Source organism: Photorhabdus noenieputensis, assembly GCF_018448935.1.
Lineage (GTDB): Bacteria > Pseudomonadota > Gammaproteobacteria > Enterobacterales > Enterobacteriaceae > Photorhabdus > Photorhabdus noenieputensis.
The window spans coordinates 225,082-310,420 of record NZ_RCWC01000002.1; the positions used below are offsets into that span (position 1 = coordinate 225,082).

Below are 85,339 nucleotides of genomic sequence, written 5' to 3' on the forward strand. Positions count from 1 at the left end.
ATTGGTGAAAAGCTGGTGTATGAGGGTTTGGATAGCCTGAATGAATTTGGTTATGGCGTCGTCGTTGTTTTAGGTGATCCACACTACTATCGTCGGTTTGGTTTTACACTTGCCAGTGAGCACCAGTTGTATTGCCAGTGGCCAACGTGTGAATCTTATTTTCAGGTGTATGAATTAGCTGATAGTTTTTTGGCTGACCATCAGGGATTGGTTACTTACTCCCCACACTTTGGCCGTTTCTAATTGATGCTAAATATTCTGCTACACAGACAGGCTGGCAAATAACCAGCCTCTCTTTTTGCTGTTTACTTAATTGTTTTACTTGGTATTCCAGCCGTGAGGCACTAGAGCGGTCTCCGGCATGACGACTGAAAACTAGCTGTAATGGCCCTTTCCCCCTCAGTGACTTGGCTCCTTTCCCGTTTTTATGTTGTGCAAAACGGCGGTGGATATTTGTTGTTATCCCGGTGTAGAGCATGCCTGATTTTGTTCTCAGTAAGTAAATAACCCATTGATTTTCAGTCATATAATTTTTTTCTGAATTTTCTATTTTTGATATTTATATTTTACTCGAACGTTTTTCTATATCGTTTTTCTGAATAATTTAGTTTAACTTATTATAATATAACAGTTTTATAAAGCCCGTTACATATCGATTTGCTATACGCCGCATCATTTATTCAAAAAAATTGAAATAGAATAGCAATAATTGCTAATTTTTATTCCGGCCTTTAGAGCATACTATGATCCACATCACAGAGAGTAACTCATTCCACTAAAAATTGATCAAGGATCATAGTATGAAAAACGTAAAATATATCGCTGTTGCTTTAACTTTAAGTGCTATCTCTTTTGGTAGTATGGCGGCAAAAGAAGTTCAAACTTCTTCCTCTCCGAAAGCTGGTGTCGTTTCTGTAACGGGGGTTGATACTTTGGAAACCCTAAGTGCAGAATTGTCCAAAAAAGCTGACAAAGCAGGGGCATCCTCTTTCCGTATTATCTCTGCGGGTGGTAAGAATCAATTATCAGGTGTTGCTGAAATTTATAACTAATTTATAGTAGAACACACTGAACCCTGGCCCTGTCAGGAGATGTCAGAACACGCCGTAGGATGATGTTTATCCCGGCGTGGTTCTGGGCTTCCAGGCAGATATAATCCTGCTATTGGAGAGAGAGTGAACGCCACTGAAAACTTTCAGATTATCCATAGATACCTCGCAAGACAGCATGTTCTAACGCTTTGTACAGCAGCCGGTAATGATATTTGGTGCGCAAATTGTTTCTATGTTTTCAATGCCGATGAAATAGCTTTCTGGTTTATGACTGAACTGCATACTCGCCACGGTGAAATGATGCAGGTAAACCCGCAGGTTGCAGGTACCATTGCCGGACAGATTCGAAATATTGCCCAGATAAAAGGTATTCAGTTCAAAGGGGAAGTCATTCGTCTTGAGGGTGAAAAAGATAAAACGGCCAGAGCACGTTATTGCCGCCGTTTTCCTGTAGCAATTGCTGTTAAAACACCTATTTGGCAATTGAATCTCAGTGAAATAAAAATGACTGATAATACGCTTGGATTTGGTAAGAAAATCTGCTGGCAGCGATAAAATTATCTTAATCTATGAATAATCTGGTTGCGGCTACCACGCCATAGTAAACCGGGTTCATAAAGATCTTGTATAAACTTGCCATCCACTAGCACATTAATATAACTGACAATTTCCCGTTGAATTTCGCTAAGTTCCTTTAGCCGATAACCCGTCCAAAGCCAAATGTCCTTGTCTGGGCACTCTGTTTTAATCCGTTTTACCAATTTCAGGATCGCGGGTGCATTGTATGGATGTAGGGGATCTCCGCCAGATAAAGATAGCCCTTGTCGTTTAATGCGTTTGTCCTGTAAATCAAAAATTACACGGTCTTCCATTTCTTGTGTAAATGGCTGGCCGGAGTTCACCCGCCAGGTACTTTTGTTATAACAACCGGGGCATTGATGTTCGCACCCGGCGACAAATAGTGTGCAGCGGGTTCCGGGGCCGTTAACCACATCAACAGGGTAGTATTGGTGATAATTCATTTTGCCAGCCTGCTTTCATTAACCTAATTGCCCATTTGTCAGATGTTTTACTCTGCGTTTCACCTCTTCTTGTTTGCCTGCATTGAATGGGCGGGCATCGGGGCTTCCCAGATAACCACAGACGCGGCGGATGACTGATACTCTGGAAGGTTCATGATTGCCGCAGCGTGGGCAGGTAAACCCTTTACTGGTACAGAAGAATTCACCGGTGAATCCACACTCATAGCATTCGTCGATGGGGGTATTGGTGCCGTAATAAGGGACACGTGAGTAGCTGTAATCCCAGACATCCTCCAGTGCTTTCAGATTATGTTGCAGATTAGGATATTCGCCGTAACAGATAAAACCGCCATTTGTTAGTGGTGGATAAGGGGCTTCAAAATCCAATTTATCATAAGGATTGACTTTCTTTTCAACGTCAAGATGGAAACTGTTGGTGTAATAGCCTTTATCTGTCACACCTTCAATCACGCCAAACTCAGCGGTATCAAGGCGGCAGAAACGGTCACATAGATTTTCGCTTGGAGTGCTGTATAAACTGAAACCATAACCCGTTTCTTTTTCCCATTGATCGGTGGCTTTTCGCAGATGATCAACAATTGAGAGTGCTTTTACACGTAATTGTTGATCATCAAATAGATGAACTTGATTGCCATACAATGCATTAATGGTCTCATGAATACCAATATAGCCTAGGGAGATAGAAGCCCGGCCATGTTTAAAGATTTCAGCGATATTATCATCGGCTTTCAAGCGAACCCCGCAGGCACCTTCCATATAAAGGATGGGGGCAACTCGTGCTTTGACACTTTCCAGGCGGGTAATACGGGTCATGAGTGCTTGCTTTGCCAGTGCCAGACGTTTGTCCAGTAATTGCCAGAAATGTTTTTCATCTCCTTTGGCTTCGATAGCTATCCGAGGCAGGTTCAAACTGATAACCCCTAAGTTATTGCGTCCTTCATGAATTTGTTCGCCCTTTTCCTCATAAACACCGAGGAAACTGCGGCAGCCCATTGGGGTTTTAAAGGAGCCTGTGACCTTAACCACTTGATCATAGTTAAGAATATCTGGGTACATGCGCTTACTGGCACATTTGAGAGCCAGTTGCTTGATATCGTAGTTAGGATCACCGAGTTTGTGATTCAGGCCATCACTGATAGCAAATACCAGTTTGGGGAATACTGCTGTTTTGTGATTCTTACCCAAACCAGCAATGCGGTTACGCAGAATAGATTGCTGAATTAGGCGGGATTCTTTTGACGTACCCAGGCCAAAGCCAAAAGTGACAAAAGGAGTCTGCCCATTGGCGGTATGCAGCGTATTAACTTCATATTCCAGTGATTGGAAAGCGTCATAACACTCTTTCTCTGTTCGCGCTTCGGCGTAGGATTTCTTATCGGTGATATTCCACTCTTCGGCAATTGCCCAGTGTTTGTCATAGCTGGCTTTAACGAAGGGTGCCAACACTTCATCTATACGATTAATGGTGGTTCCGCCATAAATATGGCTGGCAACCTGAGCGATAATTTGAGCCGTTACCGCTGTGGCGGTTGAAATAGATTTTGGCGGTTCTATTTCAGCATTCCCCATTTTGAACCCATTGGTTAGCATGCTTTTTAGGTCAATTAACATACAGTTAAACATTGGAAAAAAGGGGGAATAATCGAGATCATGATAGTGTATTTCGCCTCTTTCGTGAGCCAATGCCACATTACGTGGAAGAATATGTTGTTTGGCATAATGTTTGGCAACAATCCCGGCTAACAGATCCCGTTGAGTAGGAATCACCTTGCTATCTTTATTGGCGTTCTCATTGAGCAGGGAAATGTTACTTTGTTCAACCAGGCCACGGATTTCTTGATGAAGTCGGCTGTGTAATTCTCGGACAGTATCCCTATCGTGACGATATTGAATATAGTGGTGGGCAAGGTGCTTATGGTTGTCTGCTATCAATTGCTTTTCTATTGCGTTCTGAATATCTTGTACATCAACTTGCCTGTAGTCAGCGATTAATTGCGTTACTGCGGATGCAACTTGGATACAATACTCATCATCCGTCATGCCAACGGCAGAAGCGGCCCGTTTTACGGCATCTCTGATACGGCTCTTGTCAAATGGTACTTGACGACCATCCCGTTTTATCACAACAGTTTTCACAATATGACTCCTTGAGAATGTTATCCAAAGGGCAAACTATTCTCGTTTTGATATTCAGCTTAAAGATAGATGTTGCTATATATAGTTTTATTTTTATATTTAAGCACAATATATAGTAATTTGAAGTGAGATAATCACGATCTCATTTGATCTGAAACAAAGAATGGGGACTTATATTTAAAGTCCAGTGAGAAGTACACTCCGTTGGTCGGTAATTAACCAACGGGGTGTGGAAAACAGTGCAGGGATTATTTACGAATCGCGATAGCTTCGATTTCGATTTTAACGTCTTTTGGCAGACGGGCTACTTCAACACAAGAACGTGCCGGGAAAGATGCATGGTGTTCTTTGAAGAATGCTTCATAAGTTGCGTTAACGGTACCGAAGTCATTCAGGTCTTTAACGAAGACAGTTGTTTTAACAATGTCACCGACAGTGAGACCGGCTTTTTCAACGATAGCTTTAACATTTTCCAGTGATTGACGAGCTTGAGCGGCAATATCTTCTGCGACATCACCTGTTTCTGGATTGACTGGGATCTGGCCGGAAGTGATGACCATATTGCCTAGATCAACACCCTGAACATATGGACCAATTGCAGCCGGGGCTTTATTGGTATTAATCTCGTATGACATAGGTTCTCCTGTTAATGTGATAACTGAATAAATATTTCATCAAGGGTACTATTATAGTGTCCGCTTCTGCCTCAGCAACTGACATAGATCGTTCAATCGTTGAGAATCACCACATTGCGGTCAAATTCTTTCTCGCAGTATTTGCAGGTTAGCACCACATCGTCCACTGTCACTTTGACGCGAAAACTGCTTTCTACGGGTTCATTGTGGCTAATGCAGTTGCTGTTAGGGCAGACTAATACGTTATCGATACATTCAGGCAAGTTAATGGGAAGTTTCTTCACAACTTCATAGTCTTCAATACAGTTCACTGTGGCATTCGGCGCATACATAGCAAGTTGGTTAGCTTGCTGTTCTGTCAGGAATGTATTTTCGATTTTGATGAGATCTTTTTTACCTAGTTGATTGGAAGGTAAATTCAGGCCGATGGTAATGCGTTGATCGGTTTCAGTTAGCTTAAACAGAGAGAGTAGCTTGAAGCCGACCTGAGCCGGGATATGGTCAATCACCGTACCGCACCTAATAGCTTCGACTTGTAGTTTATGATCTTGGGTCATAGTGTTTTGTATGAATACATTGTAGTGACAACTTTCTGTATTCATCCTCCAGAGAATATTGTTAAGAATCGACACGTCTTCCATTTTAGGCGGTGTCATCCTGTTTATCCAGATAAGACGTAGACAAATCAATATTATCTTACGGTTGTTATTCCATATACTTAGCTTTCGCCGTCATTGTTATAATAATACTATATTGAGTTTGTTTATTTTGGCTATTTTGTTTAAATTATCTATCTGATTAAAAGTTATTGTTTTTAAATTAACAGGTAATTTAATATCTTAAAATTAAGGATAAAACTTTAAAGTATTTATTTAAATAATAAGGGGATAGATGTATTTTTTACTATTTATATTAAAAAGATATTTTGGTTTGTAAGTTATTAATAAAATTTTTATTAATGATTGCTGTGAATATTTAGACATTGTTTTAATAATATATAGATTTAAGCAACAATTAGTTTTTTAACCTTAGGGTAAACGGTTTTATTAAATTATGTGTAGTGAGGGAAAGTATTATTGGAAAATGAATTATGGTGTCAGAGAAAAGGTTGTTTATGTGGATTTCATAAAATGAGTAGCTTAATTTATACGGTTACTTTAACATGTAAATCTTGTAAAAATATGCCAGTTACCTTATAGCGTTGATTGCTTTATTATATAATGAACTGATCTAGCTGGTTTTACACAATTACCGACCGAATGATGGTATTATAGCTATGGTAATCTGGCGCTGTTGTTTTATAATAATTGAATAAATCAATCTATGATGAGTTTATTTTAAATAGAGAAGGTGAGTTTTGTAATATTAACTTGGCACATATTAGGAAGAAATAATGAATAATACATTAATTAACCCTGATAATATCTTAGCCCTTTGGGCTTTTGTAATGATTGCAGCTACGCTAGCGATTATAATGGAACAAAGATATCAGTGGGCATCGAAAATACCTGGCGCTGTGATCGCATTAATTATTGCCCTCTTAGCATCTAATTTAAAAATAATTCCTACTCAATCAGTAGTATACGATGCGGTTTGGGAATATATTGTTCCGTTGGCGATACCTTTATTATTATTTAAAATTAATTTACATAGCATTATTAAAGAAAGTTGGAGATTGCTTATACTGTTCTTACTCTCTTCTATCGCGACGATGATGGGTGTAGTTTTGGCTTTTAAAATTTTAAAAAATTATATACCGGAGTTGGATAAAATAAGCGCTATGATTGCAGCATCATATACTGGCGGGGGAGTGAATTTCGCGGCAATGGTTGCCAAATTGGAGCCCACTCAAGATATAACGGCATCCACGATCGTTGCTGATAATCTCATGATGGTCTGTTATTGCATAATATTAATAACATTAGCGGGTTGGTCATTTGCAAGAAAGTTTTGGGGGAGCCCTTATTCTGATGCTATGGCGAGTGATCCCAGTTTAGATAAATCAAAATATTTTACCGCCTGTTATTGGCAGCCTAAAAATATCTCTTTAAAGGATATTGCATTATCTTTAGCCTGGGCTATTTTTATTGTAGCAATTTCATTTCAATTCTCAGCTTGGGTAAAAACAATTTCACGACAGACTGGGAGTATTTATCAGGAATTGCTTTTTAGCTTGATATCAGATAAATATCTTATCTTAACAACTGTAACTTTTACTGTGGTTTCGATATTCAAAAAAACTTTTAATAATTTAAATGGCAGCTATGAATTGGGAACTTATGCAATTTATATATTCTTTGTTGTAATAGGTATTCCTGCTTCAATAGGTCTGATTATTAACAATGCGCCTTTGTTGTTTTTATTTGTATTCATTATCGTAATGATGAACTTATTATTAACTCTTGGTTTTGGTAAGTTATTTAAATTTAACCTTGAGGAAATTATACTTGCATCTAATGCAAATATTGGAGGCCCAACAACTGCCGCAGCGTTAGCGATTAGTCGAGGTTGGATAGGCTTAGTTGGGCCTATTATGGTTATTGGAACGGTAGGATATATGATTGGCAACTATATTGGGACGATTGTTTATTTTATTGTTACAGAGATTTTGTGAAATTAATCATAATATTCTCAAGTTAATATTAAAAAATTATAATTTTATTTCATTAGATTATTTTCCCTCCTTTGTTGCCAAAGGAGGGAACCGGGCAGCATGTAGATAAAAGTGACGGTTTTTGTGCGCACTTTACTGCCCGGAGATACTGTCTTGCTCACTGGATGGGCAAGACGTATTTGGGTACCACATCGAGTTTGTCTTCGATACCGAAGGTGGTAAACAGACTGATTAATCGCTATTCCAGAAGAAAATAATAACCCATTATATTTGTGGATAAAAAAATACTTTCTCTGCTTTAATCATTCATTTAAAACTAAAGATAATAGAGCCTGACGAGCGTAAATACCATTCTCTGCCTGTTGGAAATAATAAGCATAGGGTGTTTTATCGACATCAACCGTAATTTCATCAATACGTGGCAGCGGATGCAGAACTTTGAGGTTCTCTTTCGCGCCGATCAGATCGGAAGCGCGCAGAACGAATTGTGCTTTTACATTGGCATATTCGGATGGATCAAGGCGCTCTTTCTGTACACGAGTCATATACAGAATATCTAGCTCCGGTAATACTTCTTCAATATTAGCGTGTTGGCTATAGGTCGCACCTTTTTCATTCAGCATATGAAGAATATGGTTTGGCATTGCCAATGCTTCCGGGGCGATAAAATAAAAGTGATTGCCATTAAACTTCGCCAGTGCTTGTGATAGCGAATGGACCGTGCGGCCATATTTCAGATCACCAACCATCGCGATATTCAGACTATCCAGCCGTTGCTGAGTTTCCTGAATAGTGAACAGATCCAGCAAAGTTTGAGTCGGATGTTGGTTGGCACCGTCACCGGCATTGATAATCGGAGTGTGGCCGGAAAACTCAGAAGCCAGACGTGGAGCGCCTTCCTGTGGATGGCGTATCACGATAGCGTCAACGTATTGGCTGATAACGGAAATAGTATCGGCTAGCGTTTCACCTTTCTTACCCAGAGAGGTGTTACTGCTGTCTGAGAAACCGACAACTGAAGCGCCAAGGCGATGGATTGCTGTTTCAAAAGAGAGGCGAGTACGGGTGGAGGCTTCGAAGAAACAACTGGCGATAACCTTGGGTTTCAGCAATTCAGGTTGTGGTCTGGCTTTCAGTGCGGCAGCAGTCTGCAACACCAATTCCAGATCTTCGCGGCTCAGATCATTTATTGAGATGATATGTTTGCGATATAACGGATTAGCCATTTTTCACTCTCCTCTAATGCTGACATCCGGGGTGGCGATCATGAATTGATTACCGGGCAAAAAAAAGCCCCTCTATTGAGGGGCGTTAAATGATTGGTTTAGCAACGGGAAAACAATGACGGCTAGCTGCCCTCTTTCAGGCAGTTGTGCTTGATGGCAAAAATAAGCGCTGTCTTTCATGATTTCTCCCGGCAAATTGTGGCGCATTATACGCATGAAAAATCTTACAGCAAGCATTTGACCGAAGAAAAATAATATCGGCAGGATCATATCTTTAAAGACATAATCCTGCCGACAGTCCAACTAACTAGATTTTAAGATCATTTGCTAATGTTGCTACCATTACCGCTTTAATGGTATGCAGGCGATTTTCTCCTTGATCAAACACAATGCTGTGCTCTGATTCAAAAACTTCATTGGTAACTTCCAGCCCTCCATACATATTAAATTCAGCAGCGAGTTGTTTGCCTAATGCCGTTTCTTCATCATGAAATGCTGGCAGACAGTGCAGGAATTTGACTTGTGGATTGCCTGTCATGTTCACCACATCCATATTCACTTGATAAGGTTTTAAAAGATTAATTCGTTGTTGCCAAACATCTTTTGGCTCGCCCATAGAAACCCAGACATCGGTATAAAGAAAATCAGCATTTTTAACCCCTTCGGCGATATTTTCCGTCAGAGTAATTTTACCGCCTGTTTTTTCAGCCAGTTTCTGACATTCAGTAACCAGCGCGGCATTGGGCCAATACTTTTCAGGGGCAATCAAACGAACGTCCATGCCCGTTAGTGCCGCGGCTTCTAGCATGGTATTACCCATATTGTTACGGGCATCCCCCAAGTAGGCGAATTTGATTTCTGACAACGGTTTTTCCGGTTGATGTTCCTGAATAGTTAGCAGATCTGCCAGTAGCTGAGTAGGGTGAAATTCATCTGTTAGCCCATTCCATACCGGAACACCTGCATATTTTGCCAGTGATTCAACGATTGTCTGGGAATAGCCGCGATATTGAATACCGTCATACATACGGCCAAGTATACGAGCGGTATCTTTGATCGACTCTTTATGACCAATCTGGTTACCACTGGAACCGAGGTAGGTGATATTTGCTCCTTGATCGTAAGCTGCCACTTCAAATGAACAGCGGGTACGGGTGGAATCTTTTTCAAAAATCAGCACGATGTTTTTGCCTGTTAGCAGGGCTTTTTCCGTACCAGATTTTTTAGTCGATTTTAATTCAGCAGATAGCTTTAGCAGGGCGTGAATTTCTGCCGAGGAAAAATCAAGTAACCTTAGGAAATGACGCTGATAGAACGGATTCATTGTTTGTTGTCTCCGTATTTATTGTTTGCATTTAAATTCAATCTATATCTATAAAAATGCAATTTCAACTCCGTATTAGATTTCTTTGATGTAAACAGTGGTTAGCCCGCCTGTGGTGTGGGAGAATGGGTATTGGGACGGCCAACTGCTTGAGGATATTTGGTATGGCAAATCAAAGAGACTTAGAAGAACAACGCGAAGAAACGCGCCTTATTATTGAAGAATTACTGGAAGATGGTAGTGATCCTGATGCACTTTATGCCATTGAACATCACTTTTCCGCTGAGGACTTTGGCCTGTTGGAAAAGGCAGCGGTTGAAGCCTTTAAACTAGGTTATGAAGTAACTGATGCGGAAGAATTGGAAGTCGAAGATGGGACTATTCTGATGTGTTGTGATGTTATCAGTGAGTGTGGATTGAATGCGGAACTGATTGATGCCCAAGTTGAACAGTTGGTGAATCTGGCTGAAAAAATTGGCATTAATTATGACGGGTGGGGCACTTACTTCGAAGATCCTGATGAGCAAGATGAAGATGATTTGCCGGAGCAGGGTGAGAGTAGACTTCATTAGTATGATCGGTATGTTAAGAATCTTGTGTTAGTTCTGGTCGTAATTGATACATGTGATTCAAAATGAAATAGTCCTTATCTGCTTTGGCGAATAAGGACTATTGCATTTAAAAGAATCCCAAACGGAAAAGAACGCAAGCGATAAGGCTTATTTAGGAATAAGTAACAAAGGAGGAAGTGCTATGCAATATACCACTTACATAGAAATTACAGGGGCAGATCAAGGATTGTTGTCTAGAAACCGTTCAGGCAATGATACCCATAAAGATAAAATACAGGTTAACTACCTTGAGTTATCAAAAGGTATTGATGAATTAAGTTATACCCGTCATCTTTCAAGTTGCTTCTTTGTTGGCTGCACTCACTCACCCCGGTCACATAGTTATCTATGCTCCCGAGGATTCGCTCCCTTGCCGCCGCGATGCATCTTGAAATCCATAGGGTATATATAGAAACAATAATTTTAGAAAAAATTTAGATGGATCATCACTTTTATTACTTAATGCTATTGATAAAAATGAAAATTTAGAATTGACAATATTTCAATTAATTGATGACAAAATAACACATGAATTTAAATTTAAAAATGCTTTTATAGAAAGAATAGGTACTAAATTCTCAGAAAATAATGTTAATCGAAAAGGTAATTCACCTTATGAAAAAATAAAAATAAAAATAAAAATAAAAATAAAAAAACAATATTTATCTATTAAATGGAATATCACAAAAAGATATTAAATCTTTGATGGAATCATATGAAAAAGAAAAAAACTCAATAGATGACTATGATGAGTGGCTTATTAATTTGTTTCACTGGGATATAAAAGCAATAATGACCCATTAATTATATTTTACGTTTTTGCTTTTATATGCATTATAAGTATCATCTCTTTTTCCATTCTAATATCGTTAGATAAAAAATAAGTTTATCATTATATTTGAAAGCAAAGGTTATTTACTTTCTTAGTTATTTTCATTGTTGATGAAATACTTATCTATTAACAAGTACGCTTTAGTTGATAGAGTAGTACCTTTATAAATAAGAACAGGCTTGCTATCCACTAGTATTTTTCTTTTAAAATCAGACGTTGCGAGTCTGTACATTATTCTGTGTTAATTTTCACGACTCATATATTAAGTAGCTATTCTAAGCTATGTCATTGCTATGCAACTATTAATAGAAAACCACCTCTTGCAAGAAGAGGCGGTTATTTTCTCATTTGGAAACATCGGTACCAAAATATTGAGTGGAAATGCGTAGATAGGTGCCATCGGCTTTGATATCGGCTAGTGCCTTATCGATAGCGGCTTGTAGTTCTGGCTCGCCTTTACGAATTAGTACACCGACCGGATCGCCATTGGGTTCTGTCGCGACAACTTTTACCGGTGCATTAGGTTTGTGTTTCCTAAAATCGAGATAGGACAGATTATCGTTGATAGTGGCATCAGCCCTGCCTGTAGCAACCAAATCGATGGCCTGATTAAATCCTTCGGTAGGAACGATTTCCGCACCAAAACGTTTTGCCAACTGGGCGTAATTGCTGGTTAAGCTATGGCTTGAGGTTTTACCTTTCAGATCGCTAAACGTTTTTATATTGTCATTATTTTTCCGGGTGATAAGTACGGCTTTAGATATGATATACGGCGCGGAAAAGTCATATTTCTTTTTGCGTTCTGACGTAATAGCGACCTGATTGAGTACCGCGTCATAGCGTTTGGCATCCAGCCCGGCAATAAGCCCATCCCATTTGCCTTCGGTAAACTCAGCTTTGACATTCAGGCGTCGTGCGATTTCGCGGCCAATATCAATATCAAACCCAGTTAAGGCTCCTGAGGCATCGTGATAGGTAAATGGCGGGTAGGTTCCTTCGGTAGCGATTTTGAATACACCGGTTGATTTAATATTATCAAGGCCAGACTCTGCATGCGCAGAATATGCAATGCCGAATTGAATAACACCCGCTAATAATGCGGTGAACAACGCTTTCATTTTCTTTCTCCAAACTGTTAAAAAATTTATTTGATGGTCATCAACTGATTCTCAGATCAATTACGGCAAGGTTATTTTAACGGTGGTTATATCTCCCAATCCGGTAAAGTATTGGTTAAGGTTGAAACAAATTCTACCGTACGTTGTTTAAGGGCATGGATGAAAATCGTTTTCGACGTTCCCGATTCGACTATTTCCCCGGATTCTAAAAATATAACGTCGTGGGCAAGGTTGGCTGCCAAACGCAGGTCATGGGTAGCCATTAACATCGTGGTTCCTTCTTTAGCCAACTGCTTTAATACGGCAACAACTTCCTGAGATAACTCTGGATCAAGTGCGGAAGTTGGCTCGTCGCATAATAACACTTTGGGCGAAGGTGCCAGTGCCCGGGCAATGGCTACGCGCTGTTGCTGACCACCGGATAGTGTGGTTGGAAAGACATCGGCCTTATGTGACATGTCAACCTTTTCCAGTAGTTCAAGCGCTCGTTGTTTAGCTTGTTCATGTGACCATTTCTGAACCCAGATTAACCCTTCCATAATATTTTCAATGACTGTGAGATGAGGGAAAAGCTGAAAGTTTTGAAACACCATGCCGGTTTGTTGGCGAATTCGTTGTATATCCTTGTGGGCAATCCGCCCTTTGCCGGTGAAGGTCATGCTTTCATTGCCGATTTGGAGCGTCCCGGCTTGGGGAATTTCTAATAAGTTGATGCAGCGTAATAGCGTACTTTTGCCACTTCCTGATGGGCCAATCAGTGCGGTCAGACTGCCTTCCTCAATGGTGAGATCGATTTTTTTCAGGACTTTGTGCCCATCAAAACTTTTTTCAATGCCGGAGAGTTGGATCATCTTTTAATTCCTGTGTTTCACTCTTTTGCGAAAACTTTTTTTCCAGACGGGCTTGTAGTGATGACAACACCGAACTGATGATCAGATAAAGTATTGCCGCCTCAGTATAAAGAATGAGAGGTTGATACGTCACCGCAGCAATACGTTGTGCGGCAAGGAAAAGCTCCGGTACTGTGATGACTGAGGCCAGTGAAGTGTCTTTCACTAGTGAAATAAACGTGTTTGAAAGTGGTGGAATCGCGATTCTTGCGGCTTGAGGTAGAATAATCCGACGTAATGATTGTGTCCAGCTCATACCGATAGAGTAAGCTGCTTCCCACTGCCCTTTTGGTACAGACAATAAAGTAGCGCGAATCACCTCGGAGGTATAGGCACCAATATTTAAAGTGAAACCAATCACCGCTGAGGTGAATGCGCCTAATGTAATGCCGACGCTAGGTAAGGCATAAAAAATAAGAAACAGTTGTACCAGCAACGGTGTGCCACGGATCAGCCAGACGTAGAATTTGGCGACGGCAATAAGCGGTTTTGGCCCGTAAAGCCGGATAAGTGCCACGATAAAACCCAATATGATACCGAGAGTAAAGGTAATAAGAGTGAGTGGAATAGTGAAAGTAAAGCCCGCATAAAGCATAGGCCAAAAAGAATCGAGTACTAAATTGAACCAAGAGGGTTCCATATATTTTCCCTATCGTGAGTAATATAGCAATATATTTATATGTGATTTTTTTAAATATCATATGGCAAGCCGTCAATTTATATATATAAAATATAGTTATATCATATTGTCATTTTTGATATATAAATTAATATATGTAATATTTGATTAAAATATTTTCTGATTTATTTAATCCAACAAGGTTAATGATGTTAATGATAACGTTCCCTGGATAGAATTTGTCTTTAACCTCCAGGGAACTGTTAAGGAAATATTGCACTTATTCGGAAGGATTATCGCCAAAATAGTGAGACCAGATCTTCTGATAGGTACCATCGGCTTTGATGTCAGTTATTGCTTTATCAATAGCAACTTTTAGTTCTGACTCTCCCTGACGAAGTAAAACGGCTGTCTGCCCTGCATTGGGGCTCGTTGCGACAATTTTTACCGGTGCATTTGGTTTGTGCTTCTTATAGTCCAGATAAGATAGATTATCATTAATCGTGGCATCGGCTCTGCCGGTACTAACCAGTTCGATTTCCTGACTAAATCCATTCGTGCCGATAATTTCTGCACCGTTATCTCTTGCTATTTGGGCGAAGTTGTTGGTCAGAGTATGTGCTGAGGTTTTACCTTGTAAATCGCTGAATGTTCTTATGTTATTGTTATCTTTGTTAATGATAAGTACCGCTTGCGATGTGATATAGGGGATAGAGAAGTCATATTTTTTCTTGCGCTCAGGTGTAATTGCAATTTGATTGATTACCGCATCAGAACGTCCAGCATCCAGCCCGGCAATCAGTCCGTCCCATTTTCCTTCAATAAATGTTGGTTTGACATTCAATCGGCGTGCAATTTCACGGCCAATGTCAACGTCGAAGCCAGTTAAAGTACCGGAGGCATCGTGATAAGTGAAGGGTGGATAAGCTCCTTCCGTCGCTATTTTGAATGTGCCGGTGGATTTAATCTTATCAAGGGTTGATTCTGCATTAGCGGAATGTACGAGGCCAAATTGGATAGTACTTGCCAATAATAGGGTAAGAATTGTTTTCATTCTATTTCTCCGGGTTGTTATAAATTAATAAATTAATTTACTGCTACCTTGATAGTGCTTAATGAAATAAATTATTCATAATAATAAATAATTGAATGTTAAGTTTGACTAAAATTGCATTATTATTTTCCTTTTCACTTGTAATAATGTGTTTATATGATCTTACTCTCTCTATAATATGCTAAATGTAATGATTTATATATAAAATAAAATTATATTATATGGTCGTTTAAGATATGTAAATTTAAAAATTAATATTCACTTGTGTTAAGGAAATAGGTGTTGTTATTTTCAATATTCTTGATGATATTTATATGGAATAGATTGAATTTACACTTTGTTATTAATTTCATCGTTTACTATTTGAATTAAAAAGCCACTGACAATAAATTGCAGTGGCTTTGGTGAGAATTTACTTTTTGAGCATATTACAATGCGGCAATTGTTTCTTTCTGAGCCAGCAGCTTCTCTTTTGATGTATTGCAGCTTGCCAGACGTTCACGTTCTTTGGCTACAACAGCTTCTGGCGCACGGCTGACGAAACCTTCATTTGACAGCTTGCCTTCAATGCTGCCAATCTCTTTATCCAGTTTCTCAATCTCTTTATCCAAACGGCTTAGTTCCGCCTCTTTATCCACTAAGCCAGCCATTGGGATTAATACTTCTGCACCATTAATCAGTTTAGTGACAGAAATCGGTGCTTCTTCACCCGCAGATAAAAGCGTAACAGAAGATAAGCGGCCCATTGCCTGAATGAAATTCAGGTTTTCCGCTACACGGCGTTGTGCATCAGCATCGGCATTACGTAGTAGAACTTCCAGTGGTTTGCCTGGTGCGATATTCATTTCAGCACGGATATTACGTACCGCAACAATCGCTTCCTTAATCCATTCCAGATCGTTCAGCGCCAACTCATCCGTTTTCGCTAGATCAAATTCAGGGAACGGTTGCAGCATAATGGTATCTGCTTTAATTCCTTTAACCACTTTCACCCGTTGCCAGATGGTTTCGGTGATAAATGGAATAATTGGGTGAGCCAGGCGCAATAACCCTTCCAGAACCTCGATCAGAGTATGACGAGTACCACGAACTTCTGCCTCTGAACCTTTGTTAATTGCCGGTTTAGAGAGCTCCAGATACCAGTCGCAGAACTGATTCCAGGTGAATTCATAAAGAATATTGGCTGCCATATCAAAACGATATGTATCCAGTGCTTCACGGTAAGCTTTTACTGTCTGGTTAAATTCAGCCAGAATCCAACGATCAGCCAGTGATAGCGCCATTTCACCGCCATGTTGGCCGCAATCCTGACCTTCTGTATTCATTAGCACAAAGCGGCTGGCATTCCACAATTTGTTACAGAAATTACGGTAACCTTGCAGACGTTTCATATCCCAGTTGATATCACGACCAGTTGAGGCCAGTGCTGCTAACGTAAAGCGTAGAGCATCGGTACCATGCGCTTCAATACCTGCCGGGAACTGCTTCTCGGTACGTTTGCGGATTTTTTCAGCCAACTGTGGCTGCATCATATTGCCGGTGCGTTTTTCTAGCAGATCTTCCAGAGAAATACCGTCAACCATGTCCAGCGGGTCAATAACATTCCCTTTGGATTTGGACATCTTCTGGCCTTCGTCATCCCGGATAAGACCGGTCATGTAGACAGTCTTAAAGGGAACTTGAGGCTTGCCATTTTCATCTTTGATGAAATGCATGGTCATCATGATCATACGGGCAATCCAGAAAAAGATGATATCAAAACCGCTCACCAACACATCGGTTGGGTGGAAAGTTTTCAGCGCCTCAGTTTGTTCAGGCCAGCCAAGGGTAGAGAAAGTCCATAAACCGGAAGAGAACCAGGTATCCAGTACATCTTCATCTTGGTTCAAAGAGATGTCTGCGCCCAGATTGTTTTCACGACGGACTTCTTCTTCACTGCGACCAACATAAACATTACCGTTGGCGTCATACCATGCCGGAATGCGGTGGCCCCACCATAATTGGCGAGAGATACACCAATCCTGAATATCGCGCATCCAGGAGTAATACATATTTTCATACTGCTTAGGTACAAACTGGATATCGCCATTTTCAACGGCTTCGATAGCCACTTTAGCCAGAGTCGCGGTACGGACATACCATTGATCAGTCAGCATGGGTTCAATAACCACACCGCCGCGATCGCCATAAGGAACGGTCAGATCATGAGCTTTAATTTCAACCAATAAACCCAGTCTTTCAAACTCAGCAACCATTGCTTTACGGGCGGCAAAACGCTCTATGCCTTGATATTCAGCCGGAATATCAGAACTGTAAACATCAGAAATTTCGCCATTGGTATCGAAAACTTCGGCTTCATGACGGATGTTGCCATCAAGTGTCATGATATTGATCATCGGCAGGGCATGGCGCTTACCAACTTCATAGTCATTGAAGTCATGGGCAGGTGTGATTTTTACGCAACCGGTACCTTTTTCCATATCCGCATGTTCATCGCCGACAATAGGAATGCGGCGGTTAACCAATGGCAGAATAATCTCTTTGCCGATTAAGTCCTTATAGCGCGGATCTTCTGGGTTAACTGCTACGCCGGTATCGCCTAGCATCGTTTCAGGCCGGGTAGTTGCAACGACTAGGTAATCTTTCCCCTCTGCGGTTGTGACGCCATCGGCTAATGGATAACGTAGATGCCACATAGAACCTTTAACTTCACGGTTCTCAACTTCCAGATCGGAAATTGCAGTGTGCAATTTCGGGTCCCAATTAACCAGACGCTTACCGCGATAAATGAGATTTTCTTGATACAAACGGACAAAGGCTTCTTTTACGGCGTTGGATAGACCTTCATCCATAGTAAAACGCTCGCGCTCCCAATCAACGGAGTTACCCAGACGACGCATTTGATTGGTGATCGTGCCGCCGGATTCTGCTTTCCACTGCCAGATCTTATCGATAAACGCATCACGGCCATAATCGTGACGGGTTTTGCCTTCTTCTGCTGCGATCTTGCGCTCAACCACCATTTGAGTAGCAATACCTGCGTGGTCAGTACCGGACTGCCACAAAGTATTTTTACCCTGCATTCGCTGATAACGGATCATGGTATCCATAATGGTTTGCTGAAACGCGTGGCCCATATGCAGGCTGCCGGTCACATTTGGTGGCGGGATAACAATACAGAAGCTCTCACGGCTGGTATCGCCGTTAGGCTTGAAGTAACCACTTTTCTCCCAATGGTTATAAAGAGGCTGTTCAATTTCTTTAGGATTGTACGTTTTATCGAGAGATGGCTCGGCTTGCGTTTGAGTTGCGGGTGTTTTTTCCATTTTATCTTGATACTTAGTATGTTGGCGGCGTTGCCATGGTCAAATTAAAGCCGACGCTACGATAGGATTTATATCGTTCACGCGCCAACTGTTTCAAATTTTCATCTATAGGAACGAAGTCTATCACTTCATGGAAAGCGGTGGCAAAGTCTGCAAATTGCGGCAACAGATTTATTAGGATATCACGGGGGGCATTTCCCCGTTTTTGCGGCCAACATAACTCGACCGGCGCGCCATATCTTGGCCCTTCACCAGCAAGATTATGTGGGACGAACTGATGAGGCTCCCGTTGCCATAAGGCTTCATCTAACTTTTCTGCCTGTTGCTGATTTTCACAGGCAATTAGCACCCGTTTTCCTGCTCGCCATTGGTCAGCCGCAAATTGACATGCCAGCCATTCGTGAGCTTGCAAATCTGCCTGAGGTGATGGCTGTTCCAGTAAATAAAACGTGGCACTTTTCATAATGTCTCTGTTACGGAGAAAGGGCATTGTCAAATGCCCTTTTGATAAACTAAGAGAGGAATCAAATCAATCGTCGTTATTGATACCGGCACTTCCCGCACGATTTAACAGGAATTGTGACAGTAGTGCAACCGGGCGACCTGTTGCGCCTTTTGCTTTACCTGAACGCCAGGCGGTACCTGCGATATCCAGATGTGCCCAGTGATATTTTGTTGCGAAGCGGGACAGGAAACAGGCTGCGGTAATCGCACCACCGCCACTGCCACCGGTATTCGCCAGATCGGCAAAGTTAGAATCGATTTGCTCAAGGAACTCGTCAGTCATTGGCAAACGCCATGCGCGATCACCGGATTGTTCTGAAGCATTGAGTAACTCATGGGCCAGTGGATTATGGTTGGATAACAATCCACTGTAATGGTTACCAAGAGCCGTTATGCAAGCGCCGGTTAGTGTGGCGATATCAATGACCAATTCTGGATCGAAACGTTCAACGTAAGTTAACGCATCGCATAGAACCAGACGGCCTTCGGCATCGGTGTTGAGTACTTCGACAGTCTGACCAGATAGGGTGGTTAAAATATCTCCAGGTCGGTAAGCGCGACCCCCTGGCATATTCTCGCAGCCTGCCATGACACCGATGACATTAAGTGGTAATTGTAGCTCAGAAACCACACGCATCACGCCATAAACCGTTGCAGCCCCACACATATCGTATTTCATCTCATCCATGCCGCCAGCAGATTTGATTGAAATACCGCCGGAGTCAAAAGTCAGTCCCTTACCAACCAAGATGATGGGTTTGGCCTTTTTATCAGGACTGCCTTTATATTCCATGACTGACATCAGAGATTCATTTTGAGAACCTTGACCAACCGCCAGATAGGCATTCATGCCTAGCTCTTTCATCTGCTCTTCACCAATCACTTTTGTTGTAATATGGCTATTGGCAGAATCTGCGAGCTGACGTGCCTGAGAAGCCAGATACGCCGCATTACAGATATTGGGTGGCATATTACCAAGATCTTTGGCTGCTTTAATACCGGCAGCAATGGCAAGGCCGTGTTGGATTGCACGTTCACCGCTGGTTAGCTCCCGACGGGTCGGAACATTAAAAACCATTTTACGCAGTGGGCGGCGCAACTCATTTTTATTACTTTTTAGCTGGTTGAAAACATAAAGAGATTCTTTTGCTGTTTCTACCGCTTGGCGCACTTTCCAATAATTATTGCGGCCTTTAACATGCAGTTCTGTTAAGAAGCAAACTGCTTCCATTGAACCCGTTTCATTGAGGGTATTGATAGTTTTCTGAATAATCTGTTTATACTGGCGTTCATCCAATTCGCGCTCTTTACCACAGCCGATAAGCAGAATACGTTCAGATAACACATTGGGAACATGATGCAGCAGCAGTGATTGACCAACTTTGCCTTCTAGTTCACCACGGCGTAGCAATGCACTAATGTAACCGTCACTTATTTTATCGAGTTGTTCAGCGATAGAGGAAAGGCGACGGGGTTCGAAAACGCCGACAATGATACATGCACTACGTTGTTTTTCCGGGCTACCGCTTTTTACACTAAACTCCATGCGTTCTCCTGAATCTTAAAGACAAAGACGGATGCTATCGCTAAAATATAGCGTTCCGCATTAATCTACCCCATAGAAAATTAACTATTTATGTTAAGCTAAACGCACCATTTGTTATTGTTTAGCTAACTATATAAGTATGTTCTGATTGGGAACCTGAATATGGAATGCTTCGATATCATTTTAGCAGTGAGGAAGCCAAACTGATGCACATAATAAATGGTATATATACAATGAAGTTAGCGATTTTCCTGCAAAAAGACAAGTTTTCACAGGCGTAATAAGCGTGATCATCATTAGATATCTGATACGGGAAACCCTGAAAAGCCAAGTTGCGATACTCTTCATCCTTTTACTGATCTTTTTCTGTCAAAAGTTAGTAGAAATTTTGGGTGCCGCAGTGGAAGGGGACGTCCCGGCAAACTTAGTTTTATCCTTATTAGGATTAGGCGTGCCTGAAATGGCACAGTTGATTTTGCCCCTGAGTCTGTTTCTTGGGGTATTGATGACTTTCAGTAAACTCTATACTGAAAGTGAAATTACTGTTATGCATGCGTGTGGTTTGGGTAAGCGTGTGCTAGTGGTTTCGGCACTGATTCTGGCGCTATTTACTTCTGCGCTGGCGGCAGTGAATGTCATTTGGCTCATGCCGTGGTCCTCGAAATATCAAGAACATGTGGTGGCTGATGCTAAAGCTAATCCAAGTTTAGCGGCTATCATGGAAGGGCGGTTCAAACCTTCCGACGATGGTAATCTGGTGCTCTATATTGGCAACGTGCACGGCAATGAATTTAAAAACGTATTCCTTGCCCAACTTCGTCCCGTTGATAACCAGCGTCCTTCCGTGGTGATCTCTGATGGCGGCCATATGGTGGAGCGGCCTGATGGCAAACAGGTGGTTATTCTTAATCATGGTACCCGTTATGAAGGTACTGCAATGTTGCGTGATTTTAGGATCACTGAGTTCCATGATTATCAAGCAATTGTCGGGCATCAGGCTTCAATCGTAGATAGTAATAAAGTTGAACAGAAGTCTATTGTTCAGTTGTGGCAGGATGATGATAAGGATTCCCGCGCCGAGTTCCATTGGCGTCTGACTCTGGTGCTCTCGGTACTGATTATGGCCATGATGGTTGTACCCTTAAGTGTGGTAAACCCACGTCAAGGGCGGGTACTCAGTATGTTGCCGGCGATGCTGCTATATCTCATTTTCTTCTTACTGCAAAGTTCTCTGCGTTCTAACGGTAGCAAAGGCAAATTGGACCCCCTTATCTGGATGTGGCTGGCTAACGGGGCTTATTTGATGCTGGCGCTGGTTCTCAATATTTGGGATACCGTGCCGATGCGTAAGATTAGGGCTCGTTTCAAAGACAGAGGAGTAGTCTGATGTTTGGTGTATTGGATCGTTATATCGGGCGGACTATTCTACAGACTATTCTGATGACGCTGTTTATGCTGGTATCACTTTCCGGCATTATTAAGTTTGTTGAGCAGTTAAGAAAAGTGGGGCAGGGGGAATATACCACTATTTCCGCGGGTCTTTATGCTTTGTTAAGCGTACCGAAAGATATTCAGATATTCTTCCCGATGGCAGCTTTGCTTGGCGCTTTATTGGGGCTTGGTACGCTGGCAACCCGTAGTGAATTGGTGGTCATGCAGGCTTCTGGATTTACCCGTATGCAGATTGCTGGCTCAGTGATGAAAACGGCTATTCCGTTGGTGATCCTGACGATGGTTATCGGTGAATGGGTCGCGCCACAAGGTGAGCAGATGGCGCGTAATTACCGGGCTCAGAAAATGCTTGGTGGTTCTCTGGTTTCAACAACTAAAGGTATGTGGGCGAAAGACGGGGACGATTTTATCTACATCCAGCGGATTGTGAGTGATACAGAGATTAAAGGCGTCAATATCTACCATTTTAGTGATGATAAAAAACTACTCTCTGTAAAATATGCCACCAGTGCGGTTTATGATGAGGATAGCGACCTGTGGAAACTTTCTCAGGTGGAAGAATCCGATCTGACAGACAGCAAAAAAATTACTGGTTCACAACGTATTTCTGCTGACTGGAAAATTCTCCTGACGCCAGAACAGTTGAATGTGGTAGCGCTTGAGCCTGAAGCACTTTCCATTAGTGGCCTATATCAGTACATCAAATACCTTAAGCAGAGTGAGCAGGAATCAGGACGTTATCAACTGAATATGTGGAAAAAGATATTTGCCCCACTTTCAGTTGCAGTCATGATGTTGATGGCACTCTCATTCATCTTCGGGCCACTGCGTAGCGTGCCGATGGGAGTGAGGATAGTAACAGGGATAACCTTTGGCTTCCTATTTTATGTACTTAATGAGATCTTTGGCCCACTGAGCCTGGTGTACAACATGCCAGCGGTTTTGGCGGCACTATTGCCAAGCTTATTGTTCCTTATTGTGAGTATTTACTTACTCCTTAAGAGACAGTAGGTTTTAGAAATCGAGGAACTATAGGGATAGGGTTTTTGGCTAAGAAACCCTATCTCTGAGCATCTCGATTTTTAGAACGTAAAAGAATCAAGCTTGATGGTGATTCCTCGACAATGCAGTTACCAGTTGATTAACCCCGGTTGTTACGCTACTGAACTGGCTGTGTTGTTTACGAGTGATCACTACAAACACCCCGATATTTTGTTCGGGGATCATTGCCAGATACGTATTGAACCCCCCGCCGCCGCCGGTTTTCTGATAAGTACCCGGCACATCGCCACGGGCGTTCATATAAACCCACCCAAGGCCAACGCCATCTGCCTGACCGGCAACATCCATCCCTTTAATTGAAGCCAGAGCGGAACGCTTAAAATAAATACCTTGTTCGCGACTTGCAGTTTGTTTACGTAACTGACTGTCTGATGATAAAAATTGCTGCATCCAACGCTGCATATCTTTTGGCGTTGAATAGATTCCACCACTGCCTGCCGCAGCAATTGTATTAAGACACGGACTCGGCTTATAACTTTCCATCAAACGAGCACACTGAGAACGGTTTGGCGTCAGTGTAGTGTCTTTCATGTAATAAGGGCCGGTGATCTTATCGTGTAACAAACGGGTATATGGCTTACCCGTAGCCTTAGAGAGCGCATCTGCCAATAAATCGTAAGCCAGATTGGAATAAGATGCTGTTGTGCCTGGTGCGCAGTCTAATTGGGCTGTGTTTAACCAAGTCCAGCGATTGGCTTGTGTAGGCCAGACAAAAACAGGGCGTCCCCATTTACCTCCCGGTTGCTCACGAGGTAAGCCACTGGTATGGCTTGCCAGGTGGAATAATCGGATAGGTTGAAGAGGGCTGTATTGGGGCACTTTCGCGCCATAATAGCTATAATCCTGCAATGGATCGGTGGAGCGCAGAACCTCATCCTCTTCTAGTTTGATCATAACCTCACTGGTCATCAACTTAGTTAGCGAGGCAATACGGATGATTGAATCAGGCTTGGGACGGATGCCGTTTCCCGGACGAGTTTCACCGAAACTGCGGTAAACCGTCTGATTATTATCAATCACCACCATCGCCATGCCTTGCGCATTGCTGCCGTTGAAAATATCCTGTGCATACTGATCAACCAACTGTGAAGCCAGCTTTTTAGTTCTCGCATTTCCTTCGAACACCTCCCATTTCAATGGTTGTTTCTTCGGTTGCAGAAACTTTGCCGAATATATTTTATTTGAAGAAGAGCAGGCTGTAAGAGCCAACATCATGGTAGAAATGGAGAAGATCTTAAAAAACTGTTTATTCATTTTGAATTAACCAATCAGGCAGATTTCCAGTGAATTCACAAACAGGATAAAGATAGCAAAAGCGGCTATTTATTCTTTTTAAACAATGCCATCAACGCACCAATGACAATGCCTAAAAAGATTCCGGCACCAATCCAGCTAATAATCGTCATAACCATTTACCTCATCGCGAATTATCATGCTGAGATTATATAAGGTGATTATAGGTTGTCTATCAGCGTCAGGTGGTTCGGCTACTATGATTGTAAAATTATTGCTCCGGGGAGAGTCGTTTTTGCTCTGGTATTGTAGAGAAGGCGTTATTTCAGGTGGAAAAGACATTGCTAGGTGTACTTTTTAGGGTTTTGATGTTCAGTAATTGAACGTACATTTGTGTTGAGAGATGGGTTTGATCTTTTTTTCAACACTTAAACCGAAGTTAGAAGGATAACAGTTGCTAACAGATCGCTGACAGGTATAATGGCCCTCGTTTTCCGCATACTACTTCAGTGCCGAAGTGGCGAAATCGGTAGACGCAGTTGATTCAAAATCAACCGCCTTCGGGTGTGCCGGTTCGAGTCCGGCCTTCGGCACCATTCGTTAGTTTACTAACGTCTACCTAAGTCTAAAAATTACCTAAAAATCCCAATAAATCAACAAGCTTCGTTATTTCGGCGTTTGTTATAGTCTGTTGCAATCAATATGTAGCAAGGGGAATAATCCGGGGCACCTACACTTCGATTTTAAATATGCCCCAAAAATGAAACTAAATGCCCGACAAATCGAGGCTGAGAAACCCAAAGAGAAATCCTATAAATTAGCGGATGGCGCTGGCTTATATCTCGAAATCACGCCGCGCGGTTCTAAATACTGGCGCATGAAGTACCACCGCCCCACCGATAGAAAAGAAGATCGGCTGGCCTTTGGTGTTTACCCTATTGTCTCATTAGCTGATGCACGCGCTAAACGGGACGAAGCCAAAAAATTGCTTGCTCAAGGTATTGATCCCAAAGCAGAGAAAAAAGATGCACAAGCCGAATCAAAGGGTGCATATACCTTTGAACGGATCGCCTGTGAATGGCACGCCAGCAATAAGCGGTGGAGCGAAGACCATCGAGACCGAATTATGCGAGGTTTCGAACAGTACATTTTCCCCTATATTGGTACTCTCGATATTCGCACTTTGCGAACCAGCCAACTGTTAGCACCGATCCAATCCGTTGATATTGATGGTAAACACGATATAGCACAGAGATTACAACAACGTGTAGCTGCCATCATGCGTTATGCCGTCCAAAATGATATTCTTGAATATAGTCCTGCCAATGATATGGCGGGCACTCTCACCATAGTAAAACCCAAACATCACCCTGCATTGCCTCATGAACGCCTACCTGAATTTTTGGCTCGTCTTTCCTGCTACCGTAGGCGCTTGCTTACTAAAATCGCGGTAGAACTGACTTTATTAACGTTTGTTCGTTCCAGTGAAATGAGATTCGCCCGTTGGGAAGAAATCGATCTTGAAAGGGCTGTTTGGCATATACCAGCGACACGAAAACCCATTGATGGTGTTAAGCATTCTCAACGTGGTGTGAAAATGAAAACTGAACATATTGTACCGTTGAGCCGTCAGGCGGTTTCGCTTATCGAAACCTTACACAGCCTGAGCGGAGAGTGTGAGGTAATGTTCCCCGGTGACCACGATCCAAAAAAAGTGATGAGTGAAAACACCGTTAATAATGCGTTGCGAGCGATGGGCTATGACACCAAAACAGAAGGTTGCGGGCACGGATTCCGCACGATGGCACGCGGTGCAATGGGTGAATCTGGCCTGTGGAGTGATGACGCTATCGAGCGCCAGTTAAGCCATATCGAAAGAAACAATGTCCGGGCGGCGTATATTCACACATCCAAACATTTGGATGAACGGCGGCTGATGGTGCAGTGGTGGGCGGATTATTTGGATGCGAACAAGGAGCATAATGTTTATGAATTCTCATCAGGATAGGGCAGCATCTTGAACCGAGTTGCTTTATATATCATTCAATTTATGAAAAAAATGCAAGAGTAGACATATGCATAAAAGTAAGTGTAAGTTTACTTTGGATATGAGCATATCGTACATTTTTGTATTTAATAATAATCGGTTGAGCAAATTAAGGAGCATTTTATGGCTGGTGGTGAAACAGCAGCAATCCAACGGGTAGCTAACCTAATAACACAAAAAATATTTACAGTCTTCAAATGGAAAAGGGCACTACGAGAAGACATGAATTGGCCTTGTGAAACCGAAGCGCACGGAAAAGATACACATCCAAGCGATGTAGTATTTTACTATACGAATCCCTATGAAGAAGAAGTTGTATATCTAAACACGGACTTAAAAAGTTATGGTAAAAACTCAATCAAAAAAGGTACTGTTGAGTCAGCTTTAAGCTCTCTCTCACTAGCTGTTGAATGTGCTAATTCTAACGAAGAATGGCGTAAAAAATATCTTGAAGACGATTCATTAGGCTTTGATGTAAGAGGATTGCTTTTTCTTTACAATCATGATCAACTTTACGATTCTGATTTTTATAATGTAATAATGAAGCAAATAGATATGTCCAAATTAATGTTACCAAATGGGCAAAAAATATATTTACTGGATCCTTTTAAAATATATGACATAATTAATATTGCGTTTGATATTAAATATCTAACTGGCGAGGGAAACCTACCTTACTCAGATAAATACTATTTCTACTATCCTGATATGTCATTAACTCGATTAAAGCATCCACTAACCAAATCAACACCTGCTACAATTGAGGCTCTCACATCGCCATATCTCATTATAAAACATGAAGAATTTAATTATGGCGATGAACATAGTGATGAGGGGTATGTTATATATTATAATCAAGAAGGTAGCAGTGTTGATGAGTTCGTTTATTTCTTTGATATGCTGTCCAACTTCCAGATATTAACTGAAAATAAAAATATAAAAATCAGATTAATTCATACGCATCCTCACTACGAATCACCACAGAATTTTATTAATGCAAAAAAGAAATATAGTTCTTGCTGGTTGCTTGGTGAACAAAAGCGTTTTTTTGATAAAATTACAATGGAAATTAGTGAAAAAACTATTGTTAATTTTAATCTAGAAGAAATTGGAATGGGAATTAGATAATGAAAGGTAATAACAATCTATACTTTGCTACTGAAAAAAATATTTATGATGCATTGCACCATAAACGTATTACTACCGCTATGTTACAAGATATTCTTTTGAGAAAAGGAATTATCGTTTCTGAACATCTTGATAAAGAGGAATTAATTGAAGAAGTATGTAAATTACCTCATGGATTTATTGATTTGCAGGAAATAAAAAAGAAAGTACAAACATACGATCCTAAAGAAAGCGTTACTAAAGTATCTCTTACCACCTCAACGAATCAGCAGGAAATAAAGGATGCTATAAATAAAATGAAAGATCTTTATCCAAAGACTAAATCAGAAGTATTTAAAGTAACTACAAAGAAAGATGGTGGACTCTCTGTTGAATTACATTATGATGATATCGATTTATCACGTACAGCACTCAGACAAATTGATAAAAAAAGTGTAAAGCTTGAATTCTCTATAAGTGAAGAAAAAATAGATATAAGAATGCCACAAAATTCAAAATCAAAAGAATTAGTAAAATTAATAGAGACACAACTGGCAGGAATTAAGAATGTAGAAATTCCTCGATTTGAAATAAGTTTAGAAGTAGTGACAAGCCCTAACTTACGTAGCCAGTTTTTTCATGATTTAATGCATGGGCTTGAAGGTTACGAAGTTGAAGATGTGAATCCAAGAAGTTAATAGATTTATAAATAAAATTGCTAATAATGATGAGGACGATGATGATGAAAAAATTGATGCAGGATATGTTAGAAAAGCTGTTTTAAAAGGAGAGTCGGTTAACTCATCTTCAATTTTTTCTGATCTTCACAACAAAGGTTACTATATAAGTAAGGTTTCATGGGCTAGCATTCCCTCGTCTGGTAATGGAGATAAAATTATATTGGAGGCATTTTTTAAAAATTCAGAATCATGTATGGACTTTGCTTATAATATAAAAGGTATAAACAATTTTAACAAAGGTAAATTTAATGTAACAACCAGAAGTGTTAATGAAATAGAAAAGAAACAGATTGGAAAATTAATTGAAAATTCTGCTGAAAAAGCATACAATTCAATAAAAAATATTATGTCTGGAGGAAGCGAAAATGAAAAAAATAAAGTGGATGTTGCTTAATGTTTCCTTATCAATTACAGACATGGTTGATAAATTGAAATCATCTTCTTATACTGATGAAAAAGGAAAAGGTTTTATTTTTAATAAGGTTCGACATAATGAATTGGTTGGTAGATTTGTTGAAAAATTAACATTCGAAGAAGTTATTCCATCATTGTATGGAGAGGCAACAACTTTTGAACGAGTTGAATACAGAATTGTAGAATTCTATATTAATGAAAATACTCTTCCTGTGATTGCTATAATTAATCCACCAAGAACTTTAAAACCATTTGCACTAAATTTAGTGAAAATTTTAGGTTTAGGGGTGAGTTTGGATGAGATTAATATTGAACCTATGGTTTGGGTTGAATCAATATCAAAGTTAACGCCTCTAGAGTTAACTCAAATCGAATTATCTCAAATAAAGATTAATGAATGCGCATTAGCTAAAATGCAGGTCTCAAGCAGTAAAGACTTACGTTCATATTATGAAAAGACATTTTCAGACAAAAGTACATCAAGAGTAGATAAAGTTCACCTTTTTATGATAAGTCCTAATTATCCTGGGAAAGTAAAAATATCTCGAACAGGATTAGTGGTGATAGACACTAAACACGAAAAGGATATGACAGATTTACTTTTTAGATCATTATTAGAAACATATGTGAAAATATAGATAATTTCTTTAGGCAACATTAGCGGCACCTTAATTGGTAGCCGTTAATGGGATAATCCTAAAAGGGTCGTTAGCTATTGTAAACTTTTCCCTTTATCAGGTAGTTGCCTTTCCTGCAAACAACACTGATAGAATAAATTTATGATTCTTATTTTAAATAAGATCAACATTAGTTATATCAAATCAACAATAAAAAATAAGGAGTTTACTGCCATATATAATTAACCCGAATTCTGCTTAAGCCATCATTGAAAAATCTTCTTCTGAGTAGAAAACTTTCAGTGATAGTTTCTTCAATTTAAGGCAGTAAGCAATCAATCCACCTAAAACGCACAACATAAAACCTTTTATACTTCGGTGGCGGGAATGCTCTATTTGAGAAATAGTTTTTAATTGCCCATTAATCGTTTCAATGATAAAACGCTTTGATAACATTATCTTATCCCACTCAGCTTGCAGGTGAGCTTTCATATTTCGGCGCTTTTGGGTGATGAAAGTGAGCCCCGCTTTGGCTAAGTCGTCAGCCAATTCCTGACTGAGATAACCTTTATCGCCGTACAGAGAACCCGTTAATTCTGTTGTTAATTCGCGAACAGGCTCCCGATCATCTACATTACCGGCAGTGACTTTAAGCGCCAAAATTTCCCCCTGATGATTGACAACCAGGTGTAATTTGAAACCGTAAAACCACCCCATTGAATTTTTTCCGCGCCTGGCTATCCCGGCAAAGACCTTATGCCGAGGAATGCGAATGTTATGGCAGACACTCAAACGGGTGGAATTAATAAAAGCAATGCCTGTGGGTTTTCCTTTTAATTGCGTCAGATAGCTGCATAGTGGCACCAAAACGGAAGGGGCCACACTGACAAAACGGGGATAGCTGAGTAAGGTGGGAAAATCGTTATGGTGATATTTCCAAATATGTTCTCAATAAAAATGTTTAAAATCCCGGTAATGCGACCGATGAAAAAGGATCAAAATGGCCATGATTTCACTGGGAGACATGTGACCTTGTCGGCGACGTAAACGATGCCCGCTATCGAGACAAAATTGTTCCCATTGAGGGATGAAAAAACGGCAAAAATCATCGACATCACAGAAAATTTCAACTAAGTTGTCCATAGCTTGTTCCCCCTCGGAGCTGGTTTTGAGTCTGCACCAAAACTTTGCTCCTGGAACAGGCTTCTCGTCAATTTCTTATCCAGAATTCGGGTTAATTATGCTTTTAACAGACATGGAAGCTTGTGAGGCAAAGTCCCGTGAAAAAGAATACAAACTTACTGATGTATAAGGTTTGTATCTTCTCATCAAACCCAGTTGTTCGAAATGGTGGTATCTGAAATATCGGTTTGCAGGTAGGGAAAGCTAGGGAGCAACGCGATAGTATTAAGATAATGATCCGTAATGGCATCAATCTCAGTAAAAAAAGAAGTAGAAAAACAAGAAAATGTCAGACTGGGGCTGAATTATTAGCCCCTTAATAACCCCAAGTATTATTTGATATTGGCAAAGGTGCACAGCAATTTAGCTGCACACTAATACAGTGCCAGGCGCAACGCCTCTTTCTCCGCTAGCTATAAAGCACTAAGTCAAAGCTCGGTTTGTGCTGGTGAATAACCAGAGGATCGCAATTTTAGCTATTTGACATATAGTGAAGTTATCAGGTAAGGCATTTCTGAAGCTACCCTTAAGCTTGGTGTGAATCATATTCCTTACCCAACCGCTCATACATGCTCATAACAGATTCCATCCAACTGTAATCTATTCAGCAAGTAAACCGTCGTTACCTCTTGAACATTGGTTTTTTTGTCATAGTCACAACAACAATCATTTAAACAACTTTTTGATTTTTCTTTTCTATTTGATAACGAACAGGACGACCGAGTTTTTTCACTTGTCCCTCATCAATAGCTCGTTTTAACCATTCCTTCAATTGAGATTTATGCAGACCAGTGTTCTCGATAAGGGTATCAAGTGTAATAGGGCTTACTGTCAATCGATGGAGCTCAGTAATAAACAATTGATAAAAATCCACAGCCTGCATTACAGTTTTTTCTGCTTCTGCTTCTGCTTCTGCTTCTGCTTCTGCTTCTGCTTCTGCTTCTGCTTCTGCTTCTGCTTCTGCTTCTGCTTCGTGATCGATTGAACCCTGGATTTCATCTTGTTCGATTGAATGAGTAGCAATTGTTCGATTTTCTGCTACCTCTAGATCAAATTCCGATGCAGGTTTCGCAAATAATTCTGACTGTGCTGGCATGAAAAATAGATCAACCTGTTCAGCTTCTTTCTGCGAAGCAGTAGAGTTTTCTACGGAGAACAAATCAGAAACCTTAAGGTTGTGAACATCTGCCTCACACCAATGCCCCCCCTTCGCAACTAAATCAGTATTTGCCGCGCTACTGTCATTCGTTGGTTTTACCCATAATGGCACCCAGCACTTTTTCAGGTTTTCTTCTGCCCCGCTTAGTGTGCCGCCTTTTTTCCCCGAGTGAATTACCAGCGAGCTGTCTGCCAAGCAATAGATATATTTGTTTCGGGCCATAGCGTTTCCAGTGCTGAAGCCAGCCTCGGGGTAAAAGGGCGAAATCAGCATTACGCTGCCATTCATCAAACCTTTGCGCCATTTTGCGCTGGTAGCGGCTTTCAGTAGGCTATCTGCCAGTACCCCAATAACGTTGCCACCACCAAGCATTGCTCCCACCATAGCCGTCTCATCCACACCGCGGGCACCACCGGATACAATCGCAATGCCCTCTGATGCCGCTCTTGAACCGACCAGCTCGGTATAAGACAAGTCCGCATTGTTGGCCTCACGTGAGCCAATAACCGCTAAACCACCAACATTCAGTAAGGCTTTATTACCGCAACCAAATAGCACAGGCGGTGAGTCGGTTTTCAATTGCTGTTTTAAGCGCTTGGGATATTCAGGGTCAGAGCGGGTAACTACCCAAAGACCTGCTCGATACCATTTTTCAACGGCCAATGCCAGGCTGTGACCACGATTCAGTAACTGTATAATTCGTTCTGTGCTGATGCGAGAATCCTGCCAGTTGCTTAATATTGATTTAGGCTCAGATACCAACAAATCTGCTGGTGTTGTGGATTTTTCTTTCAGCCATAACGCAAACCTACCCCATTCAGCATTAGTGAGGGGTTTGATATCATCACTGCTCGCCTTGGAAAAATAACTAGTGAGCAATAATGTGGCTTGTGCTGTTGGCGATAAATTCATGAGTCTTTCACCGAAGAAGAGGCAAGTGCTGCGGGATACACAATACCACTACCCGCTTGCTGTAACAAAGCTGCAATAACGGTAAGAGTCCAACCAGAGTCAACGATGTCGTCGATAAGGAGTACTGGTTGATTTTGTACAATTTGTATTATCTCAAAAACACCGTCAAGGTTGTGGCATTGATGAAAACTATTTTGCTGTTCCTTTTGGGGCTGGTTATCTTGAACTTTTGCTACCGCATCAACAAATGTCAGGTTCAACCTTTGTGCTAGCCGACGTGCAAATGCAGGGACTAAATGCGGATGTCTTAAGGAAGGAACACAACATACCCAAGTTGGACTAGGATGAGGCTGCCAACGCTGTGAGATCATTTCAGCCATAGCATCAACTAGTTCATCAGAAAAATAACCCGAATGTTTATTTTCAATAACAATTTTCCCCCAACCAGCATCTCCCCATCGAGAGAGAACCCTACCTGGCTGAGCAACTAAGCAACCTAACTGCCGTGGAAAACAATATGTAGGAAAGGCTCGATTAGAAGTTGCTACCTGTTTTCTTGGTTGGATGAGCATTTCGGCATGTTTAAGAAAAGTGCCTGCCTGATGAACTAACACTGGATCAATAGTCTGATTAACAATAGGCTGGCCGATGCATGACGAGCATTTGCCACAAGGTGTAGGGTCGTGATCATCCAGTACACGGCGCAAGAAAGTCATCTTACATCCGGTATCTGACAGATAAGCCTGTACTTCAGCCCACTCTTGCTTACGCTGGTTGGTGAGGTGAGCGATACGGGTGCGATCCATCGCATAAGGCACGGGTATTCTGCGCCATAAGTTTCCGACTTTAATCACAGGAGCGGTGTTCTCTGTACTTAGCAGTTTTAATACCTTTTCAATCTGGCCATAGCGTAGATTGGTTTGCTCTTCAATGCTACGAAGCGATAAACCATCACTATTAGCTAGTACTTGCAAAATTTCGTTTACCTGAGTTTCTGATGGGAATGCCGAATTCCTGAAAAACTCATGAATATCTTGATCTTCTATACCAGATATCAACACACCAATAGCGTTGTCGATACCACGCCCTGCGCGGCCGACCTGCTGGTAGTAAGCCACGATAGAACCTGGTGCTTGATAGTGAATCACAAAGCTTAAATCCGGCTTGTCGTACCCCATACCCAATGCAGTAGTTGCCACCAGCACCTTAAGTTGATTGGTTAGCAATAACTCTTCAAGATATTGTCGGTAATCGTTACTGTTTTCAAAACCATCAGCCGCAATACTGCTATGGTAGGCTCTGGCATTTATGCCATTGACGTTCAACCAATTTGCTACCTGTTCGGCATCACGCACTGTTAAGGTGTACACAATGCCAGTACCATGCAAGGTGGGAATCACTTGCGCCAACCAAGCTAGGCGAGAGGATTGATCAGGTAGAACCATCGCTTGTAGCGAGAGGCTTTCACGGATCAGTGGACCACGCTGGATCTGGATATTACCCAGTTGTGTTTGGATATCAGCCACCACGCGGTTATTGGCAGTGGCCGTTGTGCCTAATACCGGTGTATTAGGTGGCAACTGGCGCAAAATATTTACTATACGCCGATAGTCTGGGCGGAAGTCATGGCCCCAGTCGGAAATGCAGTGGGCTTCGTCGATCACCATCAGAGCAATACGGTCAGCAATAGGATGAAGCACGGTTTCAATGAAGTTATCGTTGGCGAGCCGCTCAGGAGAAATCAGCAGGCAATCTATTTGATTATTTATAATCCTTTGTGTCACCGTCTGCCAGTCCGCTGTATTGGTGGAATTCATAGTCTCGGCTACGATGTGCAGGCGCTGGGCGGACTCAATCTGGTTACGCATCAGGGCCAGCAAAGGAGAAACAATAATCGTCGGCCCCATGCCGCGATCACGGAAAATTTTGGTGCTGATAAAGTAAACTGAGCTTTTACCCCAGCCAGTACGCTGTACTACCAACAGTTTCTGCCGTTGGTTAACCAAAGCATCAATAGCCTCCCACTGACCATCGCGAAACTCAGCATTTGGATTGGCTAGCGCAGTTTGTAGTAGTTGTTGGGCCTGAGCTCGATTCATTATCACTCCTTGTTTATACAATTAGCTCGCCATTCATTGGCTTAGATAACCCTAATCACCTTCAGGTTCATGTTACGAATAATGCAATCTATGAGGCAGTATTACCTAACGGCATAAGGACTGTTTACTCATTTCGTTACTCGTTTTTTGATAATTCCACCTTGGGGTTATTGTAAATGATGATATGTCCCCACTGGCAACTCCTTGGCTACATCACGAAACCAAGGCAAACCATGCCATACCGCTGGATCGCCAATTATGAAAATGTGTTTTTTTGCTCGGGTGAGCGCAACGTTTAACAAATTAGGCTTGCTGGCAGCCCATTTTGCGCCGCCATCATTATTTTCGTCGCAGCCTAGGACAAAAATGACAATATCGTTTTCTTTGCCCTGAAAAGTATGCACTGTACCAATACAATTTTTTTGCCATACGTTGAGTTCTTTTCGTGTCATCAATGGCATAGATTGCCGCCAGGTAGCCAGATCACGCTTTCCTAATAATTCACACAATGCTGACTTAACTGCTTTGAACGGTGTAATAACATAAATCGAATGAAGAGAAACATTTGCAACAAGCAGTTGGTCCAATAACTTGAGCAAATCTTTACCGTGGCTGTCACGATATTGTTTTTCACCTGTCCCTCCAACCGATGCCAGCCAATGGTTTTCCAGAATGTTGTTCACAGGTTGGCAGCGAATCTTGTCAGCATCAAGCCCATGAATCATGCGGCCATTGTAGGCCATCTTATTAGCCAAACTGAACATTGGTTCAATACAACGACGGTGTACCCACAATGGAATACCTAGCCAGATCAGGTTGTTCATGACTTCTAATTCACATCCCCAATGATTGACGCGATCAGCAACCTGCTGCACTGAAAGTAATCCCGGATTCCAGTCTTTAGCCTTTTCATTCAGAGCATCTAGGCAAAGACGTTCAACCAACGGCGGAGGGGTCGTAAATACCGGTTCAATCTGCAAAGGGTCTCCAACAACCAGTACCCGTTTTGCACGCCAGAGTCCCCCGACAGCTTGTTGTGGAGGTGCCTGGCCGGCTTCATCGATCATTAACCAGCCAAGTTCTTCGCTTCCCACTCCGTGGAACATGCGTCCCATAGATGCGAAAGTTGTGGATAATACGGGCACAAACATAAACAGCGTTTGCCACCAGCGTATAGGCGTGATTTTGGAATGAGGTTGTGCTAAAAAAGCCGTGAGATTAAATATGAAGTCTCTAAAACGAGATACTCCTAGTGCTTCATAAAGCCAAGCCTGATGAAGTTCCATCGCTGTGATAAATAATGCGGAACGTTGACGATTTATCTGTGCGTTCTGCCAAAGGGCCGTTCGTTGTAATGTTGCATCAGTGATAGGTTGGTTGATATCTGGCAATGTGATATCGGAAAACTGCTGCTTCAAAGTTTGTAGAGAACGATGGTCATTCTCCCGTTGTTGGATAATTTTTTCGATATCCTGTTGTAAGGTTCGCTTTTTTTCAGCTATGTCATTAATTAACTTGCGTTGTTCCGCAACACGCTGGGCTTGTTCGGCTTGCAATCTCATCAGTCTTAATACTTCGTGTTGTGCACACTGCAACGTTTCTTTATACACATGCACTCGCTTGCGATTCATCAGACGCATTAGCCATCCTGGTGCATCACTTTCGATAATTTTTTGTTGCTGTTCCGCATGTTGGAGCTGTTTTCCTAATACATCCTGTTCTGTTTTCACCTGTTCCAGCCTGTTAAGCTGTGTTTCGTACAGTCCTTCTGTTTGCTTCAACTTCAGTGATAACGTGTCGAATGAATCGTTATGCTGTTTTTCTATCAGATGCACAAACATTTCTAGTTGCTGTTGAAGTTTTTTTGTCTTTTCCAGGCATACGAGGAAACGTTTTTTAGCGGTGGCGAAAGAGATGGGGTTGTGATAATGCCTCCAGCGCCAAAGACTGAGAAAGTTCTCTTCAGCGGGACGAGAGGCTTCAGTTGGGGTGTCACGTAAAAAATGTTCATCAAAAAATAAGCGATCAGAAAATTTAGTCCGGTTTGGTTTGTTGCCCAAAGCAGCGGAAATGATCCCCCAGCATTGTTTCTCTTCCTTCAATGGACGATAGAGGTGATAGGTTCTAACTTTTCCCTGACTATTTTTATTTTTTTTATGTTCGCGCTTTGGGCGGTTCTCGGCAGCTATCTGGTTTGCGGTTGGTGCTAAATAGTCAAGCGATTGGAATTCTTCAGACAATGATTTCTTTTGCGGCAATTCTTTTGATATGTTTTCTGCTGCGGCGTTGTTGGATGACGCAATGACCATTTCGAAACCAGTGAGCGCATTCACAATAAAACCGGAATTGTCCAGCGTGTCATCAACTTTTTGATAACGCGTAAGTATCTTCGCTCGTTCAACAATGTTATGTGCTATTAGATCGCGCAGAAGCGTCGTTTTTCCAGTTCCCGGAGGGCCGTTGACGGAAAGCAGCCCACCGTCAGCGAGCTCTTCTATCGCCGTATTAATAGCAAATTGCTGCATTAGCGACATGGCATGTTTGGGATCGGAAGGCCAGCGTCCATGAGGCATCTTCGCTGGATGGAGTTTACTGATGATGGAGGCAAGCCCGTCTTGTGAATAAAGGTCTGGATTCCTGGGGACACTATGATGAGAAAGATATGCTCTGAGAGCTTTGCATCTATCTCCTCGTTTTAGGGCCGTAATAGCGTATTCAATGTCCTCAAAGAAAAAACTATTTAAAATAGGAAGTGCAAAGGTTTTATCATTAGCGCTGACTTCTTCTTCAATTTCATCGCTATTTTCTTGTGATGCTTCTGTATCGTCGCCTTTTCCCTCCATCCAGTCTATTTGTAAAGCATATTGCCATTGGGGTTCAAAATCTGCCCAATTCACCAGATGTGTCGTCAACAGTGTTAAAATATCATTTGCTTTTAAAATACCGGGGCCATTTTCTCGTATTGGCTTCAGAGAGACGCTAAAGTTGCCGAGGGTATTTTTAAGATGCTCGCAACTGGCTGAAAATACCTTCGTATTAAGCTGCTCAAAACGTTCATCACGCAGGTGCCCTAAAGCCCAGGGAAGAGAACTCACTGAAAATTTATCCAGAGCAGGGTTTCCTTCCGCGCCTAGTGGAATTTTGGCAAAGCAGGTTGTTCCTTCTTTATCCAGCCGTTGCTCAAATTCTTCTGCATAATACCCTTCATCTGGACCAAACACCGCTTGGCTGATCGCGTTAGCGATAGCTTTATCAAACAAACCGACGTACAAGCTGTATAAGACTTTTTGATCGGGAATATCATGTTGTTGACGGAGTTCTGATGAAAGCCAGGGGAGTGCCTTATCTCCTAGTTGATAGAGTGTTTTAAGCGGAATTAGTAAACTTTTATCTTTTTTTTCAAGTGCATAAGGTTGGAAGAATTCTATACGTTGCCAGGTACGGAGAATATCATTCGAAAGGGAAGTTGCGGCCATCATAGCTCTTTGAATTATCTAATAAATGCCTTGAATGATAAGAGTACAGCAATCAATATGGGTTTTGTAGTCGTTTGGCTTAAGCGTTATGACATACGTCACAGTCTGGTAACAAAGCCCCTTATACTTTATTCATCTTCCTTATCACGAAGCACTATTCGGGAATGCTAGCTACAAGATGGGTTAAGTGTCGTATGTTTGCTATGATGAAGAAATAGCCAGAGGAGAACAGCAAATTAAATGGATGATTTAACAAAATTATTCCCTGATGTTGCGGATGCGTTGGGGATTGAATCTGTCGCAATTGTAGAGAAAGATTAAGACATGAGCCCCAAAATGAAGCCCAATGTCCGTCAAATCGAGACCGTAAAGCCTAAATAACATCAGCTTTACTTAAGAACAGCAATCTCACCATCACATAAATTCAAGCTCGGCTTTTTGGGTTGGGTGGTATAAATAATGAATCCCGACACAACCTCTAACAAAAAACCGAGCATATTAAGCCGTACTGGAGAAGAGAACCAACACGTTACATTAGATTCCCGCTTAACACACCACACACATTGGTTTACCTGAAACGGGTTCGGGATGAATTTCCGCTTCGATGCTGAATACCCGCTGTAATAATTTCGGTGTCATAACCTCTTCGGGTGAGCCTTGGGCGACAATCTGCCCTTGGGAAAGCAGCACCAAGTGGTCACAGTACCGGCTAGCCTGATTGAGGTCATGAAGTACGGTCACGACCGTTTTTCCTTCATTGTTCAGTTCACGCAGCAGCTTCATCAATTCCACCTGATGGTTGATGTCCAGGTATGTCGTGGGTTCGTCGAGCAGCACCACCGGCGTATCTTGGGCCAGAACCATCGCCAGAAAAGCGCGCTGGCGCTGCCCACCAGAAAGGTCGGCAACGCGTTTATTGGCAAGATGGCTAATCTGCGTTTTTTCCATTGCTTGTTGTACAAGATGACGATCATGAGGTGCTAAACGCCCCCAGAACGTCAGCCAAGGGCTGCGTCCGTATGCAACCAGTTCATGGACGGCGATCCCTTCTGGTGTGAGAGGATGTTGCGGTAAAAGCGCCAGATGTCTGGCGAGCTTGCGTGAGGAAAAGTGCGCTAAAGGTTCACTATCTATTGTTATCTTTCCAGATAATGGCGTTAATAGCCGTGAAAAGCATTTCAGTAATGTCGATTTTCCGCAGCCGTTGGGGCCGAGCAGAGCCGTGATTTTTCCGGTCGGGAGGGTGAGCGACAGGTCATTTAGAATACGTTTCTCCCCGTAGCCCGCAGATAACTTTTCCGTAGCCAGTTGCATTTAACGTGTCCTCACTAAAAGCCAGAAGAAATAAGGGGCGCCAATGATGGCGGTCAGTACGCCAGCAGGCAATTCCATTGGTGGGGCTATGGTCCTTGCCAGCAAATCGGCTAGTAGTAGAACCAGAGCACCCATAAGCATGGATGTTGGTATAAGCCAGCGATGCCGTCCTCCCACAAGTTTGCGAACGAGATGGGGTACCACGAGGCTGATAAAACCAATCGGCCCGCAAACGGCAACGCCTGTTGCGGCGAGCGCTACTGCCAGCATTAATCCCCAGGATTGTACCTGTAGGAGCGAGACGCCCAGTGTGCTGGCGCTGTCATCACCAAGTGCCAGCAAATCTAAATCGCGACAAAAACGCAGGCTGAGCGGTATCAGTATTATCAATACTGGCAAGGCTATAGCCACAAACTGCCAGTCGCGTCCCCACAGGCTGCCGGTCAGCCACAACAGCGCGTTATTGATATCTTGTGGGCGTGAGAGCATGAGGTAGTCGGTGATGCTTGTCCAGGTAGCTGAAAGTGCGACGCCAACCAGTGCAAGGCGCAGTGGCGAAGAGGGTCCGGCAATTGCCCGCAGCAGGATTAGCGCAGCCATTCCACCGCCAAAAGCGAGTAGCGGAAGCCACTGCACTGGCAGAGAAGGGAAAAGGAGCAGCGCACTTACCGACGCCAGGCTTGCTGCATGATTTACCCCTAGTACATCGGGGGAGGCCAATGGATTACGAACAATACCCTGAACCAGAACGCCGGAAAGCGCCAGCGCAGCGCCTACAGTGATGGCGAGTAAAATACGCGGCAGGCGGTACTGCGTTAGCACAAAGTGGTGTTTGTCACTGGGTTGCCAGCCGCTTATTAACGCTTCCCAAGGAAGTGGTTGTGCGCCCATGCGTAGTGCTAGCACCAGCGTAACAGCCAGCAACACTACTAAAAGTAAGATAACCTGACGATTCATGTTCGCCTCCTTGCCAGCCAGACAAAGCAGGGTGCGCCAATCAGCGCCAGTACCGCGCCTGCCGGGAGTTCTCCTGGCCAGGCTAGTGCACGGGCCAGTAAATCCGCAAGTAGCATAAACACCGCTCCCAGCAACATGCACATTGGCAGTGTGCGGCGTAGATCATAGCCAACCCAGAAACGCGCCAGATGCGGCATTAGCAGGCCAATAAACACGATTGGCCCAGCCACACTGACGCAGGCTCCCACCAGAATCAGTACCGCCAGACTGACGAAGATACGCAGTCGCGTCAGGTTCACACCAAGCGTATGGGCACTGACATCGCCAGCGTTGAGCAGATTAAGCGATTTCGCCAACAATAAAACCACAGGTACAGTGACCACCACGAAAGGGAATAGTTGCCAGAATTCAGGCCAGCGAACATGGGAGACTCCCCCCGCCAGCCAGTAAAAAATGCCATAAGCATGATCTTCGGCAAGCAGTAGCGTAATACGTGTTAGTGCCATACATAAGGCAGATAAGGCAATGCCTGCCAGAATTAGCTGGTTGCGATCGTATTTTTGTTGCCAGCCACCACTTGCGGCCATCACCATCATCCAGCTAATGCCGCCGCCGCAGGCCGCCACCAAAGAAATGGAATATCCGGCCAGCAGTGCCGGGTTGCAAGCGCTAACCAGCGCCATAGCCAGTGCAGCGCCACTGTTAATGCCTAGTAAGGAGGGGGAGGCCAGCGGATTATGCGTGAGCGTCTGGAGTAGTGCGCCGGATAATGCCAGAGCTGCGCCGAGCAGAATAGCAACCAGACTGCGTGGTAGCCGCAGGTTGATAACCAGCGCTTCAGGTAGCGTCGGTGTATGGCCTGGCACCAGTGCCTTGAGTGCGCTGATGGCGGGAATGGGAATCGCAGAATAACAAAACAGGCTGAGCCAGAATGCACTAAACAGTGCTACCAGCGGCAATCCCCAAAGCCAGACTGGATGATGGCGGCACCTCATGGTGTTTCATTAACTGGCTGATGATGGAAGATTTTTATTGCATCACTGCCAATGCGTTCTGCGGCAAATATCCCGCGCATGCGAGCCCATGTGTTGCTGTCTACCGCCGCTATCTGACGTTTTTGCTGTGCTGTCATCATCTGCCACAGCGCATCTTGTTGCCAGCGTTTGACGATGCTTTCCTGACGATAGTGGGCCACGATAAGCCAGTCAGGATTGAAAGCCAGTAACTGTTCAAGGCTGAGAGAAGCCATTGCTGAATGGTTAACTGGAGTGGGAACTTTCAGCCCTAATGCCGCTAAGACGCTGCCGGTATAGGTATCGCTGGAGTGCAGATTAAATTGCTGTTCGCGCGAGGTACCAAAAACCACGCTGACGCCTTGTGGCAACTGGCTAGCATAGCCTTTCATGCGTTCACGGTGCTCTGCCAGCCGTTTCTGCATCTCACTATCTTTCCCCATGACTTTGCCGATGATCGCGGCAGATTGCAGGTTTTCTTCGTAAGTTTCGTTACGGGACTTGAGTAGCAGAACGGGAGCGATGCCCTTGAGTGACCGATAAATCCCCGTGTGGCGTTGACTGTCTGCAATGATGAGATCTGGTTTTAGCGCACTGATGGCTTCAAGGCTTGGCTGGGCGCGAGTGCCCGTTGATTGCCAGGGTTTAATACGCTGTCGAACATCGGTGAGGATGCGCTGCGGATCATTATCATCGGCAACACCCACCGGGCTGATATTGATGGCGGCCAATGCATCAGCAAACGACAACTCCAGCACGACCACGCGTTGGGGAACGGTATTGATGGTAAAACTGCCCTGCTCATCCTGTACTGTGACCGCAATGGCGTGGGGCAGACTGGTGAAGAAGAGCAAAACGATAAACATAACGTGAATCGGTGTAAGCATAACTTAGCTCCAGAAATAGCAAAGCCGGGCGATAGCCCGGCGAACGGATTAATGTAACGTTAGAATTTTACAGAACCCAGCATATAGAACGTACGTGGCTGCCCGGCGTAGATGCCTTTGTTATTATCATCATAGGAACGGGTGTAATACTCGTGGTCGAAAATGTTTTTCACCCCCAAGGCCACACTCAGATTAGCCATGCGTGGACCGAAGTCATACGCCACGCGCGTATCCCACAGCATAAAGCCTGGAATGCGACCGGTGCTGCCATTGGCGCTTTCCTGCACGGTATTAGCGTTATCAGCAAATTGGCTGGATTGGGATGTACTGTTGAGGTTGAAGGTCCAGTTACCCGGTTTGTAATCTATGCCAAATGCACCTTTGTGTTTCGGTGAGAACGGCACTTGATTCCCGTAGGTGTTGCCCTCTTCACGAATTTCCGCGCTCACATATGTGTAGCTGGCGTAAACCGAAACGTTCTCCAATTTGGGCGTAAGTTCGGAAAGATCGTAACGTGCCTGAGTTTCCAGCCCAGTGTGTCGGGTTTTTCCACGTGCCGTAACAGTATCGTTAGTTTGGTTGGAGTCGTACTGGTTGTTGAAGTTAATCAGGAACAGCCCCATTTCCGCAGCCAATGCGCCGTCGTCGTAGCGAGTTCCGACTTCCCAGGTTCGCGCCTTTTCCGGTTCTACATTGCCGCTTTTCACCGCCTTGCCAATTTGGCTGTACTGTACGGTACCGAATGAACCTTCCGTATTGGCGTAAAGATTCCAGCTATCAGTAACGTGATAAAGAACATTGAGTGCTGGCAGCGGCGCATCGTAACTGACTTCTTGGCGGGTGCCTTTCACATTGTTGTTTTGGAAGGATTTGATATGTTCGAATCGTATCCCCGGCGTGATGGTCCAGTTGCCGATGTCAATGCGGTCATCAATATACCAAGCATGTGCCTGGGTGCCGGAACGGGTATTACGGTCATAAGGGCTTGACGTGCTAGGTAATTCGCCGCTGCTGGTGGCGGTGTAGTAACGCATTTCGTGACTGGATTCATTCACATAACGGTAGCCAATCCCTACTTCGTGGGCCGAAGGACCTAAATTGAAGAGCTGACTATAACGTGGTTCGATGCTGCGCACCCAGTATTCGCGTGGGGAAAGGGTAATGCGCTTGCCCTGTTCAAGATAGCCGCTGCGCAAGGTATGAGTATATAAGCCCTGAATATTGAATTTATGCTGTTGGTCAGGTTGATACTGATAGCTGAGACTTGCAAGCTGACGGCGGCCCCAGAAGCGGTCATATGGGCGAGTGGATTGCCAGCGATTGGCATCGTAATCGGCGCGTGAAAGGCCCCCGGGCATATCCGCGCGGCCATCATAATATTGCAGTAGGCTGTTGAAAGTGTGCACTTCATTGGGTGCATAGCGGCTTTTGAGCATCACATCGTCAATGTGCGTGGCGCTGTGTTCGCGCCAGTCGCTGCCGCGTGTGCCGGAGTAGAGAAGAGCCGTGCCGAAACCGTTATCTGCCGTACCGCCGATCATGAAATTATGGGTTTCTTTTGGATTATTTTGTGAGGATGTGGGGCTGAGTTGTCCTTCCACACTTGCGTCAATACCAAAATTCTGCGGGATAGCGCGGGTCACGAAATTCACCACACCACCGACGCTTTGTGGCCCGTAGCGTACAGCGCCGCCGCCGCGTACCACGTCTATTGCGTCCATGTTGCCGAGAGATACTGGCGCTAACGATAGTTGTGGCTGTCCATAAGGCGCGAAGGGTACTGGAACGCCATCCATCAGAACCGTAGAGCGGCTAGCGAGACGTGGGTTCAGGCCACGAATGCCAAAGTTCATCGCTAAGTCGTGGCTGCCGGTACCATTGTTTTCTGGTGCGTTGACGCCGGGAATGCGGTTCAGCACTTCACGCATTGTGGTTGCGCCTGTTTTAGCAAAATCTTCCCGGCGGACGACATCACGTGCGCCTGCATGTTCAAACACGTCAGCTTCACGTGCACTACCTAGCCAGTCTCCTACCACGGTCAGCACGTCTTTTTGCGCAACAGGGGCGGGTTCGAGTGTGAACGTGTTATTGTCCAATGTTTTCACCTGCAAATCAGTGCCGACCAGCAAGGTATTCAGTCCATCGGTGATGGAGTAATTGCCGTGTAGACCGCGACTCTGTTTGCCGTGGGTTAAGCTGGCATCTACTGAAAGGGTAATACCGGCGTGGATGGAGTATTGATTCAGAACTTTATCCAGTTCGCCTGCATTAATGTCATAGTGTACGCTAGCTGGCTCTACCGCAGCATACGTTATCCCTGAGGTTAGGCAAGCCACCGGTAGCAGGCTCAAACGAATCGCCATTACCAGCGGTGTTGCTTTGTGAAGCGCGCGCAGTGGCTGTGCACGTAAAGGCATCATAACGTCTCCATAATCATTTTGTTGCTGTATTCACTTATGAAGTCGAACGAGGAAACAAAAAGGACAATTGAAAATGATAATTTTTTACGTTAACGATTTTTCTACGGGCAGAACATTCACCCAATAACGGGTAATGTATTGAATCTTAACGGGAAGTGTTTTCTCTATGACGGTTAATATCGTATCGGTATTTTTTATCGGGAAAGTGCCGCTTAACCGCAGCGAGGCAACGGCCGGGTCGCAGCGTAATATACCGCTTCGATAGCGGGAGAGGGTTGCTATTACTTCATTCAGTGGCTTATCGCTGAAGCTTAGTACACCCTGCGTCCATGCGTTGTCTTCGGCGGTTGCCGCAGTCAGTTCACCAAAATCTGTGGCGCTGAATCTTAGGCTTTCGCCCTGACGCACAATGCATTTATGATCGGCACCGGTCAGTATCACCTCTACGGCATGTTGCTGAACGCTAAGTAGTGTGGCGTTGGCTTCCTGGCGAACCGTAAATTTGGTACCTAGCGCAGTCAGTTGTGCATGACGGGTTTGTACACGAAACAGCTTTGCTTCGGTATCATGCCCGGTAGTGATGGCAATTTCGCCGTACCGGAGATGTACCAGACGTTGTTGAGGAGTAAAATGGACATCTGCGGCACTGTCGGTATTGAGTGTAAGAAGTGTGCCATCGCTCAGTCGATAATGCTGAATATCTCCTTTAGCAGTATGGTAATCGGCCCGCAGACCTTCTCCCACTTCCGAACACCACAGTTGCCAGCCACCGCCAGCCCCTAGTAGTAACAGTATGCCTTTCATCACCCTGCGTCGTGACAGGTAAGTTTCCTGAAGTGTGTGGCTTGCCACATTACCTGGCACGACAAGCATCTGGTTGCGCAGATTTTCCACTTGCTGCCACGCCCATTGATGATCTGGATGCTGTTCGTACCAGCGTTGCCATTTTTCAGTTTGCAGCGGACTGACCTGATCGCTACTCAGTATCGCATACCAGTGTGATGCTGATTTTAATGCCTGGCGGCGAGAATGGGTTAACATGGTATCCATATCAGAGTCCATGCTCCAGGCGAAACAGCAGGCAGTGCTCGGTGGCTTTGGCCATATATTTTTTCACGGAACTGACGGACACATTGAGGCGTGAAGCAATGTCGCTGTAGGTCAAATTTTCAAGCTGAGACAATAAAAACGCTTGACGTGTTTTGTTGCTCAGACCATCGATCATCTGGTCGATTTGCTGGAGTGTTTCAAGTTGACACTGACGGATTTCCGGCGAGGGCATAAGCGCCTCGGGCCGTTGCGCCAGTAGTTCCAGATAGGCTTTTTCCAGCGCGTTGCGGCGAAATAGATCGATCATTATCCTTTTGGCGATCGTACAGAGGAAGGATTTTTGGTCGCGAATGGCTTGTAGCGAGTCGCCGGTCATCACACGCAGGAAGGTATCCTGCGCTACGTCATCGGCGTCGAAGGACGATTGCAGTTTGCGCGTGAGCCAGTTTTTCAGCCAGCCATGATGCTCGCCGTAAAGCGATTCAAACGTTAGCTCAGCAGAAACAACAATGCGGTCAGACATACCCTATAACATCAAAAGTCAATAATCACGGTATCATCTTAATGTGAGAATAGTTATCGTTACAATCATTACGAAGGTTTTTTATTTCATATTGATGTAACTTAAGTCTCCATAGTCTGGAGACCTATCTCTGTTTCGTTAAAATGTTGGAGAAAGCGGTTAATGAAGATTGAGCTACGGTTGGAAAAAAACTGAAGCCTGTCATAAAAGAGCGGTAAAGAAAGGTGAAAGTCGATATGACCGACCAGAAAGTGGATTTATACACCGAGCCAATTAACCTAAAGAGCGCTTTTTACTTACTCCATAAGATCCCGATTTGTTCAGGTTAGACCGTATGGTTTATCGTTTTTCGTGCTATCTGAAAGCAAAGGGTTACAGAAACTTTCACTCATTCGAGTAAAAGTAAATATGCCTTATCCTGAACGTGATAAAACAGGTATTTAAGAAAAGCCGTTTTTGTCTATCAGTGTGGTTTTAGAATCAGGGAAAAGAGGCAAGTGTACTATGAGTAAATAGGTAAAAACTTAAATCATCAAAGGTAAAAAGAAGTGATTAAGGATTTTTAAAGGCGGGTAAAAAATCTGATGTTATATTGACATTAAAAGAGGAAACATCGGAGAAAACAGGTTTTAAATTGATTAACCAAAGTGTAAAATAACAGTGTTAACCCAATAATATGATGTTATATCAAAACATTTAACGGGATTAACGGGATTAACGGGATTAAAATTTATTAAAGAAATGGGCGTTGATTTTAATACCATTAATATACCTTTTACCCTTTCTGGTTTTAAGCCGCGTTAGGGGATGAAAAAAACTATTATATTTGCATAAACTATCTAATGAAAACCATTTGTTAAATGAATTTTTATTTAAAAATATGAAAAACCTCGGAATGGGAATTGTTTTACAGATTTATTATCTTCATTAACGTGGTTTACTATCTTTTTTTACCTGCGTATTCTTTTTTTGTGTGTGTGATTATACGCTTATTTTTAACAGTGATTAATCAGCTAAGAGTAAAAAAACAGGTGCTCCATTAATGCGAGGTTTTTAAAAGGTGAAGGGTGACTAAAAACGGCCTATTTACTACCATGTTTAATGTATTTATCAGTAATGGTGTTATTCGATTTTTTTTATATTTAACTATAACCAGCAATGGCTATTTAAAAATATAAATGCAGGGGTGGTGTTTTTTATGTAATTGATTTAAATAAATTAGCTTTTAATGAGAATAGTTAATTGAATCTAAATTTATTAACAGATAATTTAAAATAAACCAGCGCGTAAAATAATATTATTGAAACAGAAGGATATGAAAGTATTTTACTACCGTTATTTTATGAAAAAAAACCGTAAAAAATAATGAAATAAAAAAGGATAAAATGGTTGATTTGGTAGGATTTAATCTCTTAAAGATAGGTTGTTATCCGAAAAAACATAAGGGTAGTGACCTATAAAAACTGATTAAAGTTCCTGATAAGATAGTGTCAGTAAATATAAAAAGTAGGCGTCAAAAGTAATAAAAAACTGTTAAATCTTTATACTGATTAAATAACTTTCCAAAATAGTGCTACACCTTACACACGTTACGTAACATAACATATAACTCTATATAAATAAAATCCCAAAATAGTGCTACATTTTATACCACTCATAATTCTATGTATAACAATGAGTTGAAGAGGGCTATGTGTATCATAATTACGAAATGTTATTTATAACAATTGGTTGAATAAAACCACGTATAGCGTAATTATGAAACCTTATTTAAAATCAGTGGTTGAAAAAATTACTTTTAACAATAGTTTAAAGCCTACCCATCATAAAGCTGTCAATGAAAACTGAGAAATAAAAATGGGTTTAATTAATGCTTATATTTACAGGAAAAAAGATAAATAAGAATATGAATCTGCTAATTCGATAATCTATTTTTCAAAATGAGTCGCTTTAATAGTGTTTTCAATCGGAGAATAAACCATGTCATAAACCAGTTAAATAATTGATGATAAAAATCGGCATAACAAAATCCCTAGATAAATGATTTAACCGAATGCAAATTGGGTTACTTGCAGCGTTATTATATTGCATTTGTTGTACAATTCTGTGATGCCTTAAATACGTCAGTTTAAATTACAGTCTCAAAAAAGAGGTCAGATATTTTTAGATAGTATAGAGGGGAGGTAAATTTAGTTTGTGAAATATGCTATAATTCTATTTGTTTTTGTTAAGGAGGAAAATGGAATGAAAGCGATATCAAAAATTAAACGCTCGCATATCATGAGATCTATACACTCAAAAAGCACAAAGCCAGAAATCATTGTCGAAAAAATCCTAAATAATCTTGAGATTAATCACATATCCCAATGTGAAAAAATATATGGCAAACCAGATTTTGTGTGTGTCGAGCATAAAGCAGCCATACTTGTTAATGGCTGTTTTTGGCACAGTCATTCGTGCCACATGTTTAGACCGCCAAAATCTACAAGTGAATATTGGACCAAAAAGCTCAAAAATAATATAGAAAGAGATATGCGTGTTATATCTAATTTGAGCAATCTTGGTTATAGGGTTCTGGTTGTATGGGAGTGTGCATTGTTAGGGAAGAAAAAACTGGATAGCATTATTTTGCAGGATTGTATTGAAGAGTGGATTTTTACAGGTATTAGAAATTGCGAGATAGACTATCAAGGGATTAAACTTATGCAGTCGTTGTGCTAGTAAGCTTAAACAGTGAAGATCGAGAAATCATCCCTCTCTCCTTTCTTTGACTCATTAAGCTCTCACTCCATCCTTCATTATGGCGTTTTTTATACGGTTTTGCGCACATTTAAAAAAATAAAAAATCAATAAAAACAACAAGATAAAAATAATTAAATTATTTGCAACTTATGTTGTGCACACATCAGGTTTTGTTTATCATGTATAAAAGATCAGGTTAAGGCCGATGAGAACGAGAGTGAAGAAATGACAACAAGCATTACATCAGAAATTAAAAGCGAGAAAATCCATTTACGGATTACTCCATCTCAAAAGGAAATATGGAAAGCTTTAGCTGAGGCGCAAGGTGTAAGTTTAGCAGCATGGATTGAAAATAAAATATCGATGGCATTAGCATCGAATAGTGATATCTTTCAAAAAGAAAAGTATAAATTGGTTTCGCTTTTTGCTGGTTGTGGCGGAATGGATTTAGGCTTCTGTGGCGGTTTTTCTGTCTTGAATAAAGAATATAAAAAAACAAAATTTGAAATTATTTGGGCTAATGAATTCAACCCCAATGCAGTAAAAACATATAAAAAAAACTTTTCTCATGATATCGTTGAAGGCGACATATGGGAACTTATCGATTCAACCCCTACAGAATGTGATGTACTGATAGGAGGCTTCCCCTGCCAAGATATATCTATCAATGGTAAAAGAGCTGGCGTAGACGGAAAGCGCAGCGGTTTATATCTTGCTATGGTCGAAGCTGTTAAACGCTCACGACCAAAGATTTTTATTGCTGAAAATGTCAAAGGGCTACTCATGAAGTATAATGAAGAGTCTTTAGCCCGTGTTATAAAGGATTTCAGTGAATTGGGTTATAATGTTAGTTATAAACTATATAATTCAGCCAATTTTGGTGTACCCCAAACGAGAGAGCGAGTTTTTATTGTTGGAACATTACATGGAAATCCTTTATTCAAAGAACCTGTTGATATTCTCCATAAAAACGAATGGTTGACTTGTTATGATGCGATTCATGATTTAGAAACCGTTGATGAAGATCGCAATCTTAATCATATTTGGAGTAAGGCTAAAAAAAGCCCAGACCAAGGAAGTAGACGTTTAAAGAAAGATAAGCCATCTCAGACTATAAGAGCGGAATGTCATGGTAATATTCAGTTCCATTATAAATTAGATCGTCGTATTTCGATGCGAGAGGCTGCACGTTTCCAGTCATTTCCTGATAATTTTGTTTTCGAATCGAACTTGAGGGAAACCGAAAGACAGGTTGGAAACGCTGTTCCACCGGTTTTAGCTTGGCATTTAGCGCAATCCGTTGAAGAATATCTCGATAAATTATAAACAATATATTTAGAATACCATGACTGTTATTTGTTATCAGTCATGGTATTGTTGCAAAGACTTAATATTTAGCGGTTATAAATAGAGTTTCTGATGGTTTCCATCCTACAGCATAGGTATCTGCCAGTTTTAACCAGTACTTAATTCTTTCTTCTTTGGGAAGAACTACTCTCCAATACTCTTCAAATAAGGCATCTTCTAATTCATAAAACGCTCTAAGCATTTCGATCTCTATATCTTTTAATGCCCTTTCTATATAATTGCCACCTCTTTCTGGCGACGATCTCATTGCGACACTTCCAGCAGAAAATAAATCTCTAGCTTGATTACATAATATGCCATAATATGTTAGAAGGAACATTGTCACATCATCGTATTTTCCTGATACTCGGCTAGATTTAACAATCTGTGGACAAAGTACTGCTGATTCTGCTCGATACTTTCGCTTCTCCGGCTGAGAAAGTTTTGTATATAGCCTTACTTCCAATGGTAGAGTTCTTTCATCAGGTTGATCATCAATCCACCAAAGCCTTTCACCGGGCTTTAACCTATTTTTTGCATACTTTCTAATGAAGGGCATTTTTTCTTCCGGACTTAAAATCCTGAAGTCGTTATAGCTTATATTGAGCTTATCGAATAATGGTTCTTTGGCATTAATTTCCACTTCAAATCTTGGAACATGAGACGTTCTTACGTGCATGATACATTCTTCATAACGCCCCCATTTAACTTCTGGTTCTCCGCCAATTTTTCCAAAAAGTAGATATACATAATCTACTCCCTGCTTACGACTCCCTTCGAAAATGCTATTTGCTATTGATCTCCATGTATTATTATCTGAATATTTTACTTCTACACCAAAGTTTCCAATAATTATGTCTGGAAACTCTTGTGCAGGAGGATTCATATCTACAGATAACCTCATGTCCGTTAATATCTCTCCTAAAACCTCTCTGACTCTTTGCTCGAATTTTTTTGAGTTATGATGCTCGTTTGATGATCTCAAGTCTTGAGTGAGTTTTTCTGTTGTCTTAGTTAATAAGGTCTCAAAAATTTGGCGCTCTATCATTTTTTATCTAACATCTTTTCTATCCATATATGCCATTAGATTACAACGACATGTACCGTGGTCACAAGTTATAATAAAGTTCTTAAAAATCAATTAAATAGGGAAAGATACCAAAGAAAAGACTCGGCATTAAGATAATTTAAAACAATGATAGCTGGCAGATTCCCCTTAACATACCGACAATTGTGTGATGTACCTACAAAACTTCGTAGCTCATGAGTTTTACTGCCTATGTTTCTAGTTGTTTCGTATAGAAAACATCTGATAAAATAGTAGCCGATTTATAATTAGCACTGTATTTTTCAGTAAATTAAACCATTCTTCTTTTATGCTTTTAATACGTTAAAATAATTTCATATTGTTGTTTTTAAAAACTATTTTCTCGCTCGATTAACGCTTAAATACCTGTTAAACCGTTATAATCTTGCCTGGTTAATCCGTCAGAGCTTTCTACATCGTTGTATGAATGGTATTAATGACAATATCAATCTAATCTAACGAAATACCATTCTTTTTAAGATCGCCTTCTGGTTTGTTGGTGGTATCGTTTTTATCTTGCCAATGCTCTTACTATGATCTCAATATATGGTAGATCATTTATTGTTTAGTAAATATTTGCAATTAACTATAATTTTAACATGTTATCTTTCCATTAGAACCATACCATCGCCATGTGTGCATAAGGACATCTTTAACTGGTGTATCCCATTTTTTGCAGATTGGCCTGACAAGTGATAGTAAAAACTATTAGTATTGAGAAAACAAACACTCTGGTTTAGAAGCTATTTTCAGGGAAATAGAAATGTTACATCTACTTGCATGGCCTGATCTGCTTATTTGCATTTTTGTCGTTTTCTTTGCTTATCTGGTTTTTGGTATGGCCGGGTTTGGCTCTGCGCTTATTGCCAGTCCAATTCTGGCATTTTATATTCCTGTAGCGAAAATTGTGCCTATGCTCGCGTTGGTAGATTTAACCGCCGCAGTGATTAATATTACCAGAGAGGGTAAAAAATCAGAGTTTAGTGAGATTAAGTTAATTATTCCATTAATGATTGCTGGTAGTTTGATTGGCGCCGCCATTTTATTGATGGCCCGACCTGATGTTTTAGTTCTGGTGTTGGGGTTATTTGTTGTTTTCTATTCAATTTATTCGTTATTTTTCAGTAAAACCTATCGCCAATTCCCTGTTAAGGCCGCCATTCCGTTTGGGCTGAGTGGAGGTATTTTCAGTGCGTTATTTGGTAGTGGAGGGTTTCTTTATGCAATTTATCTAACCGGGCGTATATCTGATAAGGAAATTTTCAGGATCACTCAGACAACTTTAATTGGTTTCAGTACTCTGACGAGAGTGATTATTTTTGTTGTCATGGGTATCTATCTGGACACCTCATTTTTGTTATTGATACTGGTATTTATTCCAGCCATGTTGTTGGGAATCTATTTTGGCCGCCAGGTGACACTAAAAATCTCCAGAGAAACATTCTTGAAGTTTATCAATATTATCGTGCTAGCTTCGGGCTTAATGCTGATATATCGCTATATATTTACTATTTGAAATAGTAACCAATCAGAATTAATATATTCAATATAATATTATTAATTTGTTGTTTTCAGTTCATTTCATATTTATGCTCTTTATTTTTGCTGGATAAACATAAATAAAATGAACCGTCGTGATTATAGAAATAGTAATTTTTTTGCCATCTTTACTATTACCACGAGTGTCGCGGTTATTGGCATTGTTATTGGTTTGACTATCCCAATGATAGCGTTACGCTTGCATAGCCAAGGTATTGATGAGTTGTACATTGGTTTAATTTCTGCGGCTCCGGCATTGGGGGTTCTTTTGAGTGCTCCGGTAGTCCAGAAAATTGCAGCTCTGGTAGGTAAGAAACACGCCATGATGATTGCAACAGGAGTTTCTGCTGGCAGTTTGCTTCCACTTTTGGGTTCGTTGCCGATGGAGGTGCTTTTTCCTCTGCGGCTAATGACTGGTGCTGCTAACGGCTTAATGATCTGTCTAGGTGAAACTTGGATTAATGAACTCTGTGAAGAGAATAAACGAGGCAGGATACTAGCTGTTTATACGACGGTTTTTACTATCAGTCAGTTGCTTGGCCCTTCTATCATTGCTTTTTATGGTATTGCAGATAAAACGCCGATACTAATTTGTACTCTGATCCATATCTTCTCTCTGGTGCTTTTTGTCATGGTAGATCAGAAGAAAGGTGATATGTTGCCGCGACACAGTAAGCAATCCAATTTCTCTATTGTTCAATTTGTGAAAGTTGCACCGGCGATCTGTGGTGGTGTGCTGTTTTTTTCCTTTTTCGACGGCACCATTCTTTCTATGTTACCCATCTACGGAATGAGTTGTGGATATGTCGAAGCGGTAGCTGCACTAATGATAAGTGTTGTTCTTGCTGGCGATGCATTGATGCAGTTACCGTTTGGTTGGCTGGCGGATCATATGAATCGTATGCGTTTGTACCAGATTTGCGGTGTAGTAACGCTCGGAGCAAGTATGTTATTGCCATTTGCTATGGCGCATCAATATCTTATCTGGCCTCTGTTGATTGTTTTAGGGGCAACTGCGGGGGCTATTTACACCGTTGCATTAGTCCAAATTGGTCAGTATTTTTCAGGAAATGATCTGATAGTGGCTAATGCCGCGGCGGCTATGTTGTGGGGTATTGGCAGTTTGTTTGGGCCACTGCTTGCCGGTATAGCGAGTTCAGTGACGCCATCAGGTTTACCTATTCTACTTGTCATCATTGCAGCGCTATTTCTGATTTCAACAATGGATCGGTTTAATCCACAAAGTAATAAAAGTGATAAAAGTGAAGTGTTCAGTCGATAGTTGTACCGGTGTAAAAGCTGGCTGTGAATAGCAGTCAGCACTGTATAAATCTTTTTGTTTTTCAAATGGATAGTAAGCGGAATCCTAAGTTTGAAACATTGCGATTAATTATTGTAAAAAGTTTAATCTCCGAAAGTCATTTTTCTGATACTTAGCCAAATAAAACTGTTAGCTATTGATTTCAGCACTATGATCACTGGATAATCTTTCGCCTCAAATTTTCTCACTGCTTTCTATTCTAAAAACCAAACGATTGCTTTTGTGATTTGTTGAACCGATTGGTGCAATGTTCATTAAGTTGTTGTGTTATTAAGCGAGGTAATCGTTTTCGTTTGATGGGGAAGTGGAAGAAGTACCATGAACATAATGCAGGGGAACGACATGTCAGGCATTCAGGCACCAGTTAAATGCAAACTGGATAAGTATTTTAAATTGACCGAACGTGGCACAACGGTACGCCGTGAAATTCTGGCAGGGATCACCACTTTCTTGGCGATGGTTTATTCAGTCATCGTTGTACCGGGAATGTTAGGGCAGGCAGGGTTTCCCCATACTGCTGTCTTTATTGCCACTTGTTTGGTTGCCGGTTTTGGTTCTTTGTTAATGGGGTTGTGGGTTAACTTGCCTATGGCAATTGGTTGTGCAATTTCGTTGACTGCATTTACCGCTTTTAGCTTGGTTTTAGGGCAGCAAATCACTATTCCGGTTGCACTCGGTGCGGTATTTCTGATGGGGTGCTTGTTTACGGTGATTTCTGTTACCGGTATTCGTTCTTGGATTTTACGCAATATTCCAATGGGCATTGCGCATGGCGCAGGGATTGGTATTGGGCTGTTTTTGTTACTGATTGCGTCAAATGGTGTTGGTCTGGTCATTAAGAATCCACTGGAAGGTCTGCCTGTTGCTCTGGGAGCGTTCACCTCTTTTCCGGTTGTGATGACTCTGCTTGGGCTGGCTGTTATTTTTGGCCTGGAAAAATTGAAAGTTCCCGGTGGTGTGTTGTTAGTGATCGTGATGATTTCTGTTATTGGGCTGATTTTTGATCCGGCAGTGAGATATCAAGGGTTTTTTAAGGTACCAAGTCTGGGAGATGACGGTCTGTCCTTGATTTTTAGTATGGATATTATTGGGGCTTTGCAGCCAATTGTGTTACCTAGTGTGTTGGCGCTGGTAATGACTGCGGTGTTTGATGCGACCGGTACCATCCGTGCGGTAGCAGGGCAAGGGAATCTGTTGGATAAAGGTGGACAGATTATTAATGGCAGTAAAGCGCTCACTGCTGATTCTGTTAGTAGTATTTTTGCCGGTGCTATCGGTGCTTCCCCGGCTGCGGTATATATCGAATCAGCCGCGGGTACCGCCGCAGGCGGTAAAACAGGTTTAACCGCAACAGTTGTCGGTATCCTGTTCCTGTTAATTTTGTTCTTTTCTCCACTTTCCTATCTTGTACCGGCGTATGCCACGGCACCAGCGTTGATGTATGTTGGTTTGTTGATGCTGAGTAATGTTAGAAAGCTGGATTTCGATGATTTTGTTGGGGCGATGTCCGGTATGCTCTGTGCGGTCTTTATTGTTCTGACCTGCAATATTGTAACTGGTATTATGTTGGGTTTCAGTTCGCTGGTTGTTGGTCGTATTTGTTCAGGTGAATGGCGCAAATTGAATATCGGTACAGTGGTAATTACGATCGCTTTAGTAGCATTTTATGCTGGTGATTGGGCTATTTGATTGATTAAAAAGTGCGTAAGGTCTGTTCATCCCTGCGCACTTTGCCATTTCTTGCGATTACTTTTAAATTCTCAATTATTTCCCCTCTATTTATCTGATTAGTTTACAATATTCCTGCAATTCTTTCGGATACGGCTCCGCGTGTATCTACCTTTTTCGATTGATTCAGTTACTTTAGTATTAAGATTTATTCTCACTGTTTTGTGTTAACGGGAAGAAAAAGAGTTTCAATCTGTATACCAACGGTTCTTAGTAAATTGTAAGGGCAACATGGAAATATTCTTTACTATTCTGATCTTGATTTTGGTGGTTTCAGTTTCTGGCGTTTTGACTAAAGTGATTCCGTTCCGCATACCTCTGCCGTTAATGCAGATTGCAATGGGAGCATTGCTGGCTTGGCCACACTTTGGCTTACATGTTACTTTTAATCCTGAGCTATTTCTCGTTCTGCTAATTCCTCCTTTGTTATTCGTTGATGGCTGGAAAATGCCAACCAGAGAGTTTTTCCAGTACGGACGGGAAATTTTCATACTGATGCTGGTATTGGTGCTGGTTACTGTTATCGGTATTGGTTATCTGATTTACTGGTTAATGCCTGGCATTCCGTTAATTGCTGCTTTTGCCCTTGCTGCTGTGCTATCGCCAACAGATGCAGTGGCTTTATCGTCCATTGTTGGAAAAAGGCGCATGCCTAAGCGCATGATGAATGTGATGGAAGGGGAAGCGTTAATGAACGATGCTTCCGGCCTGGTAGCCTTAAAGTTCGCTGTCGCGATAGCAATGGGAACGATGGCATTTTCTGTTACTGACATGACCATAGAATTCTTCAAGGTTGCTATTGGCGGTTTGTTATCCGGTATTGCAGTAACCTGGCTGTACAGTAAATCCCTGCGTTTAATGAACCGTTGGAGCGGTGGCGATCCAGCAACCCAAATTGTTTTCATGTTGCTGTTGCCGTTTGCTTCTTATTTGATTGCGGAACATATTGGCGTTTCCGGTATCTTGGCTGCGGTTGCTGCGGGTATGACTATCAGTAAATCTGGGGTTATCCGTAATGCGCCATTAGCGATGCGTTTACGCGCTGATAGTGTCTGGTCGATGCTGGCGTTTGTGTTTAACGGTCTGGTGTTTATTATGTTGGGCCTGCAACTACCGAGGATCTGGGAAACTTCCGTTGTACAGGCAGAACTTGATCCAACCGTTGAAATCTGGATGCTGTTCGCCGCGGTCGCAGTGATTTATGGAGCCCTTCTATTACTGCGTTTCTGCTGGTTGTGGCTGATGAAGAATATCAGCAAAGTTTTTATGAAAAAAAATCCACTGAATTTTGCGACTTATACCACTCGTGAGTTATGGCTGGCATCTTTTGCCGGAGTTCGTGGAGCAATCACTCTTGCTGGTGCACTGTCTGTTCCTCTGTTTTTGGCGGATGGTACGCCATTCCCGGCCCGTTATCAGCTTATCTTTATTGCCGCGGGGGTCATTCTGTTCTCGTTGTTAATTGGTGTCCTCTCTTTGCCATTCCTGTTACGGGGAATGCAAACTTCCGATAAGGAGGCAGATCTCAGTGAGGTACGAATGGCGCGGGCCGCTATGGCGGAAGTGGCGATTGTTAGTATGAATAAGATGGAAGAACGTCTTTCTGCTAGTCCCGAAGAGCAATTGGATGCTGAAGTGATTACTGAAGTTGCTTCGAGGGTGATTGGCTATTTGCGTCGCCGTACTGTGGGGCAGGATGAGATCGAACATAACCTGCTAGTGGAAGACTTGGAACGTCGTTTTCGTCTGACCGCATTAAGGGCGGAGCGCGGTGAGTTGTATCACCTGCGTGCAACCAGAAAAATCAGTAATGAGACACTGCAAACCTTGCTGCATGATTTGGATTTACTGGAAGCTCTATTGGTAGAGAAAGAGCACTGATATCCTGTAATTTGTTGGTTGTCACGACAACCTTGTGAGTCACTTTATTCAGCCTGATCGGTGAGTATCTCGCCGTCAGGTTGATAGCTGATTTGTGGCGTTTACTCGTGTCTGGCTGATGGTACTCGTTTTTCCGCCATAGATACCGGAACCCCTGGCAATGATGAATAATACGTTGGTTCCGGTGGAGTGGCGGGTAAAATTTACCATTGGAGGGGATTTGGTTGCTGCGTTGTTCTGGGGGCATCAACGTTTAGTTTTGCAATTCCTTTTACGAATGGCAGATTATCCATCGCATGTTGGCGTGCGGAATGGATAAATGCGTCAGTCTCAGGCTGATACTGTTCGCCTTCACGAACGGCAGCGTACAGCCTGCTCCATAAACCTTCTCCCAGTGTTTTAGTTACCACTAACCCTTGTCTTTCAAATGTCTCAACAACCCAATGTGGCAGGGCTGCGATTCCCATGCGGGCAGCGACCATTTGGATCAGTAACAGGGTGTTATCCACATTTTTCAACGTAGGGGCAACCCCCGCAGGTTGCAAGAAACGCCGCCAGATATCGAATCGCTGACGCTGAACGGGGTAGATCATCAATGTTTCATCAATTAAATCTGTTGGCTGGATGTGCAATTTATTTGCCAGAGGATGATCCGGAGCGACAACCAGTTTGACCTCATAATCAAATAGTGGTGTGTAGTGCAGATGACTCTCCGGGAGAATATCTGATGTCAAAACGACATCCAGTTCCCGTTGCAGTAGTGCAGGCTGTGGATCAAAAGTGACACCGGATTTGAAATCCACATTGACTTGGGGCCAGGTTTCTCGGAAATGCTTGAGTGCAGGTGTCAGCCATTGAATACAACTATGGCATTCAATAGCGATACGCAGATTTGTTTGTCCCGGCTCTTTACATTCGCGGAGGGCATTTTGAACCAGAGGGAGCACTTGTTCTGCTAGCCGTAATAAAATTTCACCCTGTGGCGTGAAGCGAAGCGGTTGACTTTTACGAATGAACAACCGGAAGCCAAGGCGATGTTCAAGATCGCTGAACTGATGAGACAAAGCGGATTGTGTTTGATGCAGATGATTGGCTGCCGCCGCTAATGAACCGCAATGACTCAATGATTGTAATGTTTTTAAATGTTTTATTTCGATCATGAGAAACCTTCAGGATGATAATGAATAAATTGCGCTTGTGGTTTATACCTTACCTGTTGATTATGGATGTGTAAACATCTAGACGGCTAAAAATGACGGGATAATGAAATGACGATTATTAATCACACACTTGGCTTTCCACGTATCGGTTTGAAAAGAGAACTCAAAAAGGCTCAGGAGAACTATTGGGCAGGGAAAATTTCTCAGCAAGAATTATTGGAAACTGGCCGTGAGTTACGTGCCCGTCACTGGGAGCAACAGAAGCAGGCTGGTGTTGATTTAGTGCCGGTTGGTGATTTCGCTTGGTATGATCATGTTCTAACCACCAGTTTACTACTCGGTAATGTGCCGCCACGTCACCAAAATTCAGATGGCACGATTGATCTAGATACCTTGTTCCGTATTGCTCGCGGTCGTGCACCGACGGGTGAACCTGCCGCCGCCGCAGAAATGACTAAATGGTTTAATACTAATTACCATTATATTGTGCCAGAGTTTCAGCAAGGGCAGGAATTTAAACTGAGTTGGACTCAGTTACTAGAAGAAGTAGATGAAGCGTTGGCTCTGGGGCATCAAGTAAAACCAGTTTTACTGGGGCCGGTGACTTACCTGTGGTTAGGTAAAGTGAAAGGTCAGGTATTTGATCGTCTCTCTTTATTGAAAGATATTCTTCCTGTTTATCAGCAAATATTAGCTGAGTTAGCCAGACGTGGTATCGAGTGGGTTCAGATTGATGAACCTGCGTTGGTACTGGAACTGCCAGCAGAGTGGTTGGCAGCTTATCCGGTTGCTTATCAGGCGCTTCAAGGGCAGGTTAAATTATTGCTAACTACCTATTTCGATAGCGTTGGCCACAATCTAGAAACGATTAAATCCTTACCGGTACAAGGGTTACATGTGGATCTGGTTGCAGGTCAGGATGATGTCGCGCAACTGAATGAGTCATTGCCAAAAGAGTGGGTGCTTTCCCTTGGTGTGATTAATGGTCGTAATGTATGGCGTGCTGATTTAACGACCAAACATCAGTTGATCAAGCCATTGGTAGGTAGCCGTACACTGTGGATCGGTTCTTCCTGTTCTCTTCTGCATAGCCCTATTGATCTGAATGATGAGACTGCGCTTGATGCAGAGGTGAAAAGCTGGTTTGCGTTCGCATTGCAGAAATGCGAAGAGTTAGCCTTGCTGGCTGCGGCATTGAATCAGCCGGAAGGCGGTAAACAAGCGGAATTGGATGCCTACAGTACGCCAATCCGTGCCCGTCGTGAATCTAAACGGGTGAATAATCAGGCTGTGACTGACCGCCTTGCGGCAATTAATCCACAGGACAGTGAGCGTAATCAACCATATCCACAGCGTGCAGAAATACAGCGTCAGCGCTATAACTTGCCATTGTGGCCGACAACAACCATTGGATCATTCCCGCAAACAACGGAAATCCGCGGCTTGCGTTTGGATTTCAAAAAAGGTCGGGTAGATGGTGCCAGTTATCGTACCAATATCTGTGAACATATTAAGCAGGCAATTAACGAACAAGAACGTTTAGGATTAGATGTATTGGTTCATGGCGAAGCTGAACGTAACGACATGGTGGAGTACTTCGGTGAACACCTCGACGGTTTTGTCTTTACGCAGAATGGTTGGGTTCAGAGCTATGGCTCCCGCTGTGTTAAGCCACCAGTGATTATTGGTGACGTCAGCCGTCCAGAAGCTATCACTGTAGAATGGGCTAAATATGCTCAATCGTTGACGGAAAAACCTGTCAAAGGGATGTTAACCGGGCCGGTGACAATTCTTTGTTGGTCATTCCCAAGGGAAGATGTCAGCCGTGAGACGATTGCTAAGCAGATTGCATTGGCACTGCGTGATGAAGTGGACGATTTGCAAAAAGCCGGTATTGGTATCATCCAGATTGATGAGCCAGCATTGCGTGAAGGTTTACCACTGCGCCGGGAAGAGTGGCAGTCCTATCTTGATTGGGCGGTAGAAGCATTTAAATTGAATGCGGCAATTGCTAAAGATGACACACAGATTCACACTCATATGTGTTATTGCGAGTTCAATGACATCATGCCTTCCATCGCAGCATTAGATGCGGACGTGATTACCATTGAAACTTCCCGCTCAGATATGGAGCTGTTGGATTCATTCGAAAACTTCTCTTATCCGAATGAGATCGGGCCGGGTGTTTATGACATTCATTCACCTAATGTACCGAGTGTTGAATGGATTGAAGCACTGTTACGTAAGGCGGCTGATCGTATTCCGGTTGAGCGCTTGTGGGTTAACCCGGATTGTGGCCTGAAAACCCGTGGTTGGACTGAAACTCGGCAGTCACTGGCAAATATGGTGCAAGCGGCGAAACGTCTGCGTGAATCAGTGAAATAACTCATCCAACAATTTGCCTGTCACCTTTAATTGGTGATGGGCATTTTTCAAAAAATAATCTTTCTTTATTGTAAGTAGCGCATGGTGATGCGGCTTCGCATGAGTCTTTTCTATTACCAAACTTTTAGTAACTTATATATGCCATATTGGTATTTGAAAAAACGCATTTTATTAACAAAATAACTCGGGTAGTAACAAGATGGAAGCATTTTAATAGAAATTTAATAATTAAAGAGAGGATTATATGGATGTTAATAAGTTGAAAGGTAAGAAAAGTAGCTCTCGAAGAAATTTTTTAAAAAGTAGTGCAGCTATTACAGCGACTGCTGCACTTGCTCCGATTGCTTTAGCTCGTACGGAAACAACGTTATCCCCACAACATGGAATAGGCGTATGTACGCTTGCGCCAGAGCAGATATCAGGGCCGTATTTCCGGAATGACAAAATTATAAGAAGGGATATTACCGATTCAGAAGTAGGAATACCTTTTTTATTGAAAATTACTATTATGGATAATAAAACATGTAAACCGGTTGAGAATTTATTTGTTGATATCTGGCATTGTAATAGTCGGGGAAAATATTCTGGCTGGAGTCATATCAGCCCCGATGTAGTACCTCACGTTGATGGAATAGCTTCGGTCAATAGAACTGATGAGCAAAATTTTCTGAGGGGCGCTCAATCATCAAATAAAAATGGAATAGTTAATTTTACGACTATTTACCCTGGGTTTTATGCTGGTAGGGCGACTCATATTCATATTGCAATCAGAAAATTGAGCGCAAATGTGACTGACAAAGAGCATTTTGCTTTTGTTGGTCAAATGTATTTTCCAGAAGAAATCAATACAGAGGTTTATAAATATGACATGTATTCAGAACGGAAGATAACCAGAATTAAAAATTATGAGGATGTATATTTTAAAAATATGAATGGTCATCTTTCAGAAATAAAAGTAACAAAAATAGATGAATCTGATATTAACCGTGGGATACTGGGTGAAATAGTTTTATCGATAGACTTGGAAAATATATCTAAATATATCACTAAGAGTGAACTCTATTCTCATACCGTATAATTTTCTTTTTTGAATAAATCGGGTTTTGGTGTAATAGCAGTTAACTTTATGAAGCAATTTGTTTAAATATCATTTTGATTAACTCTTTAAAGAGAGTATTATTATTCATAATAATCATATAATGATACTATGCAGGCACAGAGAGAATTATCTTTACTGTTTGATTAATATTATCAGTAGAACATATTTTCTGTGCCTGTCATTTTCCCAGAGAAAAACTTTTAGTTCCGCGAGCAGAATATCAAATTAATGAGTTGTGCCTCCATTAATAGTGATATCTTCACTGTTTTTTAATGCTTCATCGATAGCAATTTCCAGCGCTGTTATAACTGTTTCTAGGGCCATACTTGGCGTTCCTGAATACCGAGCTGCTTGCTCAGGCAGATAAGGGATATGGATAAATCCACCGCGTATTTCAGGATAGGTGCATGCCAAATGATGCAATAAGCCGTACATGACGTGATTACAGACAAAAGTGCCTGCGGTTTGTGAAATGGAGGCAGGGATTCCTGCATCACGCAACCCCTTGACTATCGCATTGATCGGTAACGTGGCGAAGTAGGCGGCAGGGCCTGTTGCGACTATGGGGGTATTGATAGGCTGATTACCTTGATTATCAGGAATGCTAGCATCATTGATATTAATTGCCACGTGTTCCACAGTAATATTTGGCCTGCCGCCTGCCTGCCCTACGGCAATGACCAGATCAGGCTGTACATCATCAATAGCGGCATACAGACAAGCCAGAGAGACGTCGAACACACATGGAAGCTGACGCGCTTCAATACGGACCCCGCATAATTCTCGTCCCTGTAATTGCTTAGCAGCTTCCCAAGATGGATTAATCGTTTCTTGGTCGAAAGGCTCGAAACCTGTAATTAAAACTGTTTTTTGTGTCGTCATAGTAATAGTGCCCTTAGTATAGTGGAAAGAGTCTAATATATCTAAACAATATGCATCCTATAAAAAGATAACTGTGATATTTATATTTGGTAATTGTTTTATTTTTGTTGAAAATATAATTGTAATATATTGGTAAATAAGCAATAAAATTTATTTATTAGTCGAATCCGCCTTAGTTATAGAAATGGAATGCAGTTGATTTTTTAATATATTCATCATAAGAAAAAATTATTTTAAAAATAGTCCAGTTTATTGCCTTGTTGATTTATAAATGTTAGGTGAATATTTTAATGACGACAGTGATTTATATTTGGTTAAGTTGATAGTTTATTGGAAATATTTTTTATGGCCGGGTTGTGAAACGATAATTTTTTCTTTTTGACGGGATGGATATTAACCTCTATTAACTCTCAAGGAGAAAATATTTCGATGAGATAATCCGTGATATATTTTTCTCGATACGTTATGAAACATAAATATAGCTAAACAATGAGTTGTTTTTCCATAATATGAACTCATTTAAGTTAGTTTATGGATGGAGTAAAACGCCCTGTTTTTTGTCCATTTTATGGTTATTTTGTGATTTATGTCTCAAAATAATGTACGTTTTTCTTTTTTATATTACTTTGAAGTGACATTTATCACTAAAAGATGTCTAAATGCTCAATACAGTAGATCTCAACTAATTTTATTATAAATTCTTCTTGCTGAGGAGTCTGATATGTCTGATGTATTTCACTTAGGTCTGACCAAAAGCGACCTGCAAGGCGCAACTTTAGCTATTGTTCCGGGTGATCCGAAACGTGTGGAAAAAATTGCAAGATTGATGGATAACCCAGTTCATCTTGCTTCTTTACGTGAATTTACGTCATGGCGGGCAGAGATTGATGGTAAAGCTGTCATTGTGTGTTCTACGGGTATCGGTGGCCCATCAACCTCTATTGCTGTTGAAGAATTAGCGCAATTAGGGGTACGTACTTTTTTACGTATCGGCACAACAGGTGCAATTCAGGAACATATCAATGTTGGTGATGTGCTGGTGACTACCGCGGCTGTTCGTTTGGATGGTGCCAGCCTGCATTTTGCTCCGATGGAATTCCCGGCGGTTGCTGATTTTGAATGTACGACGGCTCTGTACCAAGCAGCAAAAGATTTGGGTGCAATGGTACATGTGGGGGTAACGGCCTCTTCCGATACTTTTTATCCCGGTCAGGAGCGTTACGATACCTATTCTGGCCGTGTTGTGAGCCGTTTCAAAGGTTCAATGACTGAATGGCAGGCGATGGGGGTCATGAATTATGAAATGGAATCGGCAACTTTATTAACAATGTGTGCAAGCCAAGGGCTGCGAGCGGGTATGGTTGCCGGTGTTATTGTTAACCGTACTCAGCAGGAGATTCCTAATGTTGAATTACTTGAGAAAACAGAAAGTAATGCATTGGGGATTGTAGTAGAAGCTGCTCGCCGTTTGTTGTAAATCATACTTTTTGGGCCGGAGTATTCCGGCTCACTCTTATTTTAAAGAGAAATCTGTTAATGTCTTAACACCTAACAATGGATTAAGAGTCATCATGATCACAACATCTTTATTGCATCCATCAGTGCTTCCCCTCAATGGAGGAATTAATTTTCGTGATTTAGGTGGTAAAAGAGTAGCGAGTGGTGGAAAAATCAAATCAGGTTTACTTTTCCGTTCTGGTTCTCTGGATCGCTTAACAGAAAAAGACCAATCTTTCTTGGCAAATAAAAATCTCTTTCAAATCATAGATTATCGTGATATCAGTGAAATAGCGGATAAGCCAGATTTGGTATGGAATGGCGCTAATTATCATCATGCTCCAGCCAATCCATTATCTGATGAAGTGAATGCGAATCTGGAAAAATTGACGTCAGACATGTTAGAACAATTTAATCCGCAGACGTTTATGTTCCGTCTTTATGAATTACTGCCCCTGAAAAATTCAGCCTATAAGACATTAGTTAACTTACTACAACAACCGGAAAAAGGTGGGATAGTTCAGCATTGTGCGGTAGGTAAAGACAGAACCGGTGTAGGTTCTGCTCTGGTATTGTTTGCTTTGGGGGCTGATTTGGATACGGTAATGGACGATTATTTAGTGACTCACTCTACTTTGGCTCCTTACCGTGAATATTTGTTAAATGAGCATGCGAAAACCATGAGTGATGATGTAGTTGATAAATTCGCTTATGTTTATTCAGTGAGAGAAGAGTTTTTAATGACGGCATTAAACAGTATTAATCAGCATTATGGCAGTGTAGATATATGGCTGGAGAAAGATCTTGGCCTTGATTTCTCTGCTCGTAAGAAATTACAAGGTTATTTCCTTGAATAAAAAGTTGGTTTAATTCTGGTTAATACAGCGGTGGTTAAATTGAATGTGGTATACCCGTTATCTTTCAAGTTGCCTCTTTGTTGGCTGCACTCGCTCACCCCGGTCACATAGTTACCTATGCTCCCGGGGATTCACTCCCTTGCCGTCGCGATGCATCTTGAAATCCATAGGGTATATACCCGTTATTTTTCAAGTTGCCTCTTTGTTGGCTGCGCGCGCTCACCCCAGTCACATATAGTTAGCTATGCTCCCGAGGATTCATTCCCTTGTCGTCGCGATGCATCTTGAAATCCATAGGGGATATTAATCAATATAGGAATATGAATTTGAGTCTTCATGAAATAGTTGATTTGGTAATCGCTTTTGTTAAAGCTCATGATACCTGGATCATGCCGATTGTTTTCTTGCTCGCTTTTGGTGAATCTCTGGCTTTTTTCTCCTTGTTATTACCTGCAACAATTATATTGCTTGGATTGGGTGCATTAATAGGTGAAAGTGGCCTTAATTTCTGGCCAATTTGGTTGGCAGCCGCAGCAGGGGCTTTTTTGGGCGATTGGGTATCTTATATTGTAGGTGCCCATTTTAAAGGTGATGTTGGTAAAATTTGGCCGATTTCCCGTAAACCACAATTACTGACACGAGTACACCATTTCTTTGAACGTTGGGGTATCTGGAGCATTTTCTTCGGTCGATTCTTTGGGCCATTTCGGGCAATTGTGCCATTAGTCGCGGGTATTTGTGCCATGCCATTGCGTTATTTCCAGATAGCGAATATCTGTTCCGCACTTATCTGGTCTTTTGGCGTATTAGCGCCAGGAACGTTTGGTTTGCAATGGTTAGTGAAATGGGTGAGTTAATTGGGAGCGGCTTCGCAGACTGAACTATCTGTGTAAATCATTCTGGACATCTATACAGTGGCAATTTAGTTTATCTGGTCTAAGCATTAGATAGAGGAAGTACCGGTGGGTATCCAGTTGTTATATACGTTGATAGGTACACTTGGTGGCCTGTTGGGCGGTGGTATTCTCGTTTGGTTCTCCGTCCATCAACGTATTCAACAGCAAGAGTTGGAATTACGGAAATTGGACAGCCAACTTGCCGTTGCCAATGAGAAACTTGAACAATCCACTTATTGGCGGGTTGAATGTGAACAGTTGAACCAGGAATTGCGAGCTCAGAGAGAAATCAATAGCGTGCAAGAATCTGAACTGCGGGAAGTGACGACACGTCTGGAAGAGAGTCGCCTTGCGGCTGAAGAGAAACAGCGGTTGCTGATCAACAGTGAACTACGTTTGAATACTCAATTTGAGAATTTGGCTAATCGTATTTTTGAGCAAACGGGTCGTCGTACTGATGAACAAAATCGGCAGAGTCTCAATACGCTTTTAGCGCCATTTCGCGAACAGCTTGATGGCTTTCATCGGCAGGTACAGGAGAGTTTTGGTCAGGAAGCCCGTGAACGTCATACACTTGCACATGAAATCCGTAACTTACAGCAACTGAATGCCCAGATGGCTCAGGAAGCTATCAATCTGACAAATGCCCTTAAAGGTAATAATAAAATTCAGGGAGATTGGGGAGAAGTTGTGTTATCCCGTATTCTGGAAGCTTCTGGTTTACGAGAAGGGCATGAGTTTTGCACTCAGGTAAGCATCAAGGTAGAGGATAACCGCCGTTTCCAACCTGATGTAATTGTTCATTTACCGCAAGGGAAAGATGTGGTCATTGATGCCAAAATGTCGCTGGTTGCTTATGAGCGTTATTTTAACAGTGGCGAGCGGCGTCAGCAGGAGTTAGCCCTTCAAGAACATATCGATTCAATTAAAGGTCATATTCGTGGTTTGAGCCGCAAAGATTACCAACAGTTGCCTGGGCTGAAATCGTTGGACTATGTATTGATGTTTATTCCGGTTGAAGCAGCTTATCTGGTTGCGCTTAACAAGGCACCTGAGCTGCTTGATGAAGCACTTAAACACAATATTATGCTAGTTAGTCCATCAACATTGTTAGTTGCTGTACGTACTATTAATAACTTATGGCGCTATGAGTATCAAAGCCAGAATGCGCGTTTAATCGCCGATAAGGCCGCCCGTATGTACGATAAAATGCGCTTGTTTGTCGAGGATATGCAAGGTTTAGGGCAAAGCCTGGATAAGGCCCAACTTAATTACCGACAGGCAATGAAAAAGTTGACTGAGGGGCGCGGCAACCTGATAAGCCAGGCGGAGAGTTTTCGTAATTTAGGTGTTGAGGTGAAACGTCCGATTGATCCCGAATTGGTTGATAAGGCTAGCCAACCATTCTGTGCTAATGATTAATACCAGGATAGGGTTTTATCTGAAAGGCTGATACACTTTTATAACGCTTTGAATAAAAAATGGGCAAATAACATGGTAGACCAAACGAAACAAACCACACATTTTGGTTTCCGTACGGTAGCAAAGGATGAAAAAGCAGGCATGGTGGCTGATGTGTTTCATTCTGTTGCGACAAAATACGATTTAATGAATGATTTAATGTCGTTTGGCATCCATCGTATTTGGAAGCGTGTGACTATTGATGCCAGTGGGGTGCGCCGAGGTCAGAGGATACTTGATTTAGCTGGTGGTACTGGCGATCTGACTGCCAAATTTTCTCGTATAGTCGGTGAAAAAGGTGAAGTTGTTCTTGCTGATATCAATGAATCTATGCTGAAGGTTGGGCGTGAGAAATTACGTGACGCTGGTATTATTGGTAATGTCAGCTATGTACAGGCCAATGCGGAAGCGTTGCCTTTCCCTGATAATTATTTTAATTGCATCACTATCTCTTTTGGTTTACGCAATGTTACCGAAAAAGAAAAAGCCCTGCGTTCTATGTTTCGGGTGTTGAAGCCGGGTGGACGTTTATTGGTGCTTGAATTTTCTAAACCTTTGTTCGCACCGTTAAGCAAAGCGTATGATGCTTATTCTTTCCATGTGCTGCCAAAAATTGGTCAGGTTTTTGTGCGGGATGCTGATAGTTATCGTTATCTGGCGGAATCCATCCGTATGCATCCTGATCAGGAAACACTTAAAACGATGATGGAAGAGGCTGGTTTTGAACAGGTGACTTTTACCAATATGACTGGCGGCATTGTTGCACTACATAGAGGTTTTAAATTCTGAGATGGAAAGACCATCACTGAGTATAGCTATTAATTCCACACTTACGCCGGTTTTAACCGCAGTGATGGAAACATCGTTGAATTACCTGTTATATCGTGAACCCGTGTTAAGGCCAGCCCGTATGCGGCTGGTAGACAAAGTTTTGTCGATCGAATTAAAAGAAATGAGCACACCACTCACATTGGTGTTTAGTGAGAAACAGGTGGACGTATTAAGCCAATGGAGCGAATCTGCTGATTGCACGGTTAAAACTCACTTTTCTGCTTTGCTTAAATTACGGGATCGCCAACAAATTTCCAAATTGCTCAGTAGCGGTGAAATGGTTATTGAAGGGGATATGCAGGTTGTTCAGCAATGGTCTGCTTTGTTAGATATGGTTGAATGGGATTTGGCCCATTATCTTTCTCCTTATTTCGGGGATATTGCTGCCGAAAGTATTAGTCAAGTCCTTAAAAAAGGATTTCAGTTTGTTTCCGGTTCAGTGGAATGCCAGAAAAATTATCTGGCGGAAGCGTTAACAGAAGAATGGAAACTAGCCCCAAATCAGCTTGAAGTGGCTTATTTCAGTGAAGAAGTTAGTATGTTAGCCAAAGATATCGAGCAAATAGAACAACGATTGGCAGCATTAGAGGGAAAATATGACTCCAGGTGAATTAAGGCGCCTTTATTTGATCATTCGGGTTTTTCTTTCTTACGGATTGGATGAGCTCATTCCTCGAATTCGCTTAACTTGGCCTCTTCGTTTTGGTCGTTATTTATTGTTCTGGCTCCCGAATAGACATAAAGGTAAATCACTTGGAGAGAGGCTGCGACTTGCCTTACAGGAATTAGGGCCTGTCTGGATTAAATTTGGACAGATGCTTTCAACGCGGCGTGATCTGTTTCCTCCCGCGATAGCGGATCAACTAGCATTGTTGCAAGACCGAGTTGCCTCTTTTGATGGTGCTTTGGCGCGTCAATATATTGAAACTGCTTTAGGGGGACCACTGGAAACCTGGTTTGATGATTTTGAACCTATTGCTCTGGCCTCTGCTTCAATTGCTCAGGTCCATACTGCTCGGCTAAAAGAGAATGGACAGGAAATTGTTATCAAAGTCATTCGTCCTGATATTCTACCGATTATCAAAGCGGATATCCGGTTAATGTACCGCCTAGCTAATTGGGTACCGATGTTATTACCCGATGGACGCCGTTTACGTCCTCGTGAAGTTGTGCGGGAATATGAGAAGACGTTAATTGATGAACTGAATTTGCTGCGTGAAGCGGCGAATGCAATTCAACTCCGCCGTAATTTCGAAAATAGTTCAACGCTTTATGTACCAGAAATTTATCCTGATTATTGCCGTGAAAATGTTCTGGTAATGGAGCGGGTTTATGGTATCCCTGTTTCTGATATTGAAGCATTGGAAGCGCAGAATACCAATATGAAATTGTTGGCTGAACGGGGAGTACAGGTCTTTTTTACGCAGGTTTTTCGCGATAGCTTCTTCCATGCGGATATGCATCCGGGAAATATTTTTGTCAGCTATGAACACCCTGAAGATCCGTTTTATATTGGTATTGATTACGGTATTGTTGGTTCTCTTAATAAAGATGATAAACGTTATCTGGCTGAGAATTTTATTGCTTTCTTTAATCGTGATTACCGGAAAGTTGCTGAGCTTCATGTGGATTCAGGCTGGGTTCCTGGTGATACCAATGTTGAAGATTTTGAATTTGCAATCCGTACGGTTTGTGAGCCAATATTTGAGAAGCCACTTGCTGAAATTTCATTTGGTCATGTACTTCTGAATCTATTTAATACTGCACGTCGTTTTAATATGGCAGTGCAGCCTCAATTAGTTCTTCTACAAAAGACGCTTTTGTATGTAGAAGGATTAGGACGGCAGCTTTATCCACAGCTTGATTTGTGGAAAACAGCAAAACCTTTTCTGGAGGAATGGCTACATAGCCAGGTTGGATTGCCTGCTGTTATCCGAGCGTTGAAAGAAAAGGCACCTTATTGGGCCGAAAAGTTGCCAGAACTACCTGAATTAGTGTATGACAGTCTTCAGCAGCATAAACATTTGCAAGTGAGTATTGAGAAGTTATCAGGTCATTTAAAAGGGCAACAGATAAAACAGCGACAGTCGCAGTACTTGCTTGGTGTTGGTGCGACATTGTTTCTCTGTGGTAGCTTATTTTTGTTGTCTGGCTTGGCAAATATTCCTTGGTTGTTTATAGGCGCGGGTACGGTTTCATGGTTTTTTGGCTGGTGTCGTCTGAGTAAAATTGAGTAAAATTTGTTTTAGGGCAGATTTTTTTTGAAGGTCGGTTATAGTTCGTCTTATGTATAATGAGCTATTAAAATAATCCCTGTTAAATAGAGGTAAATCAGAATGGGCGGTATAAGCATTTGGCAATTACTCATTATTGCGGTCATTGTGGTGCTGTTGTTCGGCACGAATAAACTCCGTACTTTGGGTTCTGATCTTGGGGCATCTATTAAAGGTTTTAAAAAGGCAATAGGGGATGATAATCAGCCTCAACAGGCTCAGAAAACCAGTAGTGATGCCGATTTTGAGACTAAAAACATTACTGAAAAACAATCTGTAGCTCAATCTGCAACATCTGAGAGCAAAAACAAAGAGCAGGTATAAACCGTGTTTGACATTGGTTTTAGTGAGCTACTGCTGGTTATGGTTATTGGCTTGGTGGTTTTGGGGCCAGAACGGCTACCGGTGGCAGTAAAAACAGTTGCTGGTTGGATCAGGGCGCTGCGCTCTTTAGCGACTAACGTCCAAAATGAGCTGGCACAAGAACTGAAATTGCAGGAGCTTCAGGAAAGCCTGAAAAAAGTTCAAGAAGAAGCGGGGTTGCAGAATTTATCCCCAGAACTAAAAGCGTCGATGGATGAGCTAAAAGAAGCTGCTGAGTCTTTGAAAAAAGCATACCAAAATGAACCTGATGCAGAGAGTATGAAAGCATCAGAAATAAATGAGGTGGCACAAAAGTCGGCAGCGTCTCAGGTTGAGGCTTCATCTAAGCCTTCTGCTCCAGTGAATGATCAAACGGCTTCTGCAACGAAGAAGAAAACTTCTGATTAAGTTAATGGTGAACACTAAAACATGGCTGTTGATGATACCCAACCACTTATCAGTCACCTTATTGAACTGCGTAAGAGAATTCTAAACAGTTTACTTACTGTATTAGTGGTTTTTTTAGCATTGGTTTATTTTTCTAACGACATCTATCAAATGATTTCTGCGCCTTTGATTAAGCAATTGCCTCAAGGTGCCAGTATGATAGCGACAGATGTTGCTTCTCCCTTTTTTACGCCAATAAAACTGACCATTATGGTGTCGATATTCGTATCTGCACCTATGGTTCTCTATCAAGTATGGGCATTTATTGCACCTGCGTTATATAAACATGAACGCCGCTTGATGATCCCTCTGCTTGTTTCCAGTAGCCTGTTGTTTTATTTGGGGATGGCATTTGCTTATTTTGTTGTATTTCCGATTGCTTTTGGATTCTTTGCTAAAACGGCACCTGAAGGGGTGCTGATTGCAACGGATATCAGCAACTACTTAAGCTTTGTTATGGCACTGTTTATGGCCTTTGGCGTCTCTTTTGAAGTGCCCGTTGCCATTATTTTATTATGCTGGAGTGGGGTAGTTACCCCTGAGTCCTTGAAGAAAAAGCGTCCGTATATTCTGGTCGGTGCTTTTGTTGTTGGCATGTTGTTAACGCCGCCGGATGTTTTCTCGCAAACCTTGTTGGCTATTCCTATGTATCTGTTGTTTGAACTGGGGATTTTGCTCTCCCATTTTTATATCGGACAGCGGAAATTGGGGGATCGTTCAGAGGACGATGAGCAGGAGTCACCAAAAACCAATACGGAAAAGTGATAATAGTAATCTTAACATGTTGTTCTGTAGTGCTAAGATAATTAACACGAAGCGATAGCATATTAATTAACCCAGCGCCCTCACGCTGGGTTTGAGTTAGGAGAGCTATATGAGCTATGCATTTCCAGGAACTTTCCCTGGTCGACGTATGCGCCGGTTGCGCTGTCATGATTTTTCCCGCCGTCTGGTTGCTGAAAACCAATTAACTGTTAATGATTTAATCTATCCTGTATTTGTGATGGAGGGCGCTAATCGTCGTCAAGAAGTGCCTTCTATGCCAGGGGTGTATCGTCTGACGATGGATCTTTTGCTGAAAGAAGCTGAAGAGATTGCCCGGCTGGGGATTCCTGTGTTGTCTCTGTTCCCCGTTATTGAAGCAGATAAAAAGTCTCTGGGGGCGGAAGAAGCTTATAACCCTGATGGGTTGATTCAGCGTACGGTCCGTGCGTTGAAAGATGCTGTTCCTGAACTAGGGTTGCTAACTGATGTGGCATTAGATCCATTCACTACACATGGTCAGGATGGGATTATCGACCAGGATGGTTATGTAATGAATGATGTCACCAAAGAGATTTTGGTCAAACAGGCATTGTCACATGCAGAAGCTGGTGCTGAGATTGTGGCACCGAGCGACATGATGGATGGACGTATTGGTGCAATCCGTGAACTGTTTGAAGCGGAAGGACATGTAAATACTCAAATTATGGCTTACTCCTCTAAGTATGCTTCTGATTATTACGGCCCATTCCGTGATGCAATCGGTTCAAATCGTAATCTGAAAGGGGGCAATAAAAAAACCTATCAGATGGACCCTGCGAATAGTGATGAAGCATTGCAGGAGATTGCACAGGATTTGCAGGAAGGCGCTGACACTGTAATGGTAAAACCAGGTATGCCTTATCTGGATGTTATCCGCAGGGTAAAAGACACATTCGGTGTACCAACCTTTGCTTATCAAGTATCTGGCGAATATGCCATGCACAAGGCTGCTATTCAGAATGGTTGGTTACAGGAACAGGTAATTGTGGAGTCTCTGTTATGCTTCAAGCGTGCAGGAGCAGATGGTGTACTGACCTATTTTGCGAAACAGGTTGCTCAACAGTTATATGAACAGAAGCGTTAAGGTTTGATTAAAAACGGGCGAATGTAAATTCTGCCCGTTTTTTGTTTGGTTAAATTTTTACAAACTGCTTATTATCGAGTGCCTTAGGTAATTGTTTATTCAGAATATTAAGTAACAGAATAGAACGTGTTTCTCCATCTGGCTCATTGTAGATGGCTTGCAATCCTTCAAAAATTCCTTCGGTGATTAATACCGTATCGCCAGCCACAGGTGTATCGGGTGATACATATTCTTGCTCAGTTGCTGATACGATCTCTTTAATCAGCGTTTCCGGTACGATAGCAGGGTGCACGCCAAAACGGACAAAGTGGCTAACACCGCGCGTTGAATTGATAGTTGTGGTATGAATAGTTTCAGGGTCAAACTGAACAAACAGATAATTAGGAAAAAGTGGTTCTATATTCACAGTACGTTTACCACGGGTTATTTTTTCAATTCTCGCGGTAGGAGTTAGGCAAGCAACATCCTGTCGTTCCAGATTTTCTATTGCTCGTGAAATTTGCCCACGTTTACAGTAAATGAGGTACCAGTTTTCCATCTTTAATTAACCTTTATCCAATGACTATTAAGCATAGCAAAATAGAAAAGGGCATTACAGGCATTATCTTAGTGATAATTGTTTAATGATGCATATTTATTGTTATGAGTGGGGCTTATGTTTTTCAGTAAAAAAGCGATGAGTAATATTTTGGTAAGTGACAGATAAAGTAATTAATATAAAATTGGTTGTTATTTGTTCGGAAAATATTAATAAAAAGAAAAATATCAGTATTTCTGTTGAGTAATTGCAAAATTTGATAGTTATTGAGAAATCATATGGGAAATCTGTGGTGAACGATTGGCTGTATCTTGAGCAGTGAACCCGGTGGAGATAGTGATAGCATTATTTCTGTGGTAAGAGTGAAGGTATCAAGATGTTCCAACTAAACATTTTACTGAATAATTTGATGCTCAAATATTAACTCATTAGGTTCCATTTCGTTGTATTTGACTTTAATGTCGCAAGGTTGAATTAACCCCGTTGCTTTTTAGTAACTTATTGGTTTACTTTGTAGTCTTCCGAAAAAAACACAAAAAAGCTGAGTGGGATGGCTTATAATGTTTACCCCCTTAAAAACCGGCATAAATGAATAGTATGAAATACCGTGACTTAAGAGATTTTCTAACCTTATTGGAGCATAAAGGTGAGTTGAAACGCATCAGTTTTGAAGTTGATCCTTATTTGGAGATGACTGAGATTGCAGATCGTACCCTTCGCGCTGGTGGGCCTGCCTTGTTGTTTGAAAATCCCAAAGGTTATTCGATGCCTGTATTGTGTAATTTGTTCGGTACTGCTGAGCGTGTTGCTATGGGAATGGGGCAGAAAGATGTTAAAGCTTTGCATGATGTAGGTAAGTTGCTAGCTTTTTTGAAAGAACCCGATCCTCCGAAAGGTTTTCGTGATTTACTGGATAAGCTACCGAAATTTAAGCAAGTCCTTAATATGCCAACTAAACGGCTTAATACTGCGCCTTGTCAAGAACATGTTTCGGTTGGTGACGATGTAGATTTAACCCGTATTCCTATCATGCACTGTTGGCCAGAGGATGCTGCGCCATTGATTACTTGGGGGCTGACAGTAACTCGTGGCCCGAATAAAGAGCGGCAGAATCTTGGCATCTACCGACAACAAGTATTAGGTAAAAATAAACTTATTATGCGCTGGTTATCTCATCGTGGTGGTGCGCTTGATTTTCAGGAATGGTGTCAGGCGCATCCAGGAGAACGTTTCCCGGTAGCTGTTGCCTTGGGTGCTGATCCGGCGACAATATTGGGAGCTGTGACGCCAGTTCCTGACACATTATCGGAATATGCATTTGCCGGGTTATTAAGAGGATATAAGACAGAAGTTGTGAAATGCCTTTCAAGTAACTTGGAAGTGCCAGCAAGTGCCGAGATTGTATTGGAGGGGTATATTGAGCCTGGCGAGTTAGCTCCAGAAGGGCCATACGGTGATCATACGGGCTATTATAATGAAGTCGATATGTTCCCGGTGTTCACTGTGACACATATTACTCAGCGGCATGATGCTATTTATCATTCGACTTATACTGGCCGCCCACCAGATGAACCTGCTGTGTTGGGAGTTGCATTGAATGAAGTACTGGTACCAATTTTACAAAAACAGTTTCCTGAAATTGTCGATTTTTATCTGCCTCCGGAAGGTTGTTCCTATCGTCTTGCCGTCGTGACTATGAAGAAACAATATCCGGGTCATGCCAAGCGGGTCATGATGGGGGTTTGGTCATATCTACGGCAATTTATGTATACAAAGTTTGTTATTGTTTGTGATGATGATATTAATGCCAGAGACTGGAACGATGTCATTTGGGCAATCACTACGCGAATGGACCCGGCAAGAGATACCGTATTAATGGAGAATACTCCGATAGATTATCTCGATTTTGCATCGCCAGTTTCAGGATTAGGTTCGAAAATGGGAATGGATGCAACGAATAAGTGGCCGGGAGAGACGCAGAGGGAGTGGGGACGTCCTATTGTGATGAGTGAAGAAGTGCGTACCCGCGTCGACAAAATCTGGGATGAATTAGATATTTTAGGACCATAAGAGGGAACGCATGACAACACTGAGCTGCAAAGTAACCTCTGTAGAGGCTATTACTGATACGGTTTATCGGGTACGGTTATTTCCCGATTCTCCGTTCTCATTCCGCGCCGGTCAGTATCTGATGGTGGTAATGGGTGAGAGAGATAAACGTCCGTTTTCAATGGCATCAACGCCTTCAGAAAAGGAGTTTATTGAGTTACATATTGGTGCTTCTGAACTGAATTTGTATGCAATGGCTGTGATGGATAGAATTCTGGATCAGAAAGTGATCGATATTGATATCCCTCATGGTAAAGCCTGGTTCCGTCAAAGCAGCGCTAATCCGCTGTTATTAATTGCTGGCGGTACGGGGTTTTCTTACACTCGTTCAATATTACTGACAGCGTTAGAAGAACAACCTGAACGTCAGATCTCTATGTATTGGGGAGGCCGAGAATCACAACATTTATATGATCTTGCTGAGTTACGGTTACTTACAGAACGTTATCCTAATTTGAAGGTTGTTCCGGTTGTTGAACAGTCAGAGAATGGTTGGTGTGGACGTACAGGAACCGTGCTTAAAGCAGTACTAGAGGATTTTGGTAGTTTAGCCAATTATGATATCTACATTGCAGGGCGATTTGAAATGGCAAAAATTGCTCGTGAGCGCTTTTGTAGTGAGCGTGATGCTTCTGCTGACAGCATGTATGGTGATGCTTTCGAATTCATATAAAATAATAAAAAAACCCGCCCCTGACAGGCGGGAATTACGGCAACAACGACTCAGTTATAATAATTCTTACAGATAAGTTCTTAATCCATTCTTTCTATAATGGTGGCGATACCTTGGCCTAAGCCGATACACATGGTTGCCAGGCCAAACTGAACATCACGGCGTTCCATTAAGTTCAACAACGTGGTTGTGATACGAGCACCTGAACAGCCTAGAGGATGACCGAGAGCAATTGCGCCACCATTCAGGTTAACTTTGTCATCCATACTATCCAGCAAGTTCAGGCCTTTCAGGCAGGCAAGTGACTGAGCGGCAAATGCTTCGTTTAGTTCCATCACACCAATATCACCCAGTTCTAAACCTGCTTTCTTGAGCGCCATTTGCGTAGCAGGGACTGGACCATATCCCATAATGGAAGGATCGCAACCAACAGCGGCCATAGAACGGATGCGGGCACGAGGTTTCAGCCCCAAATTCTTGGCATAACTTTCACTGGTTATCAACATTGCGGACGCACCATCGGATAAAGCAGAAGAGCTGCCTGCTGTGACTGAGCCTGTTACTGGATCGAATACAGGACGCAGTGCGGCTAGATCTTTCAGATTAGTATCCGGGCGGATCACTTCATCGTAATCAAACAGCTTCAATATGCCATCGGCATCGTGACCATAAATTGCCGATATCTCATTGGAGAATGCGCCTGATTGCGTTGCCTGTGTTGCACGTTGGTGCGAACGAAGCGCAAATTCATCTTGCATTTCACGGCTGATATGGTGAATCTTTGCCAACATTTCAGCGGTTAAGCCCATGACGCCTGCGGCTTTGGCAACGCTCAGACTCATTTTAGGATGGAAATCCACTCCATGAGTCATTGGAACGTGGCCCATGTGCTCTACACCACCAATCAGTGTGACATTAGCTTCTCCGGTCATGATCATACGAGCGCCATCATGCAGCGCTTGCATTGATGAACCGCATAGCCGGTTAACCGTCACGGCTGGTACAGAGTGAGGGATATCAGCCAGTAAAGCTGCATTACGGGCAATGTTGAAACCTTGCTCTAGCGTTTGTTGGACACAGCCCCAGTAGATATCATCGATTTCATGTTGCTGTATTGCCGGATTACGTTTAAATAGCTCTTTCATCAGGTGAGCGGAGAGATCTTCAGCCCGGACCTGACGGAATGCACCACCTTTTGAGCGCCCCATTGGGGTGCGGATGCCATCAATAATGACTACATTTTCCATGTTTCCAGACCTCACGCTGTTTTTCCGGTGCTGACAGCAATTGTTGCTGCTGTAGGGTAGTAACTTTCATTACGTTCAGCTTTGGCTTTCAGACCAGGTGGTACCTGATAAAGAGCACCGAGGTGAGCATAATTTTCAGCCATTTTTACGTAAGCTGCTGTTCCCATTGTTTCCAGATAACGGAAAACACCACCGTGGAATGGAGGGAAACCAAGGCCATAAACCAGAGCCATATCTGCTTCTGCCGGGCTGGCAATGACGCCTTCTTCCAGACAACGGACAACTTCGTTGATCATCGGGATCATAGTACGAGCAATGATCTCTTCACCGGAGAAATTACTCTTCTGTTGGCAGATAGTTGCCAGCAGTTGATCTGTTTGCTCGTCCTGCTCTTTTTTAGGCTTACCTTTCTTATCTTGAGTGTATTTGTAGAAACCAAGGCCGTTTTTCTGTCCGTAACGTTGATTATCATATAAAACATCAATGGCATCTTTATAGTCACGTTTCATACGATCTGGGAACCCTTGGGCCATGACTGATTGGGCATGATGTGCAGTATCAAGACCAATAACGTCAACAAGGTAAGCAGGACCCATTGGCCAACCAAATTCTTTCTCCATGATTTTGTCTATTTGGCGGAAATCACCACCATCACGCAATAGCAGACCAAAGCCAAGGAGATAAGGAAGCAGTACCCGGTTTACAAAGAACCCTGGACAGTCGTTAACGACGATCGGAGTTTTACCTATTTTGCTGGCATAGGCGACTACGGTTGAAATTGTCTTTTCAGACGTTTTTTCACCGCGAATGACTTCAACTAACGGCATGCGGTGTACCGGGTTGAAGAAATGCATACCACAGAAGTTTTCTGGGCGTTTTAGGGATTTAGCTAACTCTGAAATCGGAATTGTTGATGTATTGGAGGCTAGGACGCAATCTTCATTAACCAGAGTTTCAGTTTCTGATAGTACAGCCGCTTTGATTTTTGGATTCTCTACTACAGCTTCAACCACGATTTGAGCCTGTTCGATACCGGCATAATTTAAAGTCGGTTGAATAGAAGAGAGGGTTCTTGCCATTTTTATGGCATCCAGGCGGCCACGTTCAAACTGTTTGTTTAGAAGTTTCGCAGCTTCATTCATACCTAATTCAAGGGCTTGCTGGCTGATGTCTTTCATCATGACAGGAATCCCTTTGCGGGCAGATTGATAGGCTATACCACCACCCATAATTCCTGCACCTAGAACTGCGGCATATTCAGGTGTTGTGACTTCTTTCAGATGTTTTTTTGCCAGTCCTTTTACATACTGGTCATTAAGAAAAATACCTACTAAGGCACGGGCAACACTTGTCTGTGCTAGAGGAATGAAGCCGGCAGTTTCCTGTTTTAATGCTTCATCGCGACCAAATGTAGCGGCTTTTTCTATGGATTTAACTGCGGTGATAGGCGCTGGATAATGAGGACCAGCGACTTTCATCACCATACCTTTTGCCACACTAAAACTCATGCCTCGTTCAATTTCATTGAGTTTCAAAGGCTCTAATTTCGGCTGGCGTGCGGCTTTCCAGTTAAGGTTTCCTGCAATTGCTTGTTCCAGCATTGATACTGCGGAATCAACCAGTTTTTCTTTGGGAACAACAGCATCAATCAAACCGTTTTTCAATGCTTCTTCTGCACCAATGTCTTTACCGGCAGCAATGATATCCAGTGCATTATCAGTCCCGATCAAGCGTGGAAGGCGAACAGAGCCGCCAAAACCAGGCATAATACCAAGTTTGGTTTCTGGCAGCCCAATGCGTACATCCGGGGAGGCTATACGGAAATCTGTAGATAGAACACATTCACAACCACCACCAAGAGCATAACCGTTTATTGCCGAAATGGTTGGCACAGGTAAATCTTCTATCCGGTTTAAAATGCTATTTGAAAAGTTAAGCCATTCTTGCAGTTTTTCTACAGGTGAATCGAATAAAGAGAGAAATTCAGTAATATCTGCACCAACAATAAATGCAGCTTTTTCAGAACGTAATAAAACGCCTTTCAGTCCAGTTTGTTGCTCCAGGCTGGCAACAGCCTTATCGAGAGATGCAACGGTTTTGGTATCTAATTTATTAATCGCGGCTGGGGCATTGAAAACCAGTTCAGCAATGCCATCTTTCAGCCAGCTTACTTGAATTGTTTCACTTTGATAGAGCATGTCGTTCTCCTAAATGAGCGCATACCATCTGGTATGACCAGATGGGTTTGATTGTGGTTATTATGTTAAGTAAATGCAAATGAGTGATTAGTTTTTTGCAAGGGTGATCACAAGTGAGATTTGTATCTCATTGACAATAATTGTTTTTATATTTTGATAAATAAGGTGTTAGCGGGAGCCGATAAATTGAGAGGGTTTTGCGTGATACCTGCAAATATCAATGGCTGTGATAAGCTAATGGTTTAGCCATAAAATAAAAAAGGTCAATTGAAATGGAAAAGTTGGCATCTCTGTACCACGAACATATCTCTACATTGCAGCAACGTACCTGTGAAGCATTGGCTCGTAATCAATTTGATGCTTTGCTGATTCACTCCGGTGAGTTACAGCGTATTTTTCTTGATGATAGAGACTACCCCTTCAAAGTTAACACTCACTTCAAAGCTTGGGTACCAGTAACTAAAGTGCCTAATTGCTGGTTGTGGGTAGATGGTATTAATAAGCCTAAATTATGGTTTTACTCACCGGTAGATTATTGGCATAGCGTAGAACCTCTGCCGACTAGTTACTGGACTAAAGAAGTTGAAATGATTCATCTGGCAAATGCTGGAGATATCAATTCAGTGTTAAGCACTTATGTGAAACAGAATGTTGCTTACATTGGTTGTTCACCACAAAGAGCAAAAGAGATTGGTTTCTCTGAACACAATATTAATCCAAAGTCTGTCCTTGATTATTTGCATTTCTATCGTTCATACAAAACAGATTATGAACTAGCCTGTATGCGTGAAGCACAAAAAACGGCTGTTGTAGGACATTTGGCAGCTTATGAAGCATTTCTGGCTGGAATGAGTGAATTTGATATTAATATCTCTTATCTTATGGCAACAGGTCATCGTGATACAGATGTACCTTATGACAATATTATTGCTATGAATGAGAATGCTGCTGTTTTGCATTACACTGTATTGCAGCACAATGCTCCTTCAGAGATACGTAGTTTCCTGATTGATGCAGGTGCTGAATATAATGGCTATGCAGCAGATATCACCCGTACTTATTCAGCAAAAAGCAATAACGAATTTTCCTCTTTAATTAAAGATATGAATGCTGAACAAAAAGCACTAATCAGTACAATTAAAGCAGGCGTTCGCTATACCGAATATCATGTTCAGATGCATCATCGTATTGCTAATTTATTGAAAAAACATGGTATTGTGAAAGATATTAGTGAAGAAGTTATGGTTGAGAAAGGGCTGACAACGCCATTCTTTCCACATGGCATTGGTCATCCTCTTGGATTACAGGTCCATGATGCGGCAGGGTTTATGCAGGATGATACAGGTACACATTTAGCTGCTCCCGATAGGTATCCTTATCTGCGTTGTACCCGTATTCTGGAGCCTCGTATGGTGTTGACTATTGAGCCAGGTCTTTATTTCATCGAATCTCTGCTTGCACCTTGGCGTGAAAGTGAATTCAGCAAACATTTTGACTGGAATAAAATCGGGATGTTTAAACCTTTCGGTGGTATTCGTATCGAAGACAACATTGTGATCCATGAAAATAAAGTGGAAAACATGACTAGGGATCTTCAATTGCCATAATGAAGCCTTATTTGATACCCGCAGCTTCAGTGAGTTTTACTGAAGAGATTAAAAAAAGTCGCTTTATTACCTTGCTGGAGCATACTTGCGGGGTGGATGAGGCCAAGGAGTTTATCCAACAAGTTAAAGCTCAGTACCCTGATGCCCGCCATCACTGCTGGGCATTTGTTGCTGGTGCGCCGGATGATTCACAACAGTTGGGTTTTTCAGATGATGGTGAGCCTTCAGGGACCGCAGGTAAGCCAATGTTATCCCAGCTTATGGGAAATAATATTGGTGAAATAACCGCAGTTGTTGTCCGTTATTTTGGTGGAATAAAATTAGGTACCGGTGGGTTAGTAAGGGCATATGGAAGTGGTGTCCAACAGGCACTGAAATTGCTGGAAACAAAATATAAGGTTCCACAGAAACTCTGTTCCTTGCAGTGTGAATATGCCCATATCTCTATGATTGAACAGTTATTACAGAAATCATCAGGGCAAATTATTTCCAGTGAGTATGCAGAGAATGTTACTTTGCGAATTTCACTTCCAACTACCTTAGTGGGGGAAGTCGGTGATAAATTACGTGATCTAAGTCGTGGTGTACTGCATTTAACACCCGATCTGTAAATATTCTCTGTCACTGGATTTCTAAGGAACCAGCTAAATGCATTTTCGTGCCATAACCCGTATTGTTGGGCTGCTTGTTATTCTTTTCTCTGTCACCATGATAATTCCAGGATTGGTAGCACTTATCTATCGTGATGGCGCTGGGCGTGCATTTAGTCAGACATTTATTTTTGCCTTAATGATCGGTTTGATGCTTTGGATACCAAATCGGGAGCAAAAACATGAATTAAAGCCCCGGGAAGGGTTTCTTATCGTTGCTTTATTTTGGATAGTGCTTGGTAGCGTCGGGGCTTTACCTTTCATCTTTTCTGAACAGCCAAATCTTTCTATTACAGATGCATTTTTTGAATCTTTCTCCGGTTTAACAACAACGGGTGCTACGACACTGATTGGGCTTGACTCCCTGCCTAAAGCGATTCTTTTCTATCGGCAGATGCTGCAATGGTTAGGTGGTATGGGGATTATTGTGCTGGCTGTTGCAATACTGCCTCTACTTGGGGTTGGGGGAATGCAACTCTATCGGGCTGAAATGCCAGGCCCCTTGAAAGATAATAAAATGCGCCCGCGAATTGCTGAAACGGCAAAAACTTTATGGCTGATTTATGTGTTACTGACAATCGCCTGCGCTTTAGCATTATGGGCTGCGGGGATGTCAGTTTTTGATGCCATTTCTCACAGTTTTTCAACTATCGCGATTGGTGGATTTTCTACGCATGACGCGAGTATTGGTTATTTCAATAGCCCTGCGATAAATACCATTATTGCGATTTTTCTGCTGATTTCTGGTTGTAACTTTGGTTTGCACTTCGCAGTATTAACGGGACGTAGCCTGACAGTATATTGGCGGGACCCTGAATTCCGGATGTTTATCTCCATTCAATTAGTGCTTGTCATTATTTGCACTCTTATCTTATGGCATCACACTGTTTATAAATCGGGGATAGAGACACTAAACCAAGCTTTTTTTCAGGTTGTTTCAATGGCGACAACAGCAGGGTTCAGCACAGATAGCTTTGCTCGTTGGCCGTCATTTTTGCCAATACTGCTATTGTGTTCCGCTTTTATTGGCGGTTGTGCGGGTTCGACGGGAGGAGGATTGAAGGTGATTCGTATCTTATTGCTATTCCTGCAAGGTTCCCGTGAATTGAAGAGATTGGTTCATCCAAATGCGGTTTATACCCTCAAGCTAGGGCGAAGAGCATTACCTGAAAGGATTATTGAAGCTGTATGGGGATTCTTTTCTGCTTATGCTTTGGTATTTATCATTAGTTTATTATTACTTATCGCAACTGGTATAGATGAACTTTCTGCGTTTTCTGCAATAGCCGCTACACTAAATAATCTAGGACCAGGGTTGGGTGTTGTTGCGGATAACTTCACTGCAATGAATCCGGCAGCCAAATGGATATTAGTTGTAACGATGTTGTTTGGGCGCTTGGAAGTATTCACTTTATTAGTTTTATTTACACCAACCTTCTGGCGTGAATAGTCTATATGGGAGAGGGATATGGCTATGAATTATTTGTTACTTTATTCCAGTCGGGATGGGCAGACTAAGAAAATCATTACCCGAATTGCTGAAAATCTACGCAGATCAGGGGAGGTATGTGAGCTCAGAGATTTATCAGCAGTAAAAAAGATCAATTTGGAATCTTATGACAAGGTTATGATTGGAGCTTCGATCAGATATGGTCATTTCAGTTCGGCACTGAAAAAATTTGCAATCTGTCATCAACAACAACTTAATAAAATGCCAACCGCGTTTTTTGGTGTAAATCTGACAGCGAGGAAGCCAGAGAAGCGTACACCAGAAACGAATGTCTACGTTCGTAAATTCCTGTCTAATACTCCGTGGAAGCCAGATTTGTGTGGTGTTTTTGCGGGCGCATTACTTTATCCTCGTTATCATTGGTTGGATCGGGTAATGGTTAAAATGATTATGAAAATGACTGGTGGGGAAACTGATACAACTAAAGAGATTGAATATACCGACTGGCAGCAAGTTGATCGTTTTGCTGATGATTTTCTTAAAGTAGTGAGTAAAAAATAACTGATTTGTTCTTTTTATCAGTGTTTTGTTGAAAAAATCCGCGAACGGCAGTTTTTTTTAAATAAACGCTTGCCAGCGCCAAAGAACTCCCTATAATGCGCCACCACTGACCGACACAACGCTGATAAACATTGTGAGGTCGGGCAGAGAACCAGCCAATAAGCGCTTGACTCTGCGGGCGAAAAGCGTAGTATACGCAGCCCGGCTGAACGAGAATATTAAATTTTAATTCAGCCTGCTCTTTAACAATTAATCAGACAATCTGTGTGGGCACTCACAAGACCGTATCACAAAAAAATACGTTTTAAAGTCTTGAAGAGTGAACAACAGTTAATTCATTACGAACTAATTAGTCAGAATTCTTTGAGCATCAAACTTTAAATTGAAGAGTTTGATCATGGCTCAGATTGAACGCTGGCGGCAGGCCT

General features: G+C 42.2%; 69 protein-coding genes, 1 tRNA gene and 2 pseudogenes (1 of these 72 cut by a window edge). 39 read left to right on the forward strand and 33 right to left on the reverse strand.

Going from position 1 to position 85,339, the window contains the following annotated elements; translation table 11 throughout:
* Nucleotides 1-243, forward strand: partial view of a GNAT family N-acetyltransferase gene (locus EAE91_RS03115; protein WP_214087203.1) — the 3' end only. The gene continues 261 nt to the left of window position 1, outside the view; 243 of the gene's 504 nt are visible here — the last part of the coding sequence; its start codon lies off the left edge, out of view; the stop codon is at nucleotides 241-243.
* Here EAE91_RS03115 and EAE91_RS03120 read toward each other — a convergent pair.
* On the reverse strand, nucleotides 212-526 hold the full coding sequence (locus tag EAE91_RS03120; RefSeq protein WP_214087204.1) for a GIY-YIG nuclease family protein: 315 nt from the start codon (nucleotides 524-526) through the stop codon (nucleotides 212-214). The two genes, EAE91_RS03115 and EAE91_RS03120, sit on opposite strands and share 32 nt — an antisense overlap.
* Nucleotides 527-800: 274 nt before the next feature.
* Between EAE91_RS03120 and bhsA the strand changes: the two genes are divergently transcribed.
* Nucleotides 801-1,052 (forward strand): multiple stress resistance protein BhsA, encoded by a 252-nt coding sequence (gene bhsA / locus EAE91_RS03125; protein ID WP_214087205.1) that lies wholly within the window; start codon nucleotides 801-803, stop codon nucleotides 1,050-1,052.
* Between the two features lie 123 nt (nucleotides 1,053-1,175).
* Complete coding sequence (locus tag EAE91_RS03130; protein ID WP_214087206.1) at nucleotides 1,176-1,607, forward strand: YhbP family protein; 432 nt, start codon at nucleotides 1,176-1,178, stop codon at nucleotides 1,605-1,607.
* Between the two features lie 2 nt (nucleotides 1,608-1,609).
* Here the strand turns inward: EAE91_RS03130 and nrdG are convergent, their stop codons facing one another.
* The 4 genes from nrdG to pyrI all read right to left on the reverse strand — a co-directional run bounded on the left by nrdG (nucleotide 1,610) and on the right by pyrI (nucleotide 5,423).
* A complete protein-coding gene (nrdG, locus tag EAE91_RS03135) occupies nucleotides 1,610-2,074 on the reverse strand; it encodes an anaerobic ribonucleoside-triphosphate reductase-activating protein (protein ID WP_214087207.1) in 465 nt (154 codons plus the stop codon).
* A gap of 18 nt (nucleotides 2,075-2,092) precedes the next feature.
* Nucleotides 2,093-4,231: an anaerobic ribonucleoside-triphosphate reductase gene (gene nrdD, locus EAE91_RS03140; RefSeq protein ID WP_214087208.1), complete on the reverse strand. Its 2,139-nt coding sequence runs from the start codon at nucleotides 4,229-4,231 to the stop codon at nucleotides 2,093-2,095.
* Between the two features lie 248 nt (nucleotides 4,232-4,479).
* Entirely contained in the window at nucleotides 4,480-4,866 is a 387-nt protein-coding gene (ridA, locus tag EAE91_RS03145) for a 2-iminobutanoate/2-iminopropanoate deaminase (RefSeq protein ID WP_214087209.1), read from the reverse strand.
* A gap of 92 nt (nucleotides 4,867-4,958) precedes the next feature.
* Nucleotides 4,959-5,423: an aspartate carbamoyltransferase regulatory subunit gene (gene pyrI, locus EAE91_RS03150; protein WP_214087271.1), complete on the reverse strand. Its 465-nt coding sequence runs from the start codon at nucleotides 5,421-5,423 to the stop codon at nucleotides 4,959-4,961.
* Between the two features lie 836 nt (nucleotides 5,424-6,259).
* Here pyrI and EAE91_RS03155 point away from each other — a divergent pair.
* Complete coding sequence (locus EAE91_RS03155; protein ID WP_214087210.1) at nucleotides 6,260-7,480, forward strand: DUF819 family protein; 1,221 nt, start codon at nucleotides 6,260-6,262, stop codon at nucleotides 7,478-7,480.
* 302 nt (nucleotides 7,481-7,782) lie between these two features.
* Here the strand turns inward: EAE91_RS03155 and pyrB are convergent, their stop codons facing one another.
* Together pyrB and argF are read right to left on the reverse strand one after the other, a co-directional pair.
* Nucleotides 7,783-8,706, reverse strand: a complete 924-nt coding sequence (gene pyrB, locus EAE91_RS03160) for an aspartate carbamoyltransferase (protein ID WP_214087211.1) — start codon at nucleotides 8,704-8,706, stop codon at nucleotides 7,783-7,785.
* Nucleotides 8,707-9,013: 307 nt separating this feature from the next.
* On the reverse strand, nucleotides 9,014-10,030 hold the full coding sequence (gene argF / locus EAE91_RS03170) for an ornithine carbamoyltransferase (protein WP_214087213.1): 1,017 nt from the start codon (nucleotides 10,028-10,030) through the stop codon (nucleotides 9,014-9,016).
* Between the two features lie 164 nt (nucleotides 10,031-10,194).
* On the opposite strand from argF, the gene rraB reads away from it, so the two are divergent.
* Nucleotides 10,195-10,602, forward strand: a complete 408-nt coding sequence (rraB, locus tag EAE91_RS03175; RefSeq protein ID WP_214052348.1) for a ribonuclease E inhibitor RraB — start codon at nucleotides 10,195-10,197, stop codon at nucleotides 10,600-10,602.
* Between the two features lie 530 nt (nucleotides 10,603-11,132).
* Complete coding sequence (locus EAE91_RS03180) at nucleotides 11,133-11,339, forward strand: hypothetical protein (protein ID WP_214087214.1); 207 nt, start codon at nucleotides 11,133-11,135, stop codon at nucleotides 11,337-11,339.
* Between the two features lie 478 nt (nucleotides 11,340-11,817).
* Here the strand turns inward: EAE91_RS03180 and EAE91_RS03185 are convergent, their stop codons facing one another.
* From EAE91_RS03185 to pepA, 7 genes are all read right to left on the reverse strand, one after another.
* Nucleotides 11,818-12,591 carry an amino acid ABC transporter substrate-binding protein gene (locus tag EAE91_RS03185; protein ID WP_214087215.1) on the reverse strand — a complete coding sequence of 258 codons (774 nt, stop codon included), beginning with the start codon at nucleotides 12,589-12,591 and terminating at the stop codon, nucleotides 11,818-11,820.
* Nucleotides 12,592-12,677: 86 nt separating this feature from the next.
* Nucleotides 12,678-13,442, reverse strand: a complete 765-nt coding sequence (locus tag EAE91_RS03190) for an amino acid ABC transporter ATP-binding protein (protein WP_214087216.1) — start codon at nucleotides 13,440-13,442, stop codon at nucleotides 12,678-12,680.
* Nucleotides 13,420-14,121, reverse strand: a complete 702-nt coding sequence (locus EAE91_RS03195; protein ID WP_214087217.1) for an amino acid ABC transporter permease — start codon at nucleotides 14,119-14,121, stop codon at nucleotides 13,420-13,422. Before EAE91_RS03195 ends, EAE91_RS03190 begins: the two co-directional genes overlap by 23 nt.
* Before the next feature lie 259 nt (nucleotides 14,122-14,380).
* Complete coding sequence (locus EAE91_RS03200) at nucleotides 14,381-15,154, reverse strand: amino acid ABC transporter substrate-binding protein (protein WP_214087218.1); 774 nt, start codon at nucleotides 15,152-15,154, stop codon at nucleotides 14,381-14,383.
* Nucleotides 15,155-15,582: 428 nt separating this feature from the next.
* Nucleotides 15,583-18,480: a valine--tRNA ligase gene (locus EAE91_RS03205; RefSeq protein WP_214087219.1), complete on the reverse strand. Its 2,898-nt coding sequence runs from the start codon at nucleotides 18,478-18,480 to the stop codon at nucleotides 15,583-15,585.
* A gap of 13 nt (nucleotides 18,481-18,493) precedes the next feature.
* The gene (locus EAE91_RS03210) at nucleotides 18,494-18,943 is read right to left on the reverse strand and encodes a DNA polymerase III subunit chi (protein WP_011148563.1); all 450 of its coding nucleotides are present in this window, start codon (nucleotides 18,941-18,943) and stop codon (nucleotides 18,494-18,496) included.
* Between the two features lie 66 nt (nucleotides 18,944-19,009).
* Nucleotides 19,010-20,530 carry a leucyl aminopeptidase gene (pepA, locus tag EAE91_RS03215; protein ID WP_214087220.1) on the reverse strand — a complete coding sequence of 507 codons (1,521 nt, stop codon included), beginning with the start codon at nucleotides 20,528-20,530 and terminating at the stop codon, nucleotides 19,010-19,012.
* A gap of 286 nt (nucleotides 20,531-20,816) precedes the next feature.
* Here pepA and lptF point away from each other — a divergent pair, with 286 nt between their 5' ends.
* Nucleotides 20,817-21,917, forward strand: coding sequence for an LPS export ABC transporter permease LptF (lptF, locus tag EAE91_RS03220; RefSeq protein WP_214087221.1), 1,101 nt, complete (start codon nucleotides 20,817-20,819; stop codon nucleotides 21,915-21,917).
* On the forward strand, nucleotides 21,917-22,993 hold the full coding sequence (gene lptG / locus EAE91_RS03225) for an LPS export ABC transporter permease LptG (RefSeq protein WP_214087222.1): 1,077 nt from the start codon (nucleotides 21,917-21,919) through the stop codon (nucleotides 22,991-22,993). The genes lptF and lptG overlap by 1 nt, the downstream gene beginning before the upstream one ends.
* Nucleotides 22,994-23,080: 87 nt before the next feature.
* Here lptG and ampH read toward each other — a convergent pair whose 3' ends face one another.
* On the reverse strand, nucleotides 23,081-24,298 hold the full coding sequence (gene ampH, locus EAE91_RS03230) for a D-alanyl-D-alanine-carboxypeptidase/endopeptidase AmpH (RefSeq protein ID WP_214087223.1): 1,218 nt from the start codon (nucleotides 24,296-24,298) through the stop codon (nucleotides 23,081-23,083).
* A 490-nt stretch (nucleotides 24,299-24,788) separates the two neighbouring features.
* On the opposite strand from ampH, the gene EAE91_RS03235 reads away from it, so the two are divergent.
* The 6 genes from EAE91_RS03235 (at nucleotide 24,789) to EAE91_RS03255 (ending at nucleotide 29,223) form a co-directional block, all read left to right on the forward strand.
* Nucleotides 24,789-24,873 (forward strand) — tRNA-Leu (locus tag EAE91_RS03235).
* 164 nt (nucleotides 24,874-25,037) lie between these two features.
* Nucleotides 25,038-26,285 (forward strand): tyrosine-type recombinase/integrase, encoded by a 1,248-nt coding sequence (locus EAE91_RS03240; RefSeq protein ID WP_214087224.1) that lies wholly within the window; start codon nucleotides 25,038-25,040, stop codon nucleotides 26,283-26,285.
* 162 nt (nucleotides 26,286-26,447) lie between these two features.
* A complete protein-coding gene (locus EAE91_RS03245; RefSeq protein WP_214087225.1) occupies nucleotides 26,448-27,452 on the forward strand; it encodes a PD-(D/E)XK nuclease domain-containing protein in 1,005 nt (334 codons plus the stop codon).
* The gene (locus EAE91_RS24015) at nucleotides 27,452-28,129 is read left to right on the forward strand and encodes a hypothetical protein (protein ID WP_244868634.1); all 678 of its coding nucleotides are present in this window, start codon (nucleotides 27,452-27,454) and stop codon (nucleotides 28,127-28,129) included. Before EAE91_RS03245 ends, EAE91_RS24015 begins: the two co-directional genes overlap by 1 nt.
* 202 nt (nucleotides 28,130-28,331) lie before the next feature.
* Nucleotides 28,332-28,565 (forward strand): hypothetical protein, encoded by a 234-nt coding sequence (locus EAE91_RS24020; protein WP_244868635.1) that lies wholly within the window; start codon nucleotides 28,332-28,334, stop codon nucleotides 28,563-28,565.
* Entirely contained in the window at nucleotides 28,537-29,223 is a 687-nt protein-coding gene (locus EAE91_RS03255; protein WP_214087226.1) for a hypothetical protein, read from the forward strand. Before EAE91_RS24020 ends, EAE91_RS03255 begins: the two co-directional genes overlap by 29 nt.
* Before the next feature lie 237 nt (nucleotides 29,224-29,460).
* Here EAE91_RS03255 and EAE91_RS03260 read toward each other — a convergent pair.
* The 12 genes and pseudogenes from EAE91_RS03260 to fecI all read right to left on the reverse strand — a co-directional run bounded on the left by EAE91_RS03260 (nucleotide 29,461) and on the right by fecI (nucleotide 46,194).
* Nucleotides 29,461-30,345, reverse strand: a pseudogene (locus tag EAE91_RS03260) (IS982 family transposase).
* A gap of 709 nt (nucleotides 30,346-31,054) precedes the next feature.
* Nucleotides 31,055-32,455 carry a DNA-processing protein DprA gene (locus tag EAE91_RS03265; RefSeq protein WP_214087227.1) on the reverse strand — a complete coding sequence of 467 codons (1,401 nt, stop codon included), beginning with the start codon at nucleotides 32,453-32,455 and terminating at the stop codon, nucleotides 31,055-31,057.
* Complete coding sequence (locus EAE91_RS03270; protein WP_214087228.1) at nucleotides 32,452-34,554, reverse strand: RecQ family ATP-dependent DNA helicase; 2,103 nt, start codon at nucleotides 34,552-34,554, stop codon at nucleotides 32,452-32,454. The genes EAE91_RS03265 and EAE91_RS03270 overlap by 4 nt, the downstream gene beginning before the upstream one ends.
* A 167-nt stretch (nucleotides 34,555-34,721) precedes the next feature.
* Nucleotides 34,722-38,030 carry a DEAD/DEAH box helicase gene (locus EAE91_RS03275; protein ID WP_214087229.1) on the reverse strand — a complete coding sequence of 1,103 codons (3,309 nt, stop codon included), beginning with the start codon at nucleotides 38,028-38,030 and terminating at the stop codon, nucleotides 34,722-34,724.
* A 389-nt stretch (nucleotides 38,031-38,419) separates the two neighbouring features.
* Nucleotides 38,420-38,530 (reverse strand): annotated as a pseudogene (locus EAE91_RS24890) (IS982 family transposase); the annotation flags it as partial.
* Nucleotides 38,531-38,576: 46 nt separating this feature from the next.
* Complete coding sequence (fecE, locus tag EAE91_RS03280) at nucleotides 38,577-39,344, reverse strand: Fe(3+) dicitrate ABC transporter ATP-binding protein FecE (protein WP_214087230.1); 768 nt, start codon at nucleotides 39,342-39,344, stop codon at nucleotides 38,577-38,579.
* On the reverse strand, nucleotides 39,345-40,301 hold the full coding sequence (gene fecD / locus EAE91_RS03285) for a Fe(3+) dicitrate ABC transporter permease subunit FecD (RefSeq protein WP_214087231.1): 957 nt from the start codon (nucleotides 40,299-40,301) through the stop codon (nucleotides 39,345-39,347).
* Entirely contained in the window at nucleotides 40,298-41,296 is a 999-nt protein-coding gene (fecC, locus tag EAE91_RS03290) for an iron-dicitrate ABC transporter permease FecC (protein ID WP_214087232.1), read from the reverse strand. The genes fecD and fecC overlap by 4 nt, the downstream gene beginning before the upstream one ends.
* Nucleotides 41,293-42,201 (reverse strand): Fe(3+) dicitrate ABC transporter substrate-binding protein FecB, encoded by a 909-nt coding sequence (locus EAE91_RS03295; protein ID WP_214087233.1) that lies wholly within the window; start codon nucleotides 42,199-42,201, stop codon nucleotides 41,293-41,295. Before EAE91_RS03295 ends, fecC begins: the two co-directional genes overlap by 4 nt.
* Nucleotides 42,202-42,260: 59 nt before the next feature.
* Entirely contained in the window at nucleotides 42,261-44,621 is a 2,361-nt protein-coding gene (fecA, locus tag EAE91_RS03300; RefSeq protein WP_214087234.1) for a TonB-dependent Fe(3+) dicitrate receptor FecA, read from the reverse strand.
* An 84-nt stretch (nucleotides 44,622-44,705) separates the two neighbouring features.
* On the reverse strand, nucleotides 44,706-45,671 hold the full coding sequence (gene fecR / locus EAE91_RS03305) for a ferric citrate uptake sigma factor regulator FecR (protein ID WP_214087235.1): 966 nt from the start codon (nucleotides 45,669-45,671) through the stop codon (nucleotides 44,706-44,708).
* Nucleotide 45,672: 1 nt separating this feature from the next.
* Nucleotides 45,673-46,194 (reverse strand): ferric citrate uptake sigma factor FecI, encoded by a 522-nt coding sequence (gene fecI / locus EAE91_RS03310; RefSeq protein ID WP_036778240.1) that lies wholly within the window; start codon nucleotides 46,192-46,194, stop codon nucleotides 45,673-45,675.
* A 2,244-nt stretch (nucleotides 46,195-48,438) separates the two neighbouring features.
* Between fecI and EAE91_RS03315 the strand changes: the two genes are divergently transcribed.
* On the forward strand, nucleotides 48,439-48,915 hold the full coding sequence (locus EAE91_RS03315; protein ID WP_105399380.1) for a very short patch repair endonuclease: 477 nt from the start codon (nucleotides 48,439-48,441) through the stop codon (nucleotides 48,913-48,915).
* A gap of 246 nt (nucleotides 48,916-49,161) precedes the next feature.
* Nucleotides 49,162-50,262, forward strand: a complete 1,101-nt coding sequence (locus EAE91_RS03320; protein WP_214052375.1) for a DNA cytosine methyltransferase — start codon at nucleotides 49,162-49,164, stop codon at nucleotides 50,260-50,262.
* Between the two features lie 61 nt (nucleotides 50,263-50,323).
* On the opposite strand, the gene EAE91_RS03325 is transcribed toward EAE91_RS03320, so the two are convergent.
* A complete protein-coding gene (locus EAE91_RS03325; protein ID WP_214052376.1) occupies nucleotides 50,324-51,331 on the reverse strand; it encodes a restriction endonuclease in 1,008 nt (335 codons plus the stop codon).
* A gap of 802 nt (nucleotides 51,332-52,133) precedes the next feature.
* Here EAE91_RS03325 and EAE91_RS03330 point away from each other — a divergent pair.
* The 4 genes from EAE91_RS03330 to EAE91_RS03345 all read left to right on the forward strand — a co-directional run bounded on the left by EAE91_RS03330 (nucleotide 52,134) and on the right by EAE91_RS03345 (nucleotide 57,839).
* Entirely contained in the window at nucleotides 52,134-52,886 is a 753-nt protein-coding gene (locus EAE91_RS03330) for a sulfite exporter TauE/SafE family protein (RefSeq protein ID WP_214087236.1), read from the forward strand.
* A gap of 108 nt (nucleotides 52,887-52,994) precedes the next feature.
* Nucleotides 52,995-54,191, forward strand: a complete 1,197-nt coding sequence (locus EAE91_RS03335; protein WP_214087237.1) for an MFS transporter — start codon at nucleotides 52,995-52,997, stop codon at nucleotides 54,189-54,191.
* Between the two features lie 381 nt (nucleotides 54,192-54,572).
* The gene (locus EAE91_RS03340; RefSeq protein ID WP_214087272.1) at nucleotides 54,573-55,919 is read left to right on the forward strand and encodes an NCS2 family permease; all 1,347 of its coding nucleotides are present in this window, start codon (nucleotides 54,573-54,575) and stop codon (nucleotides 55,917-55,919) included.
* Between the two features lie 270 nt (nucleotides 55,920-56,189).
* The gene (locus EAE91_RS03345; RefSeq protein ID WP_214087238.1) at nucleotides 56,190-57,839 is read left to right on the forward strand and encodes a Na+/H+ antiporter; all 1,650 of its coding nucleotides are present in this window, start codon (nucleotides 56,190-56,192) and stop codon (nucleotides 57,837-57,839) included.
* 203 nt (nucleotides 57,840-58,042) lie between these two features.
* Here the strand turns inward: EAE91_RS03345 and metR are convergent, their stop codons facing one another.
* Entirely contained in the window at nucleotides 58,043-58,999 is a 957-nt protein-coding gene (gene metR, locus EAE91_RS03350; RefSeq protein ID WP_214087239.1) for an HTH-type transcriptional regulator MetR, read from the reverse strand.
* 108 nt (nucleotides 59,000-59,107) lie between these two features.
* Between metR and metE the strand changes: the two genes are divergently transcribed.
* Entirely contained in the window at nucleotides 59,108-61,384 is a 2,277-nt protein-coding gene (gene metE / locus EAE91_RS03355; RefSeq protein WP_214087240.1) for a 5-methyltetrahydropteroyltriglutamate--homocysteine S-methyltransferase, read from the forward strand.
* A gap of 244 nt (nucleotides 61,385-61,628) precedes the next feature.
* Nucleotides 61,629-62,462 (forward strand): intradiol ring-cleavage dioxygenase, encoded by an 834-nt coding sequence (locus tag EAE91_RS03360; protein ID WP_214087241.1) that lies wholly within the window; start codon nucleotides 61,629-61,631, stop codon nucleotides 62,460-62,462.
* A 246-nt stretch (nucleotides 62,463-62,708) separates the two neighbouring features.
* On the opposite strand, the gene pcp is transcribed toward EAE91_RS03360, so the two are convergent.
* The gene (gene pcp, locus EAE91_RS03365) at nucleotides 62,709-63,365 is read right to left on the reverse strand and encodes a pyroglutamyl-peptidase I (RefSeq protein ID WP_214087242.1); all 657 of its coding nucleotides are present in this window, start codon (nucleotides 63,363-63,365) and stop codon (nucleotides 62,709-62,711) included.
* Between the two features lie 721 nt (nucleotides 63,366-64,086).
* On the opposite strand from pcp, the gene udp reads away from it, so the two are divergent.
* The 11 genes from udp (at nucleotide 64,087) to hemB (ending at nucleotide 73,878) form a co-directional block, all read left to right on the forward strand.
* A complete protein-coding gene (udp, locus tag EAE91_RS03370; RefSeq protein ID WP_214087243.1) occupies nucleotides 64,087-64,842 on the forward strand; it encodes a uridine phosphorylase in 756 nt (251 codons plus the stop codon).
* 94 nt (nucleotides 64,843-64,936) lie between these two features.
* The gene (locus tag EAE91_RS03375) at nucleotides 64,937-65,719 is read left to right on the forward strand and encodes a tyrosine-protein phosphatase (RefSeq protein WP_214087244.1); all 783 of its coding nucleotides are present in this window, start codon (nucleotides 64,937-64,939) and stop codon (nucleotides 65,717-65,719) included.
* Between the two features lie 320 nt (nucleotides 65,720-66,039).
* Complete coding sequence (locus EAE91_RS03380) at nucleotides 66,040-66,576, forward strand: DedA family protein (protein WP_376744729.1); 537 nt, start codon at nucleotides 66,040-66,042, stop codon at nucleotides 66,574-66,576.
* 165 nt (nucleotides 66,577-66,741) lie between these two features.
* The gene (gene rmuC, locus EAE91_RS03385) at nucleotides 66,742-68,037 is read left to right on the forward strand and encodes a DNA recombination protein RmuC (protein ID WP_376744750.1); all 1,296 of its coding nucleotides are present in this window, start codon (nucleotides 66,742-66,744) and stop codon (nucleotides 68,035-68,037) included.
* A 72-nt stretch (nucleotides 68,038-68,109) separates the two neighbouring features.
* A complete protein-coding gene (gene ubiE / locus EAE91_RS03390; protein ID WP_214087247.1) occupies nucleotides 68,110-68,865 on the forward strand; it encodes a bifunctional demethylmenaquinone methyltransferase/2-methoxy-6-polyprenyl-1,4-benzoquinol methylase UbiE in 756 nt (251 codons plus the stop codon).
* 1 nt (nucleotide 68,866) lies between these two features.
* Complete coding sequence (gene ubiJ, locus EAE91_RS03395) at nucleotides 68,867-69,517, forward strand: ubiquinone biosynthesis protein UbiJ (RefSeq protein WP_214087248.1); 651 nt, start codon at nucleotides 68,867-68,869, stop codon at nucleotides 69,515-69,517.
* The gene (ubiB, locus tag EAE91_RS03400; RefSeq protein ID WP_214087249.1) at nucleotides 69,504-71,144 is read left to right on the forward strand and encodes a ubiquinone biosynthesis regulatory protein kinase UbiB; all 1,641 of its coding nucleotides are present in this window, start codon (nucleotides 69,504-69,506) and stop codon (nucleotides 71,142-71,144) included. The genes ubiJ and ubiB overlap by 14 nt, the downstream gene beginning before the upstream one ends.
* Nucleotides 71,145-71,243: 99 nt before the next feature.
* Nucleotides 71,244-71,504 carry a Sec-independent protein translocase subunit TatA gene (tatA, locus tag EAE91_RS03405; RefSeq protein WP_214087250.1) on the forward strand — a complete coding sequence of 87 codons (261 nt, stop codon included), beginning with the start codon at nucleotides 71,244-71,246 and terminating at the stop codon, nucleotides 71,502-71,504.
* Nucleotides 71,505-71,507: 3 nt separating this feature from the next.
* Entirely contained in the window at nucleotides 71,508-71,951 is a 444-nt protein-coding gene (gene tatB / locus EAE91_RS03410) for a Sec-independent protein translocase protein TatB (protein ID WP_214087251.1), read from the forward strand.
* Between the two features lie 21 nt (nucleotides 71,952-71,972).
* The gene (gene tatC / locus EAE91_RS03415; protein ID WP_214087252.1) at nucleotides 71,973-72,755 is read left to right on the forward strand and encodes a Sec-independent protein translocase subunit TatC; all 783 of its coding nucleotides are present in this window, start codon (nucleotides 71,973-71,975) and stop codon (nucleotides 72,753-72,755) included.
* 109 nt (nucleotides 72,756-72,864) lie between these two features.
* Nucleotides 72,865-73,878: a porphobilinogen synthase gene (gene hemB, locus EAE91_RS03420; RefSeq protein ID WP_214087253.1), complete on the forward strand. Its 1,014-nt coding sequence runs from the start codon at nucleotides 72,865-72,867 to the stop codon at nucleotides 73,876-73,878.
* Nucleotides 73,879-73,927: 49 nt separating this feature from the next.
* Here the strand turns inward: hemB and rfaH are convergent, their stop codons facing one another.
* Complete coding sequence (rfaH, locus tag EAE91_RS03425; protein WP_105399364.1) at nucleotides 73,928-74,416, reverse strand: transcription/translation regulatory transformer protein RfaH; 489 nt, start codon at nucleotides 74,414-74,416, stop codon at nucleotides 73,928-73,930.
* 597 nt (nucleotides 74,417-75,013) lie between these two features.
* On the opposite strand from rfaH, the gene ubiD reads away from it, so the two are divergent.
* Together ubiD and fre are read left to right on the forward strand one after the other, a co-directional pair.
* Nucleotides 75,014-76,486 (forward strand): 4-hydroxy-3-polyprenylbenzoate decarboxylase, encoded by a 1,473-nt coding sequence (ubiD, locus tag EAE91_RS03430; RefSeq protein WP_214087254.1) that lies wholly within the window; start codon nucleotides 75,014-75,016, stop codon nucleotides 76,484-76,486.
* 10 nt (nucleotides 76,487-76,496) lie between these two features.
* Nucleotides 76,497-77,198, forward strand: coding sequence for an NAD(P)H-flavin reductase (gene fre, locus EAE91_RS03435; protein WP_214087255.1), 702 nt, complete (start codon nucleotides 76,497-76,499; stop codon nucleotides 77,196-77,198).
* 80 nt (nucleotides 77,199-77,278) lie between these two features.
* Here the strand turns inward: fre and fadA are convergent, their stop codons facing one another.
* Nucleotides 77,279-78,445, reverse strand: coding sequence for an acetyl-CoA C-acyltransferase FadA (gene fadA / locus EAE91_RS03440; protein ID WP_046397217.1), 1,167 nt, complete (start codon nucleotides 78,443-78,445; stop codon nucleotides 77,279-77,281).
* Nucleotides 78,446-78,456: 11 nt separating this feature from the next.
* Complete coding sequence (gene fadB / locus EAE91_RS03445) at nucleotides 78,457-80,643, reverse strand: fatty acid oxidation complex subunit alpha FadB (RefSeq protein ID WP_214087256.1); 2,187 nt, start codon at nucleotides 80,641-80,643, stop codon at nucleotides 78,457-78,459.
* 272 nt (nucleotides 80,644-80,915) lie between these two features.
* Here fadB and pepQ point away from each other — a divergent pair, with 272 nt between their 5' ends.
* The 4 genes from pepQ to hemG are packed head-to-tail and all read left to right on the forward strand — an operon-like array spanning nucleotide 80,916 to nucleotide 84,911.
* Nucleotides 80,916-82,250 (forward strand): Xaa-Pro dipeptidase, encoded by a 1,335-nt coding sequence (gene pepQ / locus EAE91_RS03450; RefSeq protein ID WP_214087257.1) that lies wholly within the window; start codon nucleotides 80,916-80,918, stop codon nucleotides 82,248-82,250.
* A complete protein-coding gene (locus EAE91_RS03455; protein WP_214052400.1) occupies nucleotides 82,250-82,861 on the forward strand; it encodes an IMPACT family protein in 612 nt (203 codons plus the stop codon). Before pepQ ends, EAE91_RS03455 begins: the two co-directional genes overlap by 1 nt.
* 37 nt (nucleotides 82,862-82,898) lie before the next feature.
* Nucleotides 82,899-84,350 carry a Trk system potassium transporter TrkH gene (gene trkH, locus EAE91_RS03460; RefSeq protein WP_214087258.1) on the forward strand — a complete coding sequence of 484 codons (1,452 nt, stop codon included), beginning with the start codon at nucleotides 82,899-82,901 and terminating at the stop codon, nucleotides 84,348-84,350.
* Between the two features lie 24 nt (nucleotides 84,351-84,374).
* A complete protein-coding gene (gene hemG / locus EAE91_RS03465) occupies nucleotides 84,375-84,911 on the forward strand; it encodes a menaquinone-dependent protoporphyrinogen IX dehydrogenase (RefSeq protein ID WP_214087273.1) in 537 nt (178 codons plus the stop codon).
* Nucleotides 84,912-85,339: the final 428 nt, after the last annotated feature.

What these genes read in the sequence shown, in the direction of transcription:
- EAE91_RS03120 (WP_214087204.1), bottom strand. Translation starts at nt 526, where the DNA reads ATGACTGAAAATCAATGGGTTATTTACTTACTGAGAACAAAATCAGGC.
- bhsA (WP_214087205.1), top strand. Translation starts at nt 801, where the DNA reads ATGAAAAACGTAAAATATATCGCTGTTGCTTTAACTTTAAGTGCTATC.
- nrdG (WP_214087207.1), bottom strand. Translation starts at nt 2,074, where the DNA reads ATGAATTATCACCAATACTACCCTGTTGATGTGGTTAACGGCCCCGGA.
- ridA (WP_214087209.1), bottom strand. Translation starts at nt 4,866, where the DNA reads ATGTCATACGAGATTAATACCAATAAAGCCCCGGCTGCAATTGGTCCA.
- pyrI (WP_214087271.1), bottom strand. Translation starts at nt 5,423, where the DNA reads ATGACCCAAGATCATAAACTACAAGTCGAAGCTATTAGGTGCGGTACG.
- EAE91_RS03155 (WP_214087210.1), top strand. Translation starts at nt 6,260, where the DNA reads ATGAATAATACATTAATTAACCCTGATAATATCTTAGCCCTTTGGGCT.
- pyrB (WP_214087211.1), bottom strand. Translation starts at nt 8,706, where the DNA reads ATGGCTAATCCGTTATATCGCAAACATATCATCTCAATAAATGATCTG.
- argF (WP_214087213.1), bottom strand. Translation starts at nt 10,030, where the DNA reads ATGAATCCGTTCTATCAGCGTCATTTCCTAAGGTTACTTGATTTTTCC.
- rraB (WP_214052348.1), top strand. Translation starts at nt 10,195, where the DNA reads ATGGCAAATCAAAGAGACTTAGAAGAACAACGCGAAGAAACGCGCCTT.
- EAE91_RS03185 (WP_214087215.1), bottom strand. Translation starts at nt 12,591, where the DNA reads ATGAAAGCGTTGTTCACCGCATTATTAGCGGGTGTTATTCAATTCGGC.
- EAE91_RS03190 (WP_214087216.1), bottom strand. Translation starts at nt 13,442, where the DNA reads ATGATCCAACTCTCCGGCATTGAAAAAAGTTTTGATGGGCACAAAGTC.
- EAE91_RS03195 (WP_214087217.1), bottom strand. Translation starts at nt 14,121, where the DNA reads ATGGAACCCTCTTGGTTCAATTTAGTACTCGATTCTTTTTGGCCTATG.
- EAE91_RS03200 (WP_214087218.1), bottom strand. Translation starts at nt 15,154, where the DNA reads ATGAAAACAATTCTTACCCTATTATTGGCAAGTACTATCCAATTTGGC.
- EAE91_RS03205 (WP_214087219.1), bottom strand. Translation starts at nt 18,480, where the DNA reads ATGGAAAAAACACCCGCAACTCAAACGCAAGCCGAGCCATCTCTCGAT.
- EAE91_RS03210 (WP_011148563.1), bottom strand. Translation starts at nt 18,943, where the DNA reads ATGAAAAGTGCCACGTTTTATTTACTGGAACAGCCATCACCTCAGGCA.
- pepA (WP_214087220.1), bottom strand. Translation starts at nt 20,530, where the DNA reads ATGGAGTTTAGTGTAAAAAGCGGTAGCCCGGAAAAACAACGTAGTGCA.
- lptG (WP_214087222.1), top strand. Translation starts at nt 21,917, where the DNA reads ATGTTTGGTGTATTGGATCGTTATATCGGGCGGACTATTCTACAGACT.
- ampH (WP_214087223.1), bottom strand. Translation starts at nt 24,298, where the DNA reads ATGAATAAACAGTTTTTTAAGATCTTCTCCATTTCTACCATGATGTTG.
- EAE91_RS03240 (WP_214087224.1), top strand. Translation starts at nt 25,038, where the DNA reads ATGAAACTAAATGCCCGACAAATCGAGGCTGAGAAACCCAAAGAGAAA.
- EAE91_RS03245 (WP_214087225.1), top strand. Translation starts at nt 26,448, where the DNA reads ATGGCTGGTGGTGAAACAGCAGCAATCCAACGGGTAGCTAACCTAATA.
- EAE91_RS24015 (WP_244868634.1), top strand. Translation starts at nt 27,452, where the DNA reads ATGAAAGGTAATAACAATCTATACTTTGCTACTGAAAAAAATATTTAT.
- EAE91_RS03255 (WP_214087226.1), top strand. Translation starts at nt 28,537, where the DNA reads ATGAAAAAAATAAAGTGGATGTTGCTTAATGTTTCCTTATCAATTACA.
- EAE91_RS03265 (WP_214087227.1), bottom strand. Translation starts at nt 32,455, where the DNA reads ATGAATTTATCGCCAACAGCACAAGCCACATTATTGCTCACTAGTTAT.
- EAE91_RS03270 (WP_214087228.1), bottom strand. Translation starts at nt 34,554, where the DNA reads ATGAATCGAGCTCAGGCCCAACAACTACTACAAACTGCGCTAGCCAAT.
- EAE91_RS03275 (WP_214087229.1), bottom strand. Translation starts at nt 38,030, where the DNA reads ATGGCCGCAACTTCCCTTTCGAATGATATTCTCCGTACCTGGCAACGT.
- fecE (WP_214087230.1), bottom strand. Translation starts at nt 39,344, where the DNA reads ATGCAACTGGCTACGGAAAAGTTATCTGCGGGCTACGGGGAGAAACGT.
- fecD (WP_214087231.1), bottom strand. Translation starts at nt 40,301, where the DNA reads ATGAATCGTCAGGTTATCTTACTTTTAGTAGTGTTGCTGGCTGTTACG.
- fecC (WP_214087232.1), bottom strand. Translation starts at nt 41,296, where the DNA reads ATGAGGTGCCGCCATCATCCAGTCTGGCTTTGGGGATTGCCGCTGGTA.
- EAE91_RS03295 (WP_214087233.1), bottom strand. Translation starts at nt 42,201, where the DNA reads ATGCTTACACCGATTCACGTTATGTTTATCGTTTTGCTCTTCTTCACC.
- fecA (WP_214087234.1), bottom strand. Translation starts at nt 44,621, where the DNA reads ATGATGCCTTTACGTGCACAGCCACTGCGCGCGCTTCACAAAGCAACA.
- fecR (WP_214087235.1), bottom strand. Translation starts at nt 45,671, where the DNA reads ATGGATACCATGTTAACCCATTCTCGCCGCCAGGCATTAAAATCAGCA.
- fecI (WP_036778240.1), bottom strand. Translation starts at nt 46,194, where the DNA reads ATGTCTGACCGCATTGTTGTTTCTGCTGAGCTAACGTTTGAATCGCTT.
- EAE91_RS03315 (WP_105399380.1), top strand. Translation starts at nt 48,439, where the DNA reads ATGAAAGCGATATCAAAAATTAAACGCTCGCATATCATGAGATCTATA.
- EAE91_RS03320 (WP_214052375.1), top strand. Translation starts at nt 49,162, where the DNA reads ATGACAACAAGCATTACATCAGAAATTAAAAGCGAGAAAATCCATTTA.
- EAE91_RS03325 (WP_214052376.1), bottom strand. Translation starts at nt 51,331, where the DNA reads ATGATAGAGCGCCAAATTTTTGAGACCTTATTAACTAAGACAACAGAA.
- EAE91_RS03330 (WP_214087236.1), top strand. Translation starts at nt 52,134, where the DNA reads ATGTTACATCTACTTGCATGGCCTGATCTGCTTATTTGCATTTTTGTC.
- EAE91_RS03335 (WP_214087237.1), top strand. Translation starts at nt 52,995, where the DNA reads ATGAACCGTCGTGATTATAGAAATAGTAATTTTTTTGCCATCTTTACT.
- EAE91_RS03340 (WP_214087272.1), top strand. Translation starts at nt 54,573, where the DNA reads ATGTCAGGCATTCAGGCACCAGTTAAATGCAAACTGGATAAGTATTTT.
- EAE91_RS03345 (WP_214087238.1), top strand. Translation starts at nt 56,190, where the DNA reads ATGGAAATATTCTTTACTATTCTGATCTTGATTTTGGTGGTTTCAGTT.
- metR (WP_214087239.1), bottom strand. Translation starts at nt 58,999, where the DNA reads ATGATCGAAATAAAACATTTAAAAACATTACAATCATTGAGTCATTGC.
- metE (WP_214087240.1), top strand. Translation starts at nt 59,108, where the DNA reads ATGACGATTATTAATCACACACTTGGCTTTCCACGTATCGGTTTGAAA.
- EAE91_RS03360 (WP_214087241.1), top strand. Translation starts at nt 61,629, where the DNA reads ATGGATGTTAATAAGTTGAAAGGTAAGAAAAGTAGCTCTCGAAGAAAT.
- pcp (WP_214087242.1), bottom strand. Translation starts at nt 63,365, where the DNA reads ATGACGACACAAAAAACAGTTTTAATTACAGGTTTCGAGCCTTTCGAC.
- udp (WP_214087243.1), top strand. Translation starts at nt 64,087, where the DNA reads ATGTCTGATGTATTTCACTTAGGTCTGACCAAAAGCGACCTGCAAGGC.
- EAE91_RS03375 (WP_214087244.1), top strand. Translation starts at nt 64,937, where the DNA reads ATGATCACAACATCTTTATTGCATCCATCAGTGCTTCCCCTCAATGGA.
- EAE91_RS03380 (WP_376744729.1), top strand. Translation starts at nt 66,040, where the DNA reads ATGAATTTGAGTCTTCATGAAATAGTTGATTTGGTAATCGCTTTTGTT.
- ubiE (WP_214087247.1), top strand. Translation starts at nt 68,110, where the DNA reads ATGGTAGACCAAACGAAACAAACCACACATTTTGGTTTCCGTACGGTA.
- ubiJ (WP_214087248.1), top strand. Translation starts at nt 68,867, where the DNA reads ATGGAAAGACCATCACTGAGTATAGCTATTAATTCCACACTTACGCCG.
- ubiB (WP_214087249.1), top strand. Translation starts at nt 69,504, where the DNA reads ATGACTCCAGGTGAATTAAGGCGCCTTTATTTGATCATTCGGGTTTTT.
- tatA (WP_214087250.1), top strand. Translation starts at nt 71,244, where the DNA reads ATGGGCGGTATAAGCATTTGGCAATTACTCATTATTGCGGTCATTGTG.
- tatC (WP_214087252.1), top strand. Translation starts at nt 71,973, where the DNA reads ATGGCTGTTGATGATACCCAACCACTTATCAGTCACCTTATTGAACTG.
- hemB (WP_214087253.1), top strand. Translation starts at nt 72,865, where the DNA reads ATGAGCTATGCATTTCCAGGAACTTTCCCTGGTCGACGTATGCGCCGG.
- rfaH (WP_105399364.1), bottom strand. Translation starts at nt 74,416, where the DNA reads ATGGAAAACTGGTACCTCATTTACTGTAAACGTGGGCAAATTTCACGA.
- ubiD (WP_214087254.1), top strand. Translation starts at nt 75,014, where the DNA reads ATGAAATACCGTGACTTAAGAGATTTTCTAACCTTATTGGAGCATAAA.
- fre (WP_214087255.1), top strand. Translation starts at nt 76,497, where the DNA reads ATGACAACACTGAGCTGCAAAGTAACCTCTGTAGAGGCTATTACTGAT.
- fadA (WP_046397217.1), bottom strand. Translation starts at nt 78,445, where the DNA reads ATGGAAAATGTAGTCATTATTGATGGCATCCGCACCCCAATGGGGCGC.
- fadB (WP_214087256.1), bottom strand. Translation starts at nt 80,643, where the DNA reads ATGCTCTATCAAAGTGAAACAATTCAAGTAAGCTGGCTGAAAGATGGC.
- pepQ (WP_214087257.1), top strand. Translation starts at nt 80,916, where the DNA reads ATGGAAAAGTTGGCATCTCTGTACCACGAACATATCTCTACATTGCAG.
- EAE91_RS03455 (WP_214052400.1), top strand. Translation starts at nt 82,250, where the DNA reads ATGAAGCCTTATTTGATACCCGCAGCTTCAGTGAGTTTTACTGAAGAG.
- trkH (WP_214087258.1), top strand. Translation starts at nt 82,899, where the DNA reads ATGCATTTTCGTGCCATAACCCGTATTGTTGGGCTGCTTGTTATTCTT.
- hemG (WP_214087273.1), top strand. Translation starts at nt 84,375, where the DNA reads ATGAATTATTTGTTACTTTATTCCAGTCGGGATGGGCAGACTAAGAAA.